The 112802-nt window shown below is 70.7% G+C and carries 98 protein-coding genes (2 of these 98 cut by a window edge); 45 read left to right on the top strand and 53 right to left on the bottom strand.

Annotated elements, in window-relative coordinates:
- Window positions 1-544 carry the 5' portion of a phosphatidylglycerol lysyltransferase domain-containing protein gene (locus FRAEUI1C_RS20075; RefSeq protein WP_013425165.1) on the bottom strand. 1460 nt of this gene lie to the left of the window's left edge, so only the first 544 of its 2004 coding nucleotides appear in the window; its start codon is at window positions 542-544; its stop codon lies beyond the left edge, outside the window.
- A 483-nt stretch (window positions 545-1027) separates the two neighbouring features.
- Here FRAEUI1C_RS20075 and FRAEUI1C_RS20080 point away from each other — a divergent pair, with 483 nt between their 5' ends.
- The 4 genes from FRAEUI1C_RS20080 (at window position 1028) to FRAEUI1C_RS20095 (ending at window position 5532) form a co-directional block, all read left to right on the top strand.
- Window positions 1028-2410: an ABC transporter substrate-binding protein gene (locus tag FRAEUI1C_RS20080; RefSeq protein ID WP_013425166.1), complete on the top strand. Its 1383-nt coding sequence runs from the start codon at window positions 1028-1030 to the stop codon at window positions 2408-2410.
- A 194-nt stretch (window positions 2411-2604) separates the two neighbouring features.
- A complete protein-coding gene (locus FRAEUI1C_RS20085) occupies window positions 2605-3438 on the top strand; it encodes a carbohydrate ABC transporter permease (protein ID WP_232425533.1) in 834 nt (277 codons plus the stop codon).
- Window positions 3438-4325 carry a carbohydrate ABC transporter permease gene (locus FRAEUI1C_RS20090; RefSeq protein WP_013425168.1) on the top strand — a complete coding sequence of 296 codons (888 nt, stop codon included), beginning with the start codon at window positions 3438-3440 and terminating at the stop codon, window positions 4323-4325. Before FRAEUI1C_RS20085 ends, FRAEUI1C_RS20090 begins: the two co-directional genes overlap by 1 nt.
- A 10-nt stretch (window positions 4326-4335) precedes the next feature.
- Window positions 4336-5532 carry an ABC transporter ATP-binding protein gene (locus FRAEUI1C_RS20095; protein WP_013425169.1) on the top strand — a complete coding sequence of 399 codons (1197 nt, stop codon included), beginning with the start codon at window positions 4336-4338 and terminating at the stop codon, window positions 5530-5532.
- Between the two features lie 18 nt (window positions 5533-5550).
- On the opposite strand, the gene FRAEUI1C_RS20100 is transcribed toward FRAEUI1C_RS20095, so the two are convergent.
- The 5 genes from FRAEUI1C_RS20100 to FRAEUI1C_RS20120 all read right to left on the bottom strand — a co-directional run bounded on the left by FRAEUI1C_RS20100 (window position 5551) and on the right by FRAEUI1C_RS20120 (window position 9168).
- Window positions 5551-5982, bottom strand: coding sequence for a DUF2000 domain-containing protein (locus FRAEUI1C_RS20100; protein WP_013425170.1), 432 nt, complete (start codon window positions 5980-5982; stop codon window positions 5551-5553).
- A gap of 71 nt (window positions 5983-6053) precedes the next feature.
- A complete protein-coding gene (locus FRAEUI1C_RS20105; protein ID WP_041259545.1) occupies window positions 6054-6857 on the bottom strand; it encodes an AraC family transcriptional regulator in 804 nt (267 codons plus the stop codon).
- A gap of 64 nt (window positions 6858-6921) precedes the next feature.
- Window positions 6922-7743, bottom strand: coding sequence for an isocitrate lyase/PEP mutase family protein (locus tag FRAEUI1C_RS20110; protein WP_013425172.1), 822 nt, complete (start codon window positions 7741-7743; stop codon window positions 6922-6924).
- Between the two features lie 61 nt (window positions 7744-7804).
- Window positions 7805-8467 (bottom strand): TetR/AcrR family transcriptional regulator, encoded by a 663-nt coding sequence (locus FRAEUI1C_RS20115; protein ID WP_013425173.1) that lies wholly within the window; start codon window positions 8465-8467, stop codon window positions 7805-7807.
- A gap of 38 nt (window positions 8468-8505) precedes the next feature.
- Window positions 8506-9168 carry an alpha-ketoglutarate-dependent dioxygenase AlkB gene (locus tag FRAEUI1C_RS20120; protein WP_013425174.1) on the bottom strand — a complete coding sequence of 221 codons (663 nt, stop codon included), beginning with the start codon at window positions 9166-9168 and terminating at the stop codon, window positions 8506-8508.
- Window positions 9169-9708: 540 nt separating this feature from the next.
- On the opposite strand from FRAEUI1C_RS20120, the gene FRAEUI1C_RS39665 reads away from it, so the two are divergent.
- Complete coding sequence (locus tag FRAEUI1C_RS39665; protein WP_013425175.1) at window positions 9709-10338, top strand: hypothetical protein; 630 nt, start codon at window positions 9709-9711, stop codon at window positions 10336-10338.
- A gap of 152 nt (window positions 10339-10490) precedes the next feature.
- On the opposite strand, the gene FRAEUI1C_RS20130 is transcribed toward FRAEUI1C_RS39665, so the two are convergent.
- The gene (locus FRAEUI1C_RS20130; RefSeq protein ID WP_157734991.1) at window positions 10491-10862 is read right to left on the bottom strand and encodes a hypothetical protein; all 372 of its coding nucleotides are present in this window, start codon (window positions 10860-10862) and stop codon (window positions 10491-10493) included.
- Between the two features lie 688 nt (window positions 10863-11550).
- Between FRAEUI1C_RS20130 and FRAEUI1C_RS20135 the strand changes: the two genes are divergently transcribed.
- The 3 genes from FRAEUI1C_RS20135 (at window position 11551) to FRAEUI1C_RS20145 (ending at window position 15726) form a co-directional block, all read left to right on the top strand.
- Complete coding sequence (locus FRAEUI1C_RS20135) at window positions 11551-12711, top strand: CLIPPER-2 domain-containing protein (protein WP_232425061.1); 1161 nt, start codon at window positions 11551-11553, stop codon at window positions 12709-12711.
- 224 nt (window positions 12712-12935) lie between these two features.
- Entirely contained in the window at window positions 12936-13517 is a 582-nt protein-coding gene (locus FRAEUI1C_RS20140) for a TetR/AcrR family transcriptional regulator (protein WP_013425178.1), read from the top strand.
- Window positions 13518-13710: 193 nt separating this feature from the next.
- Window positions 13711-15726, top strand: a complete 2016-nt coding sequence (locus FRAEUI1C_RS20145) for a molybdopterin-containing oxidoreductase family protein (RefSeq protein ID WP_013425179.1) — start codon at window positions 13711-13713, stop codon at window positions 15724-15726.
- Between the two features lie 13 nt (window positions 15727-15739).
- Here FRAEUI1C_RS20145 and FRAEUI1C_RS20150 read toward each other — a convergent pair whose 3' ends face one another.
- The 4 genes from FRAEUI1C_RS20150 to FRAEUI1C_RS20165 form a co-directional block, all read right to left on the bottom strand.
- A complete protein-coding gene (locus FRAEUI1C_RS20150; protein ID WP_013425180.1) occupies window positions 15740-17194 on the bottom strand; it encodes an aldehyde dehydrogenase family protein in 1455 nt (484 codons plus the stop codon).
- A 108-nt stretch (window positions 17195-17302) separates the two neighbouring features.
- A complete protein-coding gene (locus FRAEUI1C_RS20155; protein ID WP_013425181.1) occupies window positions 17303-18451 on the bottom strand; it encodes a thiolase family protein in 1149 nt (382 codons plus the stop codon).
- A gap of 174 nt (window positions 18452-18625) precedes the next feature.
- Entirely contained in the window at window positions 18626-19642 is a 1017-nt protein-coding gene (locus FRAEUI1C_RS20160) for an alpha/beta hydrolase (RefSeq protein ID WP_013425182.1), read from the bottom strand.
- Window positions 19643-19791: 149 nt separating this feature from the next.
- On the bottom strand, window positions 19792-20397 hold the full coding sequence (locus FRAEUI1C_RS20165; RefSeq protein ID WP_013425183.1) for a TetR/AcrR family transcriptional regulator: 606 nt from the start codon (window positions 20395-20397) through the stop codon (window positions 19792-19794).
- 162 nt (window positions 20398-20559) lie between these two features.
- Between FRAEUI1C_RS20165 and FRAEUI1C_RS20170 the strand changes: the two genes are divergently transcribed.
- Genes FRAEUI1C_RS20170 through FRAEUI1C_RS20180 form a run of 3 tightly spaced genes read left to right on the top strand, consistent with a single transcriptional unit; the run spans window position 20560 to window position 23843 of the window.
- A complete protein-coding gene (locus FRAEUI1C_RS20170; protein ID WP_013425184.1) occupies window positions 20560-21486 on the top strand; it encodes a TIGR03564 family F420-dependent LLM class oxidoreductase in 927 nt (308 codons plus the stop codon).
- A gap of 51 nt (window positions 21487-21537) precedes the next feature.
- Window positions 21538-22635 carry an NAD(P)H-dependent amine dehydrogenase family protein gene (locus tag FRAEUI1C_RS20175; RefSeq protein WP_013425185.1) on the top strand — a complete coding sequence of 366 codons (1098 nt, stop codon included), beginning with the start codon at window positions 21538-21540 and terminating at the stop codon, window positions 22633-22635.
- The gene (locus FRAEUI1C_RS20180) at window positions 22632-23843 is read left to right on the top strand and encodes a CaiB/BaiF CoA transferase family protein (RefSeq protein WP_013425186.1); all 1212 of its coding nucleotides are present in this window, start codon (window positions 22632-22634) and stop codon (window positions 23841-23843) included. Before FRAEUI1C_RS20175 ends, FRAEUI1C_RS20180 begins: the two co-directional genes overlap by 4 nt.
- A gap of 33 nt (window positions 23844-23876) precedes the next feature.
- On the opposite strand, the gene FRAEUI1C_RS20185 is transcribed toward FRAEUI1C_RS20180, so the two are convergent.
- From FRAEUI1C_RS20185 to FRAEUI1C_RS20200, 4 genes are all read right to left on the bottom strand, one after another.
- Window positions 23877-24959 carry a phosphotransferase family protein gene (locus tag FRAEUI1C_RS20185; protein WP_013425187.1) on the bottom strand — a complete coding sequence of 361 codons (1083 nt, stop codon included), beginning with the start codon at window positions 24957-24959 and terminating at the stop codon, window positions 23877-23879.
- Window positions 24960-24998: 39 nt separating this feature from the next.
- The gene (locus tag FRAEUI1C_RS20190; RefSeq protein WP_013425188.1) at window positions 24999-26297 is read right to left on the bottom strand and encodes an acyl-CoA dehydrogenase family protein; all 1299 of its coding nucleotides are present in this window, start codon (window positions 26295-26297) and stop codon (window positions 24999-25001) included.
- A gap of 70 nt (window positions 26298-26367) precedes the next feature.
- Window positions 26368-26952 carry a carboxymuconolactone decarboxylase family protein gene (locus tag FRAEUI1C_RS20195; protein ID WP_013425189.1) on the bottom strand — a complete coding sequence of 195 codons (585 nt, stop codon included), beginning with the start codon at window positions 26950-26952 and terminating at the stop codon, window positions 26368-26370.
- Window positions 26953-26993: 41 nt separating this feature from the next.
- Window positions 26994-27830 (bottom strand): mycofactocin-coupled SDR family oxidoreductase, encoded by an 837-nt coding sequence (locus tag FRAEUI1C_RS20200; protein ID WP_013425190.1) that lies wholly within the window; start codon window positions 27828-27830, stop codon window positions 26994-26996.
- Between the two features lie 235 nt (window positions 27831-28065).
- On the opposite strand from FRAEUI1C_RS20200, the gene FRAEUI1C_RS20205 reads away from it, so the two are divergent.
- Window positions 28066-28623 carry a nuclear transport factor 2 family protein gene (locus FRAEUI1C_RS20205; protein WP_013425191.1) on the top strand — a complete coding sequence of 186 codons (558 nt, stop codon included), beginning with the start codon at window positions 28066-28068 and terminating at the stop codon, window positions 28621-28623.
- A gap of 116 nt (window positions 28624-28739) precedes the next feature.
- Here the strand turns inward: FRAEUI1C_RS20205 and FRAEUI1C_RS20210 are convergent, their stop codons facing one another.
- From FRAEUI1C_RS20210 to FRAEUI1C_RS20250, 9 genes are all read right to left on the bottom strand, one after another.
- On the bottom strand, window positions 28740-29618 hold the full coding sequence (locus FRAEUI1C_RS20210) for an SDR family NAD(P)-dependent oxidoreductase (protein WP_232425062.1): 879 nt from the start codon (window positions 29616-29618) through the stop codon (window positions 28740-28742).
- 153 nt (window positions 29619-29771) lie between these two features.
- A complete protein-coding gene (locus FRAEUI1C_RS20215) occupies window positions 29772-30737 on the bottom strand; it encodes a TIGR03621 family F420-dependent LLM class oxidoreductase (RefSeq protein ID WP_013425193.1) in 966 nt (321 codons plus the stop codon).
- A 349-nt stretch (window positions 30738-31086) separates the two neighbouring features.
- Entirely contained in the window at window positions 31087-32019 is a 933-nt protein-coding gene (locus tag FRAEUI1C_RS20220; protein ID WP_013425194.1) for a zinc-dependent alcohol dehydrogenase, read from the bottom strand.
- 113 nt (window positions 32020-32132) lie between these two features.
- On the bottom strand, window positions 32133-33674 hold the full coding sequence (locus tag FRAEUI1C_RS20225) for an AMP-binding protein (protein WP_013425195.1): 1542 nt from the start codon (window positions 33672-33674) through the stop codon (window positions 32133-32135).
- Window positions 33675-33684: 10 nt separating this feature from the next.
- On the bottom strand, window positions 33685-35430 hold the full coding sequence (locus tag FRAEUI1C_RS20230; protein WP_013425196.1) for a CocE/NonD family hydrolase: 1746 nt from the start codon (window positions 35428-35430) through the stop codon (window positions 33685-33687).
- Between the two features lie 62 nt (window positions 35431-35492).
- Window positions 35493-36488 (bottom strand): alpha/beta hydrolase, encoded by a 996-nt coding sequence (locus FRAEUI1C_RS20235; protein ID WP_013425197.1) that lies wholly within the window; start codon window positions 36486-36488, stop codon window positions 35493-35495.
- Window positions 36489-36584: 96 nt separating this feature from the next.
- Window positions 36585-37946: an alpha/beta hydrolase domain-containing protein gene (locus FRAEUI1C_RS20240; protein WP_013425198.1), complete on the bottom strand. Its 1362-nt coding sequence runs from the start codon at window positions 37944-37946 to the stop codon at window positions 36585-36587.
- Window positions 37943-39676, bottom strand: a complete 1734-nt coding sequence (locus FRAEUI1C_RS20245; RefSeq protein WP_013425199.1) for a tannase/feruloyl esterase family alpha/beta hydrolase — start codon at window positions 39674-39676, stop codon at window positions 37943-37945. Before FRAEUI1C_RS20245 ends, FRAEUI1C_RS20240 begins: the two co-directional genes overlap by 4 nt.
- Before the next feature lie 9 nt (window positions 39677-39685).
- Window positions 39686-41452 carry a CocE/NonD family hydrolase gene (locus FRAEUI1C_RS20250; protein WP_013425200.1) on the bottom strand — a complete coding sequence of 589 codons (1767 nt, stop codon included), beginning with the start codon at window positions 41450-41452 and terminating at the stop codon, window positions 39686-39688.
- Between the two features lie 385 nt (window positions 41453-41837).
- Here FRAEUI1C_RS20250 and FRAEUI1C_RS20255 point away from each other — a divergent pair, with 385 nt between their 5' ends.
- Together FRAEUI1C_RS20255 and FRAEUI1C_RS20260 are read left to right on the top strand one after the other, a co-directional pair.
- Window positions 41838-42479, top strand: a complete 642-nt coding sequence (locus tag FRAEUI1C_RS20255) for a TetR/AcrR family transcriptional regulator (protein ID WP_013425201.1) — start codon at window positions 41838-41840, stop codon at window positions 42477-42479.
- A gap of 430 nt (window positions 42480-42909) precedes the next feature.
- Window positions 42910-44193 carry an ABC transporter substrate-binding protein gene (locus FRAEUI1C_RS20260; protein ID WP_013425202.1) on the top strand — a complete coding sequence of 428 codons (1284 nt, stop codon included), beginning with the start codon at window positions 42910-42912 and terminating at the stop codon, window positions 44191-44193.
- 17 nt (window positions 44194-44210) lie between these two features.
- Here FRAEUI1C_RS20260 and FRAEUI1C_RS20265 read toward each other — a convergent pair whose 3' ends face one another.
- On the bottom strand, window positions 44211-45245 hold the full coding sequence (locus FRAEUI1C_RS20265; protein WP_013425203.1) for an NAD(P)H-dependent amine dehydrogenase family protein: 1035 nt from the start codon (window positions 45243-45245) through the stop codon (window positions 44211-44213).
- A gap of 283 nt (window positions 45246-45528) precedes the next feature.
- Here FRAEUI1C_RS20265 and FRAEUI1C_RS20270 point away from each other — a divergent pair, with 283 nt between their 5' ends.
- From FRAEUI1C_RS20270 to FRAEUI1C_RS20285, 4 genes are all read left to right on the top strand, one after another.
- A complete protein-coding gene (locus FRAEUI1C_RS20270) occupies window positions 45529-46212 on the top strand; it encodes a response regulator transcription factor (RefSeq protein WP_041259553.1) in 684 nt (227 codons plus the stop codon).
- A gap of 7 nt (window positions 46213-46219) precedes the next feature.
- Window positions 46220-47794 (top strand): sensor histidine kinase, encoded by a 1575-nt coding sequence (locus FRAEUI1C_RS36535; RefSeq protein ID WP_013425205.1) that lies wholly within the window; start codon window positions 46220-46222, stop codon window positions 47792-47794.
- 94 nt (window positions 47795-47888) lie between these two features.
- On the top strand, window positions 47889-48620 hold the full coding sequence (locus FRAEUI1C_RS20280; RefSeq protein ID WP_013425206.1) for an SGNH/GDSL hydrolase family protein: 732 nt from the start codon (window positions 47889-47891) through the stop codon (window positions 48618-48620).
- 134 nt (window positions 48621-48754) lie between these two features.
- Window positions 48755-49636: a hypothetical protein gene (locus tag FRAEUI1C_RS20285; RefSeq protein WP_041259555.1), complete on the top strand. Its 882-nt coding sequence runs from the start codon at window positions 48755-48757 to the stop codon at window positions 49634-49636.
- A 54-nt stretch (window positions 49637-49690) separates the two neighbouring features.
- Here FRAEUI1C_RS20285 and FRAEUI1C_RS20290 read toward each other — a convergent pair whose 3' ends face one another.
- Entirely contained in the window at window positions 49691-50293 is a 603-nt protein-coding gene (locus FRAEUI1C_RS20290; protein ID WP_013425208.1) for a TetR/AcrR family transcriptional regulator, read from the bottom strand.
- A gap of 283 nt (window positions 50294-50576) precedes the next feature.
- Between FRAEUI1C_RS20290 and FRAEUI1C_RS20295 the strand changes: the two genes are divergently transcribed.
- Window positions 50577-51350 carry an SDR family NAD(P)-dependent oxidoreductase gene (locus tag FRAEUI1C_RS20295; protein ID WP_013425209.1) on the top strand — a complete coding sequence of 258 codons (774 nt, stop codon included), beginning with the start codon at window positions 50577-50579 and terminating at the stop codon, window positions 51348-51350.
- A gap of 61 nt (window positions 51351-51411) precedes the next feature.
- Window positions 51412-51978 (top strand): VOC family protein, encoded by a 567-nt coding sequence (locus FRAEUI1C_RS20300; RefSeq protein WP_013425210.1) that lies wholly within the window; start codon window positions 51412-51414, stop codon window positions 51976-51978.
- Between the two features lie 38 nt (window positions 51979-52016).
- Here FRAEUI1C_RS20300 and FRAEUI1C_RS20305 read toward each other — a convergent pair whose 3' ends face one another.
- Window positions 52017-52610: a helix-turn-helix domain-containing protein gene (locus FRAEUI1C_RS20305; protein WP_013425211.1), complete on the bottom strand. Its 594-nt coding sequence runs from the start codon at window positions 52608-52610 to the stop codon at window positions 52017-52019.
- Window positions 52611-52734: 124 nt separating this feature from the next.
- Here FRAEUI1C_RS20305 and FRAEUI1C_RS20310 point away from each other — a divergent pair, with 124 nt between their 5' ends.
- Window positions 52735-53550, top strand: a complete 816-nt coding sequence (locus FRAEUI1C_RS20310; protein ID WP_013425212.1) for an IclR family transcriptional regulator — start codon at window positions 52735-52737, stop codon at window positions 53548-53550.
- A 62-nt stretch (window positions 53551-53612) separates the two neighbouring features.
- Here the strand turns inward: FRAEUI1C_RS20310 and FRAEUI1C_RS20315 are convergent, their stop codons facing one another.
- The 3 genes from FRAEUI1C_RS20315 to FRAEUI1C_RS20325 form a co-directional block, all read right to left on the bottom strand.
- Window positions 53613-54551 carry a 3-carboxyethylcatechol 2,3-dioxygenase gene (locus FRAEUI1C_RS20315; protein WP_013425213.1) on the bottom strand — a complete coding sequence of 313 codons (939 nt, stop codon included), beginning with the start codon at window positions 54549-54551 and terminating at the stop codon, window positions 53613-53615.
- Window positions 54548-55537, bottom strand: a complete 990-nt coding sequence (locus FRAEUI1C_RS20320; protein WP_013425214.1) for a zinc-binding dehydrogenase — start codon at window positions 55535-55537, stop codon at window positions 54548-54550. Before FRAEUI1C_RS20320 ends, FRAEUI1C_RS20315 begins: the two co-directional genes overlap by 4 nt.
- A 64-nt stretch (window positions 55538-55601) precedes the next feature.
- Window positions 55602-57101 carry a CocE/NonD family hydrolase gene (locus tag FRAEUI1C_RS20325; RefSeq protein WP_095522671.1) on the bottom strand — a complete coding sequence of 500 codons (1500 nt, stop codon included), beginning with the start codon at window positions 57099-57101 and terminating at the stop codon, window positions 55602-55604.
- Between the two features lie 284 nt (window positions 57102-57385).
- Between FRAEUI1C_RS20325 and FRAEUI1C_RS20330 the strand changes: the two genes are divergently transcribed.
- From FRAEUI1C_RS20330 to FRAEUI1C_RS20360, 7 genes are all read left to right on the top strand, one after another.
- Entirely contained in the window at window positions 57386-58744 is a 1359-nt protein-coding gene (locus FRAEUI1C_RS20330; protein ID WP_013425216.1) for an aromatic ring-hydroxylating dioxygenase subunit alpha, read from the top strand.
- Entirely contained in the window at window positions 58741-59076 is a 336-nt protein-coding gene (locus FRAEUI1C_RS20335) for a Rieske (2Fe-2S) protein (RefSeq protein ID WP_013425217.1), read from the top strand. The genes FRAEUI1C_RS20330 and FRAEUI1C_RS20335 overlap by 4 nt, the downstream gene beginning before the upstream one ends.
- 59 nt (window positions 59077-59135) lie before the next feature.
- Window positions 59136-59711, top strand: a complete 576-nt coding sequence (locus FRAEUI1C_RS20340) for a 3-phenylpropionate/cinnamic acid dioxygenase subunit beta (protein WP_013425218.1) — start codon at window positions 59136-59138, stop codon at window positions 59709-59711.
- Between the two features lie 11 nt (window positions 59712-59722).
- Window positions 59723-60580, top strand: a complete 858-nt coding sequence (locus FRAEUI1C_RS20345) for an alpha/beta fold hydrolase (RefSeq protein ID WP_013425219.1) — start codon at window positions 59723-59725, stop codon at window positions 60578-60580.
- Window positions 60577-61440: an SDR family NAD(P)-dependent oxidoreductase gene (locus FRAEUI1C_RS20350; RefSeq protein ID WP_013425220.1), complete on the top strand. Its 864-nt coding sequence runs from the start codon at window positions 60577-60579 to the stop codon at window positions 61438-61440. Before FRAEUI1C_RS20345 ends, FRAEUI1C_RS20350 begins: the two co-directional genes overlap by 4 nt.
- 16 nt (window positions 61441-61456) lie before the next feature.
- Complete coding sequence (locus FRAEUI1C_RS20355) at window positions 61457-63046, top strand: acyl-CoA synthetase (RefSeq protein ID WP_013425221.1); 1590 nt, start codon at window positions 61457-61459, stop codon at window positions 63044-63046.
- A 123-nt stretch (window positions 63047-63169) separates the two neighbouring features.
- Window positions 63170-64435 carry an ABC transporter substrate-binding protein gene (locus FRAEUI1C_RS20360; RefSeq protein WP_013425222.1) on the top strand — a complete coding sequence of 422 codons (1266 nt, stop codon included), beginning with the start codon at window positions 63170-63172 and terminating at the stop codon, window positions 64433-64435.
- Between the two features lie 225 nt (window positions 64436-64660).
- Here FRAEUI1C_RS20360 and FRAEUI1C_RS20365 read toward each other — a convergent pair whose 3' ends face one another.
- Both FRAEUI1C_RS20365 and FRAEUI1C_RS20370 read right to left on the bottom strand, forming a co-directional pair.
- Window positions 64661-66031, bottom strand: coding sequence for an alpha/beta hydrolase domain-containing protein (locus FRAEUI1C_RS20365; protein ID WP_438269974.1), 1371 nt, complete (start codon window positions 66029-66031; stop codon window positions 64661-64663).
- Between the two features lie 60 nt (window positions 66032-66091).
- Complete coding sequence (locus FRAEUI1C_RS20370; protein WP_232425063.1) at window positions 66092-66751, bottom strand: TetR/AcrR family transcriptional regulator; 660 nt, start codon at window positions 66749-66751, stop codon at window positions 66092-66094.
- A gap of 610 nt (window positions 66752-67361) precedes the next feature.
- Here FRAEUI1C_RS20370 and FRAEUI1C_RS20375 point away from each other — a divergent pair.
- The 6 genes from FRAEUI1C_RS20375 to FRAEUI1C_RS20400 all read left to right on the top strand — a co-directional run bounded on the left by FRAEUI1C_RS20375 (window position 67362) and on the right by FRAEUI1C_RS20400 (window position 74471).
- Window positions 67362-68189 carry a 2-keto-4-pentenoate hydratase gene (locus tag FRAEUI1C_RS20375; RefSeq protein ID WP_013425225.1) on the top strand — a complete coding sequence of 276 codons (828 nt, stop codon included), beginning with the start codon at window positions 67362-67364 and terminating at the stop codon, window positions 68187-68189.
- Complete coding sequence (locus FRAEUI1C_RS20380) at window positions 68186-69130, top strand: acetaldehyde dehydrogenase (acetylating) (protein ID WP_013425226.1); 945 nt, start codon at window positions 68186-68188, stop codon at window positions 69128-69130. The genes FRAEUI1C_RS20375 and FRAEUI1C_RS20380 overlap by 4 nt, the downstream gene beginning before the upstream one ends.
- Entirely contained in the window at window positions 69127-70269 is a 1143-nt protein-coding gene (dmpG, locus tag FRAEUI1C_RS20385) for a 4-hydroxy-2-oxovalerate aldolase (protein WP_013425227.1), read from the top strand. The genes FRAEUI1C_RS20380 and dmpG overlap by 4 nt, the downstream gene beginning before the upstream one ends.
- A 146-nt stretch (window positions 70270-70415) precedes the next feature.
- A complete protein-coding gene (locus tag FRAEUI1C_RS20390; RefSeq protein ID WP_198318606.1) occupies window positions 70416-71945 on the top strand; it encodes a CocE/NonD family hydrolase in 1530 nt (509 codons plus the stop codon).
- 101 nt (window positions 71946-72046) lie between these two features.
- Window positions 72047-72871, top strand: coding sequence for an alpha/beta fold hydrolase (locus FRAEUI1C_RS20395; RefSeq protein ID WP_198318607.1), 825 nt, complete (start codon window positions 72047-72049; stop codon window positions 72869-72871).
- 61 nt (window positions 72872-72932) lie between these two features.
- Complete coding sequence (locus FRAEUI1C_RS20400) at window positions 72933-74471, top strand: AMP-binding protein (RefSeq protein ID WP_013425230.1); 1539 nt, start codon at window positions 72933-72935, stop codon at window positions 74469-74471.
- A 196-nt stretch (window positions 74472-74667) separates the two neighbouring features.
- On the opposite strand, the gene FRAEUI1C_RS20410 is transcribed toward FRAEUI1C_RS20400, so the two are convergent.
- Window positions 74668-75924: an ABC transporter substrate-binding protein gene (locus FRAEUI1C_RS20410; RefSeq protein ID WP_013425232.1), complete on the bottom strand. Its 1257-nt coding sequence runs from the start codon at window positions 75922-75924 to the stop codon at window positions 74668-74670.
- A gap of 373 nt (window positions 75925-76297) precedes the next feature.
- Here FRAEUI1C_RS20410 and FRAEUI1C_RS20415 point away from each other — a divergent pair, with 373 nt between their 5' ends.
- Window positions 76298-77305, top strand: coding sequence for an alpha/beta hydrolase (locus FRAEUI1C_RS20415; RefSeq protein ID WP_041259562.1), 1008 nt, complete (start codon window positions 76298-76300; stop codon window positions 77303-77305).
- A gap of 101 nt (window positions 77306-77406) precedes the next feature.
- Here the strand turns inward: FRAEUI1C_RS20415 and FRAEUI1C_RS20420 are convergent, their stop codons facing one another.
- The 7 genes from FRAEUI1C_RS20420 to FRAEUI1C_RS20450 form a co-directional block, all read right to left on the bottom strand.
- Window positions 77407-79212, bottom strand: coding sequence for a TolB-like translocation protein (locus tag FRAEUI1C_RS20420; protein WP_157734993.1), 1806 nt, complete (start codon window positions 79210-79212; stop codon window positions 77407-77409).
- A gap of 213 nt (window positions 79213-79425) precedes the next feature.
- Complete coding sequence (locus tag FRAEUI1C_RS20425) at window positions 79426-81102, bottom strand: GGDEF domain-containing protein (RefSeq protein ID WP_013425235.1); 1677 nt, start codon at window positions 81100-81102, stop codon at window positions 79426-79428.
- Between the two features lie 219 nt (window positions 81103-81321).
- A complete protein-coding gene (locus tag FRAEUI1C_RS20430; RefSeq protein WP_013425236.1) occupies window positions 81322-82953 on the bottom strand; it encodes a CocE/NonD family hydrolase in 1632 nt (543 codons plus the stop codon).
- Window positions 82950-83960, bottom strand: a complete 1011-nt coding sequence (locus FRAEUI1C_RS20435) for an alpha/beta hydrolase (RefSeq protein WP_013425237.1) — start codon at window positions 83958-83960, stop codon at window positions 82950-82952. Before FRAEUI1C_RS20435 ends, FRAEUI1C_RS20430 begins: the two co-directional genes overlap by 4 nt.
- 32 nt (window positions 83961-83992) lie before the next feature.
- A complete protein-coding gene (locus tag FRAEUI1C_RS20440; protein WP_013425238.1) occupies window positions 83993-84751 on the bottom strand; it encodes an SDR family oxidoreductase in 759 nt (252 codons plus the stop codon).
- Window positions 84748-85542, bottom strand: coding sequence for an enoyl-CoA hydratase/isomerase family protein (locus tag FRAEUI1C_RS20445; protein WP_013425239.1), 795 nt, complete (start codon window positions 85540-85542; stop codon window positions 84748-84750). Before FRAEUI1C_RS20445 ends, FRAEUI1C_RS20440 begins: the two co-directional genes overlap by 4 nt.
- Window positions 85539-87131 carry an AMP-binding protein gene (locus FRAEUI1C_RS20450; protein WP_013425240.1) on the bottom strand — a complete coding sequence of 531 codons (1593 nt, stop codon included), beginning with the start codon at window positions 87129-87131 and terminating at the stop codon, window positions 85539-85541. The genes FRAEUI1C_RS20445 and FRAEUI1C_RS20450 overlap by 4 nt, the downstream gene beginning before the upstream one ends.
- A 107-nt stretch (window positions 87132-87238) precedes the next feature.
- On the opposite strand from FRAEUI1C_RS20450, the gene FRAEUI1C_RS20455 reads away from it, so the two are divergent.
- Window positions 87239-87865: a TetR/AcrR family transcriptional regulator gene (locus FRAEUI1C_RS20455; protein WP_013425241.1), complete on the top strand. Its 627-nt coding sequence runs from the start codon at window positions 87239-87241 to the stop codon at window positions 87863-87865.
- A 96-nt stretch (window positions 87866-87961) separates the two neighbouring features.
- Here FRAEUI1C_RS20455 and FRAEUI1C_RS20460 read toward each other — a convergent pair whose 3' ends face one another.
- Complete coding sequence (locus FRAEUI1C_RS20460) at window positions 87962-89227, bottom strand: ABC transporter substrate-binding protein (protein WP_013425242.1); 1266 nt, start codon at window positions 89225-89227, stop codon at window positions 87962-87964.
- A gap of 649 nt (window positions 89228-89876) precedes the next feature.
- On the opposite strand from FRAEUI1C_RS20460, the gene FRAEUI1C_RS20465 reads away from it, so the two are divergent.
- The 3 genes from FRAEUI1C_RS20465 (at window position 89877) to FRAEUI1C_RS20475 (ending at window position 92985) form a co-directional block, all read left to right on the top strand.
- The gene (locus tag FRAEUI1C_RS20465; protein WP_013425243.1) at window positions 89877-90560 is read left to right on the top strand and encodes a TetR/AcrR family transcriptional regulator; all 684 of its coding nucleotides are present in this window, start codon (window positions 89877-89879) and stop codon (window positions 90558-90560) included.
- A 187-nt stretch (window positions 90561-90747) separates the two neighbouring features.
- Window positions 90748-91728, top strand: a complete 981-nt coding sequence (locus FRAEUI1C_RS20470) for an alpha/beta hydrolase (RefSeq protein WP_013425244.1) — start codon at window positions 90748-90750, stop codon at window positions 91726-91728.
- An 84-nt stretch (window positions 91729-91812) separates the two neighbouring features.
- Entirely contained in the window at window positions 91813-92985 is a 1173-nt protein-coding gene (locus tag FRAEUI1C_RS20475; RefSeq protein ID WP_013425245.1) for an NADH:flavin oxidoreductase, read from the top strand.
- Window positions 92986-93144: 159 nt separating this feature from the next.
- Here the strand turns inward: FRAEUI1C_RS20475 and FRAEUI1C_RS20480 are convergent, their stop codons facing one another.
- The 11 genes from FRAEUI1C_RS20480 to FRAEUI1C_RS20530 all read right to left on the bottom strand — a co-directional run bounded on the left by FRAEUI1C_RS20480 (window position 93145) and on the right by FRAEUI1C_RS20530 (window position 103717).
- A complete protein-coding gene (locus FRAEUI1C_RS20480; RefSeq protein ID WP_013425246.1) occupies window positions 93145-93558 on the bottom strand; it encodes a cupin domain-containing protein in 414 nt (137 codons plus the stop codon).
- Window positions 93559-93621: 63 nt separating this feature from the next.
- Complete coding sequence (locus FRAEUI1C_RS20485; protein ID WP_013425247.1) at window positions 93622-95268, bottom strand: AMP-binding protein; 1647 nt, start codon at window positions 95266-95268, stop codon at window positions 93622-93624.
- Between the two features lie 131 nt (window positions 95269-95399).
- The gene (locus FRAEUI1C_RS20490; protein WP_013425248.1) at window positions 95400-96113 is read right to left on the bottom strand and encodes a TetR/AcrR family transcriptional regulator; all 714 of its coding nucleotides are present in this window, start codon (window positions 96111-96113) and stop codon (window positions 95400-95402) included.
- Window positions 96114-96133: 20 nt separating this feature from the next.
- Window positions 96134-96568 (bottom strand): nitroreductase family deazaflavin-dependent oxidoreductase, encoded by a 435-nt coding sequence (locus FRAEUI1C_RS20495; protein WP_013425249.1) that lies wholly within the window; start codon window positions 96566-96568, stop codon window positions 96134-96136.
- Between the two features lie 101 nt (window positions 96569-96669).
- Complete coding sequence (locus FRAEUI1C_RS20500) at window positions 96670-97917, bottom strand: cytochrome P450 (RefSeq protein WP_013425250.1); 1248 nt, start codon at window positions 97915-97917, stop codon at window positions 96670-96672.
- Window positions 97914-98132: a ferredoxin gene (locus tag FRAEUI1C_RS20505; RefSeq protein WP_013425251.1), complete on the bottom strand. Its 219-nt coding sequence runs from the start codon at window positions 98130-98132 to the stop codon at window positions 97914-97916. The genes FRAEUI1C_RS20500 and FRAEUI1C_RS20505 overlap by 4 nt, the downstream gene beginning before the upstream one ends.
- Window positions 98133-99341: an amidohydrolase family protein gene (locus FRAEUI1C_RS20510; RefSeq protein WP_013425252.1), complete on the bottom strand. Its 1209-nt coding sequence runs from the start codon at window positions 99339-99341 to the stop codon at window positions 98133-98135. It lies immediately after the preceding gene.
- Between the two features lie 41 nt (window positions 99342-99382).
- Window positions 99383-100852, bottom strand: a complete 1470-nt coding sequence (locus FRAEUI1C_RS20515) for an aldehyde dehydrogenase family protein (protein ID WP_013425253.1) — start codon at window positions 100850-100852, stop codon at window positions 99383-99385.
- Window positions 100849-102069, bottom strand: coding sequence for a thiolase family protein (locus tag FRAEUI1C_RS20520; RefSeq protein ID WP_013425254.1), 1221 nt, complete (start codon window positions 102067-102069; stop codon window positions 100849-100851). Before FRAEUI1C_RS20520 ends, FRAEUI1C_RS20515 begins: the two co-directional genes overlap by 4 nt.
- Window positions 102066-102509: a Zn-ribbon domain-containing OB-fold protein gene (locus tag FRAEUI1C_RS20525; protein ID WP_013425255.1), complete on the bottom strand. Its 444-nt coding sequence runs from the start codon at window positions 102507-102509 to the stop codon at window positions 102066-102068. The genes FRAEUI1C_RS20520 and FRAEUI1C_RS20525 overlap by 4 nt, the downstream gene beginning before the upstream one ends.
- Entirely contained in the window at window positions 102506-103717 is a 1212-nt protein-coding gene (locus FRAEUI1C_RS20530) for a CaiB/BaiF CoA transferase family protein (RefSeq protein ID WP_013425256.1), read from the bottom strand. The genes FRAEUI1C_RS20525 and FRAEUI1C_RS20530 overlap by 4 nt, the downstream gene beginning before the upstream one ends.
- Window positions 103718-104071: 354 nt before the next feature.
- Here FRAEUI1C_RS20530 and FRAEUI1C_RS20535 point away from each other — a divergent pair, with 354 nt between their 5' ends.
- The 6 genes from FRAEUI1C_RS20535 to FRAEUI1C_RS20560 all read left to right on the top strand — a co-directional run bounded on the left by FRAEUI1C_RS20535 (window position 104072) and on the right by FRAEUI1C_RS20560 (window position 111621).
- Window positions 104072-105376: an ABC transporter substrate-binding protein gene (locus FRAEUI1C_RS20535; RefSeq protein WP_013425257.1), complete on the top strand. Its 1305-nt coding sequence runs from the start codon at window positions 104072-104074 to the stop codon at window positions 105374-105376.
- 157 nt (window positions 105377-105533) lie between these two features.
- Complete coding sequence (locus FRAEUI1C_RS20540; protein WP_013425258.1) at window positions 105534-108392, top strand: branched-chain amino acid ABC transporter permease/ATP-binding protein; 2859 nt, start codon at window positions 105534-105536, stop codon at window positions 108390-108392.
- Complete coding sequence (locus FRAEUI1C_RS20545; protein ID WP_013425259.1) at window positions 108389-109174, top strand: ABC transporter ATP-binding protein; 786 nt, start codon at window positions 108389-108391, stop codon at window positions 109172-109174. Before FRAEUI1C_RS20540 ends, FRAEUI1C_RS20545 begins: the two co-directional genes overlap by 4 nt.
- Window positions 109175-109190: 16 nt before the next feature.
- The gene (locus FRAEUI1C_RS20550) at window positions 109191-110273 is read left to right on the top strand and encodes a phosphotransferase family protein (RefSeq protein ID WP_013425260.1); all 1083 of its coding nucleotides are present in this window, start codon (window positions 109191-109193) and stop codon (window positions 110271-110273) included.
- A 54-nt stretch (window positions 110274-110327) separates the two neighbouring features.
- The gene (locus FRAEUI1C_RS20555) at window positions 110328-110654 is read left to right on the top strand and encodes a DUF4286 family protein (protein WP_013425261.1); all 327 of its coding nucleotides are present in this window, start codon (window positions 110328-110330) and stop codon (window positions 110652-110654) included.
- Between the two features lie 121 nt (window positions 110655-110775).
- On the top strand, window positions 110776-111621 hold the full coding sequence (locus FRAEUI1C_RS20560; RefSeq protein ID WP_013425262.1) for a mycofactocin-coupled SDR family oxidoreductase: 846 nt from the start codon (window positions 110776-110778) through the stop codon (window positions 111619-111621).
- Window positions 111622-111739: 118 nt separating this feature from the next.
- Here FRAEUI1C_RS20560 and FRAEUI1C_RS20565 read toward each other — a convergent pair whose 3' ends face one another.
- A protein-coding gene (locus FRAEUI1C_RS20565) for a cytochrome P450 (RefSeq protein ID WP_013425263.1) crosses the window boundary here: on the bottom strand, window positions 111740-112802 show its 3' portion. The gene runs 227 nt beyond the window's last position; the window shows 1063 of its 1290 coding nt (coding positions 228-1290); the start codon falls outside the window, past its right edge; it ends in the stop codon at window positions 111740-111742.

Consider the following 112802-nt stretch of genomic DNA (forward strand, 5'->3'; position numbering starts at 1 on the left):
GCGCGGCCGATCCGGCAGCCTCCTCGTAGTCCAGTCCGTCCACGAGGTGCAGCACGACGCTCGCGCCCAGCAGGATCGCGACCGCCCGCCAGGCCCGCTGTTTGCGGCGACGCAGACCGCGCGCGAGCAGCACCAGCAGCATCCCGACCAGGACGGTGAACGCCGCCGCCTGCCGCGACACCGACCCGGGCAGCACCTCCCGGAGATCCGCCAGCTGGGAGCGCCACTCCGGGGTGACCGCGAAGACGATGTCGATCACGCCGATGGTCAACGTCAACAACGCGACGACCCGCGGAACCCAGGGCAGGCGCCAGGCGGGCAGCCGAGGCAGCACCCCGCCGCCGGCAGGCCCAGGCCCCGCCACGCCGCCCTTCGGGCCTCGCGGCAGGCGTCCGCCGGTCGTCGGCTCCGCCGCTCGCCGCGGCGGACCGCCCGCCGCGGCGCGGGCAGGCCTGTCGGACGGGCGCCGGTCCCGCCGCGCCTGGCCGGGACGAGTCACCTGCTGGGGCCCGCCCGCGGCCTCGTTGTCGTTGGACGCATCCATCGTGCAGTCTCCGGTGGGCTCGTGGCTTGCGCCCTAGGTCGTCACGACCATAGACCCGGCCACGAAGGGCGCGGCCCGAGCCGCCTCCTGGGGAGCAGCCATGTCCGGGGGCTGAGGTGTCCGGCCGGCGGGCGGGGAGCGGCGACGCCGGAGAGGTCTGATCCCGACTCGCAGCCTGACGCCGGGTGCCCCGCCGGCCGGTGCCAGGCCGACATCCCCGGCCCTTTCGGCGGCGCACTCCATCCCCGCGATATACACATTGTTAACGAGACGACACTGTCCGAAATAGTCCCGTGACGGCTGGTTTACATCCACTTGCCCCGGGGAATCGCGGTGCCGTCACCGGTCGTCCGGCCGGTGGACGCACACCTCGAGGCGACGTGGCCTGGATGGAGGTGGCGGGCTGGTCATCGCCCGGCCGTCACCGTCTCGTGCCCACGTGTCGTCCTTGGCAGCGCGACATGGGGTGGTGAGGCACGGCCCATGAGAGTCCGACAGTTCGGCCCGCCCGGGGGATTTCGCGGACGCCGTCGACATCTCGGTCCACGCTCGGGGGCAGCCGGATCCGGCAGGGGCGGCAGGCCGCCGAGAAGAAACAGCCTGTCCACGGCGAGCCTTCTGGGAGCGCTGGTATTCGCCGCGGGAGCGGCCCTGGCCGGTTGCGGCTCCGGCCACGGAGGCGGTGGCCACGGCCCGGCCGCGCTGACCTGGTACGTCTACAACGAGTCGTCCGGGTCGTTCGCGAAGGCCGCGGCGGACTGCTCGGCCGCGTCGCACGGTCAGTACACGATCGGCATCAACGTCCTGCCGAACGATTCCGACGGTCAGCGCCAGCAACTGGTGCGCCGGCTCGCCGCCGGGGACTCCTCGATGGACATCCTCGCGTTGGACGTGACCTGGACCGCCGAGTTCGCCGAGGCCCGCTGGATCGAGCCCGTCCCGGCGACGGACGCGAAGCGGATGACCGCCGGAATGCTGCCGGTCTCGGTGCAGACCGGCACCTGGGACAACCAGCTCTATGCCGTGCCGCTGAACACCAATGCCCAGCTCCTCTGGTACCGCAAGGACCTGGTCCCGCGGCCGCCGAAGACCTGGGACGAGATGCTGGCCGACGCCCGCCAACTCGCCACGGAGAACAAGCCGCATTACGTCGAGGTGCAGGGCGCCCAGTACGAGGGCTACACCGTTCTGTTCAACTCGCTGGTGGCCTCGGCCGGCGGCCAGATCCTCACCAAGGACGGGACCGAGGTGGTGCTCGGGCCGCCGGCGGACAAGGCCGTCGAAGCGATCCGGGCGCTGGCGCACTCGCCGGCCGCCGACCCGTCCTGGTCCAACCAGCGGGAGGACGACAACCGGCTGGCGTTCGAGACCGGCTCGGCCGCCTTCCAGCTCAACTACCCGTTCATCTATCCGTCGGCCAAGCAGAACAACCCGCGGCTGGCCGAGCAGATCGGCTGGACCCAGTGGCCGACGCTGGTCCCCGGGCAGCATTCGCACAGCACGATCGGCGGCTACAACCTCGCGATCAGCGCGTACAGCCGGCACAAGACCGCGGCCGCCGCGGCGATCACCTGCCTGACCAACCGGGACAACCAGATCCGTGACGCCATCGACGGTGGGCTCCCGCCGACCATCGGGGCGCTCTACACCGACCAGAAGTTCATCGCCGCGGGCTACCCGTTCGCCCCGGCCATCTACGAGGCGCTGCAGAACGCCAGCGTGCGGCCGCGGACACCGGCCTACCAGAGCGTGTCGCTGCAGATCGCCCACACCTTGTCGCCGCCGTCCTCGGCGAGCCTCGGGCGGCTCGCGGCGCTGCGCGGGGCGATCTCCGACGCGATCGAGTCGAAGGGGCTGGTGCCGTGAGCGCGAGCGGAGCGGAACACGACGCGCGGCCCCCGTCCGACCCGAAGCCGGAGCCATCCAGCGGGCCAGCGACACCAGACAGGCCGGCGACGCCAAGGGCGCCAGAGACGTCAAGCAGGCCAGAGACGCCAGCCGGGCGCCGGAAGGCGCCGCTCTCGGCGGGGGCCCGGGCCGAGCGCCGGCTCGGTTGGGCCCTGTGCGCGCCGGCGTTCCTCGTCATCCTGGCGGTGACCGGCTACCCGGTCGGGTACGCGGTCTACCTGTCGCTGCACCGCTATGACCTGCGGTTCCCCCAGGATTCCAGGTTCATCGGGCTGGCCAACTACGGGACGGTGCTGGGGTCGTCGCTGTGGTGGCAGGCACTCGCGGTCACCGCGATCATCACGGTGATCGCAGTGGCGATCCAGTTCGTGCTGGGGATGGCGCTCGCGCTGGTGATGCACCGGGCGCTGATCGGCCGCGGGCTGGTGCGGACGGTGATCCTCATCCCGTACGGGATCGTGACCGTGGTAGCCGCGTTCGGCTGGCGGTACGCCTGGACACCGGACACCGGCTACCTGTCCGGCCTGTTCGGCGACTCGGCCCCGCTGACCTCGCAGGTCTGGGGCATCGGCGTCATCATCCTGGCCGAGGTGTGGAAGACGACGCCGTTCATGGCGCTGCTCCTGCTGGCCGGGCTGGCGCTGGTCCCGGAGGAGCTGCTGCGGGCGGCGAAGGTCGACGGGGCGACGGCCTGGCAGCGCCTCACCCGGGTGATGCTGCCGCTGATGAAGCCGGCGATCCTGGTCGCGGTGCTGTTCCGGGTGCTGGACTCGTTCCGCATCTTCGACAGCATCTACGTGCTGACCGCCGGCGCGTACGACACCCGTTCCGTGTCGATTCTGGGCTACGACAACCTGTTCACCGCGCTGAATCTCGGCGTCGGTTCGTCGTTGTCGGTCCTGATCTTCCTCGTCGTGGCTCTCGTCGCGTTCGTCTTCATCAAGGGCTTCGGCGCGGCCGCGCCCGGGACGGAGGGCCGCCGCTGATGGCCACCATCGCCACCGCCCCCGGGGCAGGTTCCGCCGCCGTCCGTTACCGGCGGCCGTCGCGGAACGGCACCGCGCTGCTCGGCTGGTCCGTCGCGAACCTCGTCATCATCGCGATCTCGCTGGTGCCGATGCTCTGGCTGGTCTCGCTGTCGTTCAAGGCTCCGTCCACGATCACGGACGGCCATTTCATACCGCGCACCTGGACCCTCGAGAACTATCGAGGGATCTTCACCGAGTCGCTGTTCACGAGGGCGCTGCTGAACAGCCTCGGGATCGCGCTCATCTCGACCGTGCTCGCGGTGGCACTCGGCTCGATGGCCGCCTACGCGATCGCCCGGCTCGAGTTTCCCGGTAAACGGCTGCTCGTCGGGCTGGCCCTGCTGATCGCCATGTTCCCCCAGGTCTCGCTCGTCAGCCCGCTGTTCAACGTCTGGCGGCAGATCGGCATCTTCGACACGTGGGTCGGGCTCATCATCCCGTACCTGACGTTCTCGCTGCCGCTCGCCATCTACACGTTGTCGGCGTTCTTCCGGGAGATCCCCTGGGACCTGGAGAAGGCCGCGCAGGTCGACGGCGCCACCCCGCTTCAGGCGTTTCTGCGGGTCATCGCCCCGCTGGCCGCGCCCGGCATGGTGACCACCGCCATCCTGGTGTTCATCTTCTGCTGGAACGACTTCCTCTTCTCGATCTCCCTGACGTCGACGGAGCGCTCCAGGACCGTCCCGGCGGCCATCGCGTTCTTCACCGGGGCGTCGCAGTTCGCCCAGCCGATCGGCTCGATCGCGGCGGCGGCCGTCGTCATCACGATCCCGATCATCATCTTCGTGCTGTTGTTCCAACGTCGGATAGTCGCCGGGCTGACCTCCGGCGCGGTGAAGGGATAGGGCCGGCGCCATGGCGGACATCGTTCTCGACCACGTCACCAAGCGGTATCCGGACGGCCAGCTCGCCGTGGACGACGCGAGCCTCTCCATCGCGGACGGCGAGTTCGTCATCTTCGTCGGACCGTCGGGCTGCGGGAAGTCCACCACCCTGAACATGATCGCCGGCCTGGAGGACATCACCTCCGGCGAGCTGCGGATCGGCGGGAAGGTCGTCAACGACCTGGCGCCGAAGGACCGCGACATCGCGATGGTGTTCCAGAGCTACGCGCTGTACCCGCACATGTCGGTGCGGAAGAACATGGGCTTCGCGCTGGCACTGGCGAAACGTCCGAAGGACGAGATCAACCGGAGGGTCGAGGAGGCCGCCCAGGTGCTCGACCTCACCGAGCACCTCGACCGCAAGCCGGCCCAGCTGTCCGGTGGTCAGCGGCAGCGCGTCGCGATGGGCCGGGCGATCGTCCGTTCCCCGAAGGCGTTCCTGATGGACGAGCCGCTGTCCAACCTGGACGCCAAGCTGCGGGTCCAGATGCGCATCGAGGTGTCCCGGCTCCAGAACCGGCTCGGCACCACGACGGTCTACGTCACCCACGACCAGACCGAGGCGATGACGCTCGGCGACCGGGTGGCGGTGATGCGGTCCGGGCGGATCCAGCAGGCCGGGACGCCGGCCGAGTTGTACGGCCGGCCGGCGACCGTCTTCGTGGCCGGTTTCATCGGCTCGCCGGCGATGAACTTCGTGCCGGCCACCGTCGAGTCGGGCGAGCTGCGCACCCCGTTCGGGACGATCGCCCCGGACGACCGGCAGCGGCGGCTGCTGGAGAGCTGGGCCGGGGGCGGCGCCGGCGGCCGGTCGCTGATCGTCGGCCTGCGGCCCGAGCACTTCGAGGACGCCGCGCTGGAGTCGGTGCGGGACCGGCCTGGACTGCGGACCACGGTCACGGTGGACGTGCTGGAGCGGCTCGGCTCGGACATCTACGCCTACTTCACGCTGGCGGGTGGCCGCGCCCAGGTCGCCGACCTCGACGAGCTGGCCCATGACGCCGGCACCGTCGACCTGTCCAGCAGGGCCGAACAGGTCGTCGCCCGGCTCGACGCGGACAGCCGGATCCGGGAGGGCGAGAACGTGGAGCTGTGGCTGGACACGGCCCGGCTGCACCTGTTCGACCCGGAGACCGGCCGCAACCTGGACGCCCCGGCCACCGGCTGACCCGACCGGGTCCGTGCCTCACGGGTGCAGGTGGCTGCCTTTGAGGATCTTGTCGACGGCGTTCTTGGGCCCGTGCAGCGCGAGGCCGACGAGGTCCAGGGCCTCGCCGGCGACGGTGGCCACGGTCGCGCGGTTGGCGGCGTCATGGCCGGTGCCGAACATGTCCCGGGTGTAGATGGCCAACGGGAGGTCACGCAGGAGCGCGCGGCTTCGGGCGGCCCGGAGGGTGGCGGCGCTGCCTTCGAACACGAGGATCGGCACGCCGAGCAGGCTCAGGTACTTGCGGCCGTCCGCGTCCTGGTAGGCGTCGCCGACGAGTTCGGGATGGGCGGCGGTGAGGCCGCTGACGAGGAACGCGGTGACGTTGAGTCGCTGCCAGGACGCGAGGTCGTCGCGCACGAGAACAGCGATCTTGGTCGAGAACGGCGGGGTCAGTGGATCGTCTGGCACCCTGCCATGGTCGGGCCCGGGTCGGTCGCCTGGCTTGTACGTGGTTGATCCCGCTCGGGCCGCGATCCCGGTCAGGCCGCGGTCGGGCGGCCGCGCTGGTAGGCACCGGGGGTCGTGGCGAGCAGGCGCCTGAAGTGGCGGGTGAGGTGCGCCTGGTCGTAGAAGCCGGTCGCGGTCGCCACCGTCGCGGCGGCCTCGCCGGCGAGCAGCCGGTGGCGGGCGAGATCGAGTCGCCTGCCGATCAGGTAGCGATGCGGCGGGATGCCGTAGCAGCGGGTGAACGAGCGCACCAGATGGGCGGTGCTGACGCCGATCCGGTCGGCGGCGGCCCCGATGCCGGGCGCGGCGACCGGATCGGCGTCGAGAAGCTCCCGGGCCCGCCGCGCGACCAGGGCGACCGGCGGCAGCGGCTTCCCGGGTGGCCGGCCGGTGAGGTGCCAGGCGAGCCGGTCGGTCACCAGCGCGAGGCGGGACTCCGCCTCGACGTCGTCACCACGGGTCAGCGCCTGGTCCAACCGTGACACCTGGCGACGCAGCCCAGGGTCGTCGATCAGCGGTCCGTCCACCGCCACGCCGATCAGACGGGGGTCGAGCACCTGCTCGTCGAGGTAGATCACGCGCTTGCGGAATCCATGAGCGGTGATCGGACGCCCGTCGTGCGGCACGTGCGGGGGCAGCAGGGTGACGCCGGTCCGCGGCGCGGCATGACCGTTGCGCTCCAGCTCGTAGCCGATCAGCCCGTCGTCGACGATCAGCAGCGTCCAGGTGTCGTGCGTATGGGCCGGGTACGCGTGGTCGCGCCACTCGGCGTGCAGAACCTCGGCCACCCCGGCCACCCCGGGCCGCCACGCGTGCACTCGCCCTGGGTCCGCCACGGCTCCAGTCTGCCGCGCCGGTCCCACGCCGTGGCTCGCCAGACCACGCCTCGATCTCCCCTGGCTAGGCCTTGGGCGCGAGGAGACGGGCCAACCGGCCGAAGCTGGGGCCCGTGGTCGCCGTCGCGAGGTCGCCGGCGGCGAGGGCGGCCGCTGCCTGCTGGAGGGCGCCCATGGTGTGCGCGTACAGGGAGACGCCCAGGCTGATTCGCCGCACACCGGCTTGCTGGAGCTCGGCCACCGACAGGGTCCTGTCGACCGGAGAGACGACGACGTTGACGGGTTTGGGCGCGACGGCCTGGACGATGGCGGTGACGGCGGCCAGATCGGGCGGGAAGGGCGCGTAGAGGACGTCCGCGCCGGCTTCCGCGAACGCGGTCAGCCGACGCAGCGTGTCGTCCAAGTCGGGCCGGCTCTGGAGGAAGTTGTCGGTCCGGCCGGTGACCACGATCCGGCCCCGGGCGGCGGCGACGGCGTGGCGCACCCGGTCGACGGCCTCGTCGAAGGGGCGAAGGGGCCGCCGCGGGTCGCCGGACGTGTCCTCGATGCCGATGCCGGCGAGCCCGGCGTCGACGGCGGCCTCGACGGTCGCGGCGACGTCCTGGGCCGTCTCGCCGTAGCCGTCCTCGAAGTCGCCGTTGATCGGCAGACCGGTGAGCCGGGCGAGCAGGGCGGCGTGGTCGAGGTGCTCCTGGCGGCTGACGGCGTGCCGCCCATCGAGGCGGCCGAGGGTGGCGGCCAGCGCGGCCGACGACGTCCCGATGGCCTCGAATCCCGCGTCGGCCAGCATCAGGGCGGACAGCCCGTCCCAGGCGTTGGGCATGACGAGCCCGCCGGTGCGGGTGTGCAGGGCCAGGAAGTGCTCGTAGATCTCGGAACCGGGCATGGTCACGTCCTTACTCGTCGGGACGGGAGAAGTGGTGGCATCTACGCGGCGACGCGCCGGATCAGGTGGTCACGGTGAACGACTCGACGTAGGCGAGCGCCATGTCCAGGGCGACGGCCATCGGTGTGGAGTCGTGGGCGTTCTGGGCCAGCAGGTAGCCGCCTTGCACGGCGGCGAAGACACCCGTGGCGAGCTTCCCGGGATCGGCGGTCTCGGACAGGACGCCCAGGTCGCGCAGCCGCGTGAGAGCGCCGGCGATCAGCGCTTCCCAGGCCGCGAAGGTGCTGAAGAGCGCCGCGCGCGACAGTTCGTCGGTGTCGGAGAGCTCGATGGACATACACCCGAGCGCGCAGCCGTGGGAACCGTTCTGCAGGGAGTTGGCCTGCACCAGGGCGTCGCGCCAGCGGCGCAGGCCGGCCAGGCTGCGCACGCCGCGCAGGCGCTGCTCCTCGCGGTCGAGCACGAACGCGGACTGAACCTCGATCACCGCGTGGATCAGCGCCCGCTTGTCGGGAAAGTACTTGTACAGCTGCGACTTGCTGGTGCTGCTGGCAAGCCGGACGTCGTCCAGCGTCGTCGCGTTGACCCCTCGCAGGTAGAACAGCTCCGCCGCCGACTGCACGATCCGGGCACGCGTCCGCAGGCCACGGGTGGTGAGCCGCGGCGAGGAGCCCGGGGCCTCGACGGCGATCGTCGGGCTGGCCTCGTTCGCCGCGGCTGTCATGTTGGTCCTCCGGTCTGGTGCGGTGGCATGGGCGATGCTCAGCCGTCGAGCCGGGCCTGGTCGCGGCTGGTGAAGTTGACGCTGATCCGGGGACCGGCGGGCCGGGCCTGCTTGGGCACCATGTGCAGCCAGTCCTGCTGCGCTCGGCCGCCCATGACGATCAGGTCGCCGGAACCGGGGGTAAACCGGGCGCTCGCGCCCCCCGCCCGCGGGCGGATCAGGAACCGGCGCGGCGCACCCAGGCTGAGGACCGGCACGACGCAGGTCTCCCGCTTGCAGGACGGCCAGTCCGCGTGCCAGCTGGTGCTGTCCCGGTGGTCGCGGTACTGGTTGATCCACAGCCCGTCGTAGGTGACGCCGTACCGCCGCGCGAGCGCGGCCGCGATCTCACGCAGCGCCGCCGGCGCGGCGGAGACCTCGGGGTACTGCGCGGTCAGCCGCGGCTCGGTGACCCGCCGGTTGATCATCCAGCGTTCGCGCTGTTCCCAGGCGGCCTCCCGGCGCAGCAGGCCGAACAGCTCCTCGCCGCCGGTCAGCCAGCCGGGCACGAACTCCACCCAGGACGACCCGTCGAGCGCCACCCGCCGCGCCGTCGGGAACCGATCGTCCCAGCCGAACGGCGCGGCGTCGAAGGCGTCCAGCTGCGTCGCGCCCAGGTCGGTCAGCACGCTCATCCCGATCAGCCCCTCCCCCTCGACCATCAACTTAGTGGACCATCTAGTCCGCATTGAGTCAAGGGAGCCGACCGAGTAGCGAGCATGATGCGCGTCAAAACTCGCACAATAGACGACAACCTGGCGGCGCGACCCCAGCGACTCCAGTCGGAGAGTGGACTAGAAGGTCCACAACTGGACGGCGGTCCTGGCATCCGGGCGCGTCCTCGCGTCCGCGGCCATCTCTGCCGCGGCGATCTGCTCCGGTGCCGGGCGCCAGCGTCGTCGGAGCCGAGGGATGAGATGATCCGAACGTGGCCAGCGGGGGCCGACTCAACGAGGCGCCGGGGTGCGGCCGATTTCCGGAGATCCGCGGACCCGTTCGATCGGCGCCGCGACCCGCGGGACACATTGGCTGGAGCGCGTCGTCGGCGCAGCAGCGGGGTTCCGAATCCTCACGACGGGGAACGGGAGCCACGGCTGCTCCGAGGGCATTATGTCTTCTTCGGGGAATCTCCCCATGATCCACATCCTGGCACCAAGAAGGGACACGCACTTCACTTGGACGCGGCGCGGAGCTCCGGTGGAATGGCGCTGCGAGGTTCGTTGCCCGACGATCCCGAGCTGACATTCGCACACCATGAAGCCATCGTGGCTCTCGAGGAGATGATGCAGGGAAGCCATCTCAGTCCAGCTGGACTTTCACCAACCGGACAGCCACTCACCCTGCGCTACCGCCGCTCACCGCGACCGACCGAGGGGCTGAATCCGGCTCTCATCAGCCCAGAATACGCAGACCTGTACCTGCGCGAGGGAGTGCTCAGCCTGAACGTGATCGCGGTTAGCCACGTCGCCGTCGCGCTTGCGCCCTCGGTCGAGACCGGTCCACGCCTCTGGTTTCGGGAAGCCCAACACGAAGACTGGTATGGCGAATTGGTCGCGGGCGCTACCGCCCTTCGCGACCAGGTGCGCGCGTGGGTCGTGCGCGCGAATCCCGATCCCGAACTCGGGAGACTGCTCGACTCGTTCGTTCACCGACTGGACAAGGACCTCGTCATTCAGCTGGCGGCGACGATGGAAACGACTGTCCGCCCGGAGGAGCGCCCAGCAGTATGGTCCTATTTTGACCGGCAGAGATCTCTTGAGGAGAAACGGCTTCTCCTGAGCCTGTCGAGTTCGCAGCTCGTAGACCTCGCGAACGGACCGGCGGAATCCTAGGCCAGACAGACAGCCGGCGGGACGCTTCTGTGCGGCTCCATCGTGTACAAGTCCCCTCGATCGCCCTCGGTCGAGCTGACAGGCAGAACCGGCGGACAACTCCCGAGGCTTACCTGGTGAGGCTGGGAGTCGTCCGCCGGAAGCTGCGTCGCTCAGTTGTGTGAGACCCCGGCGGGCCCGACCCACCACGTCTGGCCCGACCGGGTCGGATGGATCGTCTGCGACGACGCGGGCCCCCAGTAGCTCTGAGTCCCCTTGTAACACAGGCCCTCGGCGACGACCGTCTGGTTCTGGCCGATAACGACCTTGGCATAGACGAGGTCGTCGCCCGCGTCACCGCCGGACCAGGTATCTCCCACCATCACCTGGAGATACTGAACGGATCCCCCTCCCGGGCAGTTGCCCAGCCACGTCGGCAGTGAGATGTAGTCCCAACCGGACGAGGCCGCACTGGCAGGAGCGGCCGTCACGGCGCCCGCCGCAGCGAGAACGCCGAACAGGGCCGACACGAAAGCGGCCTTCACGCGCATAGATTTCAAGCCGGGTTCCTTTCTCAGGTGCCGAAACGGAGTGAACACACAGGCCGGTCCGAGCCCGGCCGCACATGTCCGGCAGGTAATCGGCACGCATGCCGCTCGGAACGCCGTTCAGTTCTTCTCGTCGTGCCGGCCATGGGCGGAACCTGTATCCGCCCCTCGCAGCCAGTGTTACCAGTCTTGACCGTCGATTCGTGGCGGCGACGGTCTATGGAGCGTGGCGACGGACATCGGCGGCTTGTGGGTGCTCCTCGCCAGAGTCGTGGCAGAACGAGGCGACGGCTGTCCTCGGCCGAGCGCCGGGGTGGCCGCGTGCCGGGGTTCTACTCGCCCGCCCGGCGGGCCGGTCGAGGGCGCACAGGACGCGGCCGGTCAGCGCGGCCGCACTCCGCGACCCAACCGCGTGAGGCGCCAGATCGGCCAGGACACATCGCCTGACCCTCCCGTGGACGATGGTCACTCTGTGCAACCATTCGGTCGGCTCTCTGCCTGGCGCGCCAGGGGCGACGGGAACAGTCCGTCGGCACAGGGGCTGGATCTGTCCGTCCCGGCGGGAGCGCTCGCCGACGAGCGCGAGGAGCGCGCCACGATGTCAACCCGCAGTCCTTCGGATCGTCCTGGCCACGGGACCTCGCCCGGCGGTCGGTCGCTCGCGGCGAGAAGACGGGGAGCCGCCGTGCTGCTCGCCGCGGCGGCCTGCGCCGGCGCGCTGGGTGCCGGGTCTCCCAGCGCTGCCGCGGCGGCCCCGCCCGCCCCGCCCGCCGCACCGGGGCCGTCGATCTCGCTGACGATGAGCCCCCTCGCGGTGTCGTTCGCCTCCGCCGGGATCCGGGTGTTCTTCCATTACACGATCACCAACACGGGCGGTCAGACCCTGACCGAGGTCACCGTGCGCAACTCCGTGTCGAGCCAGGGCGTCAACTGCGTCCAGCGCACCCTCGGCCCCGGCCAGGCGACCGACTGCTTCGACGCGCACACCACCACCGCGGCGGACGTGGCGGCCGGCGGGGTGACGAACACGGCGACCGCGACCGGACTGCCGCCCACGGGCACGGTGGTGACCTCGGCGCCGGTGTCCGCGACCGTCCCGGCCCGCGCCGCGCCGGCACTGGCGCTGATCAAGAACAACTACCTGGTGGGGACCTACGAGGCGGGCAGGGCCATCCCCTACCTCTACGGGGTCGAGAACACCGGCAACGTGACGCTCACCGGCATCGCGGTGCACGACCCACAGCCGGGGCTCACCGGGCTGCGCTGCCAGGGGACGACGGTCGCGCCCGGCGAGCTGATCCCCTGCTTCGCCGCCTACACGCCCACCGCCGCGGACGTCGCCGCCGGTCACATCACGGACACCGCCACCGCGTCGGCAGTCGCGCCGGACACGGCGACGATCACGTCCAACACGGCGACGTGGACGATCTACGGACCGCAGCCGTGGCTCAGCATCACGAAGACCGTCAGCCCGGCCACCTACACCGCCGGCACCAGGCTGCGCTTCACCTACACCTACGCGAACGCCGGCAACACCCCTCTGGCCAAGGTCACGGTGACCGACACCCTGCCCGGGCTCGCACCGAACGACTGCCCGGTCCTCGACATCTACATCTCCGACTCGTGGACCTGCTCCGCGACCTACATCGCCACCGCGGCGGACGTCAGGGCCGGCTCGATCACCAACAGCGCCACCGTCTCCGGCACCACGCTCACGGGGCCGCCCACGCCGGTGACCGCCGGGCCCGCGACGGCGACCGCGTTCGCCGGCGGATCCGTGACGCCGCCCAACCAGGGCCGGCCCATCTTCCTGCCCCTGCCCTACCCGTTCCCGCTAGGACGCTGACCTGGCGGGAGGAGCAGACGACCGCGGGGCCGCGCCGTCAGCAGGCGCGACCCCGAGGTCGGGGTGACGCGTCCGGCCTCGATCGCGGTCTTCACCCCTAGGTGGACCTATCGCCGACCACCACACCGGCTCTGCCGAATGGGCCAGCAGGGTCAGGAGATAGTGTTCGGCCGGTTGGGCTGGTGGTCAGTCCTGCCAGGCCGGTTGGTGGGGGCATCGGGTTCGTGACGGTTCAGCGGGCCCAACGGGTCGGCCCAGCACGGGATCGTGTGCTGGCGGTCGCGTTGGAGCTGTTCGCGCGGCACGGCGTGAGCGGTACCTCGATCCAGATGATCGCCGACGAGCTGGGCGTGACCAAGGCGGCGGTGTACTTCCAGTTCAACGCCAAGGAGGGCCTGCTCCGGGCGCTCGTCGCTCCGGCGATCGAGGAGCTGCGCCTGCTGGTCGAGGCGGCGGAGGCCCAGCCGCGCCGGTCCGGCCAGGTGGCGACGGCGCTGTCGGGCATCGTGGAGCTGGTCATCAAGAACAGCCGGCTGAACGCCGTCGTCCTGGCTGACCCCGCGGTGAGCCGTCTTGCCCACGAGGATCCGATCCTGCGTGACCTGACGGGCAGGCTTGACCGGCTGCTGGCGGGACCGGACCCGGATGCCAGGGCGACGGTCGCCGCGGTCATGGTGGGCGGCGGCCTGATGGCGGCGACGACCGATCCGCGGCTGGCCGAGCTCGACAAGGACGAGCTTCGCGAATATCTGCTGGAGCTTGCGCGCCGCCTGCTGGGACTACGGGCTCCACGCACCCGAGCCTGACCCGCGCGGAGCACAGCGGCCCGGCCGGCGTCCGGCGGTTGACGCCTGGCAGGGCCGGACGCAGCCCTTCCTGATCGATTGCCTCGTCGGCTTCGTTTGACATCGCCGTCGTACCTAGACGATCGTCAAGGTCCGGCCGTGACGATCGTCAAGGCGCCACCGGACCGGCCGAGGTTCGCGATCGGAGGCAGCCATGGACGACACCGCGGCCAGCGGCACTCGCACGATTCGTAGCTTCTGCCGGATCTGCACCTCGGTGTGCGGAATTCTCGTCGAGACGGACGGGGACGAGGTGGTCAAGGTCCGGGGCGACCGCGACCATCCACTGTCGCGGGGCTACACCTGCCCGAAGGGCCGCTCTCTGCCGCAGATGCACCACCACCCGAACCGGATCGAGCGCCCGTTGCTGAAGGTCGACGGCGAGTTACGCCCGACCAGCTGGGACGCCTGCCTGGACGACCTGGGGACCCGGTTACGGGACATCATCGACCGCCACGGCCCGCAGGCGGTCGGGGTCTTCTTCGGCAGCGGCATCGGCATGGACGCCGCCGGCTACCGGATGGCCCAGCGGCTGCACGCCGCGATCGGCACCCCGGCGAAGTTCAGCCCGTTGACGATCGACGGCACGGCCAAGGCACTGATCTCGGACCTCGTGGGCGGATCCCCCGCCCTCAGCGGCCGGCCCGACTACGACAACGCCACCTTCGTCCTGTTCGTCGGCAGCAACCCGGTCGTGTCCCACGGGCACACCGTCGCGATGCCGAACCCCACCGGCACCCTGCGGGCGTTGCGCGAACGGGCCGAGGTGTGGGTCATCGACCCTCGCCACACCGAGACCGCCCGCCTGGCCAGCCGGCATCTGGCCGCTCGGCCGGGCGCGGACTACGCGATCCTCGCCTACCTGGTCCGCGAGATCCTGCGTGACGGCGCGGACCGCGAGGTGATCGCCCGCAGCACCCAGGACAGCACCGTACTGGCCGCCGCCGTCGAGCCGTTCACCCTGGAACGCGCCGCCCAGACCGCCGACGTCTCCCCCGACGATCTGCGGGATCTTCTCGACGCCGTGCGCCGGGCCGGCCGCATCGCGGTCGAGACCGGCACGGGCGTCACGATGGCCTCAAGCGCCAACGTCACCCAGTGGCTCGCCTGGGCCCTCATGGCCATCACCGGTTCCATGAACCAACCCGGCGGCGCCTGGTTCCATCCCGGGTTCGGCCACCAGCTGGAAAAGGCCGTGCTCCCCATCTCGCCGGCCGAAGGATCGTTCGGGCCCGGACCGCGCAGCCGCCCGGAGACCCAGTCCTTCCTCGGCGAGTGGCCCTGCGCGGTGCTCGCCGACGAGATCAACGCGGGGAACATCCGCGCGGTGCTCAACCTCGGCGGTCACCTCGTCACGGCCTTCCCCGACACCGAACGGCTCGTCCCGGCGCTGCGCGACCTGGAGCTGTTCGCCACGATCGAGATCATCGACAACGAGACGACCGCGCTGTCCACCCATGTCCTGCCGACGAAGGACCAGCTGGAGCGCGCGGACATCACCCTCTGGGACGCGCTGCTGCCGCGCGTCGCGGCGCAGCACACCCCGGCGGCCGTCGAACCGGTCGGGGACCGCCGATCGGTCTGGTGGGTGCTCGCGGAGATCGGCCGTCGGCTGGGCCACCAGCTGGCCGACACCACGTCGGCCGAGGTCACCGACGAGACCATGCTCGCCCGCATCACGGCCCGGGCCCGCCGCCCGTTCGCGGACATCGCCGTCGAGCACTGGATCGAGGTTCCCCACGAGGTGCCCGCGCCGTGGGTCGACGCGCACGTCGAGCGGATGGGTGGCTGGCGGCTCGCGCCCCGGCTGCTGGTCGACCAGCTGGCGGCCCTCGAGCCGGTCGAGTCGCTCGTCTTCACGCCACGGCGGCAGAAGCGCCGGCTGAACTCGCAGCTCGACCATCTCGGCGCCGTCCCGGAGATCCTGCTGCACCCGGACGACGCGGCGGGCGCCGGGGTGGCCGACAGCCAGCCGGTCACCGTCCGCTCCGCCAGCGGCGCCATCACCGGGACCGCCCGGCTCGACGCCACCCTGCGGCGCGGCGTCGTGTCGGTGCCGCACGGCCACCAGTCGGCGAACGTCAACCGCCTGACCTGCAAGGACGACCTCGACCTCGTGACCGGCATGGTCCGCTACGGCGGCATACCCGTCACCATCCACCCGGCCTGACCGGACGGCCCGCTCAGAGCTGGCTGTAGACGGACTTGGTCTCCAGGTACATCTCGATGCCGTCTCTGGCGTACTCGCGGCCCCAGCCGGACTGCTTGTAGCCGCCGAAGGGCATCTGGTGGTCGTAGACGAGCTGGCAGTTCAGGGTGATGGTGCCCGCCTCGATGCGCCGGGCGACGCGGTGGGCGCGGCGGACGTTCTGGGTGTAGACGGCGCCGGCGAGGCCGTAGGTGGTGTCGTTGGCCAGGGCGACGGCCTCGTCCTCGTCCTCGAACGGCAGGACGGTGACGACCGGGCCGAAGATCTCCTCGCGGTAGAGCCGCGCGTCGGTGGAGACGTTGGTCAGCACGGTCGGGTGGACGAAGTAGCCCTTGCGGTCCAGCCGGTTGCCACCGGTGACGACCTGGACGCCTTCCTGCTTGCCCTCATCCACGTAGCCCATCACCCGGGTGAGCTGCTTCTTGCTGATGAGCGGGCCGAGCTGGGCGCCGTCGTCGGTGGGGCCGCCGAGGCGCAGCTTGTCCGCGACGGCGGCGATGCCCTCGACGACCTGGTCGAAGACGCCGCGCTGGACGAAGATCCGCGAGCCGCAGACGCAGCCCTGGCCGGAGCCCGAGAAGATTCCCATCGCGGCCGAGACGGTGGCCGACCTCATCGCCGCGTCGTCGAAGATCAGAACGGGTGACTTGCCGCCGAGCTCCAGGCTGACCTTCTTCAGGTTGCCCGAGGCCGCCTGCACGATCAGCTTCCCGACCTCGGTGGAGCCGGTGAACGCGACCTTGTCGACGTCGGGGTGCGCGGCCAGGGCGGCGCCCGCGGTGTGGCCGTAGCCGAACACCAGGTTGACCACGCCCTCGGGGACGCCGGCGTCACGCAGGATCTGGTCGAGCACGAAGGCCGTCAGCGGCGTCTCCTCCGCCGGCTTGATCACGCAGCTGCACCCGGCCGCCAGCGCGGGCGCGAGCTTGATGCACGCGTTGAACAGCGGCCCGTTCCACGGGAAGATCATCCCGACGACGCCGATGGGCTCCTTGAGGGTGTAGCCGTGCAGGTCAGCCTGCCGCCCGGTGATTCCGGCGGTCATCTGGATGTCGAACGAGGTGCCTTCGACCTTGGTGCACCAGCCGGCGTAGTAGCGGAACAGCTCGGCGGCGCTGGGCAGGATGCCCTCGCCCGACCGGAACGGCATCCCGTTGTTCAGCGAGTCCAGCTGAACAAGCTCCGAGCCGCGCGCCTCGATCAGGTCCGCGACCTTCCAGAGAATCCGCGCCCGCTCCCGGCCGGGCAGGTTCCGCCACACACCCGACCGGAACGACGCCCGCGCGCGAGCCACGGCCTCGTCGACCGCGGCCGCCCCGCCGTCGCGGAACTCGGTGATCTGCTCCTCGGTCGCCGGGTTGATGACCGGAATCAGCTCACCGGCCCCGGGAACCTCACTGACCTTGTCGAGCACCGATTGCAGGGACATCCGTCACCATTCCTTCAGGCTTTACGCGTCGGTCAGCCCCGCGCGAGGTATTCGCCCGCCTGCCTACATGCTGCCGGTCAGGCGAATCGGGGCGTCATTGTTGATCGGTCAGGTCGAGAGAATCGCGACGCCGGCGGTGCCGGGGGCGCCGTAGAGCTGGGCGTAGCCGACGTGGGGGCTGCCGGGGACCTGGCGGTCGCCGGCGGTGCCGCGCAGCTGCTGGGTCAGCTCGTAGACCTGGCGCAGGCCCGAGGCGCCGATCGGCTCGCCGTTGGCGATGAGGCCGCCGTCGGTGTTGACCGGGAGGCTGCCGCCGATCTCGGTCGCGCCCTCGGCGACGAGCCGTTCCTGCTCGCCGTCCTCGCACAGCCCGTTCTCGGCCAGGTGAATGACCTCGGCCCCGGCATCGGTGTCCTGCAGCTGCGCGACATCGACGTCGCGCGGGCCGATCCCGGCCAGCTCGTAGGCGGCGTTCGACGCCGTGACCGTCGGCGCGTCGGCCCGGTCCAGCGGCAGCCACGGGCTGTGCACCTCGAACGCGCCGAACTGGCGGGTCCGCACCACCGAGGCGCGCAGGTGAACCGGGCTGTTCGCGGTGTACCTGCGCACGGCGGAGGCCCTGCACAGGATCACTGCCGCGGCTCCTTCGTCGGGCGAGCAGAACATGTACTGCGTCAGGGGATCGTTGACCATCCGCGAGGTGAGGATCTTCTCCTCGCTCATCGGTGTCCGCCGGAACGCCTTGGGCGTGATCGATCCGTTGCGGTAGTTCTTCGCCGCGACCTTCGCCAACGTCCGCGGCGAGATTCCGTGGTCGTGCATATACCGTTGGATCTTCATCGCGAAGAACTTGGGCGTCAGGAACAGTCCGGTTTCCCCGTACCAGGCGGGGAGGCCCATTCCTTCCGAGTAGGAGGCGAACGCCCCGGTGGGATGTTTGTCCATCCCGATCGCGATGCCCAGCTCGTATTCACCCAGCCGGATCGTGTTCGCCGCCTGGGTCAGCGCGCTCGCCGCGGTCGCGCACCCGTTGTACACGCCCGTGATCGGGATCCCGGTGAGCCCGAGGAAGTTGATGACCGAGTCGGGGTTGTCGACCTCGAAACTGCCCGCGAACCCGAACTGGATCTGCTTCCACTCCAGGCCGGCGTCCGCGAGCGCGGCCCGCACCGCCTGGGCGCCGAGCTGGATGGCGGTCTGGCCCGGGAACCGGCCGAACGAGGTCCGACCAACACCGATGATCGCCACATCGTCCATGCCAAGACTCACTTCCCACTGTCGAGGCCCACCAGCACATCGGGGCGACGCCCGCGGAACGGCCCAGCCAGCACATCGGCCGACCGCGCGCCCCGGGGACGACTCGCGGAACCACCACGGGGCCTTGTGCCGGACGGCCCCTCGACCAGGTTCACACGCCTGCTGAACACATGTTTAGCATTCGGGCTCGGCAGCGTCAACCGGGGACGAGCGGGACCAGTGTCGGTCGCAGAACGCGCGGATCTCCCGGGTGCGCTCGCGCTCCTCGGGCGCGGTCCCGAAGAACATCGCGTGGCCGGCGGCCTCGAAGACGTGCAGGTCGGCGGGTATGCCGGCGGCGCGCAGCGCGCGGTGCATGCGGACGGTGTCGGACAGCAGGAGGTCGCGGGTGCCGGTGAGCAGGATGGTCGGGGGGAAGCCCTTGGACAGGTCACCGAACAGGGGCGAGAGGTAGGGGTCGCGCAGGTCGTGGCCGCCCGCGTAGAGCGCGAAGGGGGGCTCGAAGCTGCCGGTGAGCGTGTTGTCGATGCCGAGGTTCGTCCGCCAGGAGTCGCCCGCGCCGGTGAGGTCGACCGCCGGGGTCGCCAGCACCGCGGCGGCCGGCAGCGGCAGCCCCTCGTCGCGGGCCCGCAGGATCAGCGCGGCCGCCAGGTTCCCGCCAGCCGACGGACCCCCGATGATGACCTGGCCGGGACGGCGGTCGGCCAGCAGCGTCCGGTAGACGGCCAGGCAGTCGTCCAGCGCCGCCGGGTACGGGTGGCCGGGCGGCATCCGGTAGTCGACCGACCACACCGTCGCGCGCACCTGCTTCGCCGTGTCGACGGCCATCGAGCGGCACATCGCCCCGCCGCCCGCGATGAACCCGCTGCCGTGGATCTCCAGATAGACGCGCTCGTCGTCGGCGGCGACGCCGTCCGGGGTCACCGCGTAGACACGGACGCCATCAACGTCGAGGTCCTCGACCTGGGCGCCGTCCGCCGGCTTGGTGAAGTCGAACAGGCCGAGCGCCTGCTTCTCCTGCTCGGCGACGTACGTCCGCCACCCGTCGGGGTCGTCCAGCGCCGGCCACACGGGCGGCGGGCCGACCAGGCCCAGGGCGAGCACCGCCTGCGCCTCGGGGCTCACGGACGTCGGGACAGGAATGTCGCGGGCCGGAACGTGTAAGGCCGGTCCGGTCGTGCTGGGTGTCATCGCTCGCTCCGGTGTCGGTCGACGTAGAGGCGGCTATCGGGCCGAGTTCGCGCCGTCCATGGAGGCCGACCCATGTTGAACAGCCGGTCAGGGATGTTGACCGACTGTTTAGCACAGCGACGAGCGGGCCGGCTACACCGAAAGGAGGCTCAGGCGCCGGCGTCGCCGGCGGGCGGGTCGCCGCCAAGTCTGCTCAGCAGGCGGTCGACGAGAGCGATGGTCTCGGCGTGGCCTTCGGAGAGCCCGAGCAGGTCCTCCGAGACCAGCCCGGCCGAGACGGCACCGACGAGGAACAGGAGCGCGGCGGGCGGGACATCGTCGAGGTCGAGCCCGAGGTCGGGCAGCCGGTCCGCGAGCAGCTGCGCCTGCTGGCGGCGGAACTTCCGCGAGTAGTCGGCGATCTCGTGCCGGATGGTCTTGCGGTGGTTCGCCAGGGCCATGAACTCGGTCAGCAGGGCCGTCGCGCCGGCATCGATGCTGAACTCCCACAGGTCGCGCAGCGGGTGTGGTGACGCGAGCAGCCGGGTCTGTCGTTCCAGGTTCTTCTCGGCCCCGCGCCGGAAGACGGCGAGGAACAGGTCGTCCAGCGTCGGGAAGTAGTAGTGGATCAGCGCCGGCGTGACGCCCGCGATCCTCGCGACGCTGCGCGAGCTCACGGCCGCGTAGCCGTCCTCGCGCATCAGTCGTTCGGTGACGTCGAGCAGCAGTGCGCGGGTCTGCGAGCTCTCGGTGCCGGTGCGGCGTGGGCTGGACATGCCCCCATTCTGGTTGACGCGGCCCGGCCGCCGTGCTGAACTACCGTTCAACCAACGTGGCTTCAGTCTCACCGCCGGGCAGCGCGGCGGCCGGGCCGGCGCCGCCGGGCGCCCGAGCGGCGCCAAGGCGGGTTCAGTGGCTCGACCCTTCGGAGGACATGGATGCGGATAGGTCTGGGCGGCGGCGGCTCGACGCCGGACAAACTGGTCGACCAGGCGCGGAAGGCGCAGGCCGACGGCTTCCACTCGCTGTGGTACGCGAGCGTCGTCCAGGGGGACCCGCTGGTCTCGATGGCGCTGGCCGGCCGGGAGACGACCGCGGTCGAGCTGGGTACCGCCGTGCTGCAGACCTACCCCTGCCACCCGCTGCTGCAGGCGCAGCGCATCGCCGGGGCCGCGGCGGCGATGGGACGCGCCGGCCTGACGATCGGCCTGGGCCCGTCGCACCAGGCGAACATCGAGGGCATGTACGGCCTGTCCTACGACCACCCGGGCCGCAACACGGAGGAGTACCTGCGGATCCTCACCGCCCTGCTGCGCGGCGAGGCCGTCGACTTCACCGGCCAGGAGTGGACCACCCGAGTGCCGGCCGCGACGGTTCGGCTCGCCCACCCGGTCCAGGTACTGCTCGCGGCGCTCTCGCCGCGGATGTTGCGGGTCGCCGGCGAGTACGCGGACGGCGCGATCCTCTGGATGGCTCCGGCGGCCGCGATCGAGAAGCACGTCGAGCCGCGGCTCGCCGCGGCCGCGCGGGACGCGGGCCGGCCCGCGCCGCGCATCGTCGCGGGCCTGCCGATCTGTGTGCACGACGACGAGCAGGAGGCCCGCGCGGCCGTCGCGGCACAGTCGGTCGTCTACGCCAGCTCGCCCGCCTACCAGCGGATCATGGCCATCGGTGGTGCCGACAGCGCGGCCGAGGCGGCGATCGTCGGCGACGAGGCGTCCGTCGAGGCGCAGCTGCGCGGGCTTCTCGATGCCGGCGCGACCGACATCCACGCGCACATCGTCCCGGCCGGAAGCGACGCGCGGTCATCCTTGAAGCGTGGCCGGGACCTTCTCAGCTCTCTGGCCAGGGAATCGGCCAGCTGACCGCGCGGCCGCAACCGGGTTGGCTTCGGCCACTTCTCAGGGGAGCGTCTGATGACTGAGCTTTCTCGTCCTGTCCGGGTCATCCAGTGGTGCACCGGCAAGATCGGCCAGATCGCGATCCGGCATCTCGTGGCGAACCCGAGATTCGAGCTGGTCGGCGTCTACACGACGTCCGCGGCGAAGGAGGGCGTCGACGCGGGATTACTCGCCGGCATCGGCCCGGTCGGCGTCCCGGCGACGACCGACAAGGAGGCGCTCTTCGCGCTGGAGGCCGACTGCGTGAACTACCTGCCGCTGGCGGTCGACGTCGAGGACCTGGAGCGGCTGCTGCGGTCGGGGAAGAACGTCGTCACGGCCGTCGGCCTCACCTTCCCGCCGCCCGAGGACGAGCGGACGCAGCGGCTGGAGGCGGCCTGTCAGGCCGGTGGGACCACGCTGCACGGCGGCGGTGTGCACCCGGGCTTCGCCGGCGACATCCTGCCGCTGGTCACCTCGCGGCTGATCAGCCGCATCGACCAGGTGGTCGTGACCGAGGTCTGCGACTTCAGCGAGCATCCGCAGGCCGAGCTGCTCTTCGGCCTGTTCGGCTTCGGGCTCTCGCCTGAGGAGGCCCACAAGCACGCCACCGCCGTCACGGGCGAGGTCGACGCCCCGTACGAGGAGTCCATCGCCCTGCTGGCCGCGGCGCTGGGCCTGCGCGTCGAGCGCAACACCCACGAGCTGACCATGGCCGTCGCCGACCGGGACATCACCATCGCCGCCGGCGCGATCCCCGCCGGGAAGGTGGCCGGCATCCGCCGCCGCTGGGAGGCGATCGTCGACGGCCGGCCCGCCATCGTCTTCGTCTCGGAGTGGAAGATGGCCGACGGGCTGACGCCCGCCATCCGGGAGGGCTCGAACCGCTACATCGTCGAGTTCCTCGGCGAGCCGGCCACCCGGATCACCCTGGAGCCGCTCGAGCCCAGCGCGACCGGCGATCCGGGGTACCCGGGCCGGATCTGGACCGGCATGTCCGTCGTGAACCTGATCCATGACGTCGTCGCCGCGGCGCCCGGGATCCGTACGCACCTGGACCTCCCGCTGGGACGGCCCCAGGGCCTGTTCCACGAGGGCACCACCTGGCGCGGCCCGCTGCCGGTCGCCCGGTGACCACCACCGGGCGCGAGCCAGGCTCGGGCCGGCGCCCCCTGGAGGGGCTGCTCGTCGTCGGCCTGGAGCAGGCGGTGGCGGCCCCGATGGCGACGCGCCACCTGGCGGACATGGGCGCCCGGGTCATCAAGATCGAGAATCCGCGCGGCGGCGACATGACCCGCCACTACGACGACGCGCAGGCCGGCATGGCCGCGCACTTCGTCTGGTGCAACCGGGGCAAGGAGTCGGTCGGCCTCAACATCGCCGACCCGCGCGGCGCCGCGGCGCTGGAGCGCCTGCTCGCCCGCGCCGACGTGCTCATCCAGAACCTCGCCCCCGGCGCGGCGGCCCGCCGTGGGCTCGACGCGGCCCAGGCGGTCGCCCGCCACCCCCGGCTCGTCGCCGTCGACATCTCCGGCTACGGCGAGGGCGGCCCGCTGTCGCACAAGCGGGCCTACGACATGCTGGTCCAGTCCGAGGGCGGCTCCTGCGCGGTCACCGGCGGCCCGGGACAGCCGGCCAAGCCGGGGATCGCGATGATCGACCTCGCCACCGGCATGTACGCGCTGAGCTGGATCCTCGGCGCGCTGCACGGCCGGGCCGCGACCGGCCGGGGCGAGGCCCTCACGATCGGCATGTTCGACGTCGTCGCCGAGTGGATGGGCTACCAGGTCAACTACACGATGGGCACCGGGGTCGAGCAGGAGCCGGCCTGGGTCGGCTCTCCGGCCGTCGCGCCCTATGGCACCTACCGGACGTCCGACGACCAGACGGTCGTGTTGGGAACGACCAACGACGGCGAGTGGCAGCGGCTGGCCCGGACCGTGCTCGAACGCGCCGATCTCGCCGACGACCCGGCCCTGGCCACCAACTCCGGACGGGTGGCCGACCGCGCCCGGGTCGACGCGGCCATCAGCACGTGGACCGGCGGCGTCACGTTGAAGGAGGCCCAGGAGACGCTCGACGCCGCCGCGCTCGGGAACGCCCGGCTCAACGGCGTCCAGGACCTGATCGATCACCCCCAGCTGGCCGCCCGCGATCGGTGGCGACCCGTGGCGACCCCGCACGGGGAGTTCCGCGCGGTGCTGCCCCCACCGATCGCCGCGACCTGGACGCCGTCGATGGGAGAGGTCCCGGGCCTGGGCGAGCACACCGACGCGGTGCTGGCCGAGTTCGGCTACTCCCCCGCCGAGCTCGCGAGCTGGCGCCGCGACGGCGTGATCTGACCGGGCCGCGCCTGACCTGAGCCAGCGCCCGGGTCAGGCGTCCCGCAGGATGCGCAGCGCGCGGGCGGACATCATGCCGACCCCGGCTCCGCGTTCGGCCATCCGTTCGTCGGTCGTCTCACCGCGGGCATAGCGGGCGTAGAGCTGCTGACGGATGATCGCGATCCGCCAGCAGGCGAACGACTCGTACCAGGAGATCGCCGCGGGGTCGGCGACCCCGCGGCGGGCGTAGTGGTCGACGACCTCGGCGCGGGTCGGCAGGCCCAGCGTCTCCAGCCCGGGGTCGGAGGCGGCGTGGTCGTCGTCGGTGTCGGCCGGGTCGGGCCAGTAGTTGAGCAGGGTCCCGAGGTCGACGAGAGGGTCGGCGAGCGTGGCCATGTCCCAGTCGAAGACGGAGGCGACCCGGTCGGGGCGGCCCGCGGCGAACTGGCAGTTGTTGATTTTGAAGTCGTTGTGGACGAGCGTCGCGGTGGCGCTCGCGGGCAGGCGCGCGGCGAGCAGGTCCGCGGCCGCGACCATCGCGTCGTCGTGGGCGGGCTCGGCCCAGGGGGCGACGCGCTGCCAGCGGTCGCGCCAGCCGGACAGCTGGCGTTCGAGGAACCCGTCGGGGCGCCCGAGCCGGTCGAGGTCGCAGTCGGCCGGGTCGACGGCGTGCAGGTCCGCGAGGGCGTCGACGGTGGCGAAACCGAGCTCACGGCCGTCGGCGGGGCCGCCGAGCTCGGCGGGGATCGTTCCCCAGACGACGATGCCCGGCCGGTACTCGCTCACCAGGAAGTGGCTGCCGGCGACGTCGGTGTCCTCGCAGAACAGGAACGCGCGCGGCGCCCGGTCGTACACCCGCCACAGCCGGGACAGCACCCGGTGCTCGCGGCGCATGTCGTGCGCACCGGGCGCCAGCACCCCGAACGGCGGCCGGCGCAGCACGAACCGGCGGTCCCCGAACCGGACGAGGTAGGTCAGGTTCGCCGAGCCGTTCGGGAACTGCAGGACCTCCATCGGCCCCTCGACGTCGAGCCGCGGCGTGAGGTACTCCCTGACCTGGTCCCAGGGCAGCTCCTGGCCGGGCCGGACGGGCGCCACCTCGGGCGGGACGCCGGCCACGGACGGTTCGGTCATCGCCGGGCCGCCGGCGTCGAGTCAGGGCCGGCCACCGCGCTAGCCGGCATGAACGGCCCGCTCGATCCGCGCGGCGAAGCGCTCCCGGGCGGCGGCACGCCGCGCCGGCAGGTGCCCGGACGGGAACAGGCCGTCGGCCGGCGCGTAGCCGGCGAGCAGGGTGCGGGCGAGGTTCGTCTTGTGGACCTCGGTGGCGCCGTCGGCCAGGCCCATCTGGAAGCTTTCCAGCACCCACGCGCCGAACGGCATCTCGTTGGAGATTCCGAGCGAGCCGTGGATCTGCACGGCCCGGGCGGCCACGTCGTGCAGCACCTTGGGCATCGTGGCCTTGACCGCGGCGATGTCGGCGCGGACCCGGCTGTAGTCGTTGTACTGGTCGATCCGCCACGCGGTCCGCAGCACCAGCAGGCGGAACTGCTCGATCTCGATCCAGGAGTCGGCGATCATCGCCTGGACCAGCTGCTTGCGGGCCAGCTGCTCGCCCTTCGTGACCCGGGACAGCGCGCGCTCGCACATCATGTCGAACGCCTCGCGGACCAGCCCGACGGTGCGCATCGCGTGGTGGATCCGGCCGCCACCCAGGCGGGTCTGCGCGACGGCGAAACCCTGGCCACGTTCGCCGAGCAGGTGGTCGGCGGGGATGCGGACGTCGTCGTAACGCAGGTAGGCATGCGCGCCGTCCGCGTCGGCCTGGCCGGCGACGGCGACATTGCGCACGTTCGTGATGCCCGGGGTGTCCGCCGGGACGACGAACATCGACTGACGGCGGTGCGGAGCGGCGTCGGGATCGGTGACCGCGAGCACGATGAGGAACGACGCGAACCGCGCGTGGCTGGAGAACCACTTCTCCCCGTTGATCACCCACTCGTCGCCGTCGAGCGCGGCGCGGGTGGTGAACCCGGTCGGGTCGCTGCCGCCCTGCGGCTCGGTCATCGAGAACGCCGACACGATCCGGCCGTCGACCAGAGGCTCCAGATAGCGCTTCTTCAGGTCGTCGGTGCCGAACCGAGCGAGCACCTCCGCGTTCCCGGAGTCGGGCGACTGGCAGCCGAACACCACCGGCGCGGCGGGCGAACGGCCGAGGATCTCGTGCATCAACGCGAGCTTGAGCTGCCCGTACCCCGGGCCGCCCAGTTCCGGGCCGAGATGACAGGCCCACAGGCCGCGCTCCCGGACCTTCTGCTGCAGCGGCGGGATCAGCTCCGCGCGCAGCGGGTCGCGCAGGTCGCGCGCGTTGCCGATGAGCAGGTCGACCGGCTGGACCTCGTCGCGCACGAAGGCGTCGACCCAGTCCAGCTCGGCCTGAAACTCTGGATCGGTCTCGAAACCCCAGGCCATGCCCGCTCCCTCACCCTCACCAGTACCAGCGCGCCCGTGCCGCTGCGACGCGCTCTCGACCGTCGCGGCCTCAGCCGCCCGCCAGCAGCTCCGGGATGCGGGGGTCGGGCTCAAGGTCCAGCGAGGTCATGAACGAGGCCATCGTCGCGTAACAGCCAACCGTGACAATGACATCGAGGAGCTGCCGCACGTCAAGCCCGGCGGCGAGCGACTCCCAGGTGGAGTCCGACACGGCGCCGTCGTCGACGAGGTCGTCGACCGCGCACAGCAGCGCGCGTTCCAGCGGCACGAGGAAGGGCGCCTTCGGCCCGAACGCGACGCGCGCGATCTCCTCGTCGGTGAGCCCCGCCTCCCGGCCCGCGAACAGGTGCTGCGCCCACAGGTACGGCGACGCGCGGCGCGCCGCGACCCGCAGGGCGAGGATCTCCACCTGACGGGTGCTGAGTGTGCTGTCCAGCAGGACGTAGCCGTTGAGAACCATGATGGCGCGGGCCAGGTCCGGGTGGTGCGCCAGCGAGGCGAGCACGTCGCGCCCGCTCGGCCGTCGGGTCAGGTCCGGCGCCGGCAGCCCCCGGGTGACCGGGTCGATCGCGGCCAGCGCCTGGCGCATCTCGGCGGGCCATTCCCGCGGCGGCAGGGGTGGAATTCGAGCCATGGGCCGTTCCCTTCGCGCAGCTGGTTGCCGCTCGCCGCGGCCTACTTGAGCAGGGCGCCGGCGTCGACGGGGAGGGTCACGCCGGTCAGGAAGCGGCCTTCCTCGGAGGCGAGGAACAGGGCGGCGTTGGCGATGTCCTCCGGCTCCACCCAGGGGGTGGGCAGCAGGTGCATGTTCTGGGAGACGACCGCGAAGTCGTCGATCGTCGGGTTCTCCAGGTCGGGGCGGAACATCTTGAACGTGCCCTCGTGGATCGTCATCGGGGTGTTGACCTGGGTCGGGTGCAGCGAGTTGACCCGGATGTTGCGGGAGCCGAGCTCCAGGGCGAGGGTGCGCATGATGCCGACGACGCCGTGCTTCGCGGCGATGTAGTGGCCGATGTGGGGGTGGGCCATCAGCCCGCCGGCCGAGCTGGTCAGGATGATCGACCCGCCGCGCTTGCCGGCGAGGATGTGCGGGATCGAGACCTTGGTGGTCAGCCACACGCCGGTGAGGTTGATGTCGATCGTGTCGTGCCAGGTCTTCTCGTCCATCTTGTGCAGCAGGGCCCCGGTCGCGCCGATGCCGGCGTTCGCGATGACGATGTCGAGGCGGCCGAACTCGGCGACGCCCTCGTCGACGACGGCCTTCATCGTGTCGTGGTCGCGGACGTCGGCCTGCGCGGCGTGGATCCGGCGGCCGGTCTTCTCCACGAGGCGGACCGTCTCCGCGAGGTCCGCGGGGGTCGACATCTGGAAGTCGACGCCGTCGAGCGGCTTGCAGATGTCGATCGCGATGATGTCGGCGCCCTCCTGCGCGAGACGCACCGCGTGCGCACGGCCCTGGCCTCGCGCCGCCCCCGTGATGAACGCGACCTTGCCCTCAACCCGTCCAGACATTGCTACCCCACTCTTCCGGCAGACACGTGCTGAACGACCGTACAGTGGGCGGGGTCGATCAGCAAGATCTGCACGTGCCCGGGCCTGGTTTTGCCCGCGCCAACGTCGCTTGACCATTGGGATACGCCGATGTTAAACACGTGCTCAACATGCGTGGACGGCTGTCCAGACAATCTTTGCCCGAGCGGTCACGAGATCCCGGCCGTCTCGGCAGCAGCAGTGACCAGGGAGCAGCATGAGCACCGACACCGAGATCGAGGAGCTGCGGCGCGAGGTCCGCTTCCTGCGGGACCGGCAGGACATCCTCGACACTGTGAACAAGCAGTCGCGTGGCCATGACCGTCACGACGTCGAGCTGATGACGAGCGTGCTGCACGAGGACGGGATCGACGAGCACGGCTCGGTCTCGAACGTGGGCGCCGCCTACGGTCCGTGGTCGAACAAGCAGCACTCGATGGTGTTCGCCGACCACCTGCACAACATCACGACGCATACCTGTGAGATCGACGGCGACGTCGCGCACGCCGAGAGCTATGTCATCGGCACCATGGTCGGCCGCGACGAGAAGACGCTGGCCTTCATGGGCGGCCGCTACCTCGACCGGCTGGAACGCCGCGACGGCGTCTGGAAGATCGCGCTGCGGCGCTGCACGATCGAGTGGGCCTTCACCGCCGACGCCTCCTTCCTGCACTCCGGCGCGTTCCAGGGCTTCCTCAAGGGCACCTGGGACACCGAAGACCTGTCCTACGCCCGCCCGCTGCTACCGGACACCGGGCCCGCCGTCCGCTGGTAATCGCGTCCGGCCGGCCGGCCACCCGGGACCGGCCACGGTTCGATGATCGCTGATTTGGCCCTCAGGTGGTTGTGAATCGCGCCGATTTCACATCCACCTGAGGGCCACACTCGCGATCAAACATCGCCTTTCAGGAGCAGCTCCGGGACTATCGTTTCCAGCTCGTCCACGGTCCAGGGCGCTTCGCGTTTCTCGATCTCGGAGACGATCGTGAATCCGTCGTACTGGGCGACACGGCCACCCGCCGTCACCGAGAAGACCTCGCCGTTGATCCCGGCGGCCGCGTCGGAGGCGAGATACGCGAGAAACGGGCCGAGGTTCTCCGGCGCCTGGTGGTCCCTGTCCTCTCTTTCGAGACGGTGCCGGAGGGCCTCCATCTCGGGGCCGCCCTTCGCCAACTGCCGGCGCATCGAGGCCCGCCAGTTGACGTGGTTGCGGGAGATCGACCGGGGACAGAACACGTTGCAGGTGATGCCGCTCCCCCGCACCTCCTGGGCAACCGCCCTGGTCAGGCCGACCACGCCGGCGTTCGCGGCGCTGTAGGCCGCGAGCATCGGCAGGCCGACCCAGGCGTCCGAGGACGCGTTCAGCACCCGGCCAAAACCCTGACGCCTCATGAGCGGCAGGGCATGGTGCATCGTGTTGTAGGTCCCGGTGAGCTTCGCGTGAGTCTGCAGGAACCAGTCCTCCGGCGTCAGCTTCAGAAAAGGACCAAAACCCGAGCCCGCGGCACCGTTGACCAGGATGTCGACCCTGCCCCACGTCTCCACCGCGGTCTGGACGAGCGCACCGGCCACCTCGACGTCGCCCGGGTCACCGAAGAACGGGACCGCCTCACCACCTTCGGCCACGATCTGGTCCGCGGTCGTCCGGGCGTCACCACTCAGCGACTCGATCAGCCGCCTGTCGTCGTCGGTCAGCAGACTCTCGGTGTCGTCGCTGTTCGCCCACGCTGACAGACCGACCGAGCCGGGCTTGCGGTTGTTGGTGACCACTCTGGCGCCTTCTCGAGCCAGGCCGACGGCAATGCCTTTCGCCGCTCCCATGCCGGACCCCGTCACCACCGCCACCTTGCCCGCGAGCCTTCCAGCCATGCGTCTACCTCATCTCCCTGCTGGTGGTCGTTGGTGGGCTCAGCTCGTCGCTCGTCATCGTCCGCGCAGCCGTTCGACCAGCGGCGCGAACGTGTCGATGGCGTTCTGCGGGACGGTGACGTAGCTGGTACCGAAGGCATCCCGGTTCGCCAGCAGCTTGTTCGCCATCTCGTCGGGCGTGCCCACCAGGACATTCGGGTGGTGCGGGAGCACCTTCTCGTCGACGGAGATCCAGCCGGCGATGTCCGCGTACGCCGACTCGGGCCGGTCGGTGACGATCGTGAAGTAGGGCGAACCCTCGATCTCCAGCCCACCGAGGCGCTCCCCCGCAGCCTCCCTGACGATCGCGTAGCGGTGCGCGGCCTCCTGCATCGGGGTTCGGCCCGCCGCGTTGACCGGGTCGAACGGCACGCTGGAGATGCTGACGATCTCGGCCTCCCGCGCCGCCAGCGACAGAACGCGCCTGCGGTTCCCGCCGATCATCAACGGCGGCCGCGGCCTCTGTACCGGCAGTGGCAGGCCGCGGTAGCCGCTGACCCTCACGTGCTCGCCGTGCGCCTCGATCGGTTCGCCGGACCAGTGCGCCTTCAGCAGGGCGACCATCTCCTCCAACCGATCGACGCGGATCCTTCCGGGATCGAAGGGGATGTTCAGCGCCTTGTACTCGTTGACCTGCACCCCGGCGCCGATGCCCATCTCCAGCCGGCCATCCGAGAGCAGGTCGAGGGTCGCGGCCTCCTTCGCCAGCGCCGCCGGCACGTGGTAGTCGACGCAGAACACCCGGCAGCCGATCCGCAGCGTCTCGGTCACCGCCGCGGCCCCGGCCATCGCCGCGATCGGCGCGAGATGCTGCGGCGGCATGCTGCACGCGCGCGCCGCCGGCCCTGGCCCGACATAGTGGTCGGCCACGAACAGTGTCGAGTACCCGAGAGCCTCGGCCCTGCGCGCCAGGTCGTACCACTCGCGCGCCGACGTCGCCCGCGTCCCCTGCACCGCGAAGCGGAAAGGCTTGACGTCCATCGGCGGCCTACCGGGCCGGGCCGGCCGGACCGCGCGGCACGCCCCGGAGGACTTCTTGCTCAGGGTCCGGCTGAACCAGCATGGCGTACCTCCGTTCACACGACGATCGGCGGCTTCGAATAACCGCGAGCTGTTCTGGTCCGCACCCGGACCGCATTCGCATCCACTTACTGTGGCGATCACTTAGACAGTCGCCGAGAATCTATTAAACACGTGTTTAACACCGGACCCGTCGCCTGGTCAAGCGAGGGAGGTGCCCACAGGCCGAGCGCCGTACGCGCCGCGCTCCAGAGCGGACCTACGACGGGGACGCTGATTCCTTCCGCCGGATCGTTCGACGGCCGGCTGGTCAGGGCTCGAGAACGACACGGATGGCGCCGAGTGACCTGTCACCAGCGACCCGAAACGCCTCGGCCGCGTCCTCGATCGGGAACCGGTGCGTGATCAGTGCGGCGGCGATGGTCGGGTCGGCGGCCAGCATGGCCGCCGCGTCCGCCAGGTCACTGCCATCCCGGTGGGCGCAGTAGCCCAGCGACGGCACGAGCCGAGCCTCACGGATGAAAAGTGTCTGGAGGTCGATCCGGATCTCGGAGAACTGCGCGCCGAGGACGACGACCGACCCGCCCGGGGCGACGAGCTCGATGGCACGAGCGAGGCTCGCGTCGGATCCGGCGGCCTCGACGACGACGTCATAGCGGCCGCCGGTGCCCAGGGATGCTCCGAGCAGGTCACCCGCCTCCCGCTGGTGGGGATGCCGCGCCTCCAGCGCGACGTGCCGCGCACCCATCCGGCGAGCGCCGGCGACGGCCAGGAGCCCGAGCGCGCCGGCGCCGACGACAGCGACCCGGCTGCCGGGGCCGGTGCCGCCCAGCCGCAGGCCATGCCAGGACACCGCGGCCGGCTCGGCCAGCGAGGCGTCCCGGACCGCGAGCCCGGCCGGCAGCGCCACCAGGCGCTCGGCCGGCGCACGGAACTGCTCAGCCATTCCCCCGTCGATCGCGACGCCCAGCGAACGCCGCAGCCAGGTCGGGCACAGGTTGTACCGGCCCTGCAGGCATCGCGCGCAGGTCATGCATCCGTACACCGCCTCGACGACGACGGCCGTGCCGTCCTCGCGCACCCCGGCCAGCTCGTGGCCGATGATCGGGCGCCCGGGGCCGACGTGACGCAGGTCGCCGCCGCAGATGCTCGCCGACCGGATCCGCACGAGCTCACCCGAGCCCGGCGGATCGTCGACTTCTACGACGGCGACCCCGTCATCGGTCCTGCGCACTGCCTTCATATGGTTCTCACGCCCTTCGCCGCGGTCGTCGGATGTGACTGCCCCGGACACGCGGGAAGCAGAGCGCGCCCGCCGGGGTGCCTGTCAGGCCAGCGGTGCGGTGTGGATGGCCGTTACCGCTGCCGCAGTAGGTAGCGCTGCACCTTCCCGCTCGGGGTTTTCGGCAGCGCGTCGATGAAATGGACCGCCCGCGGGTACGCGTGCCGGGAGTACTGGTCGCGGACGAGCGCCGTCAGCTCGGCGGCGAGCGCGTCGCTCGGGGGGATCTCCGGCGCCAGGACGACGAACGCCTCGACCTGCTCACCGCGGACGCCCGCCGGGTCCGGCCGGCCGACGACCGCCACGTCCAGCACCGCCGGATGAGTGATCAGCACGCTCTCCACGTCGAACGGGCCGATCCGGTAGCCAGCGGCGAGGATGACGTCGTCGTCACGGGCGGTGAAGAAGAAATAGCCGTCCTCGTCGACGCGCCCGGTGTCCGCGGTCAGGTACCACCGCTTGTCGGCGGTGAACCGCTCGGCCGTCCGCCCGGCGTCCTCGTGGTAGCCGGCGAACCAGAACAGCGAGCTGGCCGCCTCGATGGCGATCTGGCCGTCGACGATCCCGGCCGCGTACCCGGGCAGTGGCTGGCCCATCGAGGAGTCCTTCAGCGGCGCGGCGATCTCGTCGTTCCAGTGGTTGCCGATCAGCATGCCGAGCTCGGTCTGCCCGTAGTGGTCGCGGACCTCGATGCCGAACGCCTCCCGGGCCCAGCTCACGACGTCCGGCGTCAACGGCTCGCCGGCCGACGAGGCCCGCCGCAGCGCGATACCGCCGTCGACCAGCCCGCTCTTGCTCAGCGCCCGGTACACCGTCGGGGCGGCGGCGAAGTTGGTCACGCCGAACCGGCGCAGCAGGCCCACCGTCGACTCCGCCGAGAAGCCGGCGTTCAGCAGCAGGTTGCGCCGGCCGGCGGCGAGCGGACCGACGATCCCGTAGTAGATGCCGTACGCCCAGCCCGGGTCGGCGGCGTTCCAGAACACGTCGTCGGCCCGCACGTCGAGGTCGTAGTGCAGGTAGCAGTGAAAGGCCGCGAGCGCCCGGACCGGGACCACCACGCCCTTCGGCTTGCCCGTGGTTCCGCTCGTGTAGAGCTGCAGCATGGCGCCGTCGCCGCCGACCGCGACGGACTCGGCCAGCGGTGGGCTGTTCGTGACCAGATCGTCGAACTCGGGCCCCGTCTGGAGCACGTCGATGCCGGCCAGCGTGTCCAGCTTGGCGCGCTGCGACGGCTCGGTGAGGACGAGGCGCGCCTTCGCCCCGTCGACCCGCGTCTGGATCGCGCCGACCTGGAAGGCCGTGAACAACGGGACCTGCACGGCGCCCAACCGCCACAGCGCCAGCATCGTCACGACCAGCTCCGGCCGTTTGCCCATGAGCACCGGAACCCGGTCACCGCGCCGGACCCCCAGCCCGGCGAGCCCCGTGGCGAGCCGCCGGGACGCCTCGGCGAGCTCGCCGTACGTCAGGTCGCGACTCGACAGGTCCGGCTCGACGAACGTGAAGGCGACGGCCCGCGGATCATGCCGGTCACAGAGCAGCCACGCGACGTTCGCGTCCGCGGCGGCGTACGTCGCGAGCCATCCCGCGACCGCCTCGTCAGTGGTCGTCGCCATCGCCGTCCCGCTACCGCTGGATGATCGGCAGGACGAGGCGGCTGGGCCGGGACGGGCCGTGGAACACCTGGTTGTCCGCGACGACCGGCGTGGCGGTGTCGTAGGCGATCTCGTTGCCGGTGTTCGTGTTGCGGTCATAGCGCGGGAAGTTGCTGCTGGAGACCTCCAGCCGGATGCGGTGGCCCGGCAGGAAGACGTTCGACGTCGGGCCGAGGTCGAGGGTCAGTTCGTAGACCTCGCCGGGTTCGAGCAGCTTCGCCTCGGCCAGCGACTCCCGGTAGCGGGCCCGCAGGATGCCGTCGGCCAGGTAGATGGCTCTGCCGTCGGGGAAGACGTCGACGAGCTTGCCGGTGAAGTCGGTGTCGAGCGCCGACGACGACGCGTGCAGCACGAGGCGGATATCGCCGGTGACCTCGACGGGCTCGGTGAGGACCGGTGTGCTGAAGCAGAGCACATCGGCCCGTTGTTCGACCGGGCGCTGGTCGGCCGGCCCCGATCGCAGGGCGGCCACACCGAAGCCCATCTCGTTGAGCCGTCCACCCAGCGTCGGCACCGGGTCGTGGGGGTCGAACCGGTAGCCGTCCGAGGTCTCGGTGGTTGGGACGTCCGTCGTCAGCAGGCCGTCGCCGTCGGCGGTGTTCGCCTGGCCCGCGCCGTCGAGGTAGTAGTCGACGTACCGGGTGTCCGGCAGCGGCCAGTCCTGCTCGTCGCGCCACTGGTCGATGCCCATCACGAAGATCCGCACCGGGCTGGCGCCGACGTCCGAATCCTGGTTGCCACGCAGGTGACGGTCGAAGAACCGCAGGTGCGCGCCGGTGAGGTCGGCGTAGGGAGCGCCGGACATCAGGCCGAACTCGCGGTCGCGGTACATCGCGTCCTGATAGGTGTGGTCCCAGGGGCCGACGATGAGCCGCTGGCCTTCCCGTGCCTCCGGCGTGGCCGCGCCGGCCCGCATCCGGGTGAACGCGCGGGTCGTCTCGGGCGCGAAGAAGTCGAACCAGCCGACGATGTGCAGCGCCGGGGTGGTCATCTCGCCCAGGTGCTCGCCGGGTGCGATGCCCTTCCAGAAGTCGTCGTGGCTGGGGTGCTTCCACCACTGCTTCCACCAGGGGGCATGCTTGTCGAGCACCGGCTGGTCGGTGATCGGAAACCTGCGCAGATGCGGCTCCAGGTCGAACATCACCGACCCGGCCTCGACCAGTGGGTCAAGGTCGCCCTTGCCGTGCTCGAAGGCGTACTGGCCCTGGGTGACGATCTGCGCGGCCACCCAGCCCAGCGCCATCCCCCAGGAGACGGCTCCGCCCGGGCTGTACCAGGGCGCGAGGTAGAAGTCCGTGGTGGCCGCCGTCGGGGCGATGGCCTTGAGCGCCGGTGGGCGCCGCGAGGCCGCGGCCCACTGGGTGATCCCGTGGTACGACATCCCGTAGCCGCCGACGGTTCCATCACACCACGGCTGCGCGGCGGTCCACTCCACCGCGTCGAAGCCGTCGTCGGCGTCGTCCATGAACGGCCGGAAACCGCCGTTCGAGCCATACGTGCCGCGGCATTCCTGGTACACCACGGCATAGCCGGCCTCGACCATCGACAGCACGTTCGGGATGAGCGAGAGGGGCAGCTTCTCGAACATCTCCTTGCTGTAGCCCATCCGGATCACCAGGGCCGGTCCCGGCGGGCCGTCCGGCAGGAACAGGTCCGTGCATAGCGTCACGCCGTCGCGCATCGGCACCATGACGTTCTTCTCGACTCGGTATCCCACGGTCTCTCCCGCGTCCTCGCTCGGCTGTTCTTTCGGGTACGGCTCCGACAGTGGCTGTGCCGTCAGGCGACGGCCGACGCCCAGTGGTTCTCGCAGAACAGGCGGATCTGCGCCGCGCGCTCGTTGTCCTCCGGGGACATTCCGAGGAAGCCCGCGTGTCCCATGGCCTCCCACACGTGCAGTTCGGCCTCGACACCCGCCCGCAGCAGGGCCCGGTGAAAACGGACCGTGTCCGACAGGAGCTTGTCCCGCGTTCCGGTGGTCAGGATGGTGGGCGGGAAACCCTGGGTCAGGTCGGCGTACACCACCGAGATGTAGGGGATCTTCAGGTCGTGGCCGCCCGCGTACAGCTCGAAGGCCGGCGCGAAGACGCCGCGCAGCACCGTGTCGACGCCCTCATTCGTCCACCAGCTGTCGCTGCTTTCCGTGAGGTCGGTGCAGGGCGTGTTCAGCACCGCCGCTGCCGGCAGCGGCAGGCCTTCGTCGCGGCCTTTCAGGACGCAGGCCGCCGCGAGGTTCCCGCCCGCCGACGAACCGCCGATGACGACTTCCTCTGGCCGTCGTTCGTCGAGCAGCCGTCGGTAACCGGCCACGCAGTCGTCGACCGTGGTCGGGAACGGGTGGTCGGGCGGCATCCGGTAGTCGACCGACCAGACCGTCGCGCCCAGGCCCTTGGCGAAGTCGACCGCCCGCGAGCAGGCGATCTGGCCGCCGTCCTGGATGAAGCCGCCGCCGTGGAAGTCGAGGAAGACCCGGCGGTCGTCCGCGGGCACCCCATCGGGCCGGATCTTGTAGACGACGAAACCGCCGAGATCCTCCTCCTCGACCGTCGCACCGACGAACTCGCCACCCGCCCCCGTCATGGCGATCACGGCCGCCTCGCGCTCGGCGACCAGCTTCTTCCAGCCCTCGGCGTCGAGCTCGACGCCGAGCCACTCCGGCTCCGGCCCCACCATGCCCAGCGCCAGCATCGCCCGCGCCTCGGGGCTCACCGTCGGGGGAACCGGTACCTCGCGCTCCGGCACCCGCAGCGCCGGGAGCGAACCTTCGTCCGTCATCGCCCTCACCTCTCGTGTCACAGCGGGCAGCGTCCGCTCAGCCGGTAATAGTCGACAGCGGTGCGAGAACAGCCGTCCGCCCGGCGCGCTCAGGCGTCACCACGTGGCGGCCTGGATGTCGGAGCGCATCGCGTCCGCGTCCTGGGGCAGCAGCCAGCCAGCACGGACAATCTCGTCAAGCCGCCGCCCGAACCGCTCGGCGTAGCCGGCGGAGTCGCCGTACTCCTGCTTCATGGTCGCGGCGTCAAAGGGAATCTCGAAGCCGATCGTGCTGAAGGTGGGATTTCCGGCCGCGCCCAGCGGGGTGGAGTAGTACCTCGCACGAGGGACGTCGAGTTGGACGCAGCGGACGCCACCCACGGAGTTGCCATGGGAGTCCTGGGCGAAGGTGCCGTCAGCGGTCACCTCGATGCGATCGGCCTTCGGCGGGGTCGTGCCTTCGACCACCCACCGCACCAGGTGGTCCAGCGTGACGTCGAACAGCTCGTTGTGGGGCAGGCTGTTCATCACGTGATCAGGGGTGAGGCTGGCGGCGTCACCGAACTCGATCCAGAACGCCGTGTTGTTGTGCGGCGGGTATCTGGTTCCCATGTGCGGGACGCCGGCCAGTTCGTACAGCCGGTACCGGTCACCGGGATCGTCGCTGTCGGGCCTGCGGTAGTGACGCGGCTCCCCGCCGTCGTGGAACCAGGTACCCGGGTCCGCGACGTCACCCTCGCTGATCACCTGGATGATCGGGACTTCCCGTGGCCCGAACCGTTCGGTCGGGCAGCCGGTCGGGAGGTATCCGTCGAACACGGATGAACCGTCGGCGAGCCGATGGGACCGGTGGCCGTTCACGATGTAGTTGGTGACGACGCTGCCGGTCTGTGAGTGCCCGGCGAGCAGGACATGCCGCACGCCGGTGAACGGGCCGTTCGAACCGCGGATGGCCGCGCCGACCTGGGCGAGAATTGCGTCGGACGCGTGGTTGTACCGCAGAAGCTCCTGCAGAAACGCGCCGAGGTTGCCGGACGCGTTGCGGTCGCGCCGATCCGGGCCAGGCCTGGCCATCGTCGGCGCCGGGGCAGCCGAGGCGATGTGCAGTGCCGCATAGCGCTCAGGCGACACCGGCTTGACGTGCGTGTCGAGCGCCGATTTCTGCGAGGCGACGCATACCCAGCCGTGGCCGGAGCGCAGGACGTAGGGCGAGCTGTACATGAAGATCGGCGCGATACCGCTCGCGTGCAGCGGCTCGACGAGCACGGTGCCGCTGAACAGTGCGGGGTCGCGGGGCAGCCGGACATAGACCTGCGTGGTGTAGGAGTGCCCGTCGTCGTCTGTGCCGGACGCGAGCCATTCCGTTTCGACGTAGTCGACCCCGGCTGGCCGCCGGTGGTACTCACCGCCGGGCACGAAGGCTCGGTGGGAGTCTCCGGGGTCGAGCCGGCGTAACTCGGCGGGCGCCACTTCCGTCACTGCTGCGCACCTCCGTTGCCTGAGATGACGAAACTCGACGCGGCGCGAGGATCGCCGCCGGTGTAGACCGCCCTGGCCGGATAGGGCCCGATGGGATGCGTGATCGAGGTCGGATTCGCCACCGGCGAGGTGATCGTCACGTTGCCCGGCTCGACGCCGTTCTCGACCCAGTCGACGAGCAGCCCGTACAGCTGGCTCCCCCCGAAGATCGGCGGATTCGCCTGCTCGTTCGAGGTGCCGTGCGGGGACATGTGGCCGCCACCGGGAACGATGTAGAGCCTGAAGAAGCTCTGGACGTTCTGGAGGCCACCCATGGTCTCGACGACCCGGTCGTAGTAGCGCATCGTCGTCTGTATCGGGATCGACTCGTCGTTCCAGCCATGCCAGCTCAGGAACTTCCCGCCGCGCGCCTGGAACGCGGTGAGGTCCGGGTTGTCGCTGGCGATGTGCGCGAACGCCGGCTCCATCTCGGCCGCGCGGTCGAAAAGGTCGGCGAGCCGCGCGTAGGAGAAGTCGCGCCAGCGTCCCTCGCCCTTGCCACTCGCGTTCTCGAAGGACGGGCCGGCGATCGACGGGTCCTGCAGGATGAGCGCCGCCTGGTCCGCGCCGGGCACGTCCCCACTGGCGGCGCGTTCCCGCAGGATCTCGCGCATCCGCGGGTCGTGCTTCGTGAAGTAGGCGACGTAGAGCGAGGTGCCTCGCGCCATGCCGTACCAGCGGCGCCCGCCCAGCGCGACGTCGACGCCGCTGTCCGCCGCGGCGTCCGGCACCGAGCCGTCGTCGGTCACCCCGTACCAGATCTTGTTGACGGCCCGTGCCTGCGCCGTCGTCAGGGCGTCGGGCGACGTGTTGGTCCCACCGTCGCTCACGGACAGCACGGCCGGGTCCCGGGACGGGTCGTACCTGCAGGCCTCGTTGTCGAAGATGTAGCCGAGGTGCTCGCCCCCGACCAGGTCACCGGCGTGGATCGCGGCGTTGGAGGCCAGGTCCATCTGCTCCTCGGTGAGCGCGACGCCGTCGAGGTCGCGCTCGATCACCAGGTGCCGATAGAGACCGGCGAGAGCCCATTCGCTGAAGTTGATCGTCGGCAGGTTCGCGATGATGCCGTCGTAGTCGTCCGGGTACTGCTGCGCGAGCCGGTACCCGTGGCGCCCCCCGGTCGATGAGCCCTCGTAGTAGCACCGCCGGGGCGCGGCACCGTAGAACACCTCAGCCAGCGCCTTCGACCGGACCGCCATCTCGTGCATGGCCCGATGCGCGAAGTCGATCCACAACTGCGTGGCCGGCGTCCCGTCGGGGTTCATCCCCCAGGCACCGTTCGTCAACGCGTGGCCGGAATCCGTGCTCGCCGAGACCGCTCCCTCGCCACCCGCGGTCAGGGCGGCATAGAACCACCCGATCTCGGTCGGCGACGCGTGACGGCCACCGTCGTAACCGCCAAGGCCGCCGATGTTGTGGACCCGCCCGTTCCACCGGTTCTTCGGCGGCAGCCACACCTCGATGCCGATGCCCGGCGACGTCGACGGGGCATCGGCGGGACCGGGGTTCCCCGGCCCGACCAGCAGTTTCACCAGGAAGAGATCGGCCGGCGCGTTCGGCGTGTACGCCGCCGGCGTCTCCGAAAGGACGAGCGGCTCGCCGGCCCGGAAGCTCGTGACGAGCAGAACCCGCACCAGCTCGTCGGTTCCGAACGCCCGCTCGGCGCACTCCGCCAAGAATGTCGTGTCCATGGTTTTCCCCTACCGCGCGAGCCGCGGGATGACCGGCAGGATCAGCCGCGACGGGTGACGGCCGTCGTGGTGCACCTGCTGGGTCGCGGGCACCGTCTTGCCGGACGTGTCCTCGGTGATGCGCTGGCCGGTGTTCGGGTTGAGCTCGTATTCCGGGAACGCGCTCGACGAGACGTCGAGCCGGATCCGGTGGCCGGTCCTGAAGACGTTGCTCGTCGCCCACAGGTCGAGGCGGTAACGGCGCGGGGTGTCGGGCGCCGGTGGCCGCGTGAACGCGACGCCGGTACGCACCACGCCCTCGGCGAGCGGCATGGTCGTGCCGTCCGGGAAGACGTCCACGAGCTTGGCGGTGAAGTCCGTGTCGGACACCGACGAGGACGCCCAGAGCTCGAGCGTCACCGGACCGGTGACCTCCACGTCCTGCTCCAGCGGCGGCGTCGTGTAGACGAGCACGTCGTCACGGGCCTCGTTGCGGGCTGTCTCGGCGCCGTGGTCGGGGGCGTAGCACTCCAGCCGGCCCTGGGAGACGACCGGGTTCCGCGGGTCGTAGACGAACACGTCGGCCGGTTGGTCTTCGGGACGCAGTGTCGAGAGCACTCCGTCGCCGCCGGCCGTGTTGGCCGCGCCCGCGCTGTGCAGGTAGTAAGGCGTCCACTGCGTGCGGGCCAGCGGCCACTCCTGCTCATCGCGCCAGGTGTTCTCGCCCATCACGAAAAGGCGGACCGGGGCCACGTCCGGCACCTGCTCGCCCTTCAGGTGACGCCGGAAGAACTCCATGCACGCGGAGCCCTCGGAGAGGTCCCACAGCCCATGCGGCCCGGAGTTCGCCGGAGCGTCCGGGCGCGGCGGGCACATGCCGCCGTGGTTCCACGGGCCGACGACCAGTTCCTGGCCGTCCCGGACGCGCTGGTTCGCCCCCGAGCGGTGCAGCGTCTGGAAGGCCTCGATCGTCCCGTTCAGGAACAGGTCGTACCAGCCGCTCGCGTGGAAGACCGGCAGGTCGAGGTCGACGGCGTGCTCCGAGGCGTTGATCGCCAGCCAGTACGGGTCGGCGGGGTCGCCGTGGTCGCACCAGTCCTTCCACCACGACACCAGCTCGAGCTGCGGAATGTCACGCAGCGGCCGGTAGTCGTACATCTCCATCATCGCCACGGCTCGCTTCGCGATGGCCTCCGCGACGTCGCCGGGCTCGTTGCCCTCCTCGCCGTGGTGAATCGCGCCCTCCGGCGCCGGGACACCCCGCCGCTCGGCCTCACCGAGCACAGCGCCCCACGCCCACGCGAACGCGCTGCCCAGGGAGAGGACACCCGGCGCGGCGTACCAGATCTCGTTGCCGAAGGAGTTCCACGTCGAGGTCAGCGGCGCGATGCACACCAGATGCGGCGGCCGGGCGATCGCGGCCGCCCACTGCGTGATGCCCTGGTACGACCCGCCGAACATGCCGACCTTGCCCGTAGACCAGGGCTGGACGGCCGCCCACTCCACCACGTCGTAGCCGTCGTCGATGTCGCACAGCCCCGGGTGGAACTCGCCCTCGGAGGCGAACCTGCCACGGCTCTGCTGGAACACGGCCACATACCCCTGGCGGGCGATCAGCTTGGCGAACTCGGCGAGCCCGGCGGTGACACCGCCCTCAAGCCAGTAGGCCGTGCGACTCACGAGCACCGGGAACGGCCCCTCCCCCGGCGGCCGGTAGATCTGGGTGTAAAGGCGCACGCCGTCCCGCATCGGAACCATGACGCCCTTGTCCACGATCAGTTCCTCTTCGGCGATCAACTCGCCCCTCCTCTCACGGCCGCCGGACGACGGCCGCGTGGGATGTCTGGCTGGATCAGGCGCGACGAATACCGCGGAGAACGTTCGGTAGTGGCGGCCCGCCGTCCCGCCAGGTCTCGATTCCTCGCGCGTGCTGGGAGCAGCGCATGCTCGACTAGCCGATGCCCCGCACCCGAGCTTTACGGACGTTCAGCGCATGTTTATCACCCGATCAGGACGTTGTCACCCCACGAGAACCGCAGCGTCCTCGCTACGCTCCGCGATCGTTGACGGTCCCCCGACCGGCCCGTCTAGACTCCGACCCGCTCGCCCGCCGGCACGCCCCCGAACGCCGGGGCGCCGGGATGTGCGGCGGCACCGGGGTGCGCGACGAGGCCAGGGAGCGATGAGCCGAAGGAAGCAGGCTGCGCCGTCGGGGGGTGGGCCGCCGGGGGGTGGGCAGGCCGACTCGGCCTCCCGGCTCGCGATCGTCGAAGCCGCCGCGCGGCTTCTGGCCGAGGAGGGCTACGCCGCGGTGACCACCCGGCGCATCGCCGCCAGGGCCTCCGTCACGAGCCCCCTCATCTACTACTACTTCGGCACGCTGGACGACCTGCTGGTCGAGGTCTTCCGCCGGCGTGTCGACCAGGCCCTCGTCGAGCAGGCACGGCTGCTCGACGTGGAGCAGCCGTTGTGGGCGCTCTGGGACATGACCAGGTCCCACGACTACGCCGCGATCGGCGCCGAGTTCGTCGCCCTGGCCCACCATCGGCCGACGGTGCGCGACGCGGTCGTTCACTACGTGCAGGCGTTCCGCGCCATGCAGGCCGACGCCGTCTCCACGGCGCTGCGTCGTCGCGGGGCCGACCCGGACCGGTTCCCCGCGGCCGCCGTCGTGCTCCTGTTGCAGGGCGTCGCGAACGTGCTTGCCACCGAGCACGCGATAGGGCTCGAGCTTGGCCACCAGGAACTGGCGGCCTTGGTCGAGCGACAGCTCCGGGAGATCGAGGGTCCACGCCAACGGCCGGTCCCCCGGCTCTCGGCGTGAGGCGTTAGCACCTCCTTGCCCCTCGCAGATTCTGCTATCGCTTGACGCCGAGGCGGAGGCTCGCCGACGCGGCGGGGCCGCCTTGACCTGCGGGCGACCGCATGCTAAACACGCGTTCAGGCGATTGTGTTGGTTATCTCTTTGGTTGCGCAACCATTGTCGGAAGCAGCCTGCGACCAGGCACGTCGCCAGATCGAGACGGCGTGCTCGGAACCCTCGAAACAGCTGACAGTTGGGTTTCTGGCGCACTGGTATGCGCCATCGGCGCATATGTCCCGTTGCCAGGATTTCATACACGACGGTACGCCGCCGCCCGCGCCACCACCTCGCCCAACCGCATCCCGGACTGTCGCAAAGGGCATGCGGCGATGCGCCACGCCTCGGTGGATCGGCGACCGCGGCCTGGGCGGCTTCGACAGGAGACAGACAGATGAGAAAGCGCACCACCAAGCGACCGAGGCGCCCGCGCGCGGCGACGGCGATAGCCGCCGTCATCGTCGGCCTGCCCGCCGCCTTAGCCGGCTGCGCCACCGGCTCGTCCGCTTCCGGTGGCACCAGCAACGGCCCTTGCGCGTCACCAGGTGTGACCGCTGACTCGATCACCATCGGCCTGATCTATCCCGACAGCGGCGCGGTCTCCGCCGGATTCCGAGACGCGCGCAGCGGCGTCGACGCCCGGGTCGGGCTGCAGAACGCCAGCGGCGGGGTCAACGGCCGCAAGCTCGTCATCGAATGGCGCGACGACAGGTCAGAGCCCGCCGGGTTCGCCAACGCGGCCCACGACCTCGTCGACCGGCAGAACGTCTTCGGCCTGATCGCCGTCTCGATCGGTTTACCTCCCTCCGCGGACTGGCTGCAGAAGACCGGGGTGCCCGTGACCGGCATCGCGACCAGCGCCGACTGGAGCCAGCACCCCAACCTGTTCCACTTCGGTTCGATCTTCAACGAGGGCGCCGCCGTCGACACCTTCGGCAAGTACGTCCGATCGCAGAACGGCACCAGGGCACTCGTCCTGTTCGACCCGACCTCCTCGACCTCCAAGGACCTCGCGGGCCAGTTCACGCCGAGCCTGCAAAGCCAGGGCATCCAGGTCGTCAGCACCTATCCGTACACCGAGAACATCTCCAGCCCGGCCCAGGTGGTCGAACGGCTGCGCGCGACCGGGGCGGACACCCTCGTCGGCGCCGCGCAGATAGACAGCTTCATCGACATCTACGCGGCCGCGCGTCAGGCCGGCCTCAAGCTCAACGTCGCGCTCAGCAGCGCCGGCTACAGCCCGAGCCTGCTGCGGACGCACGGCAGCGCCATCGCCGGGATGTCGGTCATGGTCGACTACGTGCCCTTCGAACAGCCCGCGCCCGCCATGCAGACCTATCAGAAGGCCATGGCCGACTACGCGCCGGAACTCGCCGACCCGGACGACGAGATCGCGCTCGGCTCCTATGTCGCCACCGACGAGATGATCCAGGGCCTCAAGCTCGCCGGCACCTGCCCGACCCGGCCCGCGTTCATCAGGAACCTGCGCCAGGTGCACGACTTCACCGGCGGCGGCCTGTTCGCGCCTACGGATCTCTCGCAGCCCGCCGCGCCGCCGCCGTGCTTCGACTTCCTCAAGGTCAACCCGGCCGGAACGGCCTTCACGGTCGTGCCCGGCAACCGACCGGACGGATTCTGGTGCGGCGAGACTCTCGAAGCGCCACCGACCAAGGGCTAGACCCCGGACCAGAACCGTCAACCGGCGGCAACGGCAGCCCGAACCGAGCCCGCGGTGACCAGAGGAAGGTCGGCCATGGTGACGATGCCGGGGCGGGCGGCCACCACGGCGGGGATCGCGTTCACCGCGGGGTTCGCGGTGTTCGCGTCCTTGTCGAGGGCGTTCGACGGATAGTCCAGCTCGTACCGGAGCCGGACGTTGGGAATGCCGCGCACCTCGATCTGGTAGCCCTCGTTGATCTCCCAGTCCGGTTCCATGGCCTGCCCGAGCCGCCACAGCAGGCCCACCGCGATCAGCGGCCTGCCGGCGACGATTCCCTCCCAGGTCCCGTTCAGGCCACAGACGGCGCCCTTCGGGATGTCCATGTAGCCCAGGTGCAGGTCCTTCGTCGCGACGCCGAACTCGGCGGTGTAGCGCACCTCGTCGAGCCGCACCCGCAGGGTCTCGGCCATGACCTCGACGACGTCGCGGAAGACCAGCTGGCGTTCCCGCGCGGTCTCGACCAGCCCGGGAGTGTCCGGCGGCGACCCGAAGCCGAGGGACCGCCAGGTCTCGGCCGACTCGTAGGAGGTCGCGTCGGACTGCTCGAAGATCGAGATCCGTTCGATCTCCCGGCAGGCCGCCGCCGCGGTGAGCGCCACCGCGCTCGCGAGCCCCGGGTTGATGCCGCTCCCGTAGAGCGACACGCCGCCCTTCTTCGCCGCCTCGTCGAGCCGGAGCCGGTCCGGCTCGCCGTACGAATGCCCGGTGATGAAGTTGGCCGTCGAGACGACGTTGATGCCAGCCTCCAGCAGCCGGACCAGCTCGTCGACGTTCCAGACCAGCGGCATGTAGGCGACGACGTCCGGCCGCAGCGCCACGATCTCGTCGACGTCGTTGGTCGTGGTGATGCCGAGCGGGGGTAAGCCGACCAGCTCGCCGACGTCCTGACCGGCCTTGGCCGCGCTCCAGACGTAGCAGCCCACCAGCTCCAGCTCGGGATGCGCGACCACCCCCCGCACCGCGGCGCGCGCCACGCCACCCATCGTCCACTGCGCCACCCGAAGAGCCATGGCTGATTCGCCTTTCTGTACCAGCGGAATTGTGCGGACCGGGACCGACCGCATCCCCCGACCGCGGTACCGTACCAGGATGCTGAGCGAGCGTTAAGCACTTCGGACGGCCCACCACGACCGTCCGCGGCGCACAGCCGGTCACCGACGGTCTCCAGGAGCCGCGATCTTTTGAACGATCGCTTAGTACCAATACACGCGAGTCGCGTGAGGTGCGATCGTGACCGGTCCTCCGGTCCGGGGGGCATGGCGGGTGAGCCGGCCCGCGGGCCAGAATGGGCGGATGTCATCTCCCGCGGTCATGGTCGTCGAGGACGACGTGAACGTCTCGTATGTGGTCGCGACGGCGCTACGGCTGGCGGCCTTCGAGGTGGTGGAGGTCTCGACGGGGCGTGAGGCGCTGCGCGTCGCGGGCGGTGACGCTCCGCCAAGTCTTGTCGTGATGGACGTGATGTTGCCCGACCTCGACGGGTTCGAGGTCTGCCACAGGCTGCAGGCCTGCGGCTCGGACGTGCCGGTCCTGTTCCTGTCCGCTCGGGGCAACCTCGACGACCGGTTGCGGGGCCTGTCCGCGGGCGCGGATGACTACCTGGCCAAACCGTTCAGCGTTGAGGAACTGGTGGCGCGGATCAGGGTCATCCTGCGGCGCCGCGGGGTGCTGACGGAGGCCTCCGCGTTGACCTGCGGTGCCCTGCGCCTCGACGAGGATGCCCGCCGCGTGACCGTCGGGGGCCGCACCATCGCGCTGTCACCCACTGAGTACAAGCTTCTGCGATTCCTGTTACGCAACGCGGGCCGGGCGGTAAGCCGTGCGCAGATCCTCGACCACGTGTGGGACTACGGCTTCGATGGTGAGTCGACGGTCGTGGAGACGTTTATCTCCTCCCTGCGGAAGAAGGTCGACACGGCCCCGCCGACGCTTATCCACACCGTCCGGGGCGTTGGCTACCGCCTCAGCGAGGAATGAAATCAACGTGACGCTGAGGCTGCGCCTCGGGGTGACCGGAGTGCTGCTGCTGGGCGTTCTCGGGTTGGCCGGGTATCTGCTGATCCGGTCGGTGTGGGCAGTCCAGGTCGCCCAGATCGATCGGCAGCTCACCGGGTCGGCACCAGTGGTGCTCTACTCGTTGGGCAACGCGGGGCCGGGGCGCGGCCTCTCCGATCTCGCGAGTGCCTCTGGCGCTCCGGCCGGCCCGGACATCCCCGCTTCGGGCGGTGTCGCCGTCCAAGCCCGTTTGAACGACTTCTACGTCGCCGTGGTGTCAGGTGACCGCCGTAGGGTGCTTCTCGCGCCGAGCGTCGACCCGGGCCAGGCCCCGCGGGCGCCCGCTGGCGCACCACGCGTCCTGACCGCCCTGCGCCCGGCGACCGTGTCCTCGTTCTCGGGTGCGGGCCGGTGGCGGGCCGTGCTCGTCGCGGGTACCGGCGGCGAGGGTGTTCTGCTGGCCCAGTCGTTGTCGCGGGTGGAGGCGACAACCGGGCGGGTGCGTCTCGTGGCGTCGGGGGCGGGCATGCTGGTGCTGATCGTGATGTTCGCCGCTGGCTATTGGGTGGAACGGCTCGGCTTGCGGCCGATCACCCGGGTGACCCGGGTCGCCGACGCGATCTCCGCGGGGAAGAGGTCCCGCCGGGTGGACGTGCGAGGATCGCCCCGCTCCGAAGCCAGCCATCTCGCGCGGGCCTTCAACATCATGTTGGATGAGGAGCAGGCGAGCCAGGACCGGCTGCGCCGGTTCGTTGGCGATGCCTCGCACGAGTTGCGCACCCCTGTCTCGGTGATTCAGGGGCTGGCTGAGATCTGGAGCCAGGGATCCCCGCTGAACGGTGCCGACCTTGACGAGATGATGCGGCGGATCGGCCAGGAGAGCCGGCGCATGGCGGATCTCGTCGAGAACCTGCTGCTACTGGCACGACTGGACGAACGTAAGCCGGTGCGACGCGGAGAGATCGACCTCGCCGCCCTGGTGCGGGATGTTGCCTTCGATGCCTCATTGCTGCATCCGTCCCGCGACCTCACCTGCGACGCGAAGGACTCGGCCATTGTCCTCGGCGACGAGTCGGGGCTACGCCAGGTCGTTTCCAACCTGTGCCAGAACGCGCTCATCCATACGCCACCGACCGCGTCGGTGGCGCTGAGCGTGGCCGTAGATGATGCTGGCGGTAGAGCGGTTCTCGAAGTGCGTGACACCGGCCCGGGCATGACAGCCCAGGATGCCGAACGGGCGTTTGACCGCTTCTGGCGAGCCGACGCGAGCCGCGTCCGTCCCGGTTCGGGTCTCGGCCTGCCGATTGTCGCGGCGATCGTCACCGCCCACGGCGGATCGGTCACCATCGAGTCCTCACCGGACCTCGGCACGCTCGTCCGGGCCGTCCTGCCCGCGGCGGGCCCATCCAGCAAACCCGCAACTGGCGTTCAAGAGGCCGCAAGGTTGGGCGGCAAGGCTACCGGGGATGCCGAACAATCCCCAGGACGCGCCGTCTCCGCGTCACGAGTCGCCCCCGTCCCACCTGGGGACAGGCGCCCTGTCCCCAGAGACGCCGGCTCCTGAGCGGTCCAGGTACCTGGCTGGCCGTCGTGGCGCCCCTCGCGGGTGGATCCCGGTCGCCCTGGCCGCCGGCCTGCTGCTCGGCGCCGGGAGCATGATGGCTCTCGGGCAGCACATCCAGCGCCCGCGGCCCACGCGGGCCGCGGCGACCGGGCATGGGCGCATCGTCCTGTGGGGCGACTCGCTCGCGTGGGAAGCACGCGGACCGTTCACCCACGTCGCGACTCTCGACGGCGATGAGGTTCTCGACCGCACCTGGCCCGGCACCGCGATCTGCGACTACGTCGCCGACATGCGCACCCAGATCCGCGACTGGCACCCGACTGTCGCTGTGCTGTCCTTCTCCGGGAACGGTTTCACCCCCTGCATGCGAGGGCGCGACCCGCTCACCGCCTACCGCGAGGATGCGAGCACCGCGGTCGCACTGCTGCGCGCCGCCGGTGTGCAGGTCCGGCTCGTCGTCTCACCCCCGAGACGAGGCCAGCCGGTCGACTCCGACGGCCTCACTGATCTGGGTCGCGTCTACCGCGATGTCGCGGCAGCCAACCCCGGCACCCAGGTCAGCTACGCCGGCTTCGCCGTCACCGTCGACGGCCAGTGGTCAGCGACCCTGCCCTGCTCCGCGCCCGAGCCCTGTAACACGGCTGGCACCGTCACGGTTCGCGCGCCAGACGGCACCCATTTCTGCCCGGACCCCGACACGCCGCCGGTTCCGACGGCGAACCTGGTCGACTGCCCGGTCTACAGCCCCGGCGCCGAACGGTTCGGACTCGCGATCGCGGTCTCCCTTGGTCTCTCGCTCGACGGATTGCTCCCGGCACGTGAATAGGCAGCGCCCGATGGCAGCCGCGTGAATCGCGGCCACCCGCCGTCAGGTAAGCGTTCCAGCCCGGCGTCCCCGCAGTCGCGGGTGACGCAGTGTCCGGCACAAGGTTGAGGAGATCAGTGACAAGAGTTCCTAAGGTGACGCTTCTCGCGGTCGCCGTTTCCGCTGTGGTCACACTGGCTGTCGGATGCGGCGGATCCAGCGGCACGAGCTCCGGGGGCCCGCAGGCGACACCCCGGCCCAGCGCCAGCCGCGCGCCACTCGACGTTCGATACGACGGCATCGTCGCGCCCAGCACGACGCTCGCGCAGCACACCGTCTACCAGCCAGCGGATCTGGGCGCGGTCAAGGATCTCCTGCCGATCGTCGTGTGGGGCAACGGCGGCTGCCAGGCCAACGGAACGCAGGTGAAGATGTTCCTCCAGCGTCTCGCCAGCTACGGGATCCTGGCTGTTGCCAGCGGCGACGCCGACGGTAAGGGAGCGTCCCAGGCGTCGTGGCTCCTCGACGCCGTGACGTGGGCGACGGCGGAGAACGCCCGTCCGGGGTCGCCCTACCAGGGCAAGCTCGACACGCACGCGATCTCCGCGCAGGGACTCTCCTGCGGCGGGTTGGAAGCTCTGGACGTGAGTGCCGACCCGAGAATCAGCTCGACGATTCTCTGGAGCAGCGGAAGCTTCCCGAACGGCCAGCTGATCGTCGGAAAGGAGGCGCTCACCAAGCTGCACGCCCCCATCGCCTGGATCGACGGTGGCCCCTCGGACATCGCCTATCCGAACGCGGTGGACGACTACAACCGCGTCCCCTCAACGATCCCCGCCGTGCTCGCGCAGTACGGCGATGTCGGGCACGGCCAGCAGCTGGCCCCGGCGCACCTCAACGAGATGGCCGGCGTCGCCGCGAGCTGGATCGATGCCGTGGACTACAAGAACGCGGCAGCGAAGGCCAGGTTCGTCGGGCCCGCCTGCGGTCTCTGCGACCAGCAGCCCTGGAAGATCCAAGCCAAGAACTGGGCATAGCCCGGGCCGGCTCGGAGCCATCACCCGGTCGCATCGGCCGTTGAACGCGATGTTTCAGGGCTTCTCGACGGCCGGCTCGGCGGGAGCGGCCTGCGCGAGCAGCCGCTCCACGAGGGCCCGCACCTCGGCGTGGCCGTCGGAGATGCCGAGGGCGTCCTCCGCGACGAACGCACGGCTGACCGCGCCCATAAGGAAGATCAGCGCCGGTGCCGGGATCTCGGCGAGGCCGGGACCGTACTGCGCCATCCCGCTCGCGAGCAGTTCGGTCTGCTGACGCCGGGACCGCTTCGAGTACTCGGCGATCTCGTCACGGATGCTCTTGCGGTGGTTCGCCAGCGCCATGAACTCCGTCAGCAGCGCGGAGCGGGTGGGCTCGGTCATCAGCTCCCACAGCTCACGCAGCGGCTGCGGCGAGGACAGCACGCGCTCGTGCCGTTCGAGGTTGCGCTCGGCACCCCGCCGGAACAGGGCCAGGAACAGATCGTCCAACGTCGGGAAGTAGTAGTGGATCAGCGCGGGGGTGACACCGGCTCGCTTGGCGACACTGCGTGAGCTCACACCGGCGTAGCCCTCCTCGCGCATGATGCGCTCGGTGATGTCCAGCAGGAACGCGCGGGTCGTCGAGCTCTCGGTGCCGGTACGGCGCGGTGCGGTCATGTTTCGATTCTCCTTGACGCCGTGAAGCCACCCGTGCTGAACTGGCGTTTAATTTGACGGGCGACGCCCGACGACCGCGCGACCGACCCCTCAAGACCGGGCCAGCGGACGGTCCGCCCTGCCACGACGGCGGCGGCGCGACCCATGGACATCTGTCGACCGTACCCAGCGCCGCGGGGCCCGAGCCGCGCGACACCCGTGGAACCTTGATTCAGGAAAGCGCAGATCCGTTGATCATCCGTACCGTTGCTGCCGCACCACACGTCCTGTACGGTCGTTCAGCATGAGTTCGTTTCCGGCATGGGCCGAGCCCAGAACCGCGATCGTGACCGGCGGTGGCCGTGGCATCGGCGCGGCCATCAGCAGTCGGCTGGCCGCCGAGGGCGCGGCCGTCGCCGTCTGGGATCTCGACGGCGACACCGCGAAGGCCACCGCCGCCGCGATCGAGGAGGCCGGCGGCCGGGCCGTCGGGCTGGCCGTCGACGTCGCCGACCGGGCCCGGATCGACGCGGCGGTGGCCGAGGTCGACGCCCTGTTCGGGCCGGCGACCATCCTGGTGAACAACGCGGGGATCTCACCGTTCAAACGGTTCCTCGACATCACCCGCGACGATTACGACCGGGTGTTCGCGGTGAACCTGCGCGGCACGTTCGACTGCTGCCAGGCCGTCGCCCCCGGCATGATCGCGGCCCGCTGGGGCCGCATCGTGAACATCGCGTCCTCCGCCGGCCAGACCGGGAACGCGCTGCAGACCCACTACGCCGCGACCAAGGCCGGCGTCATCGGCCTCACGATGTCCCTGGCCAAGGAACTCGGGCCCAAGGGCATCACGGTGAACGCGATCCCACCGAGCTTCGTCGACACGCCGACCCTGCAGACCAGCCAGGCCGCGGGCTTCCTCGGCCAGGGCGTCGAGACACACGTGAAGACGACTCCGGTGCGCAGGGTCGGCCGGCCCGAGGACATCGCGGCCGCGTGTGCCTACCTCGTGCGGGACGAGGCCAGCTTCATCACCGGCCAGGTCGTCGGCGTCAACGGCGGCCGGACCATCGGCTGACCGCCCGACTGCCGGCCAGGAAATCCGTGACGCGGCCCGGGCCGCGAAAGAGGAGCATGCGATGACATCGGACCACGAGCCGGCCGCGACACCCGGCCAGGAGCGGGCCGGCGCGGCCAAGGACCTTGGCGGTCTGTTGGGCCGCATCGGGCCCAGCTTCTTCCAGACGGCGTGGGTGGTGGCCGACCTCGACGCGGCCAAGAAGGCCATGCAGGACACGCTCGGCTGCGGCGAGTTCGCCGAGTTCCGCATGGAACAGAAATGGACCCTGCGCGGCGAACGCGTCGCCGGCGGGCTCGCCCTCGGCTACGCCCGCACGGGCAACATGCAGGTCGAGCTCATGCAGCCGCTCACGGGCACCACCATCCAGCACGAGTTCCTCACCGAACGCGGGCCAGGGCCGCACCACTACGGCTACCTCGTCACGAACCTCGCCGAGTCCGTCGCCGCGGCGGCGGACTTCGGATTCACCGAGACGATGTCCGGACGCTTCGGCACCGTGAAGGTCTCCTTCATCGACACCTACACCGAGCTCGGCGTCTACCTCGAACTCATCGAGGACCCCGACGACCTCTACTGGGCCACCAAGCCCTGGCGGGACAGCCGCGACCAGGTCCGCCTCACCTGACAGACGTCCGCGGCGCCCGAAGACGAAGATCGCGCGGGCTAGATCTCGATGGCTTCGGGAAACTGCGGCACCTGCGGGACGGTGGTCACGACATGAAGGGTCGCCGTAGGGCTCAGACATTCGACTCCATGGCCCGGGTCACCGGGGAAGCGCACGAAGTCCCCGGGGCCGAGGGTGACGGTGTCGCCTCGGGGGCCGGCTCGGACCTCGCCCTCGATCACGTAGACGTGGTGCAGCGTGCCCGGCGAGCCGGTTCCGAACGTTCCCTTGACCTGCGGTTCGGCGTCGGACCTGCCGAGCCGCACGATCAGCGTGCGCACGTAGCCCGAGCCGTATACCTGGTCCATCATTCGGACCGACCAGTCGTCGTGCTGGCCGTCCCAGGCCGCGCCCTGGGCACGCTGGACGTAGAGGGGCGAGCCCCATTCGGTGACCAGGCGCCGCATGGTCAGGTGCAGGGCGTCGGCGATCGCTTCGATGGAGTCGATCGTCGGGTTACCGGTGCCCTGTTCGATCTTGGACAGCGTCTGCTTCGACAGCCCGGACCTGCGCGCGAGCTCTCCCAGCGACAGCTTTCGTTCCTCCCGGAAACGTCGCACGTTGCGGGCGACCAGCTTGTTGGCGTCACTCATCACGCCTCCCTCAGGTGTCAACTTTAATTGACGATTCGTCAATCTTGACAGACAGTGGGGTGGTCGTCAAGGATTGTGATCCAGCGAAAGTCGACACATCACACGCGTTGCGGCGGGAGGCATCATGGCCGGTGCGAGCGCCCCCGAGGCGGCGGAGCGGACCGCCGTCGACAAGGCGCTGAGCCTGCTCGCCGCACTCGGAGGTGAGTCCCCGGCGGGGTTGGGCGTCACGGAACTCGGCCGACGCACCGGCCTGACCAAGTCGACCGCGTTCCGCCTTCTCGGCGTCCTACTGCGCAACGGCGTCATCGAACGGGTTGGTAGCAACTATCGCCTAAGTCCCGCACTTGGCGAATTAGGCGGGCACGCCGACGATCCCCGGCATGAATGGCTGTGCACGGTCCTGACGCCGTTTCTTGCGGACCTTTACGAGTTAACCCATGAGACCGTTCATCTCGCGGTGCTGGACGGCCTCGACGTGCTCTACATCAACAAGCTGTACGGACATCGCCCAGTCCGGTCACCGTCGCGGATCGGCGGCCGGGTGCCCGCCCACTGCACGGCGGTCGGCAAGTCGCTGCTCGCCTACGACGCGCAGGCGATCGACGCCGTGGCCGCACGGAGCCTCGCCGGCCTGACGGCTCACACCATCACCGACCGGAACCTCCTCGAACGGCATCTGTGCGAGGTCCAGCGAGATGGCATCGCCTTCGACCACGAAGAGGCGCTCCTCGGGCTTACCTGTGTCGCCGCTCCTGTGTTCGGTCCGGCCGGCCGGCCGGTGGCCGCGGTCTCGGTGGCAGGCGCGACAGGCCGGTTCGACCCGCGGCAGCACGCCGCGGCCCTGCGACGGATCTGCTACGCGGCCGGCCGGGCCCTCGTCGCCGCACAGGGTCCGCCCCGCTCCCCCGGCGCGCTGGCGCGGATGGCCGCTTCCTGAGCACGCGAGCGCGGGACTGGCCGTCTACCAGCGGCAGGTCGACCGGCGCGCTGGCGAGGTCGTCAGCGGCCCTGCGCCGTGGCGACCGCGAATCCAGCGATCCAGGCGGGAACCGGTTCGTAGAACCGTGACTCCAGTGTGTACGGGCCGGTGGCCGCGAGCGCGGCGAAGGCCGCGATCCAGGTCCGGACCTCGTGGGCCGAGCCGCCGCCCTCGGCAGCCATCCAGTCGACCGTCCAGGAATCGACGGTCGCGAGGTCACCAACCTCGATCAGGTCGAGCAGGTGGTTGTCCCAGGCCGGGTTGATCGGGAGCCTAGTCGAGGTCCCGGCCGCGTAGTCCCGGCCGGCCTGCACCACCCGCTGCTCGCTCCTGGCCCGCTGCTCCGCCGTCGGCGCGGCGCCGTCGATGAGCGCGTCGGCGACCCGCGGCGGCGCGCCGTCGAGCACGGGCACCGGCGGGTCGTGCGACAGACCGCCCGAGGCGACGAACAGTACCCGCTTGTCGAGGTCGGCGGCGGCCGCGCCGATCGCGGCACCCAAGGCACGGATGCGGCGGACCGGGCCGAGCGGGGTCGCCACGCCGTTGATGAAGACCGGGACGACAGGAACGCGGTCGATGCCGCCGAAAAGAACGTCCAACGGCTGAGCGAAGCCGTGGTCGACGGTCATCCGGGCCGAGATCGTGAGATCGACGCCTCGGTCGAGCACTCCCTCGGCAAGCGATCTGGCGGACCTCCCGTCGACGGACAGCGGCCCTTCACCGGAGCCGAAGTCGCCGATCGCGTGGGCGGCGGTCGCCAGGCAGAACGGCGGCATCTCCTTGTAGAAGAAGCCGTTGTAATGGTCGGGCGCGAACAGCACGACGAGCTCGGGGCCGAAGCCTCGAACGAAGGCCCGGGCACGAGCGACGGCCTGGTCGACGCGCTGGACCGTGTCTGGTGCCGGGTCCACCTTGCCGATGAGCGGCGAGTGGGACAGCCCGACGGCCGCGGCGGTCACGACAGATCCTTCGGGTCGGGCAGAGTGATGACGACCTTCCCGGTCAGCTCTCCGTCGATCATGAGCTGGAATCCTTTATGGATCTCCTCAAGCGGCAGGGTCCGGTCGATGACGGGACGGACGCCAGTCGCCTCGAGCAGGCGCAGCAGGCCGAGGAGCTCGCCGCGGGTGCCCCCCGTGGAGCCCAGGATGCGCTGCTGGAGGTAGAAGATCCGGCTCAGCTCGGCGGGCGGGTTCGTCCCGCTGGTCGCGCCGGCGATCACCAGCGTGCCTCCCGGACGAAGCGAGCGCAGTGAGTGCGACCAGGTCGCCTCCCCGACGGTCTCGATCACCACGTCGACCCGTTCCGGCAGCCGCTCGCCCGTGGGCAGCACCGCGCGGGCTCCCCAGGTGAGGGCCTCGGCGCGCTTCCGCTCGCTGCGGCTGGTGGCATACACGACGGCACCGGCGGCCGCGGCGAGGCTGATCGCCGCGGAGGCGACGCCGCCGCCCGCGCCCTGAACGAGCACGCGGTCGCCCGGCCGGATGACGGCCTGGGTGAACAGCATCCGGTACGCGGTGGTCCAGGCGACCGGCAGGCAGGCGGCCTGCTCGAACGACAGCCAGGCCGGCTTGGGCACGACGTTGCGGGTCGGGACGCTCAGGTACTCGGCGAACGCGCCGTTGTGCTGTTCGGACAGCAGCGCCCGGTTCGGGTCCAGCGTCTCGTCGCCGTGGCCGGCATCCGGGTCGGCGATCACCGGATGGATGATCACCTCGTTGCCTGCCTCGTCGTAGCCCGCCGCGTCGCAGCCCAGAATGATCGGGATCCGCTCCGGCGGGTGGCCGACACCGCGCAACGTCCACAGGTCGTGCATGTTCAGCGACGACGCCACGACACGTACCGTCGACCACCCGGGTCGGGGGCTCGGCTTCGGGACTTCACGGAGGACCAGGCCGGAGAGCGGGTCGGTGTCGCTCTGGGAGTCGGCGAATGCGGCGCGCATGCTGTCACCGTCGCGCGACGGCCAGGCCGCGCCATAGCCCTTGTGCCGTGGTGCGGAACATCGGTCAGGAGGGCACGGGCAGGTCCAGCCGGGAGGTCGCGAGTGCGATCGTGTGTCGATTGGTGAGTCGCGTCCTGGCCGTCATCGGGTTCTCGCCGGTGCCGGGGTTGCGGGCATACCGCGGGAAGGAGCCACCGGCGACAAGGAGTCGGATGCGATGGCCGGCCTTGAACCGGTGGGCGACCGGAGACAGGTCCAGGCGGATCGGACCGGTGGCGTCGCGGACGCGTAGGTATCCGTCGGCGACGTTTCGCGACGTGCCCCGCGAGTCGACGTCACTGATGCGGACACAAAGGTCGGCGTCGGGGTGCTCGGTCCGGTCGTCAAGGGTGACAACCGGAGTTCCCATCACCTCCAGGTCGACGTCGAGGGGTTCGGTGGTGAAGGCCAGCACATCATTCCGCCTCGCGAGCGCGCCGTCCTTGACATATCCACCCTTGGTGAACGTCGCGCCGCCGAGAGTCGGCGTCGGGTCAGCGGGATCGTAGGTGAAGGTCATCTCCTCGCCGCCGTCCGCCTGTGTCTCGTCGAGGCGGCCGTCGGCGTGCGGGCGAAGTGTGCGCGTGCTGGACTTCGGCGGCCACGTGTCGAGGTGACGCCACTCCCCCGCACCGGTGACATGAAGGTGCACCGGGGCTGGGCGCGGCGTTACCGGCAGACCGCCCACCTTGGCGTCGAGCCAGTCCAGGATCTCCTTGAAGGGAGCCCTGGCGAGGGCGGAGCCCCCGTGCGTCCAAGGTCCGACGGTCAACGCGACATCGACGCCGCGGGCGCTCAGCCGGCGGTACTGCTCGTGACTCTGCCGCGTGAAGATGTCCATCCAGCCGCTGACGATCAGTACCGGAACGTCCACCGTCTCCAGGGCCGAACCGAAGCGCGCGGGACCCCAGTGCGGATCGGCCAGATCCGGATGGGTCAGCCACTCCCGCAGCCAGGGGACACGGCCTTGGAACTCCGCGTCGACCGCTTCCAGGATCGAGGTCGCCGCCATCACCTGACGCACCCGCGGGGTGCCCCGCACGCCGTCGACAATGACCGAGAGCATGTTCGACGTCTCCTGCCGGCTGATGATGTGAGCCCAGCCGATGATGTCGAGATTGTAGGTGCCCGTGCTCAGTGAATGCTCGGCGAAGTCGTGCGGGCCGACGAAAACCGCGGCCGCTTTCAGGTCCCGAGGGGGATCGGCGAAAAGCGCCCATTCGGTGAACCCCAGATAGGACACGCCGACGGTGCCGAACGTCCCCGTGTACCACGGTTGGGCGCGCATCCAGACCACGACGTCCTGGCCGTCCGCCGCCTCGACCCGCATCGCGTCGAAGTAGCCCTCCGAGTCAAACGTGCCACGGCTGCTGACGAACACGACCTGATAGCCGCGGGCAGCGAGTTGCCGGGCCAGCGTCGAGTAGGCCACACCACGCCCGTACGGGCCTCGCATGAGCAGCGTCCCGAGAGGCGCGGAGACCGGCTGGTAGACGTCCGCGGCAAGACGGACCCCGTCGCGCATCGGAATACGCGCGGCCTCGACCGAGAAATGGGTTGTCGGCGCTCGAAGACCCGCGAATCGCGCCTGGAGCCGATCGGCGATCGTAAGCCGCGCTCGTGCCTGTGATGGAACCTCAGCAACTGATGTCACCGGACCGGGCCCTCCGTTGGTCTCGCACCCACTGCGTGTTCGGCGAGGTTGAGCATGCGGTCACCGTGGCGTGGCAGCCGGCCGGGTCGTACCCGTCGTGCCGGTGGGCGGAACACCAAGTGGAACGTGGCGGCGCCGCGAGCTTCCCTCATGCCATGACCGCCACCGCCGGACCCGCCGCGGACCGGGTCACCGCGACACCCCGTGGGGCGCTGCGCCGGCCCGCCGAGCTGGCCCGTGACCTTGATGTCTCGGGGCTCGTCGACGCCGAGGGCGGCCTGCTGGACCGAGCGGTCTTCACCGACGGGTCGCTCTACCGGCAGGAACTGCGCCGGGTGTTCGCCCCGAGTTGGCTCTTCCTGGCCCACACCGACCAGTTCCACAAGCCGGGTGACTTCTTCACCACCTACATGGGCGAGGACCCGGTCATCGTCACGATGGACCGCGGCCGGACCGTGCGGGCGTACCTCAACTCGTGCCGGCATCGGGGTGCGCGGGTGTGCCGGGCCGACTCCGGCGCGACGAGGAACTTCACGTGCACCTATCACGGCTGGTCCTACGACCTGGCCGGCGAGCTGGTGAGCGTCCCGAACCGGGATGGCTACCCGGGCTCCTTTCGGACCGGGGACTGGGGCCTGGTGGAGGTGCCGCAGGTCGCCAGCTACCGCGGTCTGATCTTCGGGACCTGGAACCCCGAGCCCGTGCCGCTCACGGAGTACCTGGGTGACATGGCCTGGTACCTCGACGCGATGCTCGACCACGACCCGGACGGCACCGTCGTGGTCGGCGGCGTCCACAAATGGACGCTCGACGGCAACTGGAAACTCGCCGCCGAGCAGTTCGCCACGGACTGGTACCACGTGAACATGAGCCACGCCTCCGCGCTCATGCTGTTGACACCCGAGGGGCGCAGACCGCGCGACGAGATCGTGCACCGGACCGGCCGGCAGTACGTCGGAGACAACGGCCACGGCGCTGGTTTCCCGGTGCACCCCAAGAACCGCTTCGACGAGCGGGCGGTGCACGACTGGACGGACTACGCCGCGCTGCGCGCACGGCTGGGCGATGCCCGCGTCGAGGGACCACTGACCAACGGCCACGCGACGGTCTTCCCGAACTTCTCCTACCTTCCCGTGAACGGCTCTATCCGGGTGTGGCATCCGAAAGGACCTGACCGGATGGAGGTCTGGGCCTGGACGCTGGTCGACCGGTCCATGCCGCCGGAGGTTCGTGAGGCCCAGCGCCTGTACAACCTGCGCACCTTCGGGCCCAGCGGCATCTTCGAGCAGGACGACGGCGAGAACTGGAGCGAGGTGCAGGCGATCTCGCACGGCTTCATCACCAACCAGGTCCCGCTCAACTACCAGATGGGCCTGGGCTCGGAACGTCACGACGGCACGTATCCAGGCCGGACCAGCGAGCTCTACAGCGACGCGGCCGGCCGCGGTTTCTACGCCCACTGGCGCGAGCTGATGAACACTCCGGCCTGGCACGAACAGGAGCCGACACGATGACCGAAGGCATCCGCGTCGCCTCGCTCGACGACATTCCCAAGGGCGAAGGAGTCGCCATCGCCAGGGAGCTCACCGGGACCGCGGACGACATCGCCCTGCTGCGCGACGACGACGGCACGGTGTGGGCGCTCGACAACACCTGTACGCACGAGGACGCCGCGCTCGCCGACGGCTGGGTCGAAGGCGGTTTCGTCGAGTGCCCGTTGCACTCGAGCAGGTTCTGCCTCAAGGACGGCGAGGTCCAGGGACTGCCGGCGACCAGGGGCGTGTGCCCGCACCGGGTCGAGATCCGTGACGGCGGCGTCTACCTGTTCCCGAACGAGACACCGTAGTTCGCCGCGCGCTGCTCGACGCGCGGCCGCGCGGCCGCGCGCGGAAAGGAAAGGACACCGTGAGCATCAGCACGGACGCGGTCCCGGTGGCCCTCGCGGGAAGACGCGCGGACCGTGACCTTCATTTCGAGGTCGAGCAGTTCTACTACGAGGAGGCCGAACTACTCGACGAGGGCCGGTACACCGAGTGGCTCGACCTGCTCGACGACGACCTGGACTACTGGATGCCGACCCGCACCAACCGGCTTCGCCGCCAGCAGGCGCTGTCGGTGGCGGCCCGCGGCGAGGCCGCGTTCTACGACGAGACCAAGCAGAGCCTGGCCTGGCGGATCCGCCGGTTCGACTCCGGCACCGCCTGGGCGGAGGACCCGCCATCGCGCACCCGCCACCTGGTGACCAACGTCGTGGCGCACCACGTCGACCCGGCCGACCATCCCGGATTCACCGAGAACGACCTCGCCGTGCGCGCGGCGTTTCTCGTCTACCGCAACAGGCTGGAACGCGAGGAGAACGTGTTCGCCGGCCGCCGCACCGACATCCTGCGGCGCGGCGGCGGGGCGCTGCGCGTGGCGCGCCGCGTCATCCTGCTGGACCAGAACGTCCTGCAGGCAAAGAACATCTCGACCTTCTTCTAAAGGACCCGGGCGTGACTGACGTTTCCCTGAAACAGCACGTGGTGAACACCTCGCTCGGCGAGATCGCGGTCGCCGACGTGGGTGAGGGCCCGGTTCTGGTGATGTTGCACGGCGGCGGCCCTGGCGCCTCCGGGGTCGCCAACTTCCACCAGAACCTCGCGGCGCTGGCGGCCGGCTTCCGGGTGCTGCTGCCCGACCAGCCGGGCTTCGGCGGCAGCTACCGGCCGACGGAGGCCGACCTGCGGGCCCGCTCCGTCACCGAGATCGCCGTCGACGCGCTGTTCCAGACCCTCGACGCCCTGGGCGTCGAGCGGTTCCACCTGCTGGGCAACAGCCTCGGCGGCGCCGCGGCGATCGCGATGGCCCAGACCCGGCCGGACCGCGTGGCCGGCCTCGTGCTGATGGCGCCCGGCGGTGGCTGGCTGCCGTTCGGGCCGACTCCGACCGAGGGCCAGAAGGAGATGTTCCGCTACTACAACGGCGGCGGACCGTCGCCCCGGAAGATGGCGAACTTCATCCGCACCATGGTCTTCGACCACAGGCAGTTCGGCGACGACGCCGTGCTGGCGAGGTACGAGGCGTCCCTCGACGAGAGCCACATCGAGTTCTACCACCGCTACAACGCCTCGTTCGCCCAGCGGAACGGCATGGACCCGCTGTGGCGAGACCTCCACAAGATCAAGGCGCCGACGCTGCTGCTGTGGGGACGCGACGACCGCACCATCACCCTCGATGGCGCCCAGCTCATGCTCAAGCAGATCCGCGATGTCCAGCTGCACGTCTTCGGCAACTGCGGCCACTGGGTCCAGATCGAACGCCAACGCGACTTCGACCGCCTCGTGACCGACTTCCTCGCGGCGCTGGCATGACCGACGCGGAGCAGAGCGGCGGACATCCGGCCGGCTGGCTGGAAGGCTACGTCGCGCTCGTGACCGGCGGCGGCTCGGGAATCGGTCGCGCCGTCGCGCACCGGTTCGTCGCCGAAGGCGCGTCCGTCACCATTCTCGGCCGCGACGCCGACCAGCTCACCGAGGCCGTCAAAGCAGCACCGGACCCGTCCCGGATGCACGCCGTCGAGGCGGACACCCGCGACAGCGCGCAGCTGCACCAGGCGGTCGACGACACCGTCTCGAGGTTCGGCAAGCTCGACACCCTCGTTCCGAACGCCGGTATCTGGGACTACCAGCGCCAGCTCACCCGGCTGTCCGGCGAGGATCTCGCCGCGACGTTCGACGAGGTCTTCGCCGTCAACGTCAAGGGCTACCTCCTCGCGGTCGAGGCGGCCTGGCGCGAACTGGTCCGGTCCCGCGGCAGCGTCGTGATGACGCTGTCGAACGCCTCCTTCTACGTCAACGGCGGCGGCCCCATCTACACGGCCAGCAAACACGCCTGCCTCGGGCTGATGCGCGAGCTCGCCTACGAGCTCGCGCCCAAGGTCCGGGTCAACGGCGTCGCCTGCGGGGGCATGAACACCGACCTGCGCGGGCCCGAGGCACTGTCGATGCGGGAGCGCTCGATCGCGGCCTCCTTCGCGAAGAAGGGTCCGAACGCTCCACCCCCCTCGATTCCACTGCACGACTCCAGCACGGACCCGCGCGACTTCACCGCCGCCTACGTACTGCTCGCCTCCCGGGAACAGAGCGGTCCCATGACCGGCCAGGCGATCTCCGTAGATGGCGGCATAGGCGTGCGTGGCTTCGCCACGCCGGCCGGCGGCGACCACCTCTGAAGGAGTTCCTTCCGCCATGAGCCCAGGGCACCCCGCCAACTCCGGGACCCACGTCGACGTCAGTCCGGCCGCGGCGATCCACCGCCACGCCCGGACCCAGCCGGACAGCCTCGCCATCCGCTACGCCGGCGGCGATCTCACCTTCGCCCAGCTCGACGACCGTGCGGCCCGTCTCGCCACGGTGCTGGCCGACGGCGGCGTCAACGCCGGCGACCGAGTCGCCTATCTCGGCCTCAACAGCCCGTCGTTCCTCATCACCCTGCTCGCCGCGCACCGCCTCGGCGCCATCTTCGTCCCGATCAACTTCCGGCTCACCGGACCCGAGCTACACGGCGTCCTGCGGCCCAGCGGCGCCGCGACCATCGTGTGCGAGGAAGGCCACCGGACTGTGCTGGAAGCCGTCCGGGACGGGACGGCGCTGAAACGATTCCTGCTCGTCGACGACGATCCCGAGGTCCCCGCCGCCCCCGTGCCTCCCGAAGGATGGGAAACCTGGAGCGGCTTACTGGCGCGGGCCTTACCCACCGCGCGGATCGCCCTCCGCCGGTTCGACGACCCGGCCGTCATCATGTTCACCTCCGGCACCACCGGCCTGCCAAAAGGCGTCGTTCTCACCCACGGCAACATCTGGTGGAACGCCATCAACGTCGACACCCAGCTCGACACCCGCCGCGGCGACGTCACCCACGCGGTCGCACCGATCTTCCACGTCGGCGCGCTCAACAGCTTCCTCGTCCGCACGCTGGTGCGCGGCGGCACCGTCGTGCTGCGCCGCGCTTTCGACCCGGCTGGGTTCCTCGACGACCTCGTCACCTACCGGGTCAACTCGTTCTTCGCGGTCCCCACGATGCTGGCCGCCCTCGCCCAGCTCCCCGGCGTCTTCGAGACCGACCTGTCCGACCTGCGCGCGATCGTCGTCGCCGGCGCCCCGGTCCCGCCCTCGCTGATCCAGCAGTACGCCGACCACGGCATCTGGCTGCAACAGGCGTGGGGACTCACCGAGACCGCCCCGTTCGCCACCCACCTGCCCGTCGAACGCACGCTCGCCAAACTCGGCTCGGCCGGCATCCCCATGCCTCACACCGAGGTACGGATCGTCGACCCGGCGGCCAACACACCGGTCACGGCGGGGGTCGCGGGCGAGATCGTGGTCCGCGGGCCGAACGTCACGCCCGGGTACTGGAACAACCCGGAGGCCACCAGCGCGGCGTTCGACGACGACGGCTGGTTCCACTCCGGCGACGTCGGCTACCTGGACGACGACGGCTGCCTGTTCATCGTCGACCGGCTCAAAGACATGATCATCAGCGGCGGCGAGAACGTGTACCCGGCGGAGGTCGAACGCGCCCTCGCGGACCTGCCGGGGCTGGTCGACGTCGCGATCGTGGGCGCCGTGGACGAGCGGTGGGGCGAGACCGTCGTCGCCGTCGTCGCCGTCACCCAGGGCTCGGCGATCAGCCTGGCGACCCTTCGCGAGCACGCCGCCACCAGGCTGGCCCGCTACAAGCTGCCACGCCAGCTGAAGGTGGTCGACACCGTGCCCCGCAACGCCACCGGCAAGCTCGACAAGGTCGCTGTGCGACGCCTCCTCGACGCGGGCCCGTGAGGCGACCGCACTGTCTGCGTAAGGTGCGTCCTCCCGCCCTACGCCGCCGGGCGGTGTCACCTCATGCGTCCGTCCCTTCAGCCAACGAGATTCGGCGCGACCGCCGCATGAGAAAGGGAAGATATGAATCCATATTCACCAGGGCGACGGAAGAGATATGGAGCGGTCGCGATCGGCATCACCGCGGTGCTGCTTGGAGTCGCTGCCTGCGGGGGTTCGTCCAAAGCGGGCAGCGGCGGGGCGAACGCCTCCGGCGGGGCGTCGGCCAAGACGACCATCACGGTCGGCGTCTTAGCCGATGTGACCGGAGCGGCCGCCTCTGGGAACAAGTCCAGCATCGATGGCTTCAAGGCGGGCACGTACTACGCCTCGCGTGAGGGCTACACCATCAAGTACATCGTCGCTGACACGGCGACGAACCCGGCCACCACGCTGTCCATGGCGCAGAAGCTGGTCACGCAGGATCACGTGATGGCTGTGCTGGCGCATTCGGGGCTGTTCTTCGCGGCCGCGCCCTATCTTACTGCTCACAACGTCCCGGTGATCGGGTTCGCCGAGGACGGCCGAGAGTGGTTCAGCTCGCCGAACATGTTCTCGATCACCGGGCCGTCGTTGAACGACGAGGTCACGACGACGCTCGGCCAGGTCGCCAAGAAGGTCGGCGTCACGAGCCTCGGGGTGCTCGCCTACGCGGGTGCTCCGGGCTCGCAGGCCGCGGCGAACGAGGCCGCCGCATCGGCGAGGGTCGCGGGCATCAAGGTCGGCTACCAGAACGTGCAGCTGCCGATCGGCACCACCGACGTCGGCCCGCCCACGCTCGCGATGAAGGCCGCCGGTATCGACGGTTTCCTGGCCGCCGTCGACGCGAACACGGCCTTCGTGCTGCTCAAGTCACTGCAGGCTCAGGGCGTGAAGCTCAAGGGCGTGCTACTGCCGACCGGCTATGGCGGTGATCTGGTGCAGGCGGGCCCGGGAGCGTCGCAGATCGCGCAGGGTGCCTACTTCTCCCTGGGTTACGAGCCGGTGGAGATGCAGACGGCTGCCACCAAGCAGTTCGAAAGCGACCTCAAGGCCGCGGGCGTCACCGGTGAACCGACGTTCGCCCAGTACGACGGCTACCTCACCATGGGCCTGCTCGTCCGGACGTTGAAGGCCGCCGGCAGCAGCCCGACGTCGGCGTCGTTGCTGACCGCGCTGCGGGGCATTCACGACTGGGATGGCCTGGGTCTGTTCGGTCCGGGCAAGACCTACGACATCAACCAGAAGAAGATCACCACGGGCGAATGCCTGTTCGTGACCAGGTACGAGGGCAATGCGTTCAAGCCCGTCCAGGGCGCGCTCCCCATCTGCGGCACGCTGACAGACCAGAAGATCAAGCCAGCGGGCTGACACTCGCCGGAGGTCGATCCGACAGCGGCCCGGCCGCCCCGAGAAGGGTGGCCGGGCCGCCGCGGTCCACGGGCCAAGCAGATCGCGCGAGCGACCGTGATCGCCGCCTCCCGGCAAGAGATTTCGTCGCGCAGCGCGGATGGAGGTCTGTACAGGCATCAGCGTAACCAGTCGGCGGGTGCGTCCAGTCTTGCGACGCACCCGCCGGCTGTCCGTTCTGGGCAGCTAGAGCGGCGCCGATTCAGCTTCTTCCATCTTCAACTGGTCGCCGTCCGCGGGCAGGATCGAGCCAGCTTTGATCGCTTCGTCGATACTCTGGTTGAAGCGCGTCAGATAGCCTGCACGCGACCCGTAGAGCTCCCCGAGTTCCCCGGCCCCGAACGGCAGTTCGACGCCGATCAGGTTACGCAGGTAACGCGCGGGGATATAGCGCGCGGTCGGTACGTCAACGTAAGGCGAACGTATTCCGCCCTTGGCGTTGCCAAACTCGTCCGACACGACCGCGTTTTTCGCGATCTCGATCGGTGCCGCGCGCGGCGGGACCACGCCTTTCGTCACCCAGTTCACGAGGTGGACGAAGGCGGCGTGGTTGAAGGGCGCGGACGGAAACTGATTCAGCCGCTCACCGGGCTCCAGGGTGAGGCCGAGCTGAGGAATTCCGTCGACATCGCGCAGACCCCGGGTGGGCAGGTGTGGGCAGGCGGGGACCTGGTAGGAGCGATACCGGTCGTTCGGTGCGTCGCCGTCCGGCCTCGCGGCCACGGCCCCATCCGGGCCGATGACGCCAAACAGAAAGAGGTCGCCCTCGGTGAAGGTATGAACCACCGCGGCGTCGCCACCGGCAACTGGCGTCCAGCCCGGTGCGGCCATCGGCAGGAAACCGTCATAGACCGGCTTGCCATCGGACAGGCGGGCGTTGGGATGGCTGGCCTCGATATAGTTGAGGGTCGCCATGCCCGTCTGCGAGGCGCCGCCCATGATGAGGTGCTCGACCGCGAAGCCGGGAAGTGGGCCGTCCTCCGAGCCCGCCTTCAGCAGCACGCCGACCTGGGTCATGATCTCGTTCGAGATCGCGTCGATCGCGAACAGGGTGCGTGGCGGGTTGGCGTCATCGCCCTGCTGCCAGGCCATCAGCGCGGCGAAGCTCTCCTCGCTCGCCGCCGCGGAGGGAACGTGCAGGCTCGCGTATCGGCTCGGATTGGAGAGTCTGATCGGTCCCTCGACGGCGGCGAGCTGCGAGCCCACCGTGACCCAGGCGTGGCCGTCCGCCAGGATCGTGGGATGGCAGGTCTGCCACAGCCCGAGTGCCCCCTGCACGTGGACGGGTTCGAGCGCGACCAGGCCGGAGAAATCCGCCACTGTGGCCGGCCGACGGATCAACAATGAGGTGGTATAGGGCTGGCCGCCGACCGTGCCCGAGACGAAGAACTCCTCTTCGACGAAGTCGTGGTCCCGTAATAGATCGGACAGCGGCGTCTCGGTCAACCCCACCGGAGACTCCGCGCCGCCGAAAGGCTCGCCGGACTCGGCCGTCACGGGAACTGGTCCCGCCACCTTCACGGCCCCAGACGCATCTTTCGTTGGATTCATCCTCATCCCTTCTGACTTCCCACGCCTGTTGTCAGGCGGGCTCGGTATCGCGGACAGTCGGCGCCGTCACGCGGCACGGTCAGGTATCCGCAGCGCCTGCAGTGACAGTCGGGCGAGCTGCTCGACGGCGACGTCGAGGTCGCAGGTAATGGCCCCGTCGACCAGCCATCGATCGGCGAACCGCTCCACCATGCCGATGAGCGCGAACACGATGACCTGCGGGCTGACTCTGGTCTCGATCAGGCCGCGCACCTGCAGCTGGCGGATCGCCTCGACGTGCCGCACAACGTCAGGGCGCCACGGATCGCGCCACAGCCCGCAGAGCTGGTCGTTCTTGGGCCCGGTCTCGCGGATCACACCGAGAATCCGGGCCCCGTCCTGATAGGACCTCAGGTACCGGCGAATACTCGCGCGCATCCGGTCGGGCAGGTCCTCCAGCGGGTCGGAGTCGAAAGCGACGCCATCCAACGGGGTGCCGAGGCGATCGACCGCAGCCTCGGCGACCTCCAGGAAAACGGTCTCCTTGGAGTCGAAGTAACGATAGAACCCGCCGTGCGCCAGGCCTCCGAGATGCGCGATGTCAGTGACGCGGGAACGCCTGAAGCCGTCGCGCTCGAAGATGATGCGAGCGGCCCTCAGCAGCCGCGTCCGCGTCCGCTGGCGCTCCGCCGACTGCGCGGCGTCCACGCCGCCAGGACCTGGGGGCAGGTCCACTGCCATCGCCATCCCTCTTTGTTCCTTCCAGGTACCAGGCGACCCTGATGATCTTTCCGCACCCCGGACCGCCGCTGGCGCGGCTGGGCCAGCCGTGGTGGCGCCCCGACGACGGCCGCAGCCGTCCCTGGCGACGATCAGGCGGATGACGTGAGGTTCGCGCGAACCATCGGTGGACCGACGGATCATGATCCCCAGAGGGCCCACTGGAGATCATGCTTTTCTTCTTCATGCGTGGAGGCAGGCCGGCCACGGTTCCGGGCCGGCGGCAAACAATGGCCCTGGGGCCCGGCACGCCTTCTGTTAAACGAGAGTTCAGCACGGAGGGTGTGCCAGCGTCAATGGGCAGGTCGTGCGGGACTCCCACGCCATCGCGGCCGCGCCGGGACGATCTTCACCGGGTGCCGGCCTCGGCGAGCACCGGCGACGAGAGGGTTCGCCAGGTTCGTCTCGGGGTGCACGCCCACGACGCCGAGGTGCGGCCCGTCGTTCCGTCAGGTGGAACAACGCATGGCCCCCGCCGCGGACCGCGCCTATACCAGTCACGCCAGGCTTCCGCCTCGCATGCGGCCACCGGCTTGGACCTCCCGGTGCTCGCAGAACCGCGACAGACGGGCCCGCGATGACCACCTCCCCCACCGTCGACGAGTCCGTGATCAGCGCCGCGGCCAGCCGGCTGGCCGTGGCCGAGCGCACCGGCGTGCCGTGTGGCCCGGTCCGAGACCTGCTCGCACCGACGGACGTCGCCGCCGCCTACGCCGTCCAGCGGGTGAACGTCGAGCGCGGCGCGGCCGCCGGACGCCGGATCGTGGGCCGCAAGACCGGGCTGACCTCGAAGGCGGTGCAGCGCCAGCTCGGCGTCGGCCAGCCGGACTTCGGCGCCCTGTTCGCCGACATGTGCGTGGCCGACGGCGACGAGATCCCGGCCGGCCGGCTGCTGCAGCCCAAGGTCGAGGCCGAGGTCGCGCTGGTGCTCGGGGCCGACCTGCCCGACCCCCGCGTCACCGTCGTCGACGTCCTGCGCGCCGTCGAGTTCGCGCTGCCGGCGCTGGAGATCGTCGACAGCCGGGTCGCGGGCTGGGACATCACGATCGTGGACACGATCGCCGACAACGCCTCCTGCGGCCTGTTCGTCCTCGGCGCGACTCCGGCACCGCTCGACCGGGTGGACCTGCGAGCGGTCGAGATGCGGCTGCTGAAGGGCGAGCACCTGGTCTCCCGCGGCACGGGCTCCGACTGTCTCGGCGGTCCGCTCAATGCGGCGGTCTGGCTCGCCGCCACCCTCGCGGCGGCCGGAGACCCGTTGCGGGCGGGCGACGTCGTGTTGACCGGAGCACTCGGCCCAATGATCGCGGCCGGGCCCGGCGACGCCTTCGAGACCGAGATCAGCGGACTGGGCTCGGTGCGGACCCGATTCGCCTCCGAGGCAGCGGAAGGAGAGCAGCGGTGAGCACGGTCAAGGTGGCCGTCATCGGGTCGGGCAACATCGGGACCGACCTGATGATCAAAGTTCTCCGGCTGTCGGAACGCCTGGAGATCACCGCGATGGTCGGCATCGACCCGGACTCCGACGGCCTCGCCCGAGCCCGCCGCCTGAAGGTCTCGACGACGCACGAGGGCATCCACGGCCTGGCGCGGATGGACGAGTTCGCCGACCTGGAGATCGTCTTCGATGCCACCTCGGCGGGTGCGCACCGGCGCAACAACGAGGTCCTGCAGGCCCACGGCAAGCACGTCGTCGACCTCACCCCGGCGGCGATCGGCCCCTATGTCGTCCCGTCGGTGAACCTCGACGCCCACCTGGACGCGCCGAACGTCAACATGGTGACCTGCGGCGGCCAGGCGACGATCCCGATCGTCGCGGCGGTCAACGCCACCAGCCCGGTCCACTATGGCGAGATCGTCGCCTCGATCGCGTCGAGGTCGGCCGGACCCGGCACCCGAGCCAACATCGACGAGTTCACCGAGACGACGTCGGCGGCGATCGAGAAGGTCGGCGGTGCGTCCCGCGGTAAGGCGATCATCGTCCTGAACCCGGCCGAGCCTCCACTGATCATGCGCGACACCGTCTACTGCGTCGTCGGTGACTGTGACGACGCCGCCGTCACCAGGTCCGTCGAGGACATGGTCGCCCGGGTGCAGGCCTACGTTCCCGGCTACGGGCTCAAGCAGAAGGTCCAGTTCGAACGGGTCGCTGACGACGACCCCGTCCGGACGCTCGCGCCGGCCGGCACCGGCACGGTGACCAAGGTGTCGGTGTTCCTCGAGGTCGAGGGCGCCGCCCACTACCTGCCGGCTTACGCCGGCAACCTGGACATCATGACCTCGGCCGCGCTGCGCACCGCGGAACGGATCGCTGAGCGGGCCACGACAGGGATACGCGCCCGATGAACGCCGAGAACGCCGGCGCGGCCGAGGCCACGACGAACGCGCCTGGGACAGCGGCCCCGATCGCACCCTGCGGACCGGAAACAGGCGCCAGTGTCGCCGACGTCCCCGTGACCGCACCGCTCTACATCCAGGACGTGACCCTGCGGGACGGCATGCACGCCATCCGGCATCGCTACACCGTCGCGCAGGCCGCCACGATCGCCCGGCTCCTCGACGAGGCCGGGGTGTCCGCCATCGAGGTCGCGCACGGCGACGGCCTCGCCGGCTCGTCGGTCAACTACGGCGTCGGCGCGCATACCGACTGGGAGTGGATCGAGGCCGTCGTCGGGTCGATGTCCCGCGCCATCCCCACCACTTTGCTGCTGCCGGGCATCGGCACCCTGCACGACCTGCGGCGCGCCCACGAACTGGGCATCCGTTCGGTCCGGATCGCCACCCACTGCACCGAGGCCGACATCTCCGCGCAGCACATCACGGCCGCCCGCGAGCTGGGCCTGGACGTCGCCGGGTTCCTGATGATGTCCCACCTGGCCCCACCGGCCGAACTCGCCCGGCAGGCGAAGCTCATGGAGTCCTACGGCGCGCACTGCGTCTACGTCACCGACTCCGGCGGACGCCTGAGCATGGACGACGTCCGGGCTCGCTTCCGCGCCTATCGCGACCTGCTCGACCCGGCGACGGAGCTGGGCATCCACGCCCACCACAACCTGGGCCTCGGCGTCGCGAACTCGGTCGTCGCGGCCGAGTCCGGCGCCATCCGGATCGACGCGTCTCTCGCCGGCCAGGGCGCGGGCGCCGGCAACTGCCCGCTGGAGGCGTTCATCGCCGTCGCGGACGTGATGGGCTGGAAGCACGGCTGCGACCTGTTCGGCCTGATGGACGGCGCCGACGACGTCGTCCGCCCGCTGCAGGACCGGGCCGTCCGCGTCGACCGGGAGACCCTCACCCTCGGCTACGCCGGCGTCTATTCGTCGTTCCTGCGGCACGCAGAAACCGCCGCCCGCCGCTACGGCCTGGACACCCGGTCGATCCTCGTCGAGGTCGGCCGACGCGGCATGGTCGGCGGCCAGGAAGACATGATCACCGACGTCGCCCTCGACCTCGTCGCCGCACGCCCGCCGCAAGCACCGAGAGGCTGACCGTCATGACCACGAAGACCGACCTTGGTCCGACACCGCGGAACCGCTCTCGGCGTGACCGGCTCGTCGACAGGGGGCTGCGGCGCCTCCTGGGACTGCCGCGCGCGACATCGGACTACACAGTGACCCACGCTGTGCGAATTCCCATGCGAGACGGCGTCGAGCTGGTCGCTGACCACTACGCGCCGAAGGGGACACCAGTAGGAACGCTGTTGGTGCGCGGGCCCTATGGCCGCGGGTTTCCCTCCTCGGCGCTCAGCGGGCGGATCTACGCCGAGCGCGGCTACCACGTGCTCCTGCAGAGCTGCCGGGGCACATTCGGCTCCGGCGGGCGTTTCGACCCCATGGTCCAGGAGATCGACGACGGCGCGGACACGGTCGGCTGGCTCCGCACGCAGCCGTGGTTCACCGGACGGTTCGCGACCGTCGGCCAGTCGTACGTGGGGTTCACCCAGTGGGCGCTGCTCATGGACCCACCACCGGAGCTGGCCGCCGCGGTCATCGACGTGGCCCCGCACGACTTCAGCCTGGCCGCCTATGGCACGGGCGCCTTCGCGCTTCATGACTTCCTCACGTGGAGCGACGTCGTGGCCCACCAGGAGGAGACCAGTCTGCTGTCCATGCTGCTGCACGGCCGCCGCGCCCAGAAACGGATGGCAGCAGCACTGGGCGAGCTGCCCCTGTGCCAGGCAAGCGACGGGATCCTCGAAGGCCGGGCGCCGTGGTACGAGCAATGGCTGTCACGGCCGGATATCAGCGACCCGTACTGGCAACGCATGCGGCTGGGCGACGCCCTCGAACGCTGCCCGGTCCCGGTTCTCCTGCACGGCGGCTGGCAGGACCTGTTCCTGGAACAGACCCTGCACCAGTACGAGGTCCTTCACAGCCGGGGCATCGACGTCGCCCTCACCGTCGGCCCATGGACCCACCTCAGTTCCGCCAAAGCCACCAAGATGATCGCCGCGGACAGCCTGGAATGGCTCGGCGAACACCTCGCCGGCACCCGAAAGCGGACCCGAGACGCACCCGTCCGCATCTTCACCACCGGCGCGGAGACCTGGCGTGATCTCCCCGCATGGCCACCCCCGACGACCGACGTGGCCCTCTACCTAGACTCCGACCGGGCGCTGGTCGACAGCCCACCAGACAAGGAGACCGCACCGTCCAGGTTTACCTACGACCCGAAGGACCCCACCCCGACGATCGGTGGTCGGATCATGGCGCGGGACGCCGGGTATCGCGACGACACCGGGTTGGCGGACCGGACCGACATCCTGACGTTCACGGGTCCGCCACTGACCGATGACCTCGAGGTACTCGGCACGCCCCGGGTCGAGCTGGCGCACAGCACCGACAACCCGCACGCCGACGTGTTCGTCCGGCTGTCCGAGGTCGACCCGAAGGGCCGGTCGCACAACATCAGCGACGGCTACCTGCGCCTCGACCCGGCCAGTCCGGCGACCACCGTGAACCTGGCGCTGGACGCCACGGCGCACCGCTTCCGCGCCGGCAACCGGATCAGGTTGACGATCGGGGGAGGCTCACACCCGCGCTTCAACCGCAATCCAGGGACCGGCGAACCTCCCGCGACCGCGACCCGCCTCGCTACTTCGACACACACCATCGCGCACGACGCGGAACGCAGGTCCGTGCTGTATCTGCCGACGTCGGCCTGAGCCGATGTCTCGCCGCCGGGCGGGCCTCCCAATCCCGCACGGGTCGCTCTTCGTCGCCACGGCGGCTCGGGAGGATCGCGTTGTTCGGGACAAGGATCGACGTGTCCGCGGGTGGCGCCCGAATCCGCGGCGTCCGCATCGGCTCGGGTCCGCCCGTGCTCCTGTTGCACGGCTTCCCTCAGTCGCACCACGCGTGGCACCGGGTATGGCCGGTCCTGGCCGAGACGTACACCGTCGTCGCGTCGGACCTGCGCGGCTATGGCGACTCCCTCGCGTTCGACGACGATTTCAGCTTCCGCGCGATGGCTGACGACCAGCTGACGGTGATGCGCTCGCTCGGCTTTGAGTCGTTCCCCGTCGTCGGTCACGACCGGGGGGCCAGGGTCGCGCAGCGGATGGCGCTGGACCATCCCCACGCGGTCGAATCGGTCGTGCTGCTGGACATCGTGCCCACCGCGGCGGTGTGGTCCGGGATGGACGCCGAGCTCGCGCGGGGCTACTGGCACTGGAGCTTCCTGGCTCAGCCAGGGGGTCTACCGGAGCGGGCGCTCGCCGCGGATCCGATCGGTTTCCTGCACGGCTTTCTCGGCATCGGTGCGTCGATTGGCGTTTTCGCGCCGGAAGCACTCGCGGAATATGAGCGGGCCGCCCTACGGCCGTCCGTCCAGCGCGCGTTCTGCGGCGACTACCGCGCGGCGGCGGGAATCGATCTTGAGCACGACGCGAACAGCCGCCAGGCGCGCCAGCCCGCCCTCGTCCTGTGGGGCGCGCGCGGAATGGTCGGCCGCGGCCCCGACCCGGTCGACGTGTGGCGCGAGGTCTTCCCGAACGTTCACGGACGGCCGCTGGACGCGGGGCATTTCCTGCCGGAGGAGGTGCCCGTTGAGATCGCCCGTGAGATCACGACCTTCCTCAAGGCACGATGACCGCCGCGCGTCCTCGCCGCCGCGGCATTTGAGCGATTGCCAGGCTCCGAAAGGATCTGACATGGGACACGCTGTCGTCTCCTGGCTTGAGCACCATGCCCGGCGAAGCCCCGGCCAGCCGGCGCTGTTGGACCTCCATCGCGGACAGGCACTCGCCTATGGCGAGCTCGCCGGCCGCGTCCGCTCGGTGGCGTGGGCGCTGGCCATGCGGCACGGGATCCGCCAAGGAGACCGGGTGGCGGTGCTGTCCCGCAACGACACGCGCGTCTTCGAGGTCGTGTACGCCTGCGCCCTGCTCGGCGCGATCGTCGTCCCGCTGAACTGGCGGCTCACGCCGGGCGAACTCATCGCCGTCATTCACGACGCCGAGCCCGCGATGCTGCTGCACGAGAGCGCGTCTGCCGAGGCGGCCAGCGAGGTGGCCGCGGCCGGCCGCGTCCCGGCGACCATCGCCTGGGCCAGTGAGCCAGCCGAGGCGGACGGCTACGAGGTCCTCGCGACCGCCACCGTCCCCTCCACCTGGGCGCCGGCGCCCGTCGATGAGGACGCCACCTGGATGATCATCTACACGTCGGGGACGACCGGCCTGCCGAAGGGGGTCCAGGCCACGCACCGCGGCGTCATGGCCAGCATGCAGGGCATCCTGGTCGCCCACCGGGTAGGGGCGGACTCCCGCTGCCTCACTGTGCTTCCGACCTTCCACGTCGCCGGCCTGAACCTGTTCGCCAACCCCGTCCTGTACATGGGCGGCACCGTGCTGGTCGCGCGCACCTTCGACCCGGCGCAGACGCTCGGCCTGCTCACGAACACCGCCACGCCCGTCACCCACTTCTGCGGCGTGCCCGCCAACTACCAGTTCATGGAGCAGTTACCCGGATTCGCCGACGCGGCGCTGCGGCCGTTCGTCGCCGTCGTCGGCGGCTCCCCGGTTCCGTCGGCGCTGGTCGAGAGCTGGGGCAGGCGCGGCGTCGCTCTCACCACCGTCTTCGGGATCACCGAGGCCGGCGCCTGCGTGACGGCGATGCCGCCCGGCCAGGAACTCAGCCACAACGGCACGGTCGGGACACCTCTGCTCTACGCCCGATGCCGCGTACGCACCGCCGACGACCGGCCGTCCGCGCCGGGAGAGACCGGTGAGCTACAGGTATCCGGGCCGCTCGTGACGCCGGGCTACTGGCGGAACCCGGCCGCCACCGCCGAGGCGTTGACCGCCGACGGCTGGCTTCGCACCGGAGACGCGGCTGCCGGGACAGACGACGGCCATTTCGTCCTGGTCGACCGGTGGAAGGACATGTACATCTCCGGCGGCGAGAACGTCTACCCCGCCGAGGTGGAGAACGCCCTGCACGCCCATGCGGCGGTCAGCCAGGCCGCGGTCGTCGGTGCCCCGCACCCACGCTGGGGCGAGGCCGGGGTCGCCTTCGTCGTCCTGGCCCGGGGCGCGGCCGCCACGCCTGACGGGTTGCGTGACTGGTGCCGGGAGCGCCTGGCCGCCTACAAGGTCCCCGCACGGGTGCTGCTGGTCGAGGAGCTTCCGCGCAACGCGACCGGCAAGGTGCTGAAGGGCCCGCTGCGGGAGTTCGCCGGGGACGGTGAGTGATGCCCGTCGACATGGCTGCCCTGATCGCGGACCTCGGCGCGGTGCCCGGCGACCGCGCGCCGTCGCGCTACCGGACGCTGCCGCCGGATCAGACGCCGGCCTGGTTCCGCTCAGCAGCCCAGACAGTGGACCACCGCCAGGCCGGGTCCGCCCGCCGCGAGGACGGACGGACCCGGCGAGGCTCACAGCCCTGGCCTCAGGACGCGCGCTGGATCGTCTCGGCCGTCAGGGTGCCGCAGATCGGGAGAGCGCCCTGAACGGGCGTGAAGGCGCTGCCCTCGTACTTGGACACGAACAGGCACTCGCCCGTCGTGATCTTCTTCTGGTTGATGTCGTACGTCTTCCCCGGACCGAACAGACCCAGCCCGTCCCAGTCGTGAATGCCCCGCAGCGCCGTCAGCAGCGACGCCGACGTCGGGCCCGCGCCGGCAGCCTTCAACGCGCGGACCAGCAGACCCATGGTGATGTAGCCGTCGTACTGGGCGAACGTCGGTTCACCCGTGACTCCCGCGGCTTTCAGGTCACTCTCAAACTGCTTGGTGGCCGCCGTCTGCATCTCCACCGGCTCGTAGGCCAGCGAGAAGTAGGAGCCCTGCGCGGTCTGCGTCGCGCCTGGGCCAGCCTGTGTCAGGTCACCGCCGTACCCGGTGGGCAGGAGCGAGGCCTTGAGCTTCACGCCCTGGTCCTGGAGCGCCTTGAGGAGCACGAAGGCGGTGTTCGGGTCGACGGTCGCGAAGAACCCGTCGACGCCGGCGTTCTTCATCGCCAGCACCACCGGGCCGATGTCCGTGGTACCGAACGGGAGCTGGATGTTCTCGTAGCCCACCTTGACCCCGGCCAGCTTCGCCGACGCGGCCGCCTCGCTCGCGGCGGCCTGCGACTGCGGCGACACCGAGTAGGCCAGCGTCGCCAGGTTGGTCACGCCCAGCTTCTTCATCGTCTGGCCCAGAGTCGTGGTGACCTCGTCATTCAGCGTCGGCCCGGTGATGGAGAACATGTTCGGCGAGGTGAACCACTCCCGGCCGTCCTGGGCGAACCCGATCACCGGAACGTTGTGCGCGGTGAGGTACTGCGCGGCCGCGAAGAACAACGCCGAGTGGGCCAACACGGCGGTGACATGGTTCTGGGTGACGAGCTTCTGCGCCGCCGACAGCACGGTCGCCGGGTTCGTCGCCGTGTCCGCGACGACATACTTGATCGTGTATCCCTGTCGGGCGGCGTAGTACGTCCCGGCCTTGAACCCGTCGAGACTCGACTTGTTCCCGGACGCGGCCGCACCGGTCACATCGGCTAACACGCCGACCGTGATCGTCGCCTTCGACGCGGTTCCCCCGGCGGCACTCGCGCCGCCGCCGGACGAGCCGCCGCAGGCCGCCACCCCGAGCAGCATGGCGGCCGTACCGACGGCCGCCAGGCCAAACCGTTTCCGCCGCAGGTGCACGGATAGATTCATCTTTCCCCTTGTCCTGTCCACGGCGATGCCGCCGAAACTGCGATGGCTGGCCGTGTACCGACCGCGAGGCGTCGCGACCCGGAGCTCACTGCTGGGCCGGAAGCACTGTCGGCCATCGCCAATCATTGAATTCGGGCCAGGATTCGGCAAAAGGGCACACCGAAAGCCCGGGCCTCGAGGCGCCGGAGGATGGCGCGGCGGACGTTCCGCCCCGCCCCAGAGACACCGGTTTACTCGATGTCGCCGCCCCGCCCGAATGTCGTATGGTGCACTCCATCGTCCTGCTGAACGGATGTATAGCAGGACCAAACGCGCGTGTCAACGCGGTCGGAGCGCCCGCCGCGGGTGATCGTCTCGAATGCCTGGAGCCGCTTTGTCAGACGCAGGAACCGACGTCAAGGTCATCGACATCCGTGTGGCGGTTCCCGGCGCACCCGTCGGCGAGGCGGCCTGGGAGATCGCGGCGACCGTCCACGTCGACGAGGCGCGCAGCGCGCGATCTCCGGTCCTCGTCCTTCTTCCCGGCGGCGGCTACGGCCGGCGCTACTTCGACCTGCCCGACCTCGGATACAGCCAGGCCGACCACCACGCCCGCCGCGGGGCCATCGTCGTCGCGCTCGACCACCTCGGGGCCGGGGACAGCACCAGCCCCGCCCCGGACGTCACCACGCTGCCGACCGTGGCCGCGGCGAACCACGCCGCCGTCACGGCCGTGCTGGACCGGCTGCGGGACGGCACCCTCGCGCCCGGCGCCGTGCCCCGCGTCGAGGTCTCGGCGGTCGTCGGCGCCGGCCAGTCGATGGGCGGCCACATCGCCGCCGCGATGCAGGCCCAGCACCGCACGTTCGACGCCATCGCGCTGATGGGCAGCAGCGTGATCGACACGACGATTCCGCGCCGCCAGCCGGCGGCCTCGAGTCTCCTCCCGGGCCAACCGGCGGCCGACGCTCTCGCCGACCTCGACTGGCCCTGGGCGTTCCACTGGGTGGAGGAACTCACCCCGCTCACGGCGGCCGACATCGAGGCCGGTATCCCGGTCAAGACGACGGCCCTGCCCTGGTCGAGCAGGACCGTGCCCAGTCTCGCGGTCGCGCTTCTCGAACCTGGCGCGATCGCCGCCGAGGTCGCCACGATCGACGTGCCCGTTCTGCTGGCCGCCGGTGAACGAGATGTCGTGCGCCCACTTCTCACCGAGGCGGCCGCTTTCACCTCGGCCCGCGACCTCGCCGTGTTCCGGCTCCGACGGATGGCGCACATGCACAACTTCGCACCCACCCGCCACCTGCTGTGGGAGCGTCTCGACGCCTTCATCGCCCAGGCAGTGAGCCTCGCCTCCAGAGCGAAAACGCTTCCCACACTCATGGCCGCTGGGCCGCGGTAGGAACCAAAGCTGTTCCAGCAGACGGCAGGTCGTCGGGTGCGCCGTGACCGGCGCACCCGACGACTGCCGCCGCCGGCCCAGATCAGACGTCGTCTGTCCGGTCAGGCTCCGCTGGCGGGCTGGGTGTAGGTGCGTCCATCGAGGACGGTCGTCATCGTCCCGGTCGGCAGGAACTTGTTCTGCAGGAGCAGGTCCGGGCCGAGGGTGAAGCCGCCCGGGCTGGTCGACTTGCTTCCGGTGTGCTGGCCGGAGAGTGTGATGTTCGCGTTCCAGGTCACGACCTCGTTGAGAGGCGTCGTGCCGACAATGCTCACCTTCTCCGTCCCGTTTAGCACGTAGCCCGGCTTGTCGACGACGTCGCGGAAGGTGACGTCGATGCTCGCGATCGCCGTGTCGGCCGCGTTGTGGGTGATCACCACGCTGGCGCTTCCCGACACCTTCCCGTCCACCGTGTAGGTACCGGCTGGCAGCGGCGTCGGCGGCGGGAGTTGCTGGCCCTGGGTCGCCGGCAGCCCCCAGGTCCGGTCGGACGTGACGGGCGGCGCCACGGCCTTGCTCGCCGGGAGCGTGGGGAACCGGGCGATCATCGTTCTGCTGTTGCGGCCGCCCGGCTCGGTCGAGTCGGGGCACTTGTGCGGGGTCGGGTTGGCGCCGCAGGCGAGGTTCTCGGTGTAGACCACCGCGGTGCTGTCAGCCAGCCAGGCGGGGTCCGCGGCCGTGTTCCAGGCGGCGTCGGCGCCCTTGTTGATCTGTTGGTGGACCTTTCCGTCGGTGCCTACCAGCCAGGGCAGGAAGAACCGGCGGTTACCGTTGTTGCGGATTCCTGAGACGTAGCCGATGGTCGAGAGCTGGTCGGTGATCGGCGGAATGCCCTCCATACCCGAGATGAAGTCCAGCCTGCCGGAACCGATCACCTCCTCGGCGAGGAGCCACCTGCCGTCCGGCGACATGGACATCGGGTCCGTGTACTCGGCATGGTCGGTCAGCGCCCGGGACTTCCCCGTCGCGAGCGAGGTCTCCCAGGCGTCGACGCTGTCCGACTCATAGGCCTGGATCCCGAGCGTCGCGGTGCCGTCGTTGTTCCAGCCCCGGAGCTCGCCGACCATGCCGGCGCTGTTGAAGGTGAGCTTGTTCCCAGGGCCGACGACGTACGGCGCATATCTGGTGTCCGACGGGTTGTAGAGCGCCGAGACGTTGACGAGGTCGTAGCGCTTGTTCGCCTTGTCGTAGGTGAGGCGGCCGGCGAACGGGACCTCGCTGAACGTGGCCAGGTCCAGGGTGTCCCAGGCGAGGTGGACGCCGTCAGGACTGAGCCGCCATTCCCGGCCGGTCAGGCCGCGCAGCGGCTTCGTGCCCCAGTAGATCGGGGCGATGCGGGTGTTGGCGGGCGTGCACCGCGGGTCCGTCACGGCGTAGTCGGCGCCGTTCTGGCCGCATTCGAGTATCCCGTTTCCGACGAGCACGTGCCTGCCGTCGGGCAGTTCGTGCGCGGGCGGGTAGGGGAACTGGGTCGGGTCGATGTCGGCGCCGAAGGCGACCCCGCAGGTGATGCACTTCCAGGCGTTACCGTCGGCGAACGTCGTGCCGTCGGTCCTGACGACGATGACCTGTGGGCCGTTGTAGACACTGGCCGGGCTCGGCGCGGCGGGCGCGCCGGCATACGTGATGCCCAGCAGCACGTAGTGGGGGTCCCAGTAGAAGCCCGGCGAGCCGAGGCCACCCCAGTTCGCGGAGACACAGCCCGTCGGGCTAGCGCATATGCCGTCCGCCGGGACGGTCGGCGGGACCGGAAGCTCCGAGAACTTGACCGGAATGTTGGTCGATGCCGGCGACGCGGGGGTGGACTGGGGCGACGACGAGGTACACCCCTGCACGGCTAATGCGGCGGCTACCGCGACCGTCAGCACGCCTAAGAGACCGCGCCACCTTCTTCCCTGAAGTTTTCGGCGCGGCGAACTGCTTTTCACCATCTGCATTCCTCTCTTGCCGTTCCGCGCGGGCCCTGCACCCAGCGCGGATATCGGATGATGCTCGACGGGTGCAGGCGCGAGAATCTGATGCGGGCATACCGATATCGCCGACGGCGCCCGATTCGCCGGCCGCGTCACCGGATTTCGGGCTCACTCCCGTCCGAGCGATCCCGCCTGGTGGTCGAACCGCGCCGCCAGGTCCGGGTGGTAGACGACCAGCCTGCCCGCGTGCTCGCGTTTTGCCGCGTACATCGCCAGGTCTGCCTGGTGGAGCAAAGCGTCCGGGCTGGCCGGTCGCGCGGTGGGATCGAGCGTGACGAGGCCCAGGCTGGCGCGCGGGATGTAGGTCTGGCCCGCCAGCCGGCAGGGCGTCTGGACCGCGGTCGCGAGCCGCTCGGCGACGCGGACCGGTCCGTCGGGGCCGCCACCGTCCAGGATCACGGCGAACTCGTCGCCACCGATACGCGCGACCGTGTCGCTGGCACGAGCGCCCGCCCGCAGCCGCGCCGCGCTGATCCTGAGGAGCTCGTCGCCGGCGGCGTGCCCGAACGTGTCGTTGACCGCCTTGAAGTGGTCGAGGTCGAGGAACAGGACGGACACGCCGGTCTGTCGCTCGGTCGGTGCACCGTCCGCAGCCGGCTCACTGTCGGGGTCCACGACTCCCCGCAGGCGCCGGGTGAACAGCGCCCGGTTCGCCAGACCGGTCAGCGGGTCATGAAACGCCAGGCGCTGCAGCTGGGTCCCGCGTTCCCTCACCTCGGCGAGCAGGCCGGTGTTCTCGGCGATGGTGAGCATCTGCCGGGCGAGCGCCAGCACGAGCAAGGACACGAGGCCGTATGACTCAAGTCGGTCGACCGTTGCTCCGGTCGCCCTCCTGCCAAGGACCAGCAGACCGGCGACAACGAGCACGGCGTAGGGCAGCGCGGCGTGCGCCCACATCGTCCGTGGACCGGGTGGAGCCCGGTCATCCAGATCCACCGAGGCCGGCATCGGCGCCAATGCGGCAAGAGCGATCAGCAGTAGCGAGGCGATGAACGGGATGAGGCTCCACGCGGGAAGGTCGTAGCGGCCGTGGGCGGTCCGGTAGACGAAGACGCTGTTCGTCAGGCCGTAGACCAGCAGGCCGCCGCCCAGCAACGCCGAGGTCAAGGGGGACCGCGGCCGCCGGAAGGTCGCGATCAGGAGGACGGCCGCCGCGAGGGCCAGCACGGTCACCTGCTGAACCAGGGAGGCCGTCAACACCACGGGGTCGAGCCCGGCGGACCGGGCGACCGCCTGAAGCACCGTCCCCCATTCGAGGAGGAGAAGCGAACCGACGATCAGCACGCTGTCCATCACCACGATGGCATGCCAGCGACCCGCCCCGCCTCGCCGCCCTCGCCCGGTCCTGCCCTCCACCCGACAGGTGGGCAGGGACAGCAGTCCGGCGAGCGCCAGCCCGTAGAACGCGACCAGGACCAGATATCCCGAAGTCGACTGGGCGGCGACCGAGCCGCCGGTCAGCAGCGTCACCAACGTCAACAGCCCGCCCCAGGCAAGTCCGACCGCGAACAGGCCGATGAGGACCCGCCATCGCCGGTCACCGACGGCGGCCCGCCGAGCAGTCCAGAAGCAGGCCGACGCGGCGCCGACCTCGGCGACGAGGTCTCCGGCCGTCGTCGCGATCCGGGCCGGGCGCGGGTCCAGCGACGCGGTAGCCAGGACCGCGAGCACGAGGAAAAGCAGACAGCCCACCACCGCGCGCCGGAAGGCCCTCGGCCCGGCGGGCCGACCAGCCGACGGCAGAGAGCCCGGCTCGCCGCTCCCGACAACGCGCAGCCTCGCCATCACTCCTCCCGCCGGCAGCCCGCCGTCACCCTCGATGCGCAGACGGCGACAGCCCGCGGCCTGGACACCTGGTCGAGGCACTACGCCGCTCCCGATGGGCTTGCCCCACTCCGGTTCACCGAACCGGCGGGAGGCCCCTGCCCACGGCCGGCGGATGTCCGCGCCCACGCCCGCAGGGGGCACGGGCGGCCCACCCGCGCCATCCGCGCTCACACCTCGTCAGTCGCCTCGGCGGACCGGCAGGATGACCGCCGAGGGATGGGTCTCGTCGTGGAAGACGGTCTGGCTGGCGGCCCGCAGAGTGGTCGCGCTGCCGCGGGGCTCGCCGGTACCGGGGTTGCGGTTGTACCGGGGGAAGGCGCCGCTGGAGATCTGGACGCGGATGCGGTGCCCCTGCTTGAACCGGTGGGCGGTGGCGAACAGTCGCACCCGCGCGCAGGTGTCCCGGTCGGCGTCGGTCAGGCTCGTGAGGCCGTCAGTGACGTTGAAGGAGCGGCCGTCGGTTCTGACGTCGCAGACCCGGACGAACACGTCGGCGAACGGCAGGCTGGACCGGAACCAGATCTCGGCGTCGACGTCGCCGATGATCTCGACGTCGTGGTCCAGTGGCGGCGTGGTGTACGTGAGAACGTCAGGCCGCGCCTCAAGCCGGGTGTTGTCGACCGACCCGGTGTTGGTCTGGAAGCGGGACCCGCCGACGGCCGGGGTCGGATCCGCCGGGTCGTACCGGTAGCCGTCGGGGGCCGACGCCGCCGGATCGTCCGTGGACAGACCGCCGCCCGGTTGCAGCTGGAACCGCTGGGGCGAGTAGCCCTCGGGCGGCCACGAGGCGAAGTCGCGCCACTCCTCGAGCCCCTGGACGAACAGCCGGACGGGCGCGCGGTCGCCGGGTTGCTCCCCACGGGCGTGAGCCAGGCCGAAGTCGAGCAGCTCCTGCATGCCGAGCTTGATCGGCTCGGCGGTCATGCTGTGCGCCCAGGGCCCGACCGTGAGCCGGGCCGGGCGGCCGGCCGCCTGCAGAGCGGTGAAGTCGCGGAGCTGGCCGGGCAGGAAGAAGTCGTGCCAGCCGGCGATCGAGCTGACCGGGATCGTCACGTCGGCGACTCGGGCGCTGTGATCGGCGCGCGCCCAGTACGGGGAGGCGGCGTCGTGGGCCAGCATGTCCTGGATGTAGTCGATGCGATGGCCGACGCCACGCTGGTCGGCCGTGTTCAGCGGCAGGCTCGCGATCAGGCGGTTCATCTTGCGCCGGCCGGCCAGGCCGGGGTGCCGCAGCAGCGCCAGCGGGCGTTCCTGCCCGTCGACCACGAAGCCCCAGATGAACGGGATCTCCAGCGCGAAGCCGTCGGAGCGCAGGAATTCCAGCAGCGTCGCCGACTCGCTCTGGATCGGGATCATGGCCTTGACCTGCGGTGGCACCTGATCGGCGACGGCCCACTGGGTGTAGCCGAGATAGCTGGGCCCGTAGAGCAGGATGGAATCGCCGAACCAGGGCTGTTTGAGGATCCAGTCCAACGTGTCCAGACCGTCGTCGCGTTCGGGACGAAGCGGGTCGAAGGTGCCGCCGGAGCCGAAGGTGCCACGGGCGTTGGTGATGAACACCTGGAATCCACGCTCGGCGATGGGCCTCGCGAGCGGATAGGTGGCCGAGGTGTGGCTGCCGTAGGTGGTGCGGATCAGTACGGTCGGAAGACCCTCGGCGCCCGACTTCGGGAACCAGTGGTCGGCGACCAGTTCGACGCCGTCGCGCATCGGTACCCGCAGGTTGCGATGCACGGTCACGTCACGGGTCAGCGGCGGTGGTAACTGCTGGGTCTTCTGCAGCAGGCGGCTCATCAGGTTGAGCTTCATCGGGCGGCCGCCCACTGCCGCTCGCAGAACTGACGCACCTGCGCCTGGCGCTGATGGTCCTCGGGGGCCAGGCCGAGGAACATGAAGTGCGGCGCGCCTTCCCAGACGTGCAGTTCCGCTTCCACCCCCGCCGCCAGCAGCGTCCGGTGCAGCCGCACGGTGTCCGAGAGCAGGAAGTCGCGGGTGCCGGTGGTCAGGATGGTCGGCGGGAAGCCCTTGCCGAAGTCGCCGAACAGCGGGGAGACATACGGGTCACGGCGATCATGCCCGTCTGTGTAGAGCTTGAAGACGGTTTCCAGCTCTGCCTCGTCGTAGGAGATGTCCACGCCCTGACTGGCCTGGTAGGAGTCACCGACCTTGGTGAGGTCGATGGGAGGCGTGTTCACCACGGCGGCGGCCGGCAGCGGCAGGCCCTCGTCGCGGGCCCGCAGGATCGTCGCCACCGTGAGGTTCGCCCCGCCGGACATGCCGCCGATGATGATGTCCTCGGGCCGATGCGCGTCGAGCAACGCGCGGTAGGCGGTGAGGCAGTCGTCGAGCGGGGTCGGGAACGGGTGGAACGGCGGCATCCGGTAGTCCACCGCCCACGTCTTCGCGCCGAGGCCGCCGGCGGTCATCGCGGCGCCCAGCCGGGCCAGCTCGCCGCCCCCATAGATCCAGGCTCCGTGAATGACCAGGTAGACCCGGCGGTCGTCAGCGGCAAGGCTGTCCGGAATCGCCTGCCAGACGCCGACGCCGTCGAGCTCGATGCGGGCGGTCGCGCAGGGCACGCCGGTGTCGGCGGCGCCGTAGCAGGACGCGACCATCGGCCCTTCCGCGCCTGGCGGCGCCGCCGCGTTCCGCTCGTCGATGAACGCCTGCACCGCCTCGCGGTCGTCCAGCGGCGGCCACGGCTTGAAAGGCAGCGGATTGCCCATCGCGATGATGGCCTGCGCGGGCTCGCTCAGCGTCGTGGGGACCGGGACCAGTCGTTCGGGAATCCGCGTCGGGGGGTGGGAGCTCGTCACAGCTGGCATTCCTCTCGGCAGCAGGTGCGGGGTTAGCGAATGGACGAGCCGATACCGAGCCCGCCGTCGACGTCGAGGACGACGCCGGTGATGTAGCCGGCCGCCGGCGAGGTGAGGAACGCGGCGGCCTCGGCGATGTCGGTGGGCTGGCCGGTCGCGCGCTGGGGCACCTTGCCGACGAGCTTCGCCCGGGCCGGCGCGTTCATCGAGGCGAGCATCGGGGTCTCGATCAGCCCGGGGGCGATGGCGTTGACGGTGATGCCGTCGCGGGCCGTTTCCAGCGCGATGGCGCGGGTCAGGCCGACGATCCCGGCCTTGGCGGCGACGTAGTTCGCCTGCCCGAAGTTGCCGCGCCAGCTCATCGAGCTGAATGACACGATGCGCCCATAGCCGCGGGCCCGCATGTGCGGGATCACCGCGCGAGCGCAGTGGAAGCTTCCCGTCAGGGAGACGTCGACAACCGCGTGCCAGTCCGCGTCGCTGATGGCGGTGACCCGGTTGTCCCGGATGATGCCGGCGTTGTTGATGAGAACGTCGATCCGCCCACGCCGCGCCGCCACGTCGTCGATCCACTCGGTGATCGCGGCCGAGTCCGTCACGTCGACGCCGACGGCCTCGGCGGGCTGACCGAACTGGGCGCGCAACGCCTCGGCCTGGGCGGCCGCGGTGTCCTTGTCGAGGTCGCCGATGACCACGGTGGCGCCCTCGGCGGCGAACCGGTGGGCCATCGCCGCGCCGAGGCCCTGGCCACCGCCGGTGACGAGGACGACCTGGTCGGTGAAGCGGTTCACGCTGGCTGCTCCGTTCGGGTCGTGGCGGGGCGGTTGACGAAGTCCCGCAGCGCGGCGGCGACGTCGTGGGCAGCCCAGTGCGCGTCGAAGGCGTCCAGTTCCAAGGCCAGCGCGGCGGGAGTCTCCATCGCCGGCGTCTGGGCGAGCAGCCGCTTGTAGCCGCTCTGGGCCGGCCCGTGTGTCCGGGCCAGGGTCTCGGCGATCCGCAGCGCGGCCGGCCCGACCTCGTCCGGCGCGACGACCTCGTGGGGCCAGCCGGTGGCGGCGAGCCGCTCGGCCGGCATCAGCTCGCCGGTCAGCGCGAGCCGCCGCGCGGTCGCCTGGCCCAGCATCCGCGGCATCCGCACCGCGGCGCCGCCGGCGGGCAGCAGGTTGTTCAGGACGTGCCCGTCGCCGATCAGTGTGCCGGCCGCGGCGACGACGACGTCGCAGGCCAGGGCCAGCTCGATGCCGCCCGCGACGGCGTGGCCGTGCAGCCCCGCCACGATCGGCAACGGGCTGACCTCCAATCGGGTGGCCAACGCGGACACGGTCCGCAGAAACGCCAGGGGGGTCTCACCGCGCTCGCCGAGGGCGAGGAAGTACCGCAGGTCGGCGCCGGCGCAGAAACTCCGGCCCGCGCCGAGCAGCACGACTGCGTGCGTCTCCTGGTCCGCCTCCGCCTCGGACAGCGCCTGGTCGAGGGCGTCGACCAGTGCCGCGTCCAGCGCGTTGCGCCGATGTGGCCGGTTCATCGTCAGGACCCGCACCGCGCCCGACCGTTCGACGCGAAGGATCTCCAGATCGTTCATCGGGACCCGCGCCCGCCGAGGACCTCCGCGCGCCGCTGCCGGCGCAGCTCGGCCCGCTGGATCTTGCCGCTCGGCGTCTTCGGCAGGCTGGCCACGAAGTGGACCCGGCGCGGGTAGGCGTGCGCGGAGTACCGGTCCTTGACCCACCGCCGCAGCTCGTCCTCGGTGACAGCACTGCCGGGGGCGGCCACCACGTAGGCCTCGACGACCTCGCCGCGGGTCTCGTCCGGCGCGGCGATCACGGCGCATTCGGCGACCGCGGGGTGCTGGGCGAGCACCGACTCCACGTCGAACGGGCCGATGCGGTACCCGGCCATGATGATCACATCGTCGTCGCGGGAGGAGAAGCGGACGATCCCGGCGACGTCGATGCTCGCCGTGTCACCCGTGACGTAGTACCGGCCGTCGCCGACGAACCGGCCGTGGTCATCGCCGTCGGCGTACGCCGTGAAGGTCATGAACGGGCTGTCCGCGACGACGAGCGCGAGCCGGCCGACGGTTCCAGGTTCGGCGGGCTCGTCGCGGTCCGGGGCCAGCACCGTCGCCGACCAGCCAGGCAGCGCGACCCCCATCGCGCCGTCGACGACCGGCACCGCCACGGCCTCGTGGTGGGGGAAACCGATCGGCATGCCGACCTCGGTCTGCCCGTAGTGGTCATGCACCCGCGCGCCCAGAGCCTCGGGCGCCCAGACGTTCACATCCGGCGTCAGCGGCTCCCCCGCGCTGGACAGATACGGCACGTCGAGCGTTCCCGGCTGGAGCTGACCGGAGTTACGCAGGCCGCGATAGGCGGTCGGGGCGGCGGCGAAGTTGGTCACCTTCAGCTCCGCGAGCACCCACTGTGTCGCCTCCGCGGAGAAGCCGCCGCGTAGCAGAACCGTTGGTATTCCGGCCGCCAGCGGGGCGACGATCGCCGTGTAGAGACCGTAGGCCCAGCCAGGATCCGCCGCGGACCAGAACACACTGCCGGCGCCGACTCCGAGCCCGAACTCCTGGTAGCTGTGCCAGCCGCCGATATAGGCGGCCGGATGCACGACGCCCTTCGGGGACCCAGTCGTACCCGAGGTGAACATGTGCACCAACGCGCCGGCTCCCCCGACCGCGACCGAGCGCGGTTCCCAGGGCTGAGCACGTGCCACCTCGGACGCCACCTCGTCGGCCGGGAGCACCACCCAGGCACCGTCGCCGATCTTGTGGCGCTGATCGGGGTCGACGATCACCAGACGGGTCTGCGAGCGACGCAGCCGGTCGGTCACGGCGGCCTCGGCGAAGGCGGTGAACAGCGGGACGTACACCGCACCCACGCGCCAGATCCCGACCAGCACGGTGAGCAGGTCGACGCTCTTGCCCATCAGCGTCGCCACCCGGTCACCACGCCCGATGCCGCGCTCGCTCAGCACGGCGGCGAACCGCCGCGATGACTCGGACAACTCCGCGTAGGTGACCGTCGTCTCGGCCAGGTCCTCCCCGATCACCCGCGCCGCGACCGCGTGACCCGGGTGGCGATCGCACAGTAACTGGGCGACGTCGAGCGATGGCGCCGAGTAGCTCGCCACCAACTGTTCGGCGCGCGTTGCCGGGTCGACCATCACGACTCCTCGCATGGGTACTTTAGTGCGGCCGAACGTACCGTCTTACGTACCCGATCGGCAAGTCCAGGCGCCTCCCCACTCGGTGCTGCGCCAGACTTGGGCACATGACGCGTCCAGTCGGCTCGACGCCCGCCACCCCGCTGCGGACACCGCGGCGGCGCCGCGTCGATACCGCGCGGCGCGGGGAGCTCCTGGCGCAGATCACCGAGATCTTCCTGGCCGAGGGCTTCACCTCGGTGTCCGTCGACGACCTCGCCCGCCGCATGCACTGTTCGAAGTCGACGCTCTACGGAGTCGGCGGCACGAAGGAACAGCTGGTGATCGCGGCTACCAAGCACTTCTTCGGCACCGAGGCCGATCGCATCGAGCACGCCGTCGCCGAACAGGACGACCCGCAGGTGAAGATCACGACCTATCTGCAGGGCGTGGCCCAGGCGATGCGCCGCAACTCGCCGGACTTCTACGCCGACATGGTCACCTACGCCCCCACCGCGGAGATCTACCGGCGCAACACCGCCAAGGCCGCCGAGCGCATCCAGGAGATGATCGACGACGGCGTCCGGGCGGGCGTCTTCCGGGCGACCAACGGTACGTTCGCGGCCCAGATCGTCGGCCTCGCCCTCGAAGCCGTCCAGTCCGGTGCACTGCTCGAGCGGACCGGACTGTCCGCCGCCGAATCCTTCGCCGAACTCGCCGACCTGCTCTTCAACGGACTCCGGCAGGCGAGCTGAGGACCTCACCGGGCACCGCTCTCGCGCGGCCGGCCACGCGAAAAGGCCACAGGGAAGCCCTCGGCCGGGCCGAGGGCTTCCCTGCTCACCGGGCTGTCAGGACGCGCGCTGGATCTTCTGATCCGTCAGGGTGCCGCACAGCGGGAGAGCACCCTGCACAGGCTTGAAGGCGCTGCCCTCGTACTTGACCACGAACAGGCACTCGCCGGTCGTGATCTTCTTCTGGTTGATGTCGTACGTCTTCCCCGGACCGAACAGACCCAGGCCATCCCAGTCGTGAATGCCTCGCAGCGCGGTCAGCAGCGACGCCGACGTCGGGTTGGCGCCGGCCGCCTTCAGTGCCCGGACCAGCAGGCCCATCGTGATGTAGCCGTCGTACTGCGCGAACGTCGGCTCACCCGTGACGCCGGCGGACTTCAGGTCGCTCTCGAACTGCTTCGTCGCGGCCGTCTGCATCTCCACCGGCTCGAAACCGAGCGAGAAATACGCGCCCTGGGCGATCTGCGACGCACCGGGACCCGCCTGGGCCAGGTCGCCTCCGTAGCCCGTCGCCAGCAGGGCACCCTTCAGCGCGACGCCCTGGTCCTTCAGGGACTTCAACATGACGAATGACGTGTTGGCGTCCACCGCACCGAAGAACCCGTCGATACCAGCGTTCTTCATCGCCAGCACGGGCGGCCCCACGTCGGTCGTACCGAACGGCAGCTGCACGTTCTGGTAGCCGACCTTGATCCCGGCGAGCCGTCCCGAAGCGGCGGCCTCGTTCGCGGCGGCCTGCGATCCCGGCGCGACGGAGTAGGCCAGCGCGGCCAGATTGGTGACCCCGACCTTCTTGAATATCTGGCCGATGGTGGTCGTGACCTCGTCGTCCAGGCTGGGCCCGGTGATCGAGAACATGTTCGGCGAGGTGAACCACTCCCGGCCGTCCTCGGCGAACCCGATCACCGGAACGTTGTGCGCGGTGAGGTACTGCGCGGCCGCGAAGAACAACGCCGAGTGGGCCAACACGGCGGTGACATGGTCCTGGGTGACCAGCTTCTGCGCCATGGACAGCACGGTCGCCGGGTTGGTCGCCGTGTCCGCGACGATGTATTTGATCGTGTAACCCTCGCGGGACGCGTAGAACGTGCCCGCCTTGAACCCGTCGAGACTCGACTTGTTCCCGGAGGCGGCGGCACCGGTGACGTCGGCCAGGACGCCGACCGTGACGGTCGCCTTCGGCGCCGACCCGGCGGACGCACTCCCACCGCCGCCCTTGGCAGCCGACGACCCGCCGCACGCCGCCGCGCCGATCAGGGTGGCGACCACGCAGGCCGCCATCAGACCGAGCCGCTTGCGACTCCCCGTCCTATATAAACCCATCTCTTCTCCGATTCCTCATTCGCGGCGTTGTCGCCGAATGTGCGATGGCTGGACGAATGGACGCGCGAGGCAACGGCTCCCGGCGCTCGCGGGCGAGCTGGAGGTCGTTGTCAGCCAGCGACCGGCTTCAACTCGAGGCAGGGTTCGGGAAAGTCAAGCCGGTCCGCCCGCCTCGATGGCAGGGGACACACGGCAGATGTTCGCGTCGCCCATCTCCGGGGAGACAACGGCTCGCTCAGACACGTCGGCGGCACCAAAGGTCTCGTAGTGCGGCCGCGGTTCCGCTGAACGCATGTATAACGAGGACGGACAGGCATGTCAACCGGCTCGCCGGACCGTTCGCGCGGGCCGCCCGCGACCCGCCAAGGGTCACGCCGGGCCAGCCACCAGGCCCCGCCTCCCGCCATCCGGCCGGGACGGCGGGGCCGACGACCACTGGGCGCGCCAGGCAGGCAGGCAGGACGGCCCACCAGGACGCGGCGACGGCCAGGCCGATGGCGCCCAGCCAATCGGGATCTTGCTCGCCAGCCCCAGATGCTATACGGTTGTTCAGCGCCCCCTTGACCCCTGCGACACCACCGTCCACCGCGCCGACGACGGCCGCCGCGCGACCGGCAGGTCCACGCGACCTGACAGGAGGGACGCACCGATGGTCCTGGCCAGTAATTCCCGCGTCAGGGCCAGCCCGGTGCGCTCGCATGCGGCGAGCGACAAGGCGCGGCTCCTCGACGCGACGCGGAGTCTCATCGTCGAAAAGGGCGTCACCGATTTCACCGTGCGGGACGTCCTCGACGCTTCGAGGCTGTCCTTCCGCTGCTTCTACCAGCATTTCTCCGGCAGAGATGAACTGCTCATCACCCTGATGGACGAGACGGTGCGGGCCTGCGCGCAGCAGATCCTGGCGAGCGTTCCAAACAGCTCCGGTCCGCTGGAACGGCTCAGGTCCGCCGTTCACGTTCTGTTCGAGCAGTCGGCGCCGGACGAGCGTGGACGGCCCGGGCTCCTCAGCCATTTCGCCCCACTGACGGTGTCGTCCCACCCGGCCAGCGGCCGGGTGGCGCTCCAGCCGCTTCTTCAGGTGTTCACCGAGATGATGGCCGACGCGGAACAGGCCGGGCAGGTGCGCCCGCGCCTTCGGTCAGGCGCGGCCGCCACCGCCGTGGTGCACACCGCCCTGTTCCTCGCCGGCGTCGCCAGCGCGGGGTACGGTCACCCGCTGACGGCGGCCGAGGTCTGGGACTTCTGTACGGGCGGACTTATTCGCGGCTGGTCCCCGCGCGAGGGTTCCGTGCGCGCTTCCGAAGACGCCGACCAGAAGCCCTCTCGCGACTGAAGGTCTGCCCGTGCGGAGGCGGTCGCCGTCTCGCCGTGGCCGGCGGCACGCACCCTGTGCTAAACAGGTGGTCAGCACAACCGGCCACCGTTGAACCGACGGCCGAGACGATCTGGAACGGCAGGCGCACCCGCACACGCGGCGGCCCGACTGCCGGCCCAGATCTCGGCCCGCTGGGGAGGATGTCATGAGCGAGAACGACTCGCCGCCCGCCTTACGGGTCCCGGCGCGCGAGATCCCGGTTCCCACCTCGATCAGCCCGCAGGCGCAGGCGGTGCTGGCCCAGGGCGTGATCGGCGGTACGCCGCAGCCACCGCCCGACGACCTCGACGCCTGGCGGGTGATGATCGCCCAGACCAGCGAGCTGGTGCGCGGCATGCTCACCCAGGGCCCACCCCCGAACGCCGACGTCGAGGACACCGAGATCGCCGGCGTCCGCACCTTCACCATCACCCCGCACAGCACCGGAGCGGCGGACAGGCGGATCTACCTCGACATCCACGGCGGCGCGCTCGTCGGCGGCGGGGACGAGCTGTGCCGCGTCACCGGCATCGCGGCGGCCAACCGGTTCGGCATCCGGGTGTGGGCACCGGACTACCGGATGCCCCCCGACCATCCCTACCCCACGCCACTCGACGACTGCCTCGCCGTCTACCGACAGGTACTCGCGTCCTACGGCCCGGAGAACGTCGTCGTCGGCGGCGGCTCGGCCGGAGGCAACCTCGCCGCCGCGCTCATCCTGCGGGCCCGTGACGAAGGTCTGCCACTGCCCGCCGCCGCGGTGCTCATCAGCCCCGAGGTCGACCTCACCGAGTCCGGCGACACCTTCCACACGATGCTCGGCGTCGACACCGTCGGCGGCGGCCAGAGCCTGATGAACGCCAACCTGCTCTACGCGGGCGGCCACGACCTGACCCATCCCTATCTGTCGCCCCTGTTCGGCGACTTCGCCAAGGGCTTCCCCCCGACCCTGCTCACCAGCGGCACGCGGGACTTCTTCCTGTCCAACACCGTCCGCATGCACCGCGCGCTGCGGGCGGCCGGCGTCGACGCCCAGCTCCATGTCCTGGAGGCGTGCCCCCACGGCGGCTTCATGGTCGACACACCCGAACAAAGCGAGCTCGACGCGGACATCCGCCAGTTCATCGACCAGCGGCTGAGCGGCTGAGCGGAGCGCCGGCTCGCCCCCGGCGCCAGCGGCGACACACCGGCCGGCTGGAACACCAGCCGGGCCGGCCGGATTGAACGCCATGTGACTGTGTCTTCGAGTGCCGCGCCGACGAGTGCCGCCACCACCGCGCCCGCCCTGAGCAACACGCACCTGCTGGACGGGGCGGACGTGACCCCGCTGTTCGCGCCGTTCTCGCTGTCCGGTGTCGAGCTGGCCAACCGGTTCGTGATGGCCCCGATGACCCGCCAGTTCTCCCCGGACGGGGTGCCGGGCGACGACGTCGCCGGCTACTACGCGCGGCGGGCGGCCCACGTCGGCCTGGTCGTCACCGAGGGCACCTACGTCGACCACGTGTCCGCCGGCTCCAGCGACCGGGTGCCGCGGTTCTACGGCGAGGACTCGCTGGCCGGCTGGCGCCGGGTCGCCGACGCGGTGCACGCGGCCGGCGGGCGGATCGTCCCCCAGCTGTGGCATCTCGGCGCCGGCCGCGCGGCGGGGGCCCCGCCCCATCCGCAGGCGCCCGTGTTCTCGCCGTCGGGGCTGCGTCCCGATGGCACGGTGATCGGCGAACCCGCGACCACGGCCCAGATCGACGAGGTGGTCGCCTCCTTCGCGCGCGCCGCGGGCGACGCGCGCCGCGCCGGGTTCGACGGCGTCGAGCTGCACGGAGCCCACGGCTACCTGCTCGACCAGTTCTTCTGGACGCGGACCAACCACCGCGCCGACGGCTACGGCGGAAGCCTCGCCAACCGCGCCCGGATCGGCGCCGAGGTCGTCGCAGCGGTCCGCGCCGAGGTCGGACCGGACTTCCCGGTGATCTACCGGTTCTCCCAGTGGAAGGGCGCCGACTTCCACGCGCGGATCGCGCAGACGCCCGACGAGCTCGCGGAGCTGCTCACGCCGCTCGCGGCGGCCGGGGCCACCGCGCTGCACGTCTCGACCCGCCGTTACTGGCTACCGGCGTTCGACGGCTCGCCGCGCACGCTGGCCGGCTGGGCGAAGAATCTCACCGGCCTGCCCACCATCGCGATCGGCTCGGTCGGCGTGCCGGTCGCCTTCCACGGCGACGACGAGAGCCTGGCGCCGACGCTGAGCCTCGCCCCGCTGCTGGAGCTGTTCCACCGAGGCGAGTTCGACCTCGTCGCGCTCGCCCGCGTCCTGCTCTCCGACCCCGCCTGGACCACCAAGCTGCGCGAACGCCGCCTCGCCGAGATCCGGGCCTACGACGCCGCCGACACCGCGCGCCTGACCTGACAACCGACCGCCCCGACCGGCCATGATCGCCGTTTGAGCCCTGAGGTGGTCGCAGAAACCGTCTCGGTTACGACCATCTCAGGGCCAATCCAGCGATCAAGGCCACGCGAAGTGCCGACCTCGGCACTTCGCCGCGCGCAGGCCGGTGGGCGGCGGCGCCTAGCGCTGGTCGGGTGTCGCCTGCGCGGCGTAGTTGCGCGCCATTTTCTCGAAGTGGTCCATGAGGCGCTGCAGAGCGTCGGCCGGGTTGAGTTCGAGGGCCTCGGTCTCCTCCTCGTAGATGAGGACGTGGCCGGCCGGGAAGAAGTAGGCCTCGCCGGTCTGGGCGACCTCGTCCGGCATGTCGCTGCCCGGGAAGTGGGCGCGCAGGCGGCCCTTGAAGATGTAGCCATAGTGCGGGCAGGGGCAGACACCGCCGGGTAACCCCTGGTAGCCCGCCGTGTGGTCGCCGGCGACCGTGGTGGTGTAGCCGACCTCGAGATCTCCCCACTGGACCGAGCGGAACCCGACCCCGCACAACGGCCAGCGGCCACCGCCGCCGACGGGCAGATCACTGAGCTTGCTTACCGGCATGAATCCACTCTCCTTTGTTGTCCGCCACCGCTGGCCGATGGCGTCTGTCGCACGACTTGCCGATTAGTTGGCCGTGGCCACGGCGGCGATCCGCCGGCGGAGCTCGGCCTTGATGATCTTCGCCGTGGAGGTGCGCGGGAAGTCGTCGACCGCGTCGAGGCGTTCGGGAAGCTTCTGGCGGCCGAGCCCGGCCGTGGTGAGCCACCCGCGCACGTCCTCGAGGCTGGGCGCGGGCGTCCCGGGCGCCATCCGCAGCACGGCGCCGACCTTCTCGCCGAGCCGGGCGTCCGGGATCGAGATGACCGCGACCTCCAGGAGGCCGGGGACCACCTGCATCAGCAGTTCCTCGACCTCGGCCGCGCTGACGTTCTCGCCGCCGCGGATGATGATGTCCTTCTTGCGGTCGGTGATCGTCAGGCAGCCCTGGGCGTCCAGCACGCCGACGTCCTCGGTGCGGTACCAGCCGTCGGCGTCGAAGGCGCGCGCGGTGAGCTCCGGGTCGGTGTAGCCGATGCAGCAGTCCGGGCCGCGCGACCAGATCTCCCCGGGCACACCCACGGGGACGGGCTGGCCGTCGTCGTCGAGCAGCCTGATCTCGACAGCGGCCATCGGCCGGCCGTCGGTGCGCAGCCTGGACTGAGCGTCGTGCTCGTGCTTCGAGCCGGTGATCGACGGGTGTTCGGTCGCGCCGTAGCTGCGCAGCACCGAGATGCCGGCCGCGGTGGCCCGCTCCGCGACCGCCGCCGGCACGGCAGACCCGCCAAGGCCGACGCTGCGGATGAGGCGCAGGTGGTCGGCGGTGAAGTCGGGGTGGTCGAGCAGGCTCGTGAGGAAGAACGTCGAGCCTGATCCGGCCGACAGTCCCCAGGTCAGCATCGTGGAGAGCACCCGCGCGGGGTCCCAGACGTCGATGAGGTGCACGGGCATGTCGTGCACGGCTGGGAGCAGGAGCCCGCCGAGCATCCCCATGAAGTGGCCCACCGGAGCGCCGATCAGCGAGGGCCGACCACTGCCCGCGTCCATGTCGTGGAGCTGGATGAGCTCGGCGGTGAGCGTGTTGTGAGAGTGCACGACCCCCTTCGGGTCGGCGGTCGTGCCCGAGGTGAAGGCGACGACGGCCGGCCCGTCGGGGTCGGTGTCGACCGGGCCGGTCAGCGCGGGGCCGGAGGTCAGCGCGTCGAACGGAACGGCGCCCGCGGGCAGCGTGCCGTCAGCCGCGCCGACGACGGCGACGACCTTCAGGGCCGCGGCGCCGTCGATGAACTTCGGCAGATCCGCGAGGAAGTCACGCCGGCCGAACCGAGCGGCGGTGACGAACGCGACCGCGTCCGTGCGACGCAGGATGTAGGAGACCTCCTTGACGCCGTAGAAGTGCACGATCGGCACGACGACGGTGCCCAGGAACGAGGCGGCGTAGAAGACTACGGCGGCCTCGGCCCAGTTGGGCAGCTGGAAGGCGACCGCGTCGCCCGGCCGGACGCCGCGGGCGGACAGGTCTCCGGCCACCGCGAGCGCCCGCTCCCGCAGCTCGCCGTAGGTCCCCTTCCAGGGCCGTTCGAGCGAGTGGACGTGGAACTCCTGCTCGGCGTGGTCGCGCAGCGCCTTGTCGATCTTCACGCCGAGCGTCGTGTCGTCCCAGAGGCCGGCCGCCCGCCACTCGGCGGTGAGCTCGCTCGGCACGGGCCGGACCGGCCATCGGTGTGCTGACATGGGGTCTCCTTGGGGACCGGTGGCGTCGCGGACGACGGCCTGGCAGAAGCTCTGTGGGACGCGACGGAGCCGCGCGCATCCAACGGGAAGCGCCCCGTGAAGCGGGAACGAGCGGCCGAGGGACCGGGTGGCTAGTGGGTCGGGCTGTGTCGTTCGTCGGCCGCGTCTCCGGGTGTGCCGGTCGCGCCGTGGAGCATGGCGTTCAGCCGCGGGATGTCCGAGCGGCTGATGCCGCCCAGGCAGAACTCCCAGAGGTATTCGCCGAGGTCCTCGGGTGACCAGCCGCCGGGCGCGAACGCGTAGTGATGGAAGACCGACATCGCGACCCGGGCCACCATTCCGGCGTCGCGCGCGGTGTCGGTCGGTGGGAGCAGCCCGGCGTCCTGGGCTGCCCGCAGCTCACGTTCGATCAGGTCGACGAAGGGCTGGTCGGCGGTGACGATCTCGTCGGGGAAGCGCTCGCGCAGCCGCCAGTGCTCGGAGGTGACGAAACGGGCGCCGGACAGGTCGCCGGACAGCCCGGACACGATCGCGCCGAGGTAGTAGCGCAGCCGCGACAACGGGTCGGGCAGCTCGCTGGCGGCCTGCTCGTAACGCTCGGCGTTCTCCGCGACCATGTCCTCGATGACGGCGAGCAGCAGCTGGTCCTTCCCCGCGAAGTGCCGGTAGAAGGTCTGCATCGCCACGCCGGCTTCCTTGACGAGCTCCTGGGTCGTGAACGAGGAGCCCTTGGCGACGATCAGGCGGCGGGCGGCGTCCACCATGTCGCGCGTCTGCTGGATGCTGCGCGAGCGGCTGCGATGCACGACCGGGGAGCGGTCGGCGGCGCGTTCAGCCCAGGCCATGGCAGGAACGTTACCCGTGCTCAGACCGGCGACAGCACTACCACCGGGATGGGCCGCCGCGTTCGGGACTGGTAGGTGTCGTAGTTCGGCCAGACCTTGGTCACGATCTCCCATAGCCGTGGCTTCTCCGCCTCGGTCGCCGTCGTCGCGCGGACGGTCAGCCGCTCGGCCCGGACCTGGATTTCGGCCTCGGGCGTCGCGAGCAGGTTGTGGTACCAGTTGGGGTGCTGGGGTGCGCCGCCCTGAGAGGCCACGACCAGGTAGTCGTCGCCGTCCTGGGCGAAGATGAGCGCCGAGGTGCGGGGCTCGCCGGTCCTGCGCCCGGTGGTCGTCAGCAGCAGGATCCGGACGCCGTTCCATTCGTAGCCGACCTCGCCGTCGGTCTCCCGGTAGCGCCGCACGTGCTCCGGGCCGACGAGGACGAGATCAGGGGCCTGGTAGCCCGGTGTGCTCATGGCTGGTGCCTCTCTGGTGGTCCGTGGCCGGGTCAGCCGAACAGCCGGGTCAGCCGAACAGCCGGGTCAGCCAAACAGCTGGGTCAGCCGAACAGCTTCGCCTAGCCGAACAGCACGGGAATCTCGGTCGCGCCCCGCTCGTACATCCCGATCAGCCGCGGCGCCGCGGCGTCCGGGTCGAGCCGCAGGTTCGGCAGCCGGTCGAGAATGGCCCCGATGCCGACCGTCATCTCCGCGCGCGCGACATGCATGCCCAGGCAGATGTGCATGCCGCCGCCGAAGCCGAGCGACCGCTGCATCGGCCGGTGGAGGTCGAACTCGTCCGGGCGCTCCCAGCGGGCCGGATCCCGGTTCGCCGCGGCGACGCACAGGTGCAGCACCGAGCCCTTCGGCAGGTGGGTGCCGTAGAAGTCGGTGTCCCTGACGACGAACCGGGAGAACATCGGGTCCGTCGGCGTCCACCGGATCGCCTCCTCGATCGCCGGTCGCAGCAGCCGGCGGTCAGCGCGCACGGCCGCGAGAAGCTCCGGGCGCTCCAGCAGCGCGGTCAGCACGATGCCCATCTGTTTCCAGGTGGTCCCGGAGCCCGCGAGCAGCAGCAGAATGGCGAACGAGTAGATCTCGACATCCGAGAGCCGGTGCGTGACGCCGTTCTCATCGGGCAGCTCGGCCTGGACCAGCACGCTGATCAGGTCGTCCTGCGGGGACTCGCGCCGGGCCGCGACGATGGGGGCGAGCATTCCGACGATCTTCGCCGGCTGCGACAGCCACTCCCGGATGATGAGCGCCTGCTCGACCGGGATGCCGAAGCTGCTGGTGATCGTCAGGATGGGGATCGCCGCGCAGAAGTCGACGTTCAGCTCGGCCCGGCCGTCGGCGGCGAAACCGTCGATGAGCAGGTGGACCGTCTCCTCGATCCACCTGTCGATCCACCAGCCGCTTTTCGCGGGCAGGAACGACGGCTGGACGAGCGCGCGATAACGCCGGTGCTGCGCCCCGTTCATCGAGATGAGGCTGTTCTCGACGCCCGCGGACTGGCCGGTGGGGTCGACGGCCACGGGCGAGGAGGCGAAGGTCTCCTCGTCGCGGAAGGCGGCGTCGCACGCGGCGAAACCGAACGCGGAGAAGTGCGGCCGGTCCGGGAACGGAAGTCCCTGGAAGAACGCCTCGCCGGGATAGCCGGTCAGCTTGTGGACGGTGCCCTCGTGCACCGGCGCCTGCGCCCGCAGCCGTTCCCAGACGGGGTACGGGTCAGCCTCGAAATCGCCGCCCATTCCCGCGTTGTAGCTGCTGCGCAGGTCGAACAGCTCCTTGAGCCGGCCGCGGTCCAGGCTCTGTGTCTCGGTCATCCGCCCGCCTCGCCGGCCGTTACGAGGGTCAGCGCGCCGGTCGGGCACGCCTCGACCGCGCTTTCGACCACCTCGGCCGGATCGCCGAGCGGATCGAGCACGACGACCTTGGCCTCCTCGTCATGGGTGAAGGTGTCGGGGGCGTAGACGACGCACATCCCGCTGCCGACGCAGCGCGCCCGGTCGACCGCGATCGTCGCGGCACCGCCGGCCATTCAGGTCCCCGCCAGCACGGGCGGGGCGGCCGGGGTGAAGCGGTAAAGCTTCTCGGCGTTGCCGCGCAGCAGCTTGTACTGGGTCTCGGCCGGCAGGTGGCTGATGATGCTCTTTACGGTCTGGATGCAGTTCGGCCAGGTCGAGTCCGAATGCGGGTAGTCGGTCTCGCACATGATGTTGTCCTCACCGATCTCGGCGAGGCTGGCGATGCCGTGGTGGTCCTCGATGAAGCAGCCGAAGATGTGCTCGCGGAACGTGGCCCGGACGTCGAGGGTGTCCAGGTCGACGCCGGTGGAGCCGCCGTGGTCCATGAACGTCGCGCCGCGCTGGACCCAGTAGCGCTGCTTGTCCAGGACCTGCTCCGCGCGCTCCAGGTAGTACGGCATCCAGCCGATCTCACCCTCGGAAAGGGCGATCTTCAGCTTCGGGTAGCGCTGGAACATGCCGGAGAACAGCCAGGACAGCATCGCGCCGGAGGTGCGCATCGCGCCCCAGGTCAGGTTCGCCAGGAACGGGGCGTTCGACGCGATCTTCGGGACCTGCGACGACGAGCCGACGTGCATCGAGGCCACCATTTCCAGATCGTTGGCCGCGGCCATGACCGGGTCCCAGTAACCGGACGGGTCGTGAATGGTCGGCAGGCCCAGCGGCTCCGGGTTCTCCGAGAACGCGAACGTCGTCGCGCCCTTGGCCGCGCAGCGCTCCAGCTCGGCGACGGCGAGCTTCGGGTCCCACAGCGGGATCAGCACCAGCGGGATGTAGCGGCCGGGCGCGACCCCGCACCATTCCTCGATCATCCAGTCGTTGTAGGCCTTCAGGCAGACGAGGCCGAAGTCGCGGTCGGAGGCCTCCATGAACAGCTGCCCGCAGAACCGGGTGACGGTCGGGAAGCACAGGGACGCGAGAATCCCGGCCTGGTTCATGTCCTCCAGCCGGGCCAGCGAGTCGTAGCAGCCGGGCCGCATCTCGCTGTAGGGCAGGGGCTCCGGGGAGAACTCCTCCTTGGACTTGCCCGCGACGGCGGACAGTCCAGAGCTCGGGAACCGCTTGCCGTCATAGACCCAGTAGTCCATGCCCTTGTCGTCGAGCTCCATGTGCGGCGCCCGGTCGCGGTCCTTGGACGCGACCCGGTCGGTCCACAGGTTCGGCGGCTCCAGGACGTGGTCGTCGACCGAGATCAGCCAGTCGAGGTTCAGGTCCGCGGTCATGCTTCCTCCTTCTTCGGTGCGGGTCGGCGGGCGCGCGGGTGTCAGCGCAGCTCGCCGATGGCGAGGTGCTTGACCTCCTGGAAGGCCCGGATGCCGTCGGGCCCGCGCTCGCGCCCGAGGCCGCTCTGCTTGTAGCCGCCGCTCGGGGCGTAGGCGCTGAACAGGCCGGTGTTGACGTTGACGGCACCGGTGCGCAGCCGGCGGGCGACCGCAGTCGCCGCGGCGGTATCGGCGCCGTAGACCTGGCCGGACAGGCCGTAGGGGCTGTCGTTGGCGATCCGGACCGCGTCGTCGAGGTCGCGGTAGCCGAGCACGCTGACGACCGGGCCGAAGATCTCCTCCTGGGCCGCCGGATTGCTGTTGTCCGGCAGGTCGAGCACGGTCGGCTCGACGTAGTAGCCACGGTCCAGCCCGGCCGGGCGGCCGCCGCCGAGGGCGACCTTTCCGCCGTGCCGCTCGGCGGCGGCGACGAAGTGGGCGCAGCGCGCGCGGGCGGCGTCGTTGATGAGCGGGCCCATGGTGGCCTTCGGGTCGGTCGGCGGGCCGACCACCAGGGCCGCGTAGGCACGGGAGACCGCCTCGACCACCTCGTCCTTGCGGTCGGCGGGCACGACGATGCGGGTCGCGGCGACACAGGCCTGGCCCGACGTCATCGCCACCACCGCGGCGGCACCGGCGGCGACCCGGTCCACCGCGTCGGGCAGGTAGATCTGCGCCGACTTCCCGCCGAGCTCCAGCGCGACCCGTTTCACGGTCGGTGCGGCCTGGGCGAGGATGCGCCGGCCGACGGCGGTGGAGCCGGTGAACGACACCATGTCGACGCCGGGATGGCTGGTGAGCAGCTCCGCGCCGGCCGAGCCCTCCTCGACGACGACGCTGAGCACGCCGGGCGGCAGGTCGGCGGCCTGCGCGGCGGCGCCGAAGACCAGCGAGGAGATCGGCGTCAGCGGGCTGGGCCGCAGCACGACCGAGTTGCCGGCCAGCAGCGCCGGGATCACCTTCTGGAACGCCATGATGATCGCGCCGTTGTACGGAGTGATCGCCGAGACCACGCCGACCGGTTCGTGGCGGCGCACGCTGGCCTTGAGCCCGCCGCGGACCAGGTCGTCGAGCGGGACGGGGCTGGCCTGCTCGTGCGGCATCGACAGGTAGAGGTCGATGGTGGCCCGAGCGAGCGCGATCCCGGCCTGGTACTGGGCGAACTCGGCGAAGAAGGTCGGCTGGCCGGCCTCGGCGACCATCGTGGCGACCAGCGGCGCGTGGCGGCTCTCGATGTGGTCGATCAGCGCGTGCAGGACCCGGGCACGCTGCGCCGCCGGGGTGTCGGCCCACGTTCCGGCGTCGAAGCTGCTGCGCGCCGCGAGGATCGCCCGTTCGACGTCCGCCGGTGACGCCGCGGCGAGGCTCGCCACGGTCGTCTCGTCGGCGGGGTTCTCGACGTCGAACGTCTCGTCGGCGTCGACCCAGCCGCCCGCGACGTACGAGCGCCGCTCGGTGAGGATCTCCGTCATCGGGCCCGGCTCCTTTCCCTGGTCGGCTCGGTGGTGTAGACGACCGCGCCGCCGAAGTGGGGCGAGGACTGGCAGGCGACACCGACCGTCGCCCGCTCCCGTTGGCGCTCCCCCGCGCGGCCGGACAGCTGCAGGTAGCACTCGATCATCTGCGGGAGGCCGTGCATCCGGCCGTTCCCCAGTGCCCCGCCGCCGGAGAGCACGGGCAGGCCGCCCGGCCGGTCGCTGTCGATCCGGCCGTCCTGGACGAAGCGGTGCGCCTCGCCGACCGGGCACAGCCCCAGCGCCTCGAGCCAGAAGTAGACGAACGGCGAGAAGCCGTCGTAAAGCTGGGGCAGGTCGACCTCGTCCGGCCCGACCCCGGCCGACGCCCACAGCCGGCCGGCCAGCCCGGTGCCGGCCGCCATGATGTCGTCGAGCGGCCAGTGCAGCGGCAGCCGCGGGCGGGGCGGCGCGGCGAACGCCAGCCCGGCGACGTGGACGGGCCGGTGCGGCAGGTCGCGGGCCCGCTCGGCGGACGTCAGGACGAACGCGGCCACGCCGTCGACCGGCAGGTCGCAGTCGTAGCGGCAGACCGGGTCGTTGATCACCGGCGCGGACAGGTACTCGTCCCGGCTGAGCGGCTTCCCGTGCCAGTAGGACCACGGGATGCGCGCGCCGTTCTTGCGGGCCTCCGCGACGACGGTCGCCATCGCCTCCCGGCTGGCGCGATAGCGCTGGAGGTACTCGTTGTACGGCAGCGCGATCATCGCGAGCGGCCCGAAGAAGCCCTGCGGGGCGGTCCACTGCTGGGCGCCGGCGGCGGTCCGCATCGGGTTGGCGTGGTAGCGGCCCGGCGGGTTGTGCAGCGCCCGGTGCAACAGGACGTAGTCGGCGGCGCCGCTGGTGATGGCGCCGACCGCCAGTGCCACGGCGCCGGGCAGCTGCCCGATGCCCTGGAACCCGGCCGCGTACCGAGGCGTGACGCCGAGATGGTCGGCGAGCCACTGCGCCGTGACCGTGCTGACCCCGTCCTCGACGGTGTGCGCCCCGGCGGTCGGGAACAGCGCGGCGGTGGCGAACCCGTCGATGTCGTCGGGCTTGAGACCCGCGTCGGTGATCGCCGCGCGGGCCGTGTCGACGGCGACGGCGCCCAGCGGGCGGGGCGCGTGCCGCCACACCTGGCTGTGCGCGTAGCCGACGATCGCGACCTGGCCGCCGCCGGACGGGCGGCTCACGAGGCCTCCACGAGCCGGAAGGCCGGGATGGCGACGCCGGGAGCGACGTCCTCGAACGCCGCCGCCACCCCGGCGCCGAGCCGGAGCCCGGCCCCGGGCCCGTCGAGAAGGCGGCCGATCAGGCGCAGCTCGGCCTGTTCGGCGAGCTCGACGTCGACGAGGACGAACGGCACGTCGCCCGCGAACCCGGGCAGGAACGACTGGCGGACCACCGTCCAGGACCGCACGACGCCGCTGCCGCTGACGGCCTCGAAGGCGAAGCCGGGGTCGGAGCTCCCGCAGGCCGGGCAGACCGGGTCGGGCGGGATCACGAACGTCCGGCAGCGCGCGCAGCGGGCCACGGTGAGCACGTGCCGGCCCGCCGCCTCCCAGTAGGCGGACGACAGCGCGTCCGGCACCGGAAGCGGCCGGCCCGGGAGCCCTTCGGCCGGGCTGGTCACGGGATCGCTCCGGCGTCCTTGAGCTCGGCGATCTGCTCCCAGGTATAGCCCAGGTCCAGCAGGACCGTCTCGGTATCCTCGCCGTGCTCCGGGGCGCGCCGCAGGTCCGCGGGCCGGCCGTTGAACTGCACGGGCACGTTCGGCAGCGAGTAGGTCGGCCCGCCGTCCACCTCGACCTGGCCCAGGTAGTCGTTGGCGAGCACCTGCGGGTCGGTGAGCAGCTCCTCGACGGCCTGCATCGGGGCCCACGGCGCGTCGATCCGGCCGAGCAGCTCCTTCCACTCGGCGAAGGTCCGGGTGGCGAACTCGGCCTCCAACGCGTCGACGCAGGCGTCGCGGTTCTCGGCGCGGGCGCGCAGGTCGGCGAAGCGCGGGTCGGCGGCCAGGTCGTCGCGGCCGACCAGGCGGCAGAAGCCGGCCCAGTAGCGGTCGGACTCCAGGAAGACGAGCTGGATGTGCCGCCCGTCGCTGGTCCGGTACGCCCCGACCAGCGGGTTGACGTAGGCCTCCCGCCCGGTCGCCGCCCGCGGCCGCCCGCCGGCCAGCGCCGACAGCACGTCCGAGGACAGCGTCCACATCGCGGTGGCGAGCAGCGAGACGTCGACGACGGAGCCCTCGCCGGTTCGCTCCCGCTGCAGCAGCGCGGTGGCGATCCCGAAGGCCAGGGCCATCGCGCCGTTGCGGTCGCCGATCGCGCCGCGCTGGCCGATCGGCGCGTCCCGGTCCGGCGGGGTCAGGACGTGCGCCATCCCGCCCTGCGCCCAGAAGGCCGACGAGTCGTAGCCGGGCCGGTCGGCGCCGGGCCCGCGGACGCCGAAGCCGTGCCCGCGGGCGTAGACGAGGCGGGGGTAGCGCGCGGCGAGCGTGTCCGCGTCGAGGCCGAGGCGCTCCAGGGCGCCGGGCCGGAAGCTGGTCAGGAAGACGTCGGCCGTGTCGAGCAGCCGGTCGAGGGCCGCGCGGCCGGCCTCGCTGCGCAGGTCCAGCGCGACGGAGCGCTTGCCCCGGTTGGCCAGCGCGACCGAGAGGTTCACCCCGCCGCCGTCGGTGCCGATGCCCTGGGTGGCGAGCGCGCGGTACGGGTCGCCCTCGGGCCGCTCGACCCGGATCACGTCGGCTCCCCAGTCGGCCAGCAGCGCGCCGGCGACGGGCACGAACACCCACTGGGCGAGCTCGACGACGCGTAACCCGTCGAATGCACCCTTCGCCACGCGAGCACCTCCTCTTCTTGATCAATTCAGCCTCGACCCAGCGGCCGGCACCCGAGACCCGGGCGTCGTGTCGGCCGGTGGAGGCGGACCGCGGTCGGCGTCGCGACACGACGGGCCGACTGTAGGACGCCAGCATCTGTTTTGGGAAGACCCAATTTCGTTTTAGGTAGAACGTTGACTTCTCACGAAGGTGTTGCGATCCTCCTCACAGCCAGCCAGGCAGCCTGCGTCCCAGGTCCCGGCACCGCCAGCCCGCCAGCCCGGGCGGCGGGAGCAGACGACTCACGCGTGATCACCGTGATTTTTCGATCTTGATTTCGTGACGAACGAACCAGCGAAGCGAGGTACTCGCCCATGTGGCATGACGGTTCCTGTCCTGGCTCAGGACGGCGCAGGCGCGCGGCGGCACGCCCGGGCGCGGTCCGCTTAGGCGCCCTGGCCGGCGGGCTGGCCGCGAGCCTGCTGGTGGTGTCCGCCTGTGGCAGTGGCGGTTCCACCGGCTCGGCTGCGGGCGGCGCGGCCACCAGCGCGGCCCCCGCGGCGAACGTGCTGGGCCCGGTGGCGAAGGCGGCCGGCGCCCCGGTCCGGATCGGGGTCATCTCGGACGGGAAGTCGCCGATCATCGACCAGTCCGTCGAGTTCGACGTCGCCAAGGCCACCGTCGGCTACCTCAACGAGCACCGCTCCGGCATCGCCGGCCGGCCGATCGAGCTGGTGACCTGCGAGGCGCTCTCCGATCCGGCGAAGACCGCCGACTGCGCCAACCAGATGATCGAGCAGAACGCCGTCGCCGTGGTCGTCGGCGGCGTCGCCGCGCAGGAGAGCGCCTGGACCCCGCTGCACGACGCGGGCGTGCCGGTGGTCCTCTACTCGGCCAGCACCCCCGCGCTGCTGGGCGACGCCAAGAGCACGTACGTGCTCGCCGACCCGAACTTCGGGGTCATCGGGCTCCCGCTGGAGCTCGCCAAGAAGACGGGCTCCAAGAAGGTGACCGCGGTGGTGATCGACGTGCCGGCCGCGAAGGGCGTCCTGGAGGCCAGCGCGCCCGCGGCCTTCAAGAAGGCGGGCATCGACTTCAAGATGGTCGCCGTCGCGCCGGGTACGGCCGACATGACGCCCCAGATGCAGCCGATCGCGGCCGGCGGTGGCGAGGTCTTCATCCTGGGCAACGACGCGTTCTGCATCAGCGCGCTCAACGGCCTGAAGGCGGTCGGGTTCACCGGCCCGATCTCCGCCATCGTGCAGTGCATCACCGACGCGACGCGTACCGCCGTCTCCGGCAGCGTGCTCAAGGGCATCAACATCGCCGCCACGGCCCCGCTCGGCACGGACAACCCGTCGACCACCCTGTTCAACACCGTCGCCGCCACGTACGGCAAGGGCATCGACACCAGCAAGATCGCCGGGCTCAACACCTTCATGGCGGTGGCCGGGCTGCAGGCAGCCCTCACCGGCCTCACCGGCGACGTCACGCCCGCGACGGTCAACGCCGCGATCAAGGCGATGAAGAAGACGGAGCTTCCCGGCTCGGGCGGCCAGCAGTTCCAGTGCGGTGGCACGGCGGTCCCGGCCTCGCCCGCGTCCTGCGTCAGCGGTGGCCTGATCACCACCCTCGATGGCAAGGGCCAGCCGACGGCGTACGCGGTCGCCGGCGCCTGACCGGCCAGGGACCGACCTTGGCCCGGCCGTCGGTCCGGCACCCGCCGGACCGACGGCCCTCGGGGCGCGCCCAGCGCGGCAGGCCCCGGTCGCGCTGGGCCCGCCACCGCGTCGACCCTCCGGGGCGCGGTGTTGACCTGGACCACGGGAGATCGTCATGGCTCATGTCGGTGCGCTCCTGCTGGGGCTCGGTAACGGGGGTGTGTACGCGGCGCTCGCGCTGGCGCTCGTCCTGACCTACCGCAGCTCCGGCGTCATCAACTTCGCGACCGGAGCGGTCGCCCTGTACGTCGCCTACGCCTACGCCTTCCTCCGCCAGGGCGAGCTACTGATCATCATCCCCGGGCCGCCGACCTCGGTCGGCATCGGCGGGGATCCCGGGCTCGTCCCGGCGGTCCTGATCGCGCTCGTCTTCGGCGCGCTGTTGGGCGTCCTGCTGTATCTGCTGGTCTTCCGACCGCTGCGGGAGGCCCCGCCGCTGGCCCGAGCGGTGGCCTCGCTCGGCGTGCTGGTCGTCATCCAGTCGGCGATGGCGATCCGGCTCGGGACCGCCCCGGTCTCCGTCGACGCGATCTTCCCGGCCAGCCGGTGGCGGCTCGGCTCGGTGACGCTGCTGTCCGACCGGTTCTACCTGGCGGTGACGGTCGTCGCGCTCACGCTGGCGCTGACCGCCGTGTTCCGGTTCACCCGCTTCGGGCTCACCACCCGCGCCGCGGCCGAGTCCGCCACCGGCGCCTACGTCAGCGGCGCCTCACCGGACCGGATCGCCCTGCTCAACTGGATGATCAGCGGCGTCGTCGCCGGTGCCGCCGGCATCCTCATCGCGCCGCTGAGCCCGCTCGCGCCGACCACCTACACCCTGTTCGTCGTCCCGGCCCTGGCCGCGGCCGTCGTCGGGGGCTTCCAGCACCTCGTCCCGACCGTCGGGGCGGGCCTCGCCATCGGCATGCTGCAGTCCGAGGCGCTCTCGCAGGCCGCCCAGCATTCCTGGCTGCCGTCGACCGGCTCGTCGGAGCTCGTCCCCCTGCTCGTCATCCTCGTGGCGCTGCTGGCCTCCGGCCGCTCGATCCCGGTGCGCGGTGGCCTCGTGCGCCAGCCGCTCGGGCACGCGCCCCGGCCCCGCTCGCTGACCGTCCCGACGCTCGTCGGCACGGCCGTCGGCGTCCTCGCCCTCGTCGGCACGCACGGCACCTGGCGCGCCGCCGTCATCAGCACCTTCATCGCCGCCGTCATCGGGCTGTCCCTCGTCGTGGTCACCGGCTACGCGGGCCAGGTCTCGCTGGCCCAGCTCGCGCTGGCCGGTGCCGCCGCGTTCTCGCTGAGCGGCCTGACCCAGAGCTGGCACGTCCCGTTCCCGATCGCGCCGCTGCTCGCCGCCCTGGTCGCCACCGTCCTGGGCGTCCTGGTCGGGCTGCCGGCCCTGCGCCTGCGCGGGCTGACCCTCGGTGTCGTCACCCTCGCCCTGGCCTACGCGATCGAGGCGCTCTGGTTCCGCAACACCGACTTCGTCAGCAGCGCGGGGAACAAGGTCCGCCCGCCCAGGCTGTTCGGGCTCGACCTCGGGATCGGCACCGGTCACGCCTTCCCCCGAATCCAGTTCGGCCTGGTGTGCCTCGTCGTGCTGGTCGCCGTCGCGTGGGGCGTGGCCAGGCTGCGGACCAGCCGGCTCGGCTCCGCGATGCTGGCGGTCCGGGCCAACGAGCGCTCGGCCGCCGGGATCGGGATCAACGTCGTCCGCGTCAAGGTCGTCAGCTTCGCGCTGGCCTCGTTCATCGCCGGGCTGGGCGGCAGCCTGCTGGCCTACCGGCGCGGGGTCGTCACCTACGACTCGTTCACCGCGATCGGCGGCCTGAGCCTGCTGTCGACCGCCTACCTCGCCGGGGTCACCTCGGTCTTCGGCGGGGTCAACGCCGGCATCCTCGCGGGCTCCGGGATCGTCTTCGTCGCCACCGACCGCTGGATCCACCTCGGGGACTGGTTCCCGGTGCTCTCGGGCCTGGCCGTGATCGCGGTCCTCATCGGGCACCCCGAAGGAGTCGCCAGCGGCGGCCACGAGCTCGCCGACAAGATCGCCGCCCGCCGGGCCGGCTGGAGACGGCGCCGGGGCCTGGTGCCCGCGCCGGCAACGGACGTGTCGGCACCCGTGGGCCTGGCCGAGCCGGCCGCCGAGTCCCCGTCCGGGGTCGCCGTGGCTCCCCCACGCTCGGGCAAGCTCCTGGAGGTCAGCGGGCTGACCGTGCGCTACGGCGGCGTCCTCGCGGTGTCGGACGTGTCGCTGCGGGTGTCCCCGGGAACGGTCGTCGGGCTCATCGGCCCCAACGGAGCCGGGAAGACCAGCGTGATCGACGCGATCACCGGCTTCGCCCGCGCGGCCGGGACGGTGGCGCTCGACGGCACGCCGATCGACGGGCTGGCGTCGCACGCCCGGGTCCATCGCGGCCTGGCCCGCACCTTCCAGTCGCTCGACCTCTATGACGACCTCACCGTCGCCGAGAACGTCGACGCCGCGATGGTCGGGCGCCACCGCGACCGGGGCCACGAGGCGCTCACCGGCGCGCTGGGGCTGCTCGGCATCGCGGACCGCGCCGAGCGGCCCGCCGGGGAGCTCAGCCACGGGGAACGCCAGCTCGTCTCGATCGCCCGCGGCTGCGCGACCGACCCGGCGGTGCTCCTGCTCGACGAGCCGGCCGCGGGCCTCGACACCCGGGAGTCCCGCTGGCTCGGCGCGCGCATCCGCGCCATCGCTGACACCGGCGTCGGGGTGCTCCTCGTCGACCACGACGTCGCCCTGGTGCTGGAGATCTGCGACTACATCTACGTGCTCGACTTCGGCCAGATCATCGCCGCGGGTACGCCTTCCGAGATCCGCGGGAGCCGGGCCGTGGCCGACGCCTACCTCGGCGCCGTGCACGCCGCCGACGCCGCCGGCCCGCCGGCCACGGCCACCGCGCCGGCCGGGACCGGGGACGCGGACGGGACCTCTCAGCTTTCGGATGCCTCGGTGGTGACGTCATGACCAGCCCGACCACGACGACCGACCTGGCCGACGCGGCCACACCCGCCGCCGGGCCGAGGCTCGCCTGCCGTGGTCTGGCCGGTGGGCGCGGTTCGAGCGCGGTCTTCCGCGACGTCGACCTGACCGTCGGCGCCGGGGAGGTCCTGGCTCTGCTCGGGCCCAACGGCGCGGGCAAGAGCACCCTGCTGCTCACCCTCGCCGGACTGCTGCGCGCGCACTCAGGAGACATCGCCGTCGACGGCGAGCCACTGCGTCCCGGGCGCGCGACCGCCGCCAACCGGGCCGGGATCGTCCTGGTCCCCGACAACCGGGCCCTGTTCACCAGCCTGACCGTCGAGGAGAACCTCCGGGTGGCGGCCGCCCGGAGCGGCCCGAAACCCCGGTCGATGCTGGAGACCTTCCCCGACCTGGAGAAACGCTGGCGGGTACCGGCCGGCGCGCTGTCCGGCGGCGAGCAGCAGATGCTCGCCCTGGCCCGCGCGCTGGTCCAGCGGCCGCGGGTGCTGCTCGTCGACGAGCTCAGCATGGGCCTGGCCCCGCTCATCGTCGAGTCGCTGTTCGCCGCGATCAGCCGGATCGCCTCCGGCCACGGGTGCGCCGTCGTCATCGTCGAGCAGCATGTCGGCCTCGCCCTGAAGGCCGCCGACCACGCCGCGGTGCTCAACCGGGGCCGGATCGTCCTGCGCGACCGGGCCGCGGAGCTGGCCGCCCACCCCGACCGGCTGGAGGGCGCCTACCTCGGCACTCCCCCGCAGCCGGACCACACCCCCGAGCAGGCCTGACATGGGAGGACCGACCATGCCCGACTTAGGCGTCCCCACCGAAGCGACCAGCAGCGGCGTCGCATTGCCCGACGATCTCTCCGAGGTGCTTTCCCCGCGCTGGCTGAGCGAGGCGCTGGGTACCCGCTTCCCGGGGATCGAGGTCACCGCCGTCGTACCCGGCCCGGTGGTCAGCCGGGTCTCCACCAACGCCCGGTTCCGGGTCGAATGCGCCGGCGGGACGCCGGACGGCCTGTCGCCGTACCTGTGCGCCAAGGGCTACTTCGGCGACGTCGGGCGGCCCGCCCGCCCGGCGGGCGTGCCCGAGACCAGCTTCTACCGGGACCTGGCCGGCCGGACCGGCGTGCGCACCCTGCGCAGCGTCTTCGCGGACGTCGACACCCGGACCGGCCAGAACATCGTCATCACCGAGGACGTCGTCGCCGAGGGCGCGACCTTCCTCGACGGGCTGACCGACTGCACACCCGACCAGGTCGCCGACAGCCTCGACCAGCTCGCCACCCTGCACGCCGCGACCTGGGCTGATCCGTCCCTCGCCGACGCCGGCTGGCTGCGCAGCCGCCTGGAGACGTACCTGCTCGGCCGGGGCCTGCCCGAGATCGCCGGCAACTTCGGCTGCGCCATCGGCGCCCGGGTGCCCGACGAGACGCGTGACGCCGAGCGGCTCGTGGCCTCCTACCGCGCCCTGGCCGCGCAGACGCCCGGTGCCGCGCCGTGGACGGTCATCCACGGCGACCCGCACATCGGGAACGTCTACCGCGACGACGCCGGCCGGCCCGCCTTCCTGGACTGGCAGCTGGTGCAGCGCGGGCCCTGGTACATCGACGTCGGCTATCACCTCGCGTCGGCGCTCACCGTGGCCGACCGCAGGCGCTGCGAGCGGGACCTGCTGGCGCACTATCTCGACCGTCTGAAGGCCGGAGGCGTCGACGCTCCGCACCCGGACCAGGCCTGGAACGACATCCGGCGCGGCATTCTGCACGGTTTCTACCTCTGGGCCATCACGCTCAAGGTCGACCCGGCCATCACCACCGCGCTGCTGGAACGGCTCGGCACGGCCGCCGCCGACCACGACGTGTTCGCCTCGGTCGGCCAGTGACCACCGCGAGGCCGCAACTCCGCCACTGATCGCCCGACCCGTCTGGAGCGAGCCATGCCCAAGGGAATTCTGCTGGTGCAGTCCACCCCCGCCAGCCCCGAACGCGAGGCCGAGTACAACCGCTGGTACGACGAGGAACACATCCCCGACGTCTGCGCCATCCCCGGATTCGTCGCCGCGCGCCGTTACCACGTCCGTGAGGCCGGATCGATGAAGGGCACGCCGGGGATTCCGCCGTACGTCATCCTGTACGAGGTCGAGGCCGACGACTTCGCCGTGCCCATGGAAGAGCTGCGCATCAGGACCGAGGCGGGCAGCATCCGGCTGAGCGACGCGATCCGGCTTCCCTCGATCGTCGGCTTCTACGAGCTCCTCGAATAACCGAGGCCCCGGGCTGGCCGGTCAGCGTGACAGCCCTTTCTCTTTCTCTTTCGGCTTTTGGCTCCGATTTCCAGACCGGTCGGCGACGGCCGTCGCTCGACCTCGCGCAGAAAGGCACATCATGACGCCGAGAAGCGGTCGCCTCCAGGGCAAGGTGGCGTTCATCACCGGCGCCGCCCGTGGCCAGGGACGCTCGCACGCCCTGGCACTCGCCCGGGAGGGCGCCGACATCGCGGCGCTCGACATCGCGGAGCAGATCGAGACCGTGCCCTATCCGATGTCCACCCGCGCCGACCTGGACGAGACGGTCGCGCTGGTCCAGGAGGCGGGCGGCCGCTGCCTGCCGATCGTCGCCGACGTGCGCGACATCCACGCCATGGACGGCGCCGTCAAGGAGACGCTCGCCGAGCTCGGCCGCATCGACATCGTGCTCGCGAACGCCGGCATCCTCCACATCGCCCAGCAGGGCGAGGACCTCGACGGCGCGGCCCGCACCTGGGCCGACGCGGTCGGCGTGATGATGACCGGCGTCTTCAACACGATCCGCGTGACCGCGCAGCCGATGATCGACCAGGGTGACGGCGGTTCGATCGTCATCACCAGTTCGACCGCCGGCCTGTCCGGCATGCTCGACGGCACCGGCGGCATCGCCGGCTACACCGCGTCCAAGCACGGCGTGATCGGGCTGATGCGCGGCTACGCCAAGCTGCTCGGGCGCCACAGCATCCGGGTCAACTCCGTCCACCCGATGGGCGTCGCCACCCCGATGGTGATGAACGACCAGTTCGCCCAGCTCTACGCCGACCCCGAGAACGCCAAGATCCTCGACGTCGCGCCGCGGCTGTTGCCCATCAACATCCTCGACGCCGCCGACGTCAGCAACGCGATCGTCTGGCTCGTCTCCGACGACGCCCGCGCGATCACCGGCATCACCCTGCCCGTCGACGCCGGCGTCACCAGCCCCTGATTCGACTGATCGCGATTTCGGCCCTCCAGTGGTTGTCCCGAGTACCGAAAGACAACCACCAGAGGGCCGAAACGGCGATCAAGGCATCAGCGAACGCCGGAACTCAGCGGCCGCGCGGCTAATGCTCGCGGTCGGTCGGAGTGAACTCCAGGTGCAGTTCGGTGAGGCCTCGCAGCAGCCAGGTTGGTTCGTACTTGAAGCGGCGGTTGTCCGCCGGACCGTGGTGTTCCTCGGAGAGCCGGATGTCGCGGGTGCGGGCGAGGATGCGCTCGAGGCTGATGCGGCCCTCGACGCGGGCGAGCGGGCCGCCGGGGCAGGAGTGGACGCCGCGGCCGAACGCGATGTGCTGGCGGACGTTGTCGCGGTCGGGGTGGAACTCGGCCGGGCACTCGAACCGGCGCGGGTCGCGGTTGGCGGCGCCGTTCAGCAGCATGACCGGAGTTCCGGCGGCCACCTCGACGCCGCCGATGGTCGTGGTGCGCCTCGCCAGCCGGAAGTCGGCCTTGACGGGGCTCTCGATGCGCAGTGTCTCCTCGATCAGGTCGGGAATGCCGTCGGGATGGGCTCGAAGCTCGTCCTGCACACCCGGATTCTCGGCGAGGTACTTCAACGCTGACGCGAGCAGCCGGGCGGTCGTCTCCTGGCCGGCGGCGAACAGGAAGGTCGCGGCCCGGACGACCGACACGACGTCCGGGACGGCGCCGTCGGGATAGGTCGCCAGCGCCATCTTGGTCAGCGCGTCGTCGCGTGGCGAGCGGCGGCGGTCCTCGATGTACTGGGTGAACCAGGCGTCCAGCCAGCCGAGGGCGTCGTCCCGGCCCTTCTTGCCGTGCTTCTCGTTGCCGATCTGGGCCGGCTTGGGACTGAGGCCGAAACCCTCACGGAACCGCTGGTGGTCGGCCTCGGGCACCCCGAGCACGTCGGCGACGGCGAGCATCGCGAACGGCTGGGAGTACTCCCGGACGAACTCGCACCGGCCGCGGGCGAGGATCTCGTCGAACTGCCGATCCGCCAGGCCCAGGATGAACGCCTCGTTCTCCTTGAGCCGCGCCGGCGTGAGCAGCCGCATCAGCAGCGCTCGCTCCCGGGTGTGGTCGGGCGGGTCCATCGTGACCATGTGCTCGTTCAGCGGAAGCTGGTCGCGGTAGCGGTCGACGAGGTCGCTGACGTCGTCGCCTTCG

Source organism: Pseudofrankia inefficax (assembly GCF_000166135.1).
GTDB lineage: Bacteria > Actinomycetota > Actinomycetes > Frankiales > Frankiaceae > Pseudofrankia > Pseudofrankia inefficax.

What these genes read in the sequence shown, in the direction of transcription:
- FRAEUI1C_RS20495 (WP_013425249.1), bottom strand. Translation starts at nt 96,568, where the DNA reads ATGAGCACACCGGGCTACCAGGCCCCTGATCTCGTCCTCGTCGGCCCG.
- FRAEUI1C_RS20255 (WP_013425201.1), top strand. Translation starts at nt 41,838, where the DNA reads ATGAGCCGAAGGAAGCAGGCTGCGCCGTCGGGGGGTGGGCCGCCGGGG.
- FRAEUI1C_RS20310 (WP_013425212.1), top strand. Translation starts at nt 52,735, where the DNA reads ATGGCCGGTGCGAGCGCCCCCGAGGCGGCGGAGCGGACCGCCGTCGAC.
- FRAEUI1C_RS20205 (WP_013425191.1), top strand. Translation starts at nt 28,066, where the DNA reads ATGAGCACCGACACCGAGATCGAGGAGCTGCGGCGCGAGGTCCGCTTC.
- FRAEUI1C_RS20215 (WP_013425193.1), bottom strand. Translation starts at nt 30,737, where the DNA reads ATGGACGTCAAGCCTTTCCGCTTCGCGGTGCAGGGGACGCGGGCGACG.
- FRAEUI1C_RS20400 (WP_013425230.1), top strand. Translation starts at nt 72,933, where the DNA reads ATGGGACACGCTGTCGTCTCCTGGCTTGAGCACCATGCCCGGCGAAGC.
- FRAEUI1C_RS20110 (WP_013425172.1), bottom strand. Translation starts at nt 7,743, where the DNA reads ATGCCCGGTTCCGAGATCTACGAGCACTTCCTGGCCCTGCACACCCGC.
- FRAEUI1C_RS20115 (WP_013425173.1), bottom strand. Translation starts at nt 8,467, where the DNA reads ATGACAGCCGCGGCGAACGAGGCCAGCCCGACGATCGCCGTCGAGGCC.
- FRAEUI1C_RS20515 (WP_013425253.1), bottom strand. Translation starts at nt 100,852, where the DNA reads ATGACGGAGATCCTCACCGAGCGGCGCTCGTACGTCGCGGGCGGCTGG.
- FRAEUI1C_RS20265 (WP_013425203.1), bottom strand. Translation starts at nt 45,245, where the DNA reads ATGGCTCTTCGGGTGGCGCAGTGGACGATGGGTGGCGTGGCGCGCGCC.
- FRAEUI1C_RS20305 (WP_013425211.1), bottom strand. Translation starts at nt 52,610, where the DNA reads ATGAGTGACGCCAACAAGCTGGTCGCCCGCAACGTGCGACGTTTCCGG.
- FRAEUI1C_RS20245 (WP_013425199.1), bottom strand. Translation starts at nt 39,676, where the DNA reads ATGGACACGACATTCTTGGCGGAGTGCGCCGAGCGGGCGTTCGGAACC.
- FRAEUI1C_RS20090 (WP_013425168.1), top strand. Translation starts at nt 3,438, where the DNA reads ATGGCCACCATCGCCACCGCCCCCGGGGCAGGTTCCGCCGCCGTCCGT.
- FRAEUI1C_RS20080 (WP_013425166.1), top strand. Translation starts at nt 1,028, where the DNA reads ATGAGAGTCCGACAGTTCGGCCCGCCCGGGGGATTTCGCGGACGCCGT.
- FRAEUI1C_RS20545 (WP_013425259.1), top strand. Translation starts at nt 108,389, where the DNA reads ATGACCAGCCCGACCACGACGACCGACCTGGCCGACGCGGCCACACCC.
- FRAEUI1C_RS20170 (WP_013425184.1), top strand. Translation starts at nt 20,560, where the DNA reads ATGCGGATAGGTCTGGGCGGCGGCGGCTCGACGCCGGACAAACTGGTC.
- FRAEUI1C_RS20320 (WP_013425214.1), bottom strand. Translation starts at nt 55,537, where the DNA reads ATGCGCGCCGCATTCGCCGACTCCCAGAGCGACACCGACCCGCTCTCC.
- FRAEUI1C_RS20160 (WP_013425182.1), bottom strand. Translation starts at nt 19,642, where the DNA reads ATGACACCCAGCACGACCGGACCGGCCTTACACGTTCCGGCCCGCGAC.
- FRAEUI1C_RS20410 (WP_013425232.1), bottom strand. Translation starts at nt 75,924, where the DNA reads ATGAATCTATCCGTGCACCTGCGGCGGAAACGGTTTGGCCTGGCGGCC.
- FRAEUI1C_RS20260 (WP_013425202.1), top strand. Translation starts at nt 42,910, where the DNA reads ATGAGAAAGCGCACCACCAAGCGACCGAGGCGCCCGCGCGCGGCGACG.
- FRAEUI1C_RS20535 (WP_013425257.1), top strand. Translation starts at nt 104,072, where the DNA reads ATGTGGCATGACGGTTCCTGTCCTGGCTCAGGACGGCGCAGGCGCGCG.
- FRAEUI1C_RS20450 (WP_013425240.1), bottom strand. Translation starts at nt 87,131, where the DNA reads ATGGTCGACCCGGCAACGCGCGCCGAACAGTTGGTGGCGAGCTACTCG.
- FRAEUI1C_RS20300 (WP_013425210.1), top strand. Translation starts at nt 51,412, where the DNA reads ATGACATCGGACCACGAGCCGGCCGCGACACCCGGCCAGGAGCGGGCC.
- FRAEUI1C_RS20540 (WP_013425258.1), top strand. Translation starts at nt 105,534, where the DNA reads ATGGCTCATGTCGGTGCGCTCCTGCTGGGGCTCGGTAACGGGGGTGTG.
- FRAEUI1C_RS20145 (WP_013425179.1), top strand. Translation starts at nt 13,711, where the DNA reads ATGGACGACACCGCGGCCAGCGGCACTCGCACGATTCGTAGCTTCTGC.
- FRAEUI1C_RS20165 (WP_013425183.1), bottom strand. Translation starts at nt 20,397, where the DNA reads ATGTCCAGCCCACGCCGCACCGGCACCGAGAGCTCGCAGACCCGCGCA.
- FRAEUI1C_RS20480 (WP_013425246.1), bottom strand. Translation starts at nt 93,558, where the DNA reads ATGCCGGTAAGCAAGCTCAGTGATCTGCCCGTCGGCGGCGGTGGCCGC.
- FRAEUI1C_RS20505 (WP_013425251.1), bottom strand. Translation starts at nt 98,132, where the DNA reads ATGGCCGGCGGTGCCGCGACGATCGCGGTCGACCGGGCGCGCTGCGTC.
- FRAEUI1C_RS20195 (WP_013425189.1), bottom strand. Translation starts at nt 26,952, where the DNA reads ATGGCTCGAATTCCACCCCTGCCGCCGCGGGAATGGCCCGCCGAGATG.
- FRAEUI1C_RS20485 (WP_013425247.1), bottom strand. Translation starts at nt 95,268, where the DNA reads ATGTCAGCACACCGATGGCCGGTCCGGCCCGTGCCGAGCGAGCTCACC.
- FRAEUI1C_RS20185 (WP_013425187.1), bottom strand. Translation starts at nt 24,959, where the DNA reads ATGACCGAACCGTCCGTGGCCGGCGTCCCGCCCGAGGTGGCGCCCGTC.
- FRAEUI1C_RS20360 (WP_013425222.1), top strand. Translation starts at nt 63,170, where the DNA reads ATGAATCCATATTCACCAGGGCGACGGAAGAGATATGGAGCGGTCGCG.
- FRAEUI1C_RS20425 (WP_013425235.1), bottom strand. Translation starts at nt 81,102, where the DNA reads ATGGCGAGGCTGCGCGTTGTCGGGAGCGGCGAGCCGGGCTCTCTGCCG.
- FRAEUI1C_RS20290 (WP_013425208.1), bottom strand. Translation starts at nt 50,293, where the DNA reads ATGACCGCACCGCGCCGTACCGGCACCGAGAGCTCGACGACCCGCGCG.
- FRAEUI1C_RS20365 (WP_438269974.1), bottom strand. Translation starts at nt 66,031, where the DNA reads ATGAGGATGAATCCAACGAAAGATGCGTCTGGGGCCGTGAAGGTGGCG.
- FRAEUI1C_RS20280 (WP_013425206.1), top strand. Translation starts at nt 47,889, where the DNA reads ATGGCTCTCGGGCAGCACATCCAGCGCCCGCGGCCCACGCGGGCCGCG.
- FRAEUI1C_RS20470 (WP_013425244.1), top strand. Translation starts at nt 90,748, where the DNA reads ATGAGCGAGAACGACTCGCCGCCCGCCTTACGGGTCCCGGCGCGCGAG.
- FRAEUI1C_RS20270 (WP_041259553.1), top strand. Translation starts at nt 45,529, where the DNA reads ATGTCATCTCCCGCGGTCATGGTCGTCGAGGACGACGTGAACGTCTCG.
- FRAEUI1C_RS20350 (WP_013425220.1), top strand. Translation starts at nt 60,577, where the DNA reads ATGACCGACGCGGAGCAGAGCGGCGGACATCCGGCCGGCTGGCTGGAA.
- FRAEUI1C_RS20490 (WP_013425248.1), bottom strand. Translation starts at nt 96,113, where the DNA reads ATGGCCTGGGCTGAACGCGCCGCCGACCGCTCCCCGGTCGTGCATCGC.
- FRAEUI1C_RS20155 (WP_013425181.1), bottom strand. Translation starts at nt 18,451, where the DNA reads ATGGACGATGTGGCGATCATCGGTGTTGGTCGGACCTCGTTCGGCCGG.
- FRAEUI1C_RS20370 (WP_232425063.1), bottom strand. Translation starts at nt 66,751, where the DNA reads ATGGCGATGGCAGTGGACCTGCCCCCAGGTCCTGGCGGCGTGGACGCC.
- FRAEUI1C_RS20190 (WP_013425188.1), bottom strand. Translation starts at nt 26,297, where the DNA reads ATGGCCTGGGGTTTCGAGACCGATCCAGAGTTTCAGGCCGAGCTGGAC.
- FRAEUI1C_RS20375 (WP_013425225.1), top strand. Translation starts at nt 67,362, where the DNA reads ATGACCACCTCCCCCACCGTCGACGAGTCCGTGATCAGCGCCGCGGCC.
- FRAEUI1C_RS20560 (WP_013425262.1), top strand. Translation starts at nt 110,776, where the DNA reads ATGACGCCGAGAAGCGGTCGCCTCCAGGGCAAGGTGGCGTTCATCACC.
- FRAEUI1C_RS20120 (WP_013425174.1), bottom strand. Translation starts at nt 9,168, where the DNA reads ATGGTCGAGGGGGAGGGGCTGATCGGGATGAGCGTGCTGACCGACCTG.
- FRAEUI1C_RS20200 (WP_013425190.1), bottom strand. Translation starts at nt 27,830, where the DNA reads ATGTCTGGACGGGTTGAGGGCAAGGTCGCGTTCATCACGGGGGCGGCG.
- FRAEUI1C_RS20330 (WP_013425216.1), top strand. Translation starts at nt 57,386, where the DNA reads ATGACCGCCACCGCCGGACCCGCCGCGGACCGGGTCACCGCGACACCC.
- FRAEUI1C_RS20555 (WP_013425261.1), top strand. Translation starts at nt 110,328, where the DNA reads ATGCCCAAGGGAATTCTGCTGGTGCAGTCCACCCCCGCCAGCCCCGAA.
- FRAEUI1C_RS20500 (WP_013425250.1), bottom strand. Translation starts at nt 97,917, where the DNA reads ATGACCGAGACACAGAGCCTGGACCGCGGCCGGCTCAAGGAGCTGTTC.
- FRAEUI1C_RS20430 (WP_013425236.1), bottom strand. Translation starts at nt 82,953, where the DNA reads ATGAAGCTCAACCTGATGAGCCGCCTGCTGCAGAAGACCCAGCAGTTA.
- FRAEUI1C_RS20390 (WP_198318606.1), top strand. Translation starts at nt 70,416, where the DNA reads ATGCGAGACGGCGTCGAGCTGGTCGCTGACCACTACGCGCCGAAGGGG.
- FRAEUI1C_RS20550 (WP_013425260.1), top strand. Translation starts at nt 109,191, where the DNA reads ATGCCCGACTTAGGCGTCCCCACCGAAGCGACCAGCAGCGGCGTCGCA.
- FRAEUI1C_RS20465 (WP_013425243.1), top strand. Translation starts at nt 89,877, where the DNA reads ATGGTCCTGGCCAGTAATTCCCGCGTCAGGGCCAGCCCGGTGCGCTCG.
- FRAEUI1C_RS20455 (WP_013425241.1), top strand. Translation starts at nt 87,239, where the DNA reads ATGACGCGTCCAGTCGGCTCGACGCCCGCCACCCCGCTGCGGACACCG.
- FRAEUI1C_RS20510 (WP_013425252.1), bottom strand. Translation starts at nt 99,341, where the DNA reads ATGACCGCGGACCTGAACCTCGACTGGCTGATCTCGGTCGACGACCAC.
- FRAEUI1C_RS20175 (WP_013425185.1), top strand. Translation starts at nt 21,538, where the DNA reads ATGACTGAGCTTTCTCGTCCTGTCCGGGTCATCCAGTGGTGCACCGGC.
- FRAEUI1C_RS20095 (WP_013425169.1), top strand. Translation starts at nt 4,336, where the DNA reads ATGGCGGACATCGTTCTCGACCACGTCACCAAGCGGTATCCGGACGGC.
- FRAEUI1C_RS20295 (WP_013425209.1), top strand. Translation starts at nt 50,577, where the DNA reads ATGAGTTCGTTTCCGGCATGGGCCGAGCCCAGAACCGCGATCGTGACC.
- FRAEUI1C_RS20355 (WP_013425221.1), top strand. Translation starts at nt 61,457, where the DNA reads ATGAGCCCAGGGCACCCCGCCAACTCCGGGACCCACGTCGACGTCAGT.
- FRAEUI1C_RS20335 (WP_013425217.1), top strand. Translation starts at nt 58,741, where the DNA reads ATGACCGAAGGCATCCGCGTCGCCTCGCTCGACGACATTCCCAAGGGC.
- FRAEUI1C_RS20235 (WP_013425197.1), bottom strand. Translation starts at nt 36,488, where the DNA reads ATGACGGACGAAGGTTCGCTCCCGGCGCTGCGGGTGCCGGAGCGCGAG.
- FRAEUI1C_RS20225 (WP_013425195.1), bottom strand. Translation starts at nt 33,674, where the DNA reads ATGGCGACGACCACTGACGAGGCGGTCGCGGGATGGCTCGCGACGTAC.
- FRAEUI1C_RS20220 (WP_013425194.1), bottom strand. Translation starts at nt 32,019, where the DNA reads ATGAAGGCAGTGCGCAGGACCGATGACGGGGTCGCCGTCGTAGAAGTC.
- FRAEUI1C_RS20445 (WP_013425239.1), bottom strand. Translation starts at nt 85,542, where the DNA reads ATGAACGATCTGGAGATCCTTCGCGTCGAACGGTCGGGCGCGGTGCGG.
- FRAEUI1C_RS20460 (WP_013425242.1), bottom strand. Translation starts at nt 89,227, where the DNA reads ATGGGTTTATATAGGACGGGGAGTCGCAAGCGGCTCGGTCTGATGGCG.
- FRAEUI1C_RS20150 (WP_013425180.1), bottom strand. Translation starts at nt 17,194, where the DNA reads ATGTCCCTGCAATCGGTGCTCGACAAGGTCAGTGAGGTTCCCGGGGCC.
- dmpG (WP_013425227.1), top strand. Translation starts at nt 69,127, where the DNA reads ATGAACGCCGAGAACGCCGGCGCGGCCGAGGCCACGACGAACGCGCCT.
- FRAEUI1C_RS39665 (WP_013425175.1), top strand. Translation starts at nt 9,709, where the DNA reads ATGGCGCTGCGAGGTTCGTTGCCCGACGATCCCGAGCTGACATTCGCA.
- FRAEUI1C_RS20325 (WP_095522671.1), bottom strand. Translation starts at nt 57,101, where the DNA reads ATGCGCGACGGGGTCCGTCTTGCCGCGGACGTCTACCAGCCGGTCTCC.